The following is a 111678-nucleotide window of genomic DNA, read 5'->3' as shown; positions in this document are numbered from 1 at the left end:
GGCATATTGCTCAGGGATCGACAGGCAGCCTTCTTCGTAGACGTTGGTCTCATCCGAGGAGGCGATGACCTCGGGGTTGAACATCACCAGTGGGCGTGGGGCCTCACCTTCTTCTTTGACGCAGTCCACCACGATCAGCCGGTCGAGCACACCGATCTGCGGCGCAGCAAGGCCAATACCGGGCGCGTCATACATCGTCTCCAGCATGTCATCGGCCAGTTTGCGCAGATCATCGGTGATGTCAGCCACCGGCGCGCAGACCTTTTTCAGGCGGGGATCGGGATGGATCAGGATATTACGTTTCATGGGGCTGATTTAGGCCATCGCGCCCGCCTCCGCAACGGCCCCCTTGCACCTTATGGATTTGTGGTTAGCTTTCGCCTCGACAGATGGAGATGACATGACTTTCAACGACCTGATCGACCGCCGGGGCACCAACTCTTCAAAATGGGACAAGATGGAGCAGCTTTACGGTGTCGCCCCCGAGGATGGGCTGGCCATGTGGACGGCTGATTCCGACTATGCCACGGCCCCTTGCGTGATCGAGGCGGTGCGGGAAGCGGCCGATCATGGCGCGTTTGGATATTCATGGATGCACCCGGATTATCTGAATGCAATCCAGTGGTGGATGAAGACACGCCACAACTGGGAGATCGACACCGATTGGATTCTGACCTCGCAAGGGTTGGGCAATGCGATTGCCCTGTGTCTGGATGTTTGGAGTGAACCGGGAGATGGCGTCGTGATCTTCACGCCCGTCTACCATGAGTTTGCCCATAAGGTGAACAAATCCGGCCGCCGCGTGGTGGAATGCCCGCTGGTACGCGATGGCGACAGCTATGGGCTTGATCTGGACGATGCGCAGTCGCGGTTGGACGGATCAGAAAAGCTGCTGCTGTGGTGCTCGCCGCAGAACCCGTCAGGTCGGGTCTGGACGCCGGATGAACTGCGCGCTGTAGCGGCGTTTGCAGAACGCAACGGGCTGATCCTTGTGTCGGACGAGATTCACCATGATCTGGTTTATCCGGGCAACACCTTCGTACCGATGGATACGGCCGCCCCTGATGCGCGCCCGTGGACGGTGACACTGACCGCGGCGTCGAAAACATTCAACATCGCCGGTCAGCGTACCGGCAACATGATCATTCCCGACGCCAAGCTGCGGGCCGAGATGCGGCACCGGATCACCACGCTGGACTATGACCCCAGTGCGTTGGGTGTGGCGATGATCACTGCCGCCTATTCGCCGGAAGGTGCAAAATGGGTCGATGAACAAATTGCCCACCTGGACGCGAACCGGAAGCTGTTTGATGCTGCCATCGCCGAGATACCGGGCCTGTGGTCGATGCCTCTGCAGGCGACCTATCTGGCATGGGTCGATTTTTCGGGCACGGGTATGAGCCACGATGAGTTTGTCCGCCGCCTACGCGAAGATGCGCGGATCGCGACATCCTCAGGCCCCGGTTTTGGCACCGGTGGAGAAACCTTCGAGCGCTTCAATCTGGCCACCCAACGCGAGCGGGTTGAAGAAGCCTGTGCGCGATTGAAGGCAGCCTTTGGCGATTTACAATGAACCCCGTTCAAAAAAACGGAGGCACGTCATGCCCAACCACCTTTTTACGCTTCCGGACATCCCAAGCATCCCGGTGCAGGGGGAACAGGCGACCTATCCGATCGGGCGGATTTTTTGCGTCGGCCGCAACTATGCCGCCCACGCTGCCGAGATGGGGCATGAGGTGGATCGTCAGGCGCCGTTTTACTTCACCAAATCCGCGCCCAACGCGGTTTTGACCGGAGCGCATGTGCCGTATCCGGCAGGCACCGAGGATTATCATCACGAAATGGAACTGGCCGTTGCAATCGGCAAACCGGTTTTTCGGGCCACAGCCACTGAGGCCCGCAACGCGATTTTTGGCTATGGCTGTGCGCTGGACATGACGCGCCGCGACCTGCAGATCCGCGAGCGCAACAAGCAGCGCCCCTGGGATCTGGGCAAGGATGTGGAAAACGGCGCGGTCTTCGCTCCGCTGACCCGCGCCGATGACTGGAGCCCATCTGATGACAAGCGCATCTATCTGAGCGTCAATGAGCGGGTCGCACAAGACGCCACATTGTCTGAGCTGGTCTGGAAGATCGATGAACTGATCTCCCATCTATCGGGTTTCTACCATTTGCGCCCCGGCGATCTGATCCTGACCGGCACACCCGCCGGGGTCGGGCCTGTGGTCGCCGGAGACCGAATTGAAGGCGGCATCGATGGTTTGGCTCCTGTGCACCTGACCCTGACGGCCTCCGACTAAACCGTCCGGCCTGATCCCTGAGAATCTTGAGGCCCCATTACCGCCCGAGCGCCGGTGGCGCGTCGGTGCCAAAGATCAATCGGTGCGCGCGTCAGTCGCGGTTTTCAAGCAATGCGATCGGTGCATCCGGGGCGCGGTAGAAATCCAGTGGAGCCTTGTCCGTCGCCACAGTGTTACGCTTGAACTCATAGCGCATTTCACCCACCGCTTCTTCGTCTGCGATTATCAGGCACTGATACATGTGGTTGGCACCGTCATAGATATCGACGAGCCCACGCAGGCGCGGCGTGGTTTCGGCCTCGACGGTGAAACCATCCTTCCACAATGTCAAAATTTTGAAGCTATTGTCGCCAACCTCCACCCGCAAACGGCTGGATTTCTTGAGGGTAGCGATTCGGGCCGCATCCAATTCGGCGCGAATTTCCTTGGAAACATAGGTACTCATAATAAACTTCCCCCCTTAACACTCATTAGTCTGACGCGATTCCTGTAAAAATCCAGTGAACGGCGTCACATAAGTTTTGGCATTGCGGTTCTGGTGCCCAGACACCGCACCCCACCTGTGCGCGCATGCAGGCCTGATGCGCGCCCGGTGAAATAGGATCGTGACGCAAGACGGCCTATCTTTGACCCAATCGCAATGCGAAAGGAATAACGATGGGCCTGCTTGTCGACGGCGAATGGCATGACACCTGGTATGACACCAAATCCACAGGCGGGGCGTTCAAACGCTCGGCCGCACAGTTTCGCAACTGGATCACCGCCGATGGCGCGCCCGGCCCCTCGGGGCGCGGCGGGTTCGAGGCGGAATCGGGGCGCTATCACCTTTATGTCTCGCACGCCTGCCCTTGGGCGCACCGCACACTGATCTTTCGTGAGTTGAAAGGGCTGAGCGACCACATCTCGGTCTCGGTCGTGCATCCGGATATGCTGGATAAAGGTTGGACCTTTGAGACCGACGACCATGGCGCGACCGGCGACAAACTGTTCGGATCAGAATTTGCCCATCAAATCTACACCCGTGCCGACCCTCACTATTCGGGCCGCGTTACGGTTCCGATCCTGTGGGACAAAGTTGAGAAAACGATCGTGTCGAACGAAAGCTCGGAAATCATCCGCATGTTCAACTCGGCTTTTAACGGGATCACCGGCAACACAGACGACTACTGGCCCGAGGCAATGCGGGACGAGATCGAAGAGGTCAACGCGCGCATCTATTCCGATGTCAATAACGGGGTCTACAAATCCGGCTTTGCCACCTCGCAAGAAGCTTATGACGCCGCGGTTGGCCCTCTGTTCGACACGCTGGACTGGCTTGAGGATCGTCTGGCCCGGAACCGCTATCTTATGGGTGACCGCGTGACCGAGGCCGACTGGCGCCTGTTCACTACATTGATCCGGTTCGACCCGGTTTATCATTTACATTTCAAGTGCAACAAGCGTCGGTTGGTGGACTACCCGAACCTCTGGGCCTTTACGCGGGAGCTATATCAATGGCCCGGCGTGGCGCAGACAGTGAACATGAACCACATCGTGCGCCACTATCACTTCAGCCATGACAGCATCAATCCGCACCGAATTATTCCGGTGAATCCAACGTTGGACTATTCAGAACCCCATGGGCGGGATCAGCGCCCCGCCGCGTAGTGTTCGACCATGGCCGCCAGATCCTCGGGCGGGGTCGAGCTTTGGACATAGGCGCAGGCATTGGCGCTATGGGCAAAGATTGATCCGTCCGAGAAGAATGTGGTGTTGGTGACGAAGATCACTCGCGCCTCGGGCCTGCGATAGCTTGCGAAATCGGCAACCGCCAAGGCGCTGCCGGTTTCCAGAACCAGATCCAGCACGATGATATCGAATGCGGTACCATACAGTGCCAGGATCGCGGCCTCTTGCGTTTCGACCAGCGTGACTTCGGCGTCCTGCCTTTGCAGATGCCGCTGCCAGACCCGACCTAGATCGGGGTTACTCTCAACAATCAGTACTTTCATTTGCAACAACCTCGGCACGTGATATGGGTGAGTGGTGCCGACCCCTGTTGTCCGTGATCACGCGATTTCCTTAACAAAGTGTTAACAAGGCCCGCACAGCGCCGTGATCGGGCGGATTCGCTTGTAAGAACGGCAAAAATCCGCTTGAAGCATGAGAAATAGGCGATTCCGGCTGGGGCAGATGGTTGGACAGGATGACAGATTGAACCCTCGGGCTGCGCGCGATCATGGCGGAGGGCTGGATGGCGCGATGACGCGGTTTGGGGGCACGCGCGCAGACTGGATCGATCTGTCCACGGGGATCAATCCGCATGCTTATGAGGTCTCGGGCCTGCAGCCTCCGGACTGGATGGAACTGCCGGATCATGGCGCGTTCGAACGCCTCTCGGACGCGGCGCGGGTGTTTTGGAACGTGCCTGATGGGGCCGAGATTCTGCCATCGCCTGGTGCCTCTGCGGTGATTGCCCGCGTGCCCGCGCTGACCAAAGCCGGCCGCGTGCAGATCACGATGCCCACCTATAACGAACATGCCGCTGCATTCACCGCTCAGGGTTGGAAGGTGCACGAGAGCGGCCCGGCTCAGGCACGTGTCATCGTACACCCCAACAATCCCGATGGGCGCATCTGGCAGGACGCGGATGTCGACGCGTCGCTGACGGTGATCGATGAAAGCTTCTGCGACGTAACGCCCGAAGCCTCGCTGATTCATCTGGCCCAGCGGCCCGGCATCGTGGTGCTGAAGAGCTTTGGCAAATTTTGGGGGTTGGCCGGGTTGCGACTGGGTTTTGCAATCGGCCATCCCGATCTTATTGCGCGGTTGAATGACCTGACGGGACCATGGGCCGTATCCGGCCCGGCGCTGCGGATCGGCGCGCAAGCGTTGCACGATGTAAAATGGGCTGATCAAACACGCATGCGTCTGGCAAATGAAGCAACACGGTTGGATCAGCTTTTAACGTCCAAAGGTGCGCGGCTGATTGGCGGCACCAGCCTGTTCCGCCTCTACGACGTTGATGACGCGACCGACTGGCAAGACCGATTGGCGCGGGCGCATATCTGGAGCCGTATTTTCCCCTATTCCCGGACCTACCTGCGCCTTGGATTACCGCCAGCAGATGGTTGGGCCCGGTTGGAAGCAGCGCTGTGAGCACCGCGTTCCTATTGGTCTGCGCCATGTGTCTGGACGCAGCATTGGGTGAGCCGGATTGGCTGTGGTCACGTATTCGCCACCCTGCCGTACTGATGGGCAACGCGATTGGCTGGCTGGACAACCGGCTGAACCATGGGGCGTATCGCCGCCTCAAAGGGGTTGCGACGGTACTCATCCTGGTTGCGGTGGCACTCATCCTTGGCCGGTTGCTGGAGCTGCTTGGTCCGATCGTCGAGATCGTGGTCTGCGCCATCCTTCTGGCCCAGAAATCCCTGATCACCCATGTTCGCGCAGTTGGCGAAGGCCTGTTGACCTCGCTTGCCGAAGGGCGCGCGCAGGTCGCCATGATTGTCTCGCGCGATACGCGAGATATGACCGAGGCGCAGGTGGCGCGCTCGGCCATCGAAAGCGCCGCCGAAAACTTGAGCGACGGGGTGATTGCCCCAGCCTTCTGGTTTCTGGTCGCAGGTCTGCCGGGGCTTCTGGTTTACAAGGTCGTCAACACCGCCGACAGTATGATCGGTTATCGCAACGACAAATACCGCGCCTTCGGCTGGGCAGCGGCGCGGCTGGATGATGTGCTGAACCTTGTCCCGGCGCGCCTGACCTTCGTAATGATCGTCGCGCTGTCCAGCCAATGGTCGCGCTGGGGAGAGATGGTTGAGGATGCACGCCGCCATATCTCACCCAACGCAGGCTGGCCCGAGGCCGCGATGGCACGTGCGCTTGATATCGCGCTGGCCGGACCGCGCAGCTATGATGGCCAGATGCGGGATCTCGCCTGGGTGAACGGGAATGCCCGGCAAGAAATCGACGCGGCGGAGGTTTTTCGCGCATCAGACATGCTCTGGCAGGTATGGGGGCTTGCGCTTGGGCTCGTGTCGGTGTGGGTTGGGTTCAACTTCATATTCTGACGGATCAGCCTTATGCGTTTCCTTTCCGGCCTTATTGCCGCCGCCCTCTTCGCCTCGCCTGCACTCGCCCAATGCGGCGGTGGGTTCAATACCTTCGTCAAAGGGCTGAAAGCCGAAGCCATTCAGCAGGGTTACGACAAATCCACCGTCAACAGCTTTTTCAAGGGCGTGCAGCAGGACGGAGCCGTTCTGAAAGCCGACCGCGCGCAGGGCGTATTCCAGAAACCATTCATCGACTTCTCGCGGCGCCTGATTTCACAGAACCGGATCGACCGGGGCAAGGCCATGTCGGGCAAATACGACGCGGTGTTTGACCGGATTGAGCAGGAATACGGCATTTCGCGCGGTGTGCTACTGGCATTTTGGGCGTTCGAGACCGACTACGGGTCCTTTCAGGGCGATTTCAACACCCGCAACGCGCTGGTGACGCTGGCCCACGACTGCCGCCGCCCCGAGTTGTTCCGCCCGCAGATTTTCGCCGCGATCGAGCTGTACAGCCAGGGCAATTTTGACCCCGCCCGCACCACCGGAGCCTGGGCCGGTGAAATCGGCATGGTCCAGATGCTGCCCCGCGACATTCTGGAAAACGGCGTGGATGGGGACGGAGACGGCAAGATTTCGCTAAAAACATCGGCGCCGGATGCACTGATGTCCGGGGCCAAGATGCTGTCGCATCTGGGTTGGCAACCGGGTCAGCCATGGTTGCAAGAGGTCACCGTCCCCGCGCAGATGGACTGGTCTCTCTCTGGCCCCGGCAAGCCCCGCTCGGTGTCCGAATGGCAGGCGATGGGCGTGCAGGCGCGCAGTGGGTCGTTGGCAAATCTGCCTGCCTCGCTGATCCTGCCACAAGGGCATAAAGGACCCGCCTTTCTGGCTTACCCGAATTTCGATGTCTATTTCGAATGGAACCAGAGCTTCGTTTACGTCCTGACCGCCGCCTATTTCGGCACACGGTTGGAAGGCGCGCAGATTTACGATGCAGGTAATCCAGCGCCGGGGCTGACGGGCGCGCAAATGAAACAGTTGCAGAGCAAACTGCAGGCGCGCGGGCACGACGTGGGCAAGATCGACGGCATCCTTGGGGCCGGAACGCGTGCGGCTGTGCAGGCTGAACAATTGCGTCTGGGTTTGCCAGCGGATGCGTGGCCAACGACACAGCTGCTGAAGCAGCTATAAGGGTCAGCGCCTAGGCAACCTTTGCAGGTTCACGTTTCACTGACGGATCAAACGCATGGATAGATACCAGCGAGCCTTCTGTGACGATGGCGGTATTGGGCTGTATTTCAACCCAGCCGTCACTGTCTGCATCAAGCGGCTCGGAAGATATCACTATCCCGTCTTCAGAGGCCCGGTAATGCAAACTGGGTGCATAACGATCAGACGCATAGCGCGCCGCAAATACACGGCTGCCATCTGACCAGCACGCAGCGAACCGCATATAAGGCGACGATCCGCATTGTCGGGACAGCGCTTCCACCCGCCCCACGGCCCGTGCCATTGCGTCGATCGGATTTGAATCCAGACCTTCGCCATGAGCAATCAAAAAGATCGCTTCACTTTCTGTCGCACCCATTCGGTGCCCGTATAAATGTGCCGGGATCATAGCATCGAGCTGCTGCCGGATTTGGTCATGCCCTCCAGCCTGGCCATTGTGCATGAAGCTCCATTTGCCAAATCCAAATGGGTGACAGTTGTTGCGCGAGGTCGCAGTGCCTGTCGACGCTCTTACATGGGCCAAAAACAGTCGTGATCGTGTGTGATGAGCCAGTTGTTTGAGATTTGCATCGGACCACGCGGGATGAGTGTCCTTGTAGAAACAGGGCGTTTCGCGATCAGAATACCAGGCCAGTCCAAACCCATCGGCATTGATTGGTGTCTTCCCAATCAACGCGTTGCGGCTTTGAATGACAAGCGATTGCTCTTGCTCCTGAATCAATTCATCCAGATATCGCTGCTCCCCAACCCAAGCCAAAAAACGGCACATTTGGCATCCCCATCAGTTTTTCGATCCAGGGCATTCTACAACTTGATTTGACGATGATTATCCCGTTTTCTTCCGTTTTTACTCAAAGCCTCTATCAAATTTACCAATAGATCGGGAATAACAGATCAATTACTCGCTCTGACCGGATAGCGATCGCCTTTCTCGTCGATCAGGATCAACCGCTCACCACTGCGGACATATAGGTCGCATCGACTGAACCCATTGCGATACGCGATGCAAACACTGCCGTCCCCGGCGATGGAATAGGTGCCAAAGGCGGATTCTCCGCTGGCATAGGTATAGGAATAGGCCCCTCCGGCCGAGTATTTGGACTGACCGTCATCATAGAATGTCAGAGTCTGGCCCGCCAAAGCCTCAAGCTCTTGCGGAGAAAGCGGCTGGTCTCCGGGTTTAGTGGCCCATTCGGCGGCCGCAAGTGGGGTGGCGCATAGCAGAAAAAAGATCAGTGATCGGGTCATACGCTACCCTAACCCGGCAAGCCGGGAATGGGTCATAACGTTGCGGTGATCGCTCAGGCGACCATCTGCTCGGCCTTTTTCAGGTCGACCGAGACCAGCTGGCTGACGCCCTGTTCCTGCATCGTCACGCCAAACAGACGGTCCATCCGCGCCATGGTCACCGCGTGGTGGGTGATGATCAGGAAACGCGTATCGGTCTGGCGGCACATCTCGTCCAGCAAGTCGCAGAAGCGGGTGACGTTGGCATCGTCCAGCGGGGCGTCGACCTCGTCCAGCACACAGATTGGGGCCGGGTTGGCGAGGAAGACGCCAAAGATCAGAGCGGTGGCGGTCAGGGTCTGTTCGCCGCCCGAAAGCAGGCTGAGAGTCGAGAGCTTTTTGCCCGGCGGCTGGCACATGATCTCAAGGCCCGCATCCAGCGGATCGTCGCTTTCGACCATGACCAGATTGGCCTCACCGCCACCAAACAGGTGCTTGAACAGCATGGCGAAGTTGGAATTCACCTGTTCGAACGCGGTCAGCAGGCGTTCGCGACCCTCGCGGTTGAGGCTGGCGATGCCGCTGCGCAGGGCCTTGATCGCCTCTTCCAGATCGGCCTTTTCGCCGTTCAGCGTGTCGAATTCTTCCTGAACTTCTTTGCTGTCCTCTTCAGCCCGTAGGTTCACTGCGCCCATGGCGTCGCGCTGACGCTTGTGGCGGTTCACTTCGGCTTCAAGTGCGTCGGCGGCGGGCATCTGGTCAGGGTTCACGTCCAGTTGGTTCAGCAGCTGGTTCGGCGTCAGTTGCTGATCCTCGGCAATGCGTTCTGCTGCGGCGACTACGCTTTCCTTGGCGGCGTCGCAACGCGCCTCAGCCGCCGCGCGGCTTTCGCGCGCCTCCGAGGCCAGACGTTCGGCTTCGCGCTCGGCAAGAACCACCTCGCGCTGCTGGGTCTCGGCCTCGGCCAACTTGTCGGCGGCTTCGGCGCGCCGAGCCTCAGCGGTTTCGATCAGCTCGTTCAGTTCTTCCCGTGCCTCGGCGATTTCGCTGGGGGCCGCCATCGCCTCGGTCAGTTCTTCTTCCGAGCTTTCCTTGCGTTCGGCCAGTTCCGATATCCGCTTTTCCGCCGTTTCCAGACGATGCCGCCAACCGCTGAGGTCCTTAGTCACCTCCTGCGTGCGCCGGGTGCGCGCCTCGCCCTCGCGGCGCAATTCATCATGCGTCGAGCGGTGGGTCAGCATGGTGATCCGCGCCGCCTCGACCGTCTGCTTGATGTCCTCGACCTGCGCGCGGGCGCTGTCGAGATCGCCCAGGCCAGTCAACGCGCCTTCAGCCTCACGCAGTTGTGCGCGGGCGGACATGGCGTCTTCCTTATGACGGTCGACCGCGAGGGTCAGTGTTTCCAGCTTGCCCTGCGCCAGATTTCGATCCGCCTCAGCCCGGCTGAGCATCCGCGCGGTTTCCGCCATGCGCTGATCCGCGGCACGGCGGGCCTCGCGGGCGCGGCGGTCAGCCTCGGTTACATTGGCCAGTTGCTGTGACAGCGCTTCATGCGCGGCGCGGGCACCTTCGGCCTGCGCCTCGGTGCGGGTCAGTTCCTGTTTCAGCGCCTCAAGCTTGTTGAGCTGCTCCAAACGCAGGGCGGCAGCGCTTGGTGCATCCTCGGCCCAGGCGCGGAATCCGTCCCAGCGCCACAGATCACCCGAGCGCGACACCAGTCGTTGACCCGGTTTCAACGACGCCTGCAGGCGCGCGCCCTGATCCGCATCGACCAGACCGATCTGCGCAATACGGCGACTTAGGCGGTCGGGGCCGGACACATGCAACGCCAGCGGCTCGGCCCCATCGGGCAAGGGCTGGTCGCTGTCATAGCCCGCTACCTGCACCCAACCTGAAGGTCCGTCGCCCTCGACCAACGGTGCACGCAGGTCATCCGCCAGCGCAGCCCCCAATGCCTTTTCAAAGCCCGTTGCCACCCGCAGCATGTCGAGCACTTGCCCACCCTCAGCCGTGTCGCGTTCGACCAGCTTGGCCAGCGCGGTGGTCTCGGCCCTTATCGCGCCCAGTTCACCCTCGGCCTCGGAGCGTTTGGCGCGGGCCTCGGCCTCACGCGCCTGTGTATCGTTGCGCAGCTCGTCGGCGGCGGCCAGTGCTTCTTCCGCTGCCTCAGCGGCTTCGCGGGCTTCTTCCTCACCCTCTTGCGCGGTCTCGAACGCCTCGCTGGCACGGGAAAGGGCATTGCGCGCCTCGTCCACAGCGGCGCGGGCCTTTTCTTCCTCGCCCTCGGAACGAACCAGTGTCTTGCGGCTGTCTTCAACCAGTCGTTGCGCCGATTGGTGGCGAGCCACCAGACGGGCCATGTCTTCGGTTTCCTGCGACAGGTGATCTTCGCGATCCTGCAACACCGACGCGGCCTCGCGCGCAACTTCAGCAGCTTCAGCGACCTTTTCGTCATAGCCATCGGCGGCTTTTGCAAGCTCGCGGGCCTCCCATTCGAGCCGTTCGATCATCTCACCCGCGTCCCGGTTCAGACCGGATTCGCGTTCGATGTCGTTGCCCAATTGCTGGATACGGTTGGTCAGAGTCTCGATCGTCTGGCGTGCGCGGGTTTCCTGATCCGACAGCTGATCGCGCTGCACCTGCTGGCGCTGCAGGACGGCTGCGGCGATGGCCTCTTCCTCACGCAAGGGCGGCAGGGTTTCCTCGATCTCAGCGCGTTTGGCGGCGGATTCACGGGCGGATGCCTCGGCGCGAGAGGCTTCGGTGATCCGGTCGCGTAGCTTTTCCTCGGCCGCCTGACGGGCCATGTCGGCCTCTTTCCAACGGCGATAGAGCAGCATCCCTTCGGCCTGACGCAACAGCTCGCCGATCTCGCGATACCGCGCCGCCTGCCGGGCCTGACGGGCGAGTTGTGCCAACTGCCCGCCCAATTGTTCCAGCACGTCATCCACGCGGGTCAGGTTGGCCTCGGTGCCTTTCAGTTTCAGTTCTGCCTCGTGGCGGCGTTGATAAAGCCCGGAGATGCCGGCGGCCTCTTCCAGAATGCGACGTCGTGCGCGGGGTTTGGCGTTGATCAGTTCGGCAATGCGGTTTTGCCCCACCAGCGCAGGCGAATGCGCACCGGTCGAGGCGTCCGCGAACAGCATTTGAACGTCGCGGGCGCGCACGTCCTTGCCGTTGGTCTTGTAGGCACTGCCCACATCGCGGGTGATGCGGCGGACAATTTCCAACTGGTCGCTGTCGTTGAAGCCGGATGGCGCCAAACGTTCCGAGTTGTCCATCGTCAGGACCACCTCGGCAAAGTTGCGCGCAGGCCGAGTGGCAGCGCCCGCAAAGATCACATCTTCCATCGCGCCACCGCGCATGGATTTGGGACGGTTTTCACCCATCACCCAGCGCAACGCTTCCAGCAGATTGGACTTGCCGCAGCCATTCGGACCAACCACTCCGGTCAGCCCGTCCGCGATGATCAGATCGGTCGGGTCCACGAAGCTTTTGAAGCCGGTCAGTTTGAGTTTGCTAAAGCGCAATGGCTGCTCTTGGTATGATTCCTATGGGTAAGAAGTCTGCGCAACGGATGGGGGAGGTGTCAACGTGATTGCGCAGGATATGGGAGATTGGACCAAGTTATCCACAACATCTTGGCAAAACTACGCGGAGTCTCGCGTATCTCAGTAAGGCGAGCATTCAAAGACCTGATATCCGTAGTCTTCATAATATCCGTAATCAACGCATTCATAGGGACGGCGAAGGAGTGCGCCGAAAATCAGTTTTTCCCCCAGTTCCTGGTCGCAGCCCAGCACGCCCACAGTGACGGCCGCATCGCCAAGAACCTCCAGAAGCGGGCAACCCGAGACCTGTGCCATGGCCAGCGCGGCCCGGTCACGGATCGGACCCAGACGCGGCGCGTATTGCGGGTTCACGCGGACGGCCTCGGCCAGTTCATTGCGCACGCGGACGTCGAAGATACTGCCATTCACCGCGACGCGCGTTGCGGGCAAGTCGCGAAAATAGGGTGTACCACCCGAGCAGGCGGCGAGGCACAGGAAAGCGAGCACGCGGATCATGCTGCTTTATTAGCGACAATATGGTTAATGAAACCTTTCCCCGGTTCAGGCGCGCAACACTTCTCCTAACCGGCGTATACCCTCGCGGATCGTGTTCTCATCCGAGTTGGAAAAACTCAGTCGAATGGTATTGGACCCGGTGTCGTCGGGATAGAAAGCTTGACCGGGGACAAAGGCCAGCTTGACCGTTTCCAGCGCCCTCGCCAGCAGGTCGGCGCCGTTCATTCCCTTGGGCAGAGTGACCCAAATGAACATGCCGCCCTCGGGTCGGGTCCAGTCGACGCCATTGGGCATGTGCTCGTTGAGCGCCTCAAGCATCGCATCGCGGCGCGCGGCATAGGTCTGGCGCAGCATGGGGACATGAGTGTCAAAGTGATCCCGTGCCACCTGATACACCGCCATCTGGTTGATCGTAGAAGAATGCAGATCAGCCGCCTGTTTCAGCAGCACCAGTTGAGAGATCACCGGTTTTGCTGCAACCACCCAACCCAGCCGCAACCCCGGTGAAAGAGTTTTCGAAAAGCTGCCGCAATAGATCGTCCGGCAGTTCTCGATCGATCCCTTGCGCGCCTGTTCCAACGCGAGGATCGGAGGGATCGGATCGCCGTCATAGCGCAGCGCCTGATAGGCTCCGTCCTCGATCACAGCGCAATCCAATTCATCTGCCAGATCGAGCAGCGCCTCCCTGCCCCGCAGATCGACCGTCTCACCAGTCGGATTTGCAAAATCGGCGGAGAGATAAGCGAATTTGATCGGGCTGTTGCCGGCGGCGGCCTGGTATTCGGCAGCCCCGCGATTGCCATTGATGCTAAGCTGGTCAAAGCGCGGCTCATAAGCGTCAAACGCATTGAGCGCGCCCAGATATGTGGGCCACCCAACCAACGCAGTATCACCCGGTGACAAGAACAACTTACCCAAGTAATCCAGCGCTTGCTGCGAGCCTGAGGTGATCAGGATGTTGTCGATTCCGCACGTAACGCCGATCCCACGCATATGGTCGGCCAGCCATTCACGCAGCGGGGCATAGCCCTCGCTGACCGAATATTGCAGCGCCTGCGCCTGTTGATCTGGGCCAAGCGCATTTTGAAACGCTTCGGCGAAAGCCTCTGCTGGAAACAAAGCGGGGTCGGGAATACCGCCTGCGAAGGAAATGATACCGGGCTCGCCCAGCAGTTTCAGCAATTCGCGGATTTCGGAAGCCTTCATCCGAGCGGTTCGGGTGGCGTAGAGCTGATCCATCGTAGGGGGCCTCCTCCGCCCTTGGGTCGCAGATTAGGCAACGCGCCTCTTATGTCAATAATTCTGACCTAATGTTTCAACCTCTGTGAGCGACTTGAACGCCCCTTACAAACGTGGTCAAGTGATTTGACCAATTCCAAGTGGTAGCCACATGCCTTTTCAAAAAGTTCAAACCGAAAAACTGTCACTGGCTGTTGTGCGCCAGATCGAACTGCTGATCCTGCGCGGCATTCTGCGCCCCGGAGAACGCCTGCCCTCAGAACGGGAGCTGGCCGAGCGGATGGGCGTGTCGCGCCCGTCGCTGCGCGAGGCAATCTCGGACCTCCAGGAGCAGGGATTGCTGACTGCCAAGGCCGGATCGGGCATCTATGTGGCCGAGGTTCTGGGCTCGGCCTTCGCGCCAGCTTTGATCCGGTTGTTCGGCAATCACGACGAGGCAGTGTTCGACTATCTCTCATTCCGGCGTGACATGGAGGGTCTAGCGGCTGAGCGTGCCGCCCGCATGGGCTCGGGCAGCGATCTGAAGGTGGTGCAGACCATACTGGACAAGATGGAAGACGCCCACGCCTGCAATGCAGCCGAAGAAGAGGCGCATCTGGACGCCCAGTTCCATATGGCGATCATCGAGGCCAGTCATAACGTGGTGATGCTGCATATGATGCGGTCGATGTTCGATCTGCTGCGGCAGGGCGTATTCTACAACCGACAGATCATGTTCCAGCAACGCACCACCCGCGACGCAATTCTGGACCAGCACCGCGCCATCAACACAGCCCTGCAGGACCGCGACCCGAGAGGGGCACGGAAGGCGGTCGAAGATCATCTGAACTTTGTCAAAAGCTGCATGGCCGATCAGCAGAAGGCCCTGCGCAATGAAGAGATCGCGCAACAGCGTTTGAAGCATGAGACTGGAGAGGTCTGATCCTTCAAACTGGGAGCCACAAAAAGAAAAAACCCGAGAGCCTGAGGCCCTCGGGTTTTTCAAATCATATGATCCAGGCGATCAGTGTAGCTTTTCACCCACATCCGCGATGGATGCATCGATCAGCTTGTTCGCCTGCGTTGCGGTCATCTGTTTGGCCAGCACGGCGTTGGCTGCCGAAACCGCTACGGTGATGGCCTGATCGCGGACTTCCTTGACGGCAGATGCCTCAGCCGATGCGATCTGATCCTGCGCTGCCGCGAGACGGCGCGCGATGGATTTTTCCAGATCCACCTTAGCTTGTTCAGCCGCCAGAACCGCGTCTTCCTTGGCCGCGGCAACGATAGCTTCGGCCTGACCCTGAACTTCGCGCTGCTTGCGCTCGTACGAGGCCAGCAGACTGCGTGCTTCTTCATGCAGGGCGCGGGCTTCGTCCAGCTCGGCTTGAATACCTTCGGCGCGATTGTCCAGCGCACCACCGATCATACCGGGGACCTTGAAGTAGAACAGGACCGCGATAAAGACGATGAAGCCCAGAGTGACGACAAAGTCAGTGTTGGCAAGCGAGAAGAACGGGCCGCTTGCGGCCAGCGCGGGGCTGGCGGCACCAACGGTCAGGATAAGGGCAAGAGTGTTCCGCATGTCACTTATCCTTTCGTCTGCGCATCTACTGCACTGTTGATGGCTTTGGCATCCGCCTCGCCGCCCAGTGCTGTGACCAGTTCAGCCGCCGTATCCTTGGCAACCACTTGAATGCTTTCCAGCGCACCTGCACGGATTTCGGCAATTGCCTTTTCCGATTCAGCCGCCTTTGCAGCGATTTCCGCATCCGCCTTGGCAATCGCGTCATCCAGACCGGCCTGGATTTCGGCGCGGGCTTCCGCTGCGATACGCTGAGCCTCAGAACGGGCATCGGCCAGCGCTTTGTTATAGGCCTCTTCGGCCTCGACCGCTTTGGCCTTCAGATCTTCGGCCGCAGCCAGGTCATTTGTAATGGTCCCCTGGCGTTCAGCCAGGATTGCCGCGATGCGGGGCAGAGCCACGCGGGACAGGACCAGAAAGATGACGACCAGCGTGATGACCAGCCAGAAAATCTGGTTGGGGAACCAATCGAAGCAGAGCTGCGGCATCCCGACGGCGTAGCCGCTGGAATCAACGCATGTGCCTACTACTTCTTCAGCAATGGGTTCAGTCGCCATGATGTCCTCCGTCGGAACGTTGTCTTTACAACAGATGGGCCGCTATGGCTTGGGCCCATCTGCGCGTAAGGATCAGGTTCCGCAGATTATACGGCGAACATCAGCAGCAGCGAGACCAGGAATGCGAAGATGCCCAGCGCTTCTGCGAACGCGATACCGATGAACAGGGTTGCGGTCTGCGAAGCAGCCGCCGAAGGGTTGCGCAGGGCGCCGGCCAGGAAGTTGCCTGCAACGTTGCCCACCCCGATTGCGGCTGCGCCGGAACCGATTGCTGCCAGGCCTGCGCCGATGTGTGCGAGATCGCCTTCCATGAGAATTCTCCTTACGATTTGGAAGTTTCGATGTTGGGGGTTCGGACCTTAGTGCGACGGATGCAGCGCATCTTTCAGATACACACAGGTCAGAATGGTGAAGACGTAGGCCTGGATGAAGGACACGAGGACCTCAAGGCCATACATTGCGGTGATCGCCAGAACCGACACGGGCGAGATCACGGCAATCGCGGCAAAGCCTGCGAATACCTTGATAACCGCGTGGCCTGCCATGACGTTACCGGCAAGACGAATGGAGTGGCTGACCGGGCGTACGAAGTACGAGATCAGCTCGATAATCGCCAGAACAGGACGCAGCGCCAGCGGCGCGCTGGAGACCCAGAACAAGCCCAGGAACGCAGCGCCGTTCTTGACGAAACCCAAAACGGTCACGGTCAGGAACACGGCCAGCGCCAGCGGGATGGTCACGGCGAAATGCGATGTGGTGGTGAAGGACATGGGCAACATGCCCAGGAAGTTCGCGCAGACGATGAACATGAACAGGGTCATGACATAGGGGAAGTACTTTACGCCTTCCTTGCCGCAGATGTCTTCCAGCATCTTGTAGATGAAACCATAAGCCAGCTCGGCCACCGACTGCATCCGCGTCGGAACAATGGCGCGCTTGGACGTGCTGAGAACCAGCAGGGCAAAGATCGCCGCAATCGCCAGGAACAGCCACAGGGTCACGTTGGTGGGCGTGTACCAGGCAATCGCACCGTCGCCGAACAACGGCTTGACGATAAACTGGTCCATTGGATGGAAAGCCAGGCTGCTGCCTTTTTCTGCGGTGGTCTCGGTTGCCACGTTCAGTCCCTCTCGTCCTTCTCGGTCGCGCTTGCGGCCGCTTGTTTCTCTTGAACCTCTTTCGCGCTGCGGAGCATAACCTTCACGCCCGCGACAAGGCCCAGCAATGTGAACAGCACCAGAAAGATCGGGATCGTCCCGAGCAGGCTGTCCAGCCCGTATCCGATGCCAAATCCGATCCCCAGACCGGAAACCATTTCGATGACCATCCTCCAGGCAAGCTCGCCTCCGGATACGTCAGCATCCGCACGAGGTTTCGGCGCTTTGGCCTTTTTCGCCGCTTCGATCTTGGCCTCCAGCTGCGCCATACGCTGCTTTTGGTCATCTTCGGTCACGGGCGTTTCCCTCGCACAGTCTTGGGTAGGGTGCTAAGGGGCTGAGGGCGCAGAGTCAACGGCAATGAAGCCGCAGCATGAACGTCGCTAAGTATATGATTTTTATAATAAAATTACAGACCACGCGAAACCTGCCGATGGCGTATAATACGCTGACCGGGCGGATAAGCCTGAATCCGCATATTCAACCAAATGGTTGACCAAACTCACAGGCTATGGTTCAGCGGAACCATGTCCAACGACCTCGACACTGTCTTCGCAGCCCTCGCCGATCCCACCCGCCGCGCCATCTTAGCGATGCTGCTGGAAGATGACATGGCCGTCACCGACGTGGCCGAACCGTTCGAAATGTCGCTGGCCGCGATTTCAAAGCATCTGGTGATCCTGACCAAAGCAGGTCTGATTTCTCAGGAAAAACGCGGACGGGTGAAGTGGTGCAAACTAGAACCCGACGCGCTTCGAGCGGCCTCGGTTTGGATGCAGGGGTTCGGACAGTTCGAACCGGTCAATCTGGATGCGTTCGAGCGGTTTCTTGAAGTTGAACTGCCCCCGGATGAGGCCTAACGCACAACTAAGACCGACATGCTGGCGTGTTTGGCCAGATATCCCGCGTGGCTGGACAGGATATAGTCTGTGATCCGGGGTGCGTGGGTTCCCACAACAATCAGATCGGCCCCCATTTCCTCTGCTGCGTGGGTCAGGTCCTTGTCGATCTCGACCGCGACATCAACCGAATGAATGTTGCGTGTGTCCACCTGCGCCCCGCTTTGCATCGCGATTTCATTGGCGCAGGTCAGCAATTCTTGTTTGATCGCGTCTGTTGTCAGGTGGCTATCCCCAGGCTGCGGGCCGGTGACGCTGACGATGGTCACTTTTGCGCCCTGCCATTTGGCCAATTGCGCCGCAACCTCGGTGGCTTTCTTGACCTCGGGCGGCAAGTGCAGGTCGACCGGGACCATGATGTGTTTGAACATATTGGCGTCCTCCTGATCCTGAGATATGTCGAACCGGGCAGTTCGCCAGTCTGCCCCGTCGGGACGATCCAAACGGCAGGCTCAGCCCTCGCGGCTATATTCCACCCCGGTCACAACCCCCGTTGGGTCGGCACGACAGAGCCACGGAGCCTCGGCCCCTGCCACGAATACGCTGGTGACCGAGCCTGTCGGGCTGGACTGGGTAGACATCGCTTTGACACCATCAGGCCCTGTGCCGGTTTCGGCGCCCACCAGAGCTTCGCAGCTGGCTTGCAGGTCCGCCTCTGCAGCGTCTTTCGCGCTACCGGGGGCACAGGCGGACAGCGCCAGCAATGCGGGAATAAGTGACATTGTTTTCATGGCCCAGCTCCTTGGTGGTGACAGGCAGGCTGCCACATCAGGTAGAAATCACAAGCTTCAATTCGAGCGCACCGGAGTGTTTGCAGGCGCGTCTTCTCCTTTCAGCAGCAACAACAGCGCAACAGCGGTGAGCCCGGCACCAACCAACACCAATGCCGTCGGCGCAGGACGTCCCAGGGCGATTTCCCACAGGATCACCCAGCTGGGCGTCAGGTAAGTGTAGGCCATGACCTTTGCCGCGGGCAAACGCAGGGCTGCAAACTGAACCAGTACAAAACTGGCGGCGGTCGCAAACAACGAGATATAAAGCAGCGTCACCCAGACAATCCCGGGAAGGTTGCCCCAATCTACTGCACGGATATCGGACCAGCCCCAGACCGTCAGGATCAAACACCCCGCAACCAACGTACCGAAGGTGAACACCACCGCAGGCTCGCCCCGGTTCAATCGCCGTATCATCGGCGTATAGACGGCGTGCGCGGCGCAACCCCAGAAATAGATGATCTCGCCGCCTCCGATCTCGAAGACCTGAAAGGCTTGCCAATCCGCTCTGAAGATCACCCACAGCGCACCGACCGCACCGACCGTCAGGGCCAGCGCCATGCGTGGGGTGGTGATCTGGCGCAGCAGCACCCACCCGGCCAGCGCCGACATGACCGGGGTCAGCGTAAAGACCGCCGCCGCGCTGACCGGGGGAGCGGTTTTCAATCCGTAGAACATCAGGACAAAGTAGGCTCCGAACAATCCGCCAAGCACCAGATAGCGCCATGGTGCCCGAGCCGCGCTGCGCGGAATGCCCGTTGTGGCAATCGCAGCGATGCCGATCACAACCGCCGCAATCGCAAAGCGCGCTGCCGTGATCGCCGACGGTGCGATCTCATTTGCCGCCATTGAGCCAAGCGAGAAACTGCCCGCCACCAAAGCCGAGAATGTTAGCATGGCCAGATGGCCGCGCGCCTGCGGTGTCACGGCAGCCAGCCCTTGGATTGATCTTTCAGGAAGGATAGGAAGGCCTGCACCTTAGTGGTCCGGTGCAGATCCACATGAGTCACCAACCACAGCTTGCCAGACCACTCGGGCAACGGTGCCATCACCTCGACCAGATCGGGATCGCGCGCGGCCTCCCAACGGGCCATAAAGCCGATGCCTGCACCGGCCAGAACAGCCTCTCGCATACAGAAATTATTGGTGCAGCGGAAAGTGATCGCCTGCTCCGGCGCGTTGGCACGCAGCCAGCGGGAAAACGGCGCGCGGCTGTTTTCATCATCATTGCCCACGAAGTAGTGATTGGCGAAATCTGCAACGTTTGCAGGTTTGCCGTGGCGCGCGAGATAGGCCTTGCTAGCGAATAGTCCGACCTCTTGTGGAATGAACGGCTGCACCACATTGTCCGGTTGATCCGGCGCGGCCCCGGCGCGGATCGCCACATGCGCCTCGCCATATTCCAACCGGAACAGGCGGTCGCCGGTCAGATAGCGCACGATCAATCCCGGGTGGGTCTGCTGGAACTCGGTCAGCGTCGGTACGATGAGCGGGGCCAGTGAGGCCAGTGAGGTGACCACGATCTCGCCCGAGACATCGTCTCCGCGCCCCTTCATGCGACCGACCAACTGGTTGAACTGATCTTCGGTTGCCTGCGCGACCCGCAACAGGTCCTCACCCGCTTCGGTTGGTGTGTACCCACGCGCGTGACGCTGGAATAGTTTGACGCCCAACCGTGCCTCGATCGCATCGATATGGCGGATCACGGTGGCGTGGTGCACACCCAGCACATCCGCCGCGCCGCTGACCGTTCCCATGCGCGCCACCTGATAGGCGGTTCTCACTTCATCCCAATTGTCCATTGCATCTGATCCAATGTGCAAATTCTAACAATGCTTGTTGATATATCCGAGTTTTGTTCATGCACGCAACAGCCATATTGGGGCAACAGAAGCTAATTCCGCAACAAAGGACGCCCCGAAATGACCAAAACCATCCTGCATATCGACGCCTCGGCCCGCCGCACTGGATCTGCCACCCGCGATCTGTCCGACCGCGTGGTTCGCCACCTGAACGCCAGCCGCATCATCCGCCGCGATCTGGCCACCCCCCTGCCCCTGCTGACCGAAGACTGGATCGGCGCCAATTTCACCCCCGCCGAACAGCGTGACGCGGTACAGAAAGACCTGCTGGCCCTGTCGGACGAATTGGTGTCCGAGTTGCAAAAGGCCGACACGATCGTCATCGGCCTGCCGATCTACAACTTCTCAGTTCCCGCCGCGTTCAAGGCCTGGATTGATCTGGTCGCCCGTGCCGGTCTGACATTCTCCTATTCCGAAGAAGGACCGAAAGGTCTGCTGGAAGGCAAACGCGCCATCCTTGCTGTTGCATCGGGCGGTACGGCGGTGGGCTCCGAAATCGACTTTGCCACCACCTATGCGCGCCATGTTCTGAGCTTCATCGGCATCCATGATGTCGAGGTCATCGCCGCAGATCGCATGGCACTGGACCCCGAAACAACCCTGTCCAATGCGCAGAAAGCTGTCACCAAACTGGCAGCCTGATTGACCTGACCCCCTTGAACCGTCCAGTCTGCGCCGAGGCAAATCGGCAGACTGGACGGTTCACATGAAAAAGATTGGAATATTGGGTGGTGTTGGCTGGGCCTCAACTGTCGACTACTACCGGGCGATCGCTGAAGGCGCGGGTCGGTATTTTGCTGAACGCGGCCACGGATCGCCGCTGCCCATCCCACCCATGACCATCGAATCCGTCACCCAAGCCAAAACCCGCGCCTTGCGCGGCGTGGCCGGTGACGAAGACAGCTGGGCCGCTTTCGACGCGGTGTTCCGCGAAGCACTGCTGACTTTGGAACACGCAGGCTGCGATTTCGGCATCATCGCCTCCAATACGCCACACGCGCGGCTTCACGCGATCCGCGAAGGCGTCTCCATGCCTATTCTCAGCATTTTTGACGCAACCGCCGACGCGACCGCCTCGACCGGCGCCACCAATGCTTTGGTCCTTGGAACCGCAGTCACCATGCGGGCCACAAACTATGCCGACCGGCTGGCCGCCGAGGGTATCACGGCAAACACACGCCTGCCCGAGCCCGAGATCGCCGAGATGCAGGCGATGATCGACAGTGATTTCTACGGCGGCGCATCCGACACCGCACATGCGCGCCTGCTGGCCTTCTGCAACAAACACGCCACACCCGGAACCGCGATCTTGCTGGCCTGTACCGAGTTGCCTCTGGCCTTCCCCGATCATCTGGACGATCCGGTGTTCGAGGCGGACGGTCACCTGTTCGTCAACCCCTCCGCCGCCCATGTCGCTGCCGCTTTGAACGAAGCGCTTGAAGGGTGATCACGGCAGCCAGTTTATCTCGCACCCGATCTTATCAAAGAACACCATCAGGTCTTCGCGCGACAAAACGACGGTTCGGTCGTTGACCAAAGGGTGCATGTTGATGACATCGGCCTGTTGCGCGGCGGCGTCCATGAAGAACTTAACGTTGTTCTCAACGCCGTTGATCATCGCCAGCGGACTGACCGCGCCAGGGCGGATGCCGAGGTTCTGGAACAGCCGATCCGCCGAGCCGAAGGACAGGTTGCCAACCCCCAACTCCGCGCCCAGCGCCTTGAGGTCGATCTCGCGGCTCTGTTCCAGCGTCATTAGATAATTCCGCTTTTTCTTGTCGCGCAGATACAGGTTCTTAAGCCGCAATGTGTTTTCACCCGGCACCATGAACTGGCCTTCCACCCCCTTTGCATCCTCAACCGTGCGCAGCGGGATATGAGTATGCAACCGATAGGGCAGCCCCCATTCATCCAACTGCGCCAAAAGCGCATCCGAGCTGAGCGGCAACGTATCCTGAAAGACAGATGATGCGTCCATGGGAACCTCCTCGTATGGCGCGCTCATCGCCCAACCGACAGGTAAATTCAAGCCACGACAGGCGCGGCATTCGGTGCTAGCGTGCCGCCATGAAAGTCACGCGTAACACTCCGAGCCAACTGATCCTGTCCAATACGCCATGGTTCATCGGCATCACGCTGGTTTTCTTCATTCTGGCATTTGTCGGCGCGGGCGTCTTCTTGGCCAGTGAAGGTGGCGAGGGTATCTTGTTCGGCATTTTCTTCGCACTACTCGGCGGAGGCATGGGTTTTGGTGCATTTTGCGCCTTTGTCCGGCGCGTGCAGGTCATACTGGATCGCAATAATAACAGCATCCTGATCCGCAGACAGTCAGTCTTTGGATATGATGCCGTGGAACATGAGCTCTCGCACCTCTCGCACGCGGAAACCGAAAGCACGACCTCACGTAGCGACAATGGCACATCGACCCTCTATCGCCCTGTCCTAATACTGGATGAGGGCATGAGCGCCGGACGGCATCCCATTGTCGAGGCTTATTCCAGTGGGCGCGGCGCGCATCGGCTGGTGGATGCGGTCAACGATTGGCTTCCGGCACGCAAGGTTGACTCTGCCAGCCAATCGGCCTAAATCGCCGCCAACATCCGGAAGCGTTTGATCTTCCGGTCCCTTGAGTCGTTCAGGGATCGCCCCCCACCAGCGAGTTTCGCCCGTGGGGGCGTTTGTGCATTTAACCGACGCGTCCTATCTAGGGCACGCCACCAGATAACCGGCTAAGGAGGCCGAAGGCATGTTTGAAAATCTATCCGAACGCCTTTCCGGCGTCTTTGACCGGCTGACCAAACAGGGTGCCCTGTCTGAAGAAGACGTGAAAACCGCCCTGCGCGAAGTCCGCGTTGCCCTGCTTGAGGCCGACGTCTCGCTGCCGGTGGCGCGCGAGTTCGTCAAGAAAGTACAGGAACAGGCGACCGGTCAAGCTGTCACCAAATCGATCACGCCCGGCCAGCAGGTCGTAAAGATCGTGCACGACGCGTTGGTTGATACACTGCGTGGCGAAGAAGACCCCGGCGCGCTGAAGATCGACAACCCGCCTGCCCCGATCCTGATGGTCGGCCTGCAGGGTTCCGGTAAGACAACCACCACCGGTAAGCTGGCGAAACGCCTGAAAGAGAAAGAGGGCAAGAAGGTCCTGATGGCCTCGCTGGACGTCTATCGCCCGGCGGCGATGGATCAGCTTGCGGTCCTGGGCACGCAGGTTGGTGTAGATACGCTGCCGATCGTTCCCGGCCAGACGCCGGTTGATATCGCCAAGCGCGCCAAGCAACAGGCAACGCTGGGCGGCTATGACGTCTACATGCTCGACACCGCGGGCCGTCTGCATATCGACGAAGTCCTGATGGACGAGGTCGAGCAGGTTCGTAACGTGGTCGACCCGCGTGAGACGCTGCTGGTGGTCGACGGCCTGACCGGTCAGGTCGCTGTTGAAGTGGCCGAAGAGTTTGATGCCAAGGTCGGCATCTCGGGCGTGGTCCTGACCCGTATGGACGGTGACGGGCGCGGCGGTGCGGCGCTGTCGATGCGCGCGGTCACCGGCAAGCCGATCCGCTTTGTTGGTCTGGGCGAGAAGATGGACGCGCTCGAAACCTTCGAGCCGGACCGGATCGCGGGGCGTATTCTAGGCATGGGCGACATCGTTGCTCTGGTCGAAAAAGCCCAGGAAACGATGGAGATGGAACAGACCGAGCGCATGATGAAGCGCATGGTCAAAGGTCAGTTCAATATGAACGACCTGAAAATGCAGCTGGAGCAGATGATCCAGATGGGCGGCATGCAGGGCATGATGGGCATGATGCCGGGCATGAACAAGATGGCCAAGCAGATGGATCAGGCCGGTCTGGACGATAAAATCCTGCGCCAGCAAATCGCGCTGATCCAGTCGATGACCAAACGCGAACGCGCCAACCCGCAACTGCTGCAAGCCAGCCGCAAGAAACGCATCGCCGCCGGTTCGGGTATGGAGGTCAGCGATCTCAACAAGCTGCTCAAGATGCACCGGCAGATGTCCGACATGATGAAAAAGATGGGCAAGATGGGCAAAGGCAAGATGCTGAAACAGGCCATGAAAGGCATGTTCGGCAAAGGTGGCCCCAGCCCCGAGGAAATGGCTGCAGGCATGGACCCCAAGGCGCTGGAACAAGCCGCCAAAGCGATGGGCGGCAAGATGCCCGGCGGTCTGCCCGGAATGGGTGGCGGCATTGGCCTGCCCCCGGGGTTGAGCGGTTTTGGAAAGAAAAAGTGACGTCAGCACGCTGCACCCAGCCCCCGTCCGGAAAGGCGGCGATGGCAGCAGCGCAGTATCGCGCGGCCCTGCCGGTTATTCAGACCCGGCGGCTGGTTCTGCGTGCGCCCACTCTGGACGACCTGCCGGTTTGGACCTCGATCTGCAAGGACAGCTTTGGCGATACCGAGCAGGACGCCTGGACTGAGTTTTCCTACTACACATCAGGCTGGCTTTTGCATGGTCACGGCTTGTTCACCGTCACGTTTAACGACGATGATCAGGTCATTGGCTTCGTCATTCTGGGCCTAGAATGGGACGATCACGAGCCCGAGCTTGGCTATATGTTCGATAGCAAGTTCCGCATGCAAGGTTACGCGACCGAAGCGTGCAGCGCTGTTCGCGATTTTGGCTTCGATCTGCTCGGGTCCGGTCAGTTCGTAAGTTACGTTTCGCAATCTAACACGCGTTCGAACGCATTGGCACAGCGTCTGGGTGCAACGCGCGACGCCGTTGCCGAAAGCGCCTTTGGCCCAACCCAGCATGTCTGGCGATACGGCGAGGTGCAGGCATGACACTTGCCATGGCCATACCAACGCTGGAAACCGAACGCCTGATCTTGCGGGCCCCTTGCGAGGCCGATTTTGAGGCTGAGGCAGAGTTTTTTGCCAGCGACGCCTCGAAATTCGTCGGCGGCCCGAAACGCCCGGATGAGACATGGCGCGCTGTTGCGATGCTGTTAGGCCACTGGGCGATGCGTGGTTATGGCTTCTGGGGTGTCGAGGAAAAAGACACCGGCACCTATGTAGGCCATGTTGGCTTGTGGAACCCTCACGGCTGGCCCGAGCCCGAAATTGGCTGGACCCTGATGAACCACGCCACCGGCAAGGGTTATGCGACCGAAGCGGCACTGGCTGCACGTGCACATGCCTATGACGTGCTGGGCTGGGAAACCGCAATCTCGCTGATCGATCCGGACAATCTGGGAAGCAAGGCTGTCGCGGAACGGCTGGGCGCGCAGTTTGAATATATGTTCGAACACCCGGCTTTCGGGGCGATGCAGGTCTGGCGTCATTCTGCGCCTGCCGATCTGGTAAATGGTGGCGTGGAGGCATACGCATGACCTCGTTCACTATACCCACCGTCGAAACCGATCGCCTGATCCTGCGCGCGCCGCATCTGGACGATCTGCCTGCGATGACCGCGTTCTACGCGACCGAGCGCAGCCATATGGTTGGTGGTCCCAAGGACGCGCTTGGAAGCTGGAGCTCTCTTTCGAACAGATTGGGTCATTGGGCGCTGCGCGGTTATGGTCTGTGGCATCTGACTGAAAAGGCCAGCGGCGCATTCGTGGGATGGGCAGGCATGATTTACGTCCCCGGCTGGGCCGAGCCCGAGCTGGGCTGGACCCTGATGGCAGAGGCCGAAGGCAAAGGTCTGGGCTTTGAGGCCGCCGCGGCTGCACGCGACTATGCAGCTCGGCATCAGGGCCTGAACGGTGTGATTTCCTACATCGCCCATGCCAATGACCGCTCGCGCGCTTTGGCCGAACGCCTCGGCGCAACGCTGGAGATTGAGAGAGCCGAGCTTTTGGGCAAGCACGCTCAGATCTGGCGTCATCCGCAGATTGATTTGACCACCGAAAGGACCGGCCAATGAACAACCCCGTGACACAGGCTGCTGCGCTGTTGAAAGACCATCGAGAAAGCATCGACCGGCTGGATGCGATCCTGGTCTATACGCTGGGCGAGCGGTTCAAGCACACGCAGGCTGTGGGCAAACTCAAGGCCGCACACGACCTTCCCCCGTCCGATCCCTCGCGCGAGGCCGCGCAGATCGCACGGTTAGAAGACCTGGCGAAAGAGGCCGATCTGGACCCCGATTTCGCCAAGGCTTTCCTGAACTTCATCATTCAGGAAGTCATCCGACACCACAAGAAACACCAGAACTAAACCGGCACCACGCTGGATACGCCATTCAAAGGAGATACCACCATGGCAATGAAAATTCGTCTCGCCCGCGGCGGCTCGAAAAAACGTCCCTTCTATCGCATTGTTGCGGCTGACAGCCGTATGCCCCGCGATGGCCGTTTCATCGAGAAACTGGGCACCTACAACCCGCTGCTGCCGAAAGACAGCGAAGAGCGCGTGAAAATGAACATGGAGCGCATCCAGTACTGGCTGGATCAGGGCGCACAGCCCACCGACCGGATCGCACGTATGCTGGAAGCTGCTGGCGCACGCGACAAGGCCGAGCGCAACAACCCCAACAAGGGTACTCCGGGCAAGAAAGCTCAGGAACGCGCGGAAGAGAAAGCTGCCAAGGCTGCTGAAGCTGCCGAAGCGGCTGCTGCACCGGCTGAAGAAGCTGCTGCAGAAGAATAAGCAGTCGGGCGCGTGCAGGATCAGGCCTTTTCCGACGATTTTCGCACGCAGTTCGATCTGTTGATGCGGCTCCGGCGTGATGTGCGCCGGTTTCGCACCGATGCAATTGACGAGGCAGTGCTTACGCGCTGCCTCGACGCGTTTCGACTGGCCCCTTCTGTTGGGCTCAGCGAACCCTGGCGCGTGATCCGCATCGAAAGTCAGGCCGCGCGCGACGCGGCGCTGAAGAATTTCCAAGCGGCCAACGAGCGGGCGCTGAGCGGGTATTCCGGCGAAAAGGCGCAGCTGTACAGCCAGTTGAAACTGTCCGGGATGAAAGAAGCTCCGGTGCAGCTGGCCGTGTTTTGCGACGATGCCACCGACAAAGGTCAAGGTCTCGGCGCAGGCACTATGCCCGAAATGCGGCGTTATTCCGTCGTCTCAGCCATCACGCTCTTCTGGCTTGCCTTGCGGGCAGAAGGCTTGGGCCTGGGCTGGGTCTCGATCCTCGACCCGGACCAGATGGTGCGCGATCTGGATGTCCCCGAGGACTGGCGGTTGATCGGATATTTCTGCTTGGGCTGGCCCGAGGCCCAATCCGATACGCCGGAACTGGAGCAGGTCGGCTGGGAATGCAGAGACACCTCTCTGCCCATCGGGGTGCGCTAGACATGTTCGGATTGTTACGTCTTCCCATCCTGCTGGCGATCGCATTTATTGTGGGCGTATTCTTCGAACGCTCGAACCAGCGCGAGGCGTGCGAGGTGATCGGACAATGGCGGGACGGGCTATGTGTGACGGATGGTCGAAATGAGTGATCTGATCTGTGTAGGCAGCATCGCGGGCTCGTATGGGGTGCGCGGCGAGGTGCGGCTGAAAAGCTTTTGCGCCATCCCCGAGGATATCGAAGGCTATTCGCCCTTGACCGACGAAGCCGGAAAGGAGCGCTATCCGGTGGTGCTGACCCGCGCGATCAAGAACGGCTTTGCCGCCCGGCTGGGTGGCATTGAGACGAAGGAAGCGGCGGATGCGCTGAATGGCCTGCGCCTTTACGCGCGGCGCGATCAATTGCCGTCGCTGCCGGATGATGAGTTTTACCACACCGACCTTATCGGGCTTGAGGTTTATGACACCGGCGGCACCCTGCTGGGTCGGGTGAAATCGGTTCAAAATCACGGCGCGGCGGATCTGTTGGAACTGCACGGTCCGGGCTTAAAGGCCACCGTGCTGCTGCCGTTTACACTCGAATCCGTTCCGACCGTTGATCTGGACAAGGGCCGCATCATCGCTGATCCGCCCGAGGGCCTGCTGTAATGCGCCGCGTGTTGCTGCATCTGGGTCTGCACAAGACCGGGACGACAGCGGCACAGTCCTTTCTGTTCGAAAACCGCTCACTGATCTGGCCGCACCATGCGTTGGTCCTGCCCTATCGGACCCGCAAAACCGGCTTGTCCGAAGCAGCCACACGCTATTCCGTCTACGGCACCCCCGGCGCGATGAGCGATTTCAAGGATCAGATGCGGCACTTTCTGAATTCGCTGGAATTCGGCCAGAAACGCGGGCTGGTTCTGAGTGAAGAAAACTTCTCGGGCCTGCGCCCCAGCCGCAATGTCGCGGTGGGCTATGAGGCCGCGCCCGAGCTTGCCTCGTGCCTTGTCGGCCTGATCCGCGACCGGTTTGCCGGGGAAGAGGTGCATATCACGATCTACTACTCCTTGCGCCAACGCGGAAGCTGGCTGCGCAGCCTGTGGGCACATGATCTTCAACGCTCGCGCCTAATTCAGGATTTTGAGGCTTTCCGCGCAAGACTTGAACCGGTGCCGTCGCCTCAGGTTGCTGCGGCGGCTGTGCGCGACCGTTTGCCCTCGGTCTCGGTCCGCACCGAATGGCTGGAAGACCTGCAGGGCCAGCGACATGGGCTTGGAAGCACTTTTGCTGAATTCCTTGACCTGCCTGCGGACAAAGCCGCCGAATTGGTAGGCCCGACCCGATCAAACCCACGCCTGCCCGAGGATGTCTTGCAGCAGATGCTGGAAATGAACCGATCCGATCTGGACGATGCTGCGCTGATCGATCAAAAGACGGCTTTGGTTCAAAGCACCCAAAATGATCTGATCGGCTCGAGATGACAGATAAACCCGGAAAGTCCCATGGCCGCAAAGCCATCCGTCCAACGTTGAAGCCGCGCGAGTTGATGACGCCGACGCCCGATCTGCACGGGGTGTGGAAGGCCAAGATTATCACGTTGTTCCCATCTGCCTTCCCCGGTGTTCTAGGCGAAAGCCTGACCGGCAAGGCCCTGCAAGAAGGGCTATGGCAGTTGGAAACTGTGGATTTGCGCCAATTCGGGATCGGCAAGCACCGCAATGTGGATGACACCCCGGCGGGCGGCGGTGCGGGCATGGTGCTGCGTGCCGATGTGCTGGGTGAGGCCATTGAGCATACGATGGCGGGCATCCGGGGCAACTGGCCGTTGATCTACCTCAGCCCGCGTGGGCGTCGGATGGATCAGAAAATGATGCAAAACCTGGCTCGCTGCGATGGCATGACCCTGTTATGTGGTCGTTTCGAAGGCGTCGATGAGCGCGTGCTGGAGCACTACGGCGTGCAAGAGATCAGCTTGGGTGATTTTGTCATGACCGGGGGTGAAATCGCCGCACAGGCCCTGATCGACGCCACCGTGCGGCTGATCCCGGGCGTTCTGGGCAACCAGGCCTCAGCCGAGGAGGAGAGCTTTTCCTCTGGCTTATTGGAGCATCCGCAATACACCCGCCCCGCCGACTGGAAAGGCCGCCCGATCCCCGAGATCCTGATGTCAGGCCACCATGGACGCATTGCGGATTGGCGTCATGAAATGTCGGAACAGATCACCCGCGAACGGCGGCCCGATCTGTGGGACGCCTATCGAAAATCAGAAGATAAGGGCTAAGACTAACGGGTTGCCTTCCACAACGCCCAGGTTTCCGGCGTGCCGTTGAAGGTGTTGATGTCCACCTTACCCTGAACCCCCGGCACCAGCCCGGTGCCGGTGTATTGCCAGAACCGCCAGACCGAGCCTGGATAAACGTTGCGCGGGTGGCCCGCGACCGAGCGCAGCCAGAACTCGGTTTTGGGAAGTCGTCCGATATCGGTGTCGCCGTAGAAATCTACCGTCGTGTAGACAATCGGGCGTCGGCCATAGTGGCGCTCGAGAATATCAAGGAACCGCTGCGCCTCGGCCCGAACGGTTCGGCCATCAGGGCGCAGGGTGCAGGTTTTGGAATGGGGCGTCCATTCCATATCCAGCACATGCGGCAGGTCGGCCCCTTTGGGCACGTTCTGGATGAACCAACGCGCCTGTTCTTGGGCCGGTCGGCAGAAATAGTAATAGTGATAGGCCCCCCACGGCACTCCGGCAGCTTGTGCGCCGCGTCGGTGCTCGTCGAACATCGGGTCGGTAAAATCTCCGCCCTCGGTGGCTTTGATGAAGGCAAAGCTGACACCGTTCTTCTGCGCGGTGCGCCAATCAATCGGCCCCTGCCAACGCGAGACATCCAGCCCGTGCACGGGGTACTGGCCGGGGTGGCGACCTTCCCAAGGGTGCGGGTCAGCGTCACCAAAGGCGGGGTAGATGATCGAAGGCGGGGTCGTGTCCGCGAAGGCCTGCGGCTCAACCGCCTGAGGTTGCGGGCCGCGGCGACCACATGAGACAAGTGCAAGCGCCATAACGGCCAGCAGAAGTGCTTTGCGCATCTTATGATCCTGTATCAAATATCTGCTCTTATAATTAACCCCAGAATGCCTGATCTGGTGAACAAGGCAACGGTGGATTTGACGGGTGGCAAAAACTCACCTGTTTCACCAAGAATAAGGCTTGATCCCCGCCCACAAAGCCCGTAAAGCAGCCCAATCCGGTGTGGCGTTACGCGACTCCGGCTTTTTGGTTTGCATCCTGACGTGACGCCCGGCTTTCTTCGGCCACGGCGCGACAGGGCGGACCGGACCAAAAGGAACATTCGATCTGACCTCTGGCGGGCTGTACGCAGGACCCGGTGAAGACCAAGAGCTCTCAGGCCGTGCCCAAACTTCGTGGACCAACCGCGAGCATATAGGAGTAACTGCGATGGACCTAATCGCACAGCTTGAGGCGGAACAGATTGCCGCCCTGGGGAAAGACATCCCCGATTTCAAAGCCGGTGACACCATCCGTGTCGGCTTTAAAGTGACCGAAGGGTCGCGTACCCGTGTGCAGAACTATGAAGGCGTCTGCATCGCGCGCAAAGGTGGCAGCGGCATCGCCGGTTCGTTCACCGTTCGCAAGATTTCGTTTGGCGAAGGCGTGGAGCGTGTGTTCCCGCTGCATTCGACCAATATCGACAGCATCACCGTTGTCCGCCGTGGCCGCGTTCGTCGCGCCAAACTTTACTACCTGCGCTCGCGCCGTGGTAAATCCGCGCGTATCGCAGAAGTCACCAACTACAAGCCCAAGGCTGGCGCCGAGGCGTAAGGAGCGGAAAGATGAAAAAAGACATCCATCCCGATTATCACGTCATCAACGTCAAAATGACCGATGGCTCTGTGGTTCAGATGAAATCCACCTGGGGCAGCGAAGGCGACCAGTTGGCTCTGGAAATCGACCCTTCCGTGCACCCCGCATGGACCGGTGGTTCGTCGCGCCTGATGGACGCAGGCGGCCGCGTGTCGAAGTTCAAGAAGAAATACGAAGGTCTGGGCTTCTAATCCCGACCTGGTTGAAATGCGAAAGGCCGTCCAATTGGGCGGCCTTTTTTGTTTTGGAATTGCGCCACTGCACTTTGCGGCTGTTTCAGAAATCAAACCCGGTCTGGACCGGGGGCGTGTAAGGCTCAATCATATCTTCGCCCTCAGCTCCGCGTTTGATGGGTTTGACGGTGTGATATTCAAACCGGCCTTCGTACTGCGTGCCCAACGACTGCTGCGCCTCTTGCGCGGTCGTGACGCCTGATAGCCAGTTTTCGATCTCATCCGGGGTCAGGATCACTGGCATGCGGTTGTGAATATGCGCGATCTGCGGGCTGGGTGTCCGGGTCAGGATAGTGCAGCTATGGCTGCTGTCATCAGTCCTGTAAAACCCCGCAAAAAACATCACCGGGGCATTGCGCTGAACCGTGATGTAGACCGGGCAATCATGGCCCTGGTCCTTGGGCCACTCGTAATATCCCAGCGCCGGAATAAGACAGCGCCCCTTGTTCCAGTATTGCTGCCAGAAGCTGACATTTTCGATCTTCGAATTGATCATCGGCTTCTTGCTGCGCGGGTCCTTGATCTGCCAGCGCGCCGTCGCCAGCTCGGCCCGGTCGCCGTCCCAACGGACCATGCCAACCCGATTGGTCGGAGACACATTGTACCCACCCGAAGGCAGCTGTTCGGGCAGATCAGGCGAGACCTTGCCGTAGAGAAAATACTCGGTAATTGCCAGCATTTCCCGCTGTGTCAGGTGACCGGCTGCAAATTTTCCACACATGGCAAAAGCCTAGGCCGATTGGGTGCCGGTCACAAGTGGCCCCACCGACGATCAGTCCCTTGTCAGATCAACCGCGCTGTGCGGTGGAGGCACGGGGCCTCGCAGCATTACGGCAGCCAGGATCATCCCCAAAAGCGCAGCGATAGCGGCGACAAGCATGGCACTGTTAAATGCATCATCCTGCAGATCTCGTAAGGCGCGCGCCAACGCTTCGCCCGTGGTCGGATCAAGCGCCGCTATAAGCTGCTGCACCTGACTGGCGGTGCCATGTGTCAGTGCATGGGCCAGGTCGGCCCGTTGCTCGGACCCGGTGGGCAAGGCGTTGATCACTTCGGTCAGGCCGCGCCGGGTGGTGATCGCTTCAGCCAACCCGCCGACAACCGCACCAAGCGTGGCCCCAAAATAAAGGAACGCATTCACTACGCCCGAGCCCTGCCCCATATGTTCTTCCGGCAACAAGCGCAGCCCGAGACGCGGCAATAACGAAAAACCGATGCCAAGCCCGATCCCGATAATCACCAGCTTCCACCAAATCGCACCCATGCCTGTTGTGTTCGTCGTTGTCGTCAACAGCATGAACCCACAGGTCATGAACCCCATGCCCAGGATCACCGGCCATCGAAAACTGTAAGGTGCAAGAAAACGCGGAGCCACCACAGACACGACGAACATACTGAGGCTCAACGGCAGGATCGCCACCCCCGCCCCAACAGCGGACAGGCCAAACGCATCTGGCGATTGCACGAAGACGTTGAAATAGACGAAAAAGCTGAACAGCGCGAAGCCGGTAATGAACATCCCTGCCGCCGCCATGAAATAACGGGGGTGGCGGAAGTAGCGCAGCTCGATCAGAGGGTCCGCGCTGCGGCGCGAGGTGATGATCAGTGCAATCACCGCTACAGCCGACATGGCAAGCGGGATCAGGGTCGATCTTGTGGCCCATCCGTGGCTTTCCCCGTTGCTGAGCGCGAAGGATAGCGGGCCAAGCAGCAGGACCAATGCGACTGCACCCGCAAGATCGAACTTTGCGCCTGCAAGACGGGTGTCGGGGACGTAATGCTCTTTGCTGACCCGCAACCCGACCGCAAACGCCACGATCAGCAGCGCAAGATCGGTGGCAAATACGCCGCGCCAGCTGAGGTAATGTGCAAACGCGCCGCCAACAATCGGACCAACGCCGATTGCCAGCCCGACGATTGCGCCCCAGGCACCGGTGACGCTGGCCCGTTGTTTCTCGGGCGTGGCGGCAGTTAGCAGCGAAAGCGAGGTGCCAAACAGCGCTGCCGCCCCGGCACCTTGGGCCCCGCGGCCTGCCAGCAACATGGCTGCATCCTGCGAAAACAATACAAGGGCCGAGCCAAGACCGAACACGATCATTCCGGCAAAGAAGACGCCCATCTTGCCGGTGATATCGCCAAGTCGGCTGACGATGGTGACGAGGGTCGCGCTAACCACTGTATAGATCGCCATCACCCATTGCAGGCTGGAAGGCGACAGATCGAACTCGGCCTTCAGATTTGGCAGGATCGTCGCAACGGCGGTTGTGTTGAAGCCAACAACCATCATGCACAGCGCGGTCATCACCAGAACCAGACGTGCCCCTCCCGCGCCGGATATGTCCTCAGTGACGTCTTTTGGCATCTGCCTGTCCCCCGTTCAGGAATAGCGCGCTGGCCCTTCGGGCACCGTGTTGTGCCTATTATTAAACGGTTTTTTGCTGATAGATACTGTTTTTAGCGCGCTGCGCGCCCAGCGCCTATTAGATCCAGTAGGACAGCGCCACTGGCAGCACCAGGATCGTGGACAGAGTCGAAACCAGAATGAACCCGGCCACATCGGGTCCGTATTCCGGCACATGCTGATCGATAAACAAATAGGTCGCGACAGAGGATGGCATCAAACAGCACAGGATCACCGCGCCCCGCTCAGCCCCGGTGAAGCCGAAGCTCCAGACCAACGCGCTGGCAATCACCGCAGCCATCAGCAGGTGCAGCGCTGTCAGCAAAACGGCTCGGCCAAGGCTTTTGATCCGCAGGGTCGCCAGCGTGTGGCCCAGCGTCAGCAACATCAGCGGGATTGAAAGACCTCCCAGAATATCAAAGGATTTGGCCACCGGTTGCGGCAGGCTGGTGCCCGTCGCCATCAACACCAGCGACAGTGCGACCGCGTAAATAATCGGCGAAGTCGCCAGTTTCTTGGGCGAGAACTCTCCGGCCGGAATCCACATGCCGATCGTGAAGATACTGATCAGCACAACCACCACAAATGCCATCGTATAGGCCATACCCGCATCGCCCAGCGCCAAAAGGGTAATGGGCAGGCCGATATTGCCGACATTGCCATGCATCAGTGGCGTCAGAAATGCCCGCACCGGCAGCCGCATCAGTTTGAGCGCGACAAGCCCCAACAGCCCAAAACCTGCAATCGCCAAAGCGGCGGCCATCATGACATCAAGAAAGGTGCCGACCGCAATCTGGGTGGTTGAAAGGTGCGAGATAATCAGCGTCGGATACCCGACCCGCGAGACGATCCCGCCAATAACCTTGTTGTCATAGGGGGCCCTGATCAAAGCCAGAGCGTAACCGATTCCAGCGCAAATCAGGACAGGCAGAACCACGTTCAAAACGTTCAGAAACAGATGATCCAATGGCTGCCCTCGATCACAAATCCATAGGATGGACAGTGAATCAGGGGTGTGTGTTTGGCAAGGATTTACCCTAACCCCCAAGTACCAAGCACTTTTCCAATTTGAGGCTTGATAATACCGCTCAAGACGGCCCGAGGTTCTTCCCTTCCCGGCCTACACAACATATAGTGGCTGCCAACAACGTGTAGGCAAACACGGCGGGACTTGGGAATACAGGCATGGCACATATCATTGTGGTCGGGAACGAAAAGGGCGGCGCAGGCAAATCAACCGTGTCGATGCATGTGGCCACTGCATTGGCACGGCTGGGGCACAAGGTCAGCACACTCGATCTTGACCTGCGGCAGCGCAGTCTGGGTCGTTATTTCGAGAACCGCTTGAACTTCCTGAACGGCTCGGACCTGTCTCTGCCCAGCCCACGCCACCACGACCTGCCCGAGATTGACGCCAGCGCTCTGCAACCCGGTGAAAACATCTATGACCACCGCCTTTCAGCCGCCGTGGCCGAACTGGAAAGCGATAGCGATTTCATCCTGATCGACTGCCCCGGTTCGCACACTCGACTCAGCCAGGTTGCACATTCGCTGGCCGATACGCTGATTACACCGCTGAACGACAGTTTCATCGATTTTGACCTGCTGGCGCGGATCGATTCCAAAGGTGAGAGAATCCTTGGCCCCTCAGTCTATTCCGAGATGGTCTGGAATGCCCGCCAACTGCGCGCCCAAGCTGGGCTGAAACCGATCGACTGGGTCGTCGTCCGCAACCGGGTCGGCACCCAGCGCATGGTCAACAAGGAAAAGATGCAACGCGCGATCGAGATGCTGTCACAGCGCATCGGCTTCCGCGTCGCCTCGGGCTTTTCCGAGCGAGTGATTTTCCGCGAGTTGTTCCCGCGCGGACTGACTTTGCTGGACCTCAAGGATATCGGGGTCAAGCAGCTCAATATCTCCAACATCGCCGCACGCCAGGAACTGCGCGACATGATGAAGGAACTGAGCTTGCCGGGTGTTGAGATCGATTTCTGAGCGACCACAGCTCGAATTACCCAACATATCCGCCCAAGACCCCGGAAAATTTAAAAGTTTCCGGATCGATTTCATTCTATGAAATCGTGCGCAGCAGCAGTCGCACGCGTTGGCACAGGTGTCGGTGATCGGTTAGCCCGCCGTTCTGTAAATCGTAAACAGCTCTTTCGGCTCTGCCACGCCCCGCAACATATAGCGACCGACCGAGATCAGATCCTGATCGCAGGGATGGGCCGCGCGGGCTACATCGTCGGAAATCAGGATGCGCTGCCCCAGTGACCGATGCATCCCCGCAATTCTGGACGTCTGGTTGACCGCCGGACCAATTACCGTGAAATCCAGCCGACTTTCGGAGCCGATGTTTCCATAGAGGATCTCACCAGAGTGCAATGCCAGCGTATAGTTCGAAACCGGTTGTCCCCGTGAACTCCGCTGAGTGTTCAATTCGGCCATACGCTCTTGCAGCATGGTCGCCGCAGCCAGCGCAGCGCGGGCATCGGCATCGATCTCGCCGACATCAAACATCGCCATGACACCGTCGCCCATGAACTTCAGGATGTTGCCTTCGCATTGATGAACAACATCGACCACCACACCCAGGTAGTCATTCAGCATATCTATGACTTCGATCCCTGGCATCTCTTCTGACAGGCTGGTGAACCCTTCCAGATCGAAGTTCCAGATCACCGCATCAATCTGCTGCAGTGACCCGCGACGGATTTCACCGGACAAGACCCGACGACCGGCATCGCGCCCCAGATAAACCCGCATCAAATCTTTCGACACCCGCGCGTTCGAGGCTGACTTCAGAGCCAGCCCCAGATGCGGTAACGCCGTATTGATTACGTCCAGATCATCGTCGCAGAATCCTTCCGGCGCATTGCTGGACCAGGACATCAAGACGCCGTCGATTGCCTCTTTCGCATCATAGGGGTTGCGTTGAGCCGGCACATCAAAGCTGATGCCAGTCGCGTAATAGTCCGTGGCTCCGTTTTCCCGCAACTCGTTTAGCAGAGGAAAGCGGCTGGGTTCGTTCTGGTCGACCAGCCGTTCACGGATAGCATCGATATCTTCGTGCAATACGGCATACAGCGGACTTTGTGTCCAAACTTCACTGGGCTCTTCGGAATACTCGAAGGTTTCCAGATTACTTCCTTTGCTGCGGTACCAGCTATAGCCCGTTCCGCCATAGACGGGATGCAAGGCCGGTTGCGCCGCATGAAAGCGCATCAAGGGCACACCAAGATCAACTAAACGGGTGCAATACCCGTCCAGAAGTTCTTGTTTGTCGGCCCCTTCCAGGCCTCGGGTCACCAACCAATCTATCAGATCATGGGATTTTGCCGTTGGGGAAACCGGCGCTGTCATGTGTCGTTCCTGTGTCCGTTATGACGTTGATCTGGGGGCAGCTGTACCGGATTACCAGTACCCTAATCCATTCCGGCCAGACGTCGCAGCATCATGCGCAGCAAAGCGGCCTCACCCGTGGTGAAACGCGATGCCAGTTTCTGATCATAATCCTGCGCGATACCGCTTAACTCGCGATAAACCTTCTGGCCAGCCGAGGTCAGCGATAGCCGCTCAACCCGCCGGTCATTTTCATCCCGCAACCTTTGCAGATATCGGCGCTGTTGCAATCGGCTGACCGCACGGCTGACCTTGGTTTTGTGGATTTTGGCACGCTCAACAATGTCGCGTGCGGTCATCTCACCATGATTGCCCAGATGAAACAGCACCCTCCATTCGGTGCGCAGCATTCCGTAGCGATCCTTGTAAACGCGCTGAAACTCAAGCGAACTTTCCTCGGCCGCCTGATTCAACAGGAACGGCAGGAAATTTCGCAAATCAAACTCATCTTTTTGGTCATTTTTAGGCTGGGTCATCCTTGTTAGTTACAAAATCAACTATTATTCGACAAGTGACAAGTTGAAGGATCACCGGAGACGAGATGAGTTTTGATATCTGGATCACCTATGTGGCGACGGTGTTGCTGCTGATGAGCACACCGGGGCCAAGCCAGTTGCTGATGCTGTCGAACTCGGCAACCAATGGGCTGCGGCGAGGTTTTTTTACCGCTGCGGGTGATTTGACGGCCAATTTCTTTCAAATGTTGGCCGCCGGTCTGGGTCTGGCTGCCCTGATCGCCACGTCCGGGACCGCCTTTACCGTGATCAAGTGGTTGGGCGTGGCCTATCTGGTCTATCTCGGCGTCAAGCAAATCGTGAAGGCACGTGTTGCCGAAACCAACGATGCGCCACGTGCCAGCCGCAAGGCGCTCTGGATGCAGGGCTTCATCACCTCTGCCGCGAATCCCAAGGCAGTGGTGTTCTTCGCCGCTCTGTTTCCGCTGTTCATCGATGGCGCGTTGCCATTCTGGCCGCAATTCGCCCTCCTCTCGGCCACATATCTGATCATAGACGGGTTGTTTCTGATGGCCTATGGCTCCACTGCCAGTTGGCTGGCCCGGCGCCTGCAGGGGCCGGCAAGGCTTTGGCTCGACCGGATCGGTGGCAGCTTCATGATATTGGCGGCAGTCCTGCTGGGCTTCAAATCCCTGCGCGCCGCCTCGTAACCGAAAGACATAAGGACGCAATATGCCTTTGAAGAAATCCTGGGTCGCATCGGCCAATTCCGCCGACCACCCCTTCCCGCTGAACAACCTGCCTTATGGCGTGTTCTCGACCGAAACCACCGAGCCCCGCTGCGGCGTTGCCATCGGCGACATGATCTTCGACGTGACTGCTGCCGAAGCTGATGGATTAATCGCGCTGTCGGATGAGCCGCTGTTCGATCTGCCCTTCTGGAATCCGCTGATGGAAGAAGGCCCTGCCGTATGGGCTGCATTGCGCGACCGCCTAACTACGCTATTGGCTGAAGATTCGGACGAACAGCACAAGATCGAAGGTCTGTTGATCCCGCAGGACGAGGCCGAGATGCACATGCCCTTTGCCGTCAGCGAGTACACCGATTTCTACGCGGGCCGCCACCATGCCCAGAACGTGGGCACCATGTTCCGCGGTCCGGAAAACGCGTTGCCGCCGAACTGGCTGCACATCCCCATCGGCTATAACGGCCGCGCGTCGTCTGTTGTCGTTTCAGGCACGGATATCCGTCGCCCCTGGGGTCAGTTGAAATCGCCCGATCAGGAGCTGCCTGCTTTCCTGCCCAGCCGCCGCTTTGACATCGAGCTTGAGATGGGCGCTATCGTCGGCACACCCTCGGATGGGCCGATCACGGTGCAGGAAGCCGATGACAACATCTTTGGCTATGTCCTGCTAAACGACTGGTCCGCGCGTGATATTCAGGCTTGGGAATACCAGCCGCTGGGGCCATTTCAGGCCAAGGCGACCGCGACCTCGATCAGCTCGTGGATCGTGACCAAAGCGGCGCTGGAACCGTTCCGCTGCGATACGCCCGATCGTGAGTTTGCCCTGCTGGACCACCTGAAGGATTGCGGCCCGATGCTCTATGACATCGATTTGGCCGTGACGATGGCGCCCGAGAATAAAGACGCCACGACCATCGCACGAACCAATTATCGCGAGATGTACTACTCGGCGGCGCAGCAGTTAGCGCATCACTCGACGTCTGGGTGTCCGATGAACACGGGCGACCTGTTGGGGTCCGGCACCATTTCGGGACCGAACAAGCCAGAGCGCGGATCACTTCTGGAACTCAGCTGGGGCGGGAAAGAGCCGCTGACGCTGGACACAGGCGAGACCCGCACCTTCATCGAGAACGGCGACACGCTGACCCTGACCGGCGCAGCCAAGGGCGACGGCTATTCCATCGGGTTCGGCGATTGCACCGGCACTGTGCTGCCCGCACTCGAAAATCCATTCGCCAGAGATTGATGCAGGTCCAGTCCGCATATTCAGAGCGCGCTCTGCCAGTCCTTAACGGCCTCGATGGGATAAAGCAGCATCAGCACGTTCAGCGTCAGACCATCGCGGATCAGCGTGGTGGTCAGGATCTCGAATCCCAGCGCAATGGTGACCGTCATCCAGATCGGCAGGCGACGCGCCAACCAGAACCCCAGCATCATCGCGCCAATATCGGCGATCGAGTTGACGACACTGTCGCCGTAGTAATCCAGCGAGATCGTGACCGCGCGGTAATGTTCGATCACGGCATTGGTGTTCTCGGAAATCTCCCACGCGACTTCTATCAAGGTGGCGATGAACAACCGCCAGCCAACGGCAAGGCGGCGCGCCACCAGCCACAGAAGACCGTAAAACAGAAAGCCATGAATGATGTGGCTGGGCGTGTACCAATCGGTCAGATGCTGCGAGCTTTCGGAACTGAAGGTTTCACCATGCCACAGCTTGACATAACCGCATTTGCAAATCGGTTCGCGGCCCATCCACAGCAGGATGATGGCGCAGGCAATGACAACACAAGCGGTTGCCCAATAAGGCAAAAATCGACGTTCAAACATATGGCGACAACATCATCAAAGCCAGTCGCTGTCCAGAAGGGAAATCACTGATATGGCCAAGGCATTTGCGTCCCAGGGGGACATGTCGGAAAAGAAAATCTCGTTCACCGAGGTGGGCGAAGGGCTCTATGCCTTCACCGCCGAAGGCGACCCGAACTCGGGCGTGATCATCGGCGATGACAGCGTGATGATTGTCGAGGCGCAGGCGACCCCGCGTCTGGCCAACAAGGTGATCGAATGCGTGCGGTCGGTGACTGACAAGCCGATCACCCATGTGGCGCTGACCCATTACCACGCAGTACGCGTGCTGGGCGCGAGCGCCTTTGGTGCGCAACAGATCCTGATGTCGGATATGGCGCGCGCCATGGTGGTTGAACGCGGTCAGGAAGACTGGGACAGCGAATTCCAACGCTTCCCGCGTCTCTTTGAAGGACACGAAAGCATTCCCGGCCTCACATGGCCCACCACCACCTTCAGCGACACCATGACGGTTTATCTGGGCAACCGCCGGATCGACCTGATGCATCTGGGCCGCGCCCATACCGCTGGCGATATCGTCATCCACGTGCCCGATCAGAACGTCATGTTCACCGGTGATATCGTCGAATACCACTCGGCCTGCTATTGCGGCGACGGGCATTTCGGCGATTGGGGCGATACGCTGGATGAGATCAAGTGGTTTGACGTGGACGCCATCGCGCCGGGGCGCGGCGACGCTCTGGTTGGTAAGGACATGGTCAATGCGGCCATCGAGAACACTCGCGATTTCGTCGAAAGCACCTATCGCCCGGCGGCCAAGGTTGCGGCGCGCGGTGGCAGCCTGAAAGAAGCCTGGGACGCCGTGCGCGCAGAATGCGACCCAAAATTCGCTGACTATGCGATCTACGAACACTGCCTGCCCTTCAATGTTGCCCGCGCCTATGACGAGGCCCGCGGCATCGACACGCCCCGGATCTGGACCGCCCAGCGCGATCTGGAGATGTGGGAGGCCCTGCAGGGCTAAGATTTCCGGGCCGGATTTGATCCAGATCGTGGCGGCCCGGATTTGACAGTGAAACGCTAAGACCAACCCTCCGGCGCTATCCCGCCGGAGAACAGATGAGTTGTGCCCGCTGCACCAGAACTGGGAGAGAGACCGTGAACAAGATTTTCGAAGTTCCACTTTATGCCTACGAGGCCAGCCCGGATCAATCCGCGCCAGCGCCCGTGCGTCACAAGGTCATCGTTGTTGGGGCCGGTCCGGTGGGTCTGGCCGCCGCCATCGATCTGGCCCAGCAAGGGGTTGAGGTGCTGGTGCTGGACGACAACGACAAGGTCAGCTTTGGCAGCCGCGCCATCTGTTTTGCCAAGCGCCCGCTGGAAATCCTCGACCGACTGGGTTGCGGGCAGCCGATGGTGGACAAGGGCGTTCTTTGGAACAAGGGCAAAGTGTTCTTCGACGAACGTCAGGTTTACGAGTTCGACCTGCAGCCCGACAGCGGCGATCAGCGCCCGGCCTTCATCAACCTGCAGCAATACTATTTCGAGCAGTTTCTGGTCGACCGCGTCCGCGAATTGCAAGCGCAGGGTGCACCGATCGAAATCCGCGGCCGCAACAAGGTCGAAGCCGTTGGAACCCACCCCGATCACGTCAAGCTTGAGGTCGAAACGCCTGAGGGTTCATACACCATCGAGGCGGATTGGGTCATCGCCTGCGACGGCGCGGGCTCACCCATGCGCGCCATGATGGGTAAGGATTTTGTGGGCCGCGTGTTCGAAGACAACTTCCTGATCGCTGATGTGATTATGGAGGCCGATTTCCCCTCGGAACGCTGGTTCTGGTTCGATCCGCCGTTCAACAAAGGCCAATCTGCGTTGCTGCATAAACAACCCGATGGCGTCTGGCGCATCGATCTGCAACTGGGATGGGATATCGACAAGGAACGCGAAAAGCGCCCGGAAAACGTGATCCCGCGCCTCAAGGCCATGCTGGGCGAGGAGGTAAATTTCGAGCTGGAATGGGTCAGCATCTACACCTTCCAGTGCCGCCGGATGGAGCAATTCCGCCATGGCCGCGTGATCTTTGCCGGTGACAGTGCCCATCAGGTCAGCCCGTTTGGCGCACGGGGCGCAAACTCGGGCGTGCAGGATACCGACAACCTGTGCTGGAAACTGAAACTGGTGATTGAGGGCAACGCCCCTGAATCTTTGCTGGACAGTTACGATCAGGAACGCATTCACGGCGCGGACGAGAATATCCTGAACTCAACCCGCTCGACCGATTTCATCACCCCGAAATCGCAGATGTCACGCATCCTGCGCGACGCGGTGCTGGACTTGAGCGAGCACTATGACTTCGCCCGCCCGATGGTGAATTCTGGCCGCCTGAGCGTACCTTGCGTCTATGACGGCTCGTCGTTGAATTCGGCGGATGCGTTGAACGGGCCGACGCAGACGCGTCCCGGAGCGTCCTGCCCCGATGCGCCTTTGGGTGACGGCTTTCTACTGCCTAAACTGGCTGGACAGTTCACGCTGCTGACCATCGACGCCGATGCACCAGATGAGATCGAGGTCGATGGCATCATCGTCAAACGCCTGGCACTCTCGGTCAAAGACGACCCGACCCTAACGCTGAAGCGCCGCTATTTAGGCGATGCCAGCGGAGCGGTTTATCTGATCCGTCCCGATCAGCACGTGGCCGCCCGCCGCGACACCTACGAAGAAAATGCATTCCGGCACGCGGTGCGCCGCGCCACAGGCAAGGAGTAAGCGACATGGCTGATCTGATCCTCTCATCCAATCTGACCCAGGCAGACGATTTCTATGCCGATCTGGTGGCCGCCCATGAAGGGCTTGAGAAAGCCGAAAGCGATGCGTTCAACGCGCGCCTTGTGCTGGTTCTGGCAAACCACATCGGCGACAACGCGGTGCTGAAGCAGGCGTTGGACGCCGCTGCCCTGAAACAGGAGTAAGCCCATGAAAATCGAACAGATTCACCACGTCGCCTATCGCTGCAAGGACGCGAAAGAGACCGTAGAATGGTATGGCAAGATGCTGAACATGGATTTCATTCTGGCGATTGCCGAAGACCATGTGCCTTCCACCCATGAACCTGATCCCTACATGCACCTGTTTCTGGATGCCGGAAATGGCAATGTGCTGTCGTTTTTTGAGCTGCCTACCAAGCCGGAAATGGGGCGCGATCCCAACACGCCGGTTTGGGTGCAGCACATCGCATTCAAGGTGAAGGACCGTGATGAGCTGATCGCATTCAAGGACCATCTCGAAGCCAACGGCGTCGAGGTTCTGGGTGTCACGGATCATTCGATCTTTCATTCGATCTATTTCTTCGATCCGAACGGTCACCGGGTGGAACTGGCTTGCCCCGACCCCGAGGAAGAGGCCATGCTGGCCCGGCTGGATTCGGTCAAATGGGATATGCTCGAAGAATGGTCGCGCACAAAACGAGCCCCTCAGCATGCCGACTGGCTGCATGCCAAGGAACTAAGCAAAGGCTAACCATCGTATGTCCGAAGTGGTTCTGTTTGATTACTGGCGTTCGTCCGCCAGTTACCGGGTGCGGATTGCACTGAATCTGGCTGGGATCACCTACCGCCCGGTCGTCGTGGATCTGGTGAACGGGGCGCATCGCGCCCCGGATCATTTGGACCGCAACCCGCAAGGTCTGGTCCCGGTGCTGGATATCGATGGGGTTCGGTTGACCCAATCGCTGGCGATCATCGATTATCTGGATGAGACCCGCGAACTGGGTCTGCTGCCAACCGATCCGGCCAAGCGAGCCGCGGCGCGGGCATTGGCGCACAGTATCGCGGTGGATATCCATCCGGTCTGCAATCTGTCGGTTGCCAAACATGCCACCGCGCTCAGCCAAGGTGCAGGCGACATGCCCGGCGACTGGATGCGTCACTTCATCCGGCCGGGTCTGCTCGCGTTTGAATCGCTGCTGGGCGGCTTTGATCAATCCCCGTTCTGCACCGGTGAAACGCCGGGCCTGGCCGATATCTGCCTGATCCCACAGCTTTATAATGCGCGCCGGTGGGAAGTTGATCTATCCGATATGCCACGCCTGACAGCACTCGAGGCCGTCTGCGCCGAGCATTCGGCCTTTGCCGCAGCCCATCCTGACCTGCACGCTCCGCTCTGAACCGGCGCACAGAGTCTGTGTGGCGGTGCGGGTGCACAAATCCTCGCGCCGTCCTTAGGTTTCTATGCAACGACAGATGGAGAACCCCATGCCCAAGATCACCGGCTACCACGCCCATGTCTATTTCGACGCCGACACTCAGGACACGGCACGGCAGGTCTGTGAAGAGGCCGCGCGTCTGTTTCCCGCTGTCCAGATGGGCCACATGCATGCGCGCAATGTTGGCCCGCATCCGCGATGGAGTTGCCAGCTGGGCTTTCCAGCCGAAGCCTTTGATCAGGTCTTTCCCTGGCTGATCCTGAACCGGCAAGGGCTGACCATTTTCACCCATCCAGAAACCGGCGATCACGTGGCTGATCACCGGGATCGCGCTATCTGGATGGGCGAGATGCTGCCGCTTGATTTGTCGATCTTCGATTAAGCCAATTCACGCGCCCGGTCGCGCAGGATGAACTTCTGAATCTTCCCCGTCGACGTCTTGGGCAACGCCCCAAACACAACCGTCTTGGGTGCTTTGAAATGGGCCATGTGATCCCGGCAGAAAGCGATGATCTCCGCCTCATTCGCCTCTGCCTGCGGTTTCAATTCAACAAATGCACACGGCGTTTCACCCCATTTCTCATCCGGGCGGGCCACCACCGCCGCCTCCATCACGGCCGGGTGTTTATAAAGCGTGTCTTCGACCTCAACGGATGAGATATTCTCGCCGCCCGAGATGATGATGTCCTTGGACCGATCCTTCAGCGCGATATAGCCATCCGGATGCATCACCCCCAGATCGCCCGAGGCAAACCACCCGCCTTTGAAGGCTTTGTCTGTCGCCTCAGCGTTCTTGAGATAGCCCTTCATGACAATGTTGCCCTGCATGAATATCTCACCCATGGTTTCGCCATCCGAAGGAACAGGCTCCATGGTTTCCGGGTCTGCAACCATCAAGCCAGACAATGCCACGTATTTCACACCCTGACGCACCTTGAGCGCGGCGCGGTCGTCTGCACCCTTGTCGTTCCATTCGTCCTTCCACGCGCAGACGACGGATGGACCATAAGTCTCGGTCAACCCATAAACATGGGTCACCTCGACACCCATCCCTTCCATCGCTTCGATCACCTTGGCCGGCGGTGGAGCGCCAGCGGTCATCGCCTTAATCTGCTGCGTGAAATCCTTGAGGTGATCCGGTGCATTGGCCAGCATGTTCAGCACGATCGGCGCGCCGCAGAAATGAGTTACGCCCTCTTCTCGGAAGGCGCGATAGATCGGTTCGTCCCGTACGGCGCGCAGGCAGACGGAGGTGCCCGCATTGGCCGCCATCGTCCACGGGAAACACCAGCCGTTGCAGTGGAACATCGGCAAGGTCCACAGATAGACCGAATGCTGCGGCATCCCCCATGTCAGAATGTTCGACGTTGCATTCAGCGCCGCGCCGCGGTGGTGATAGACTACACCTTTGGGGTTGCCGGTGGTGCCCGAAGTATAGTTCAGCGTGATCGCATCCCATTCATCTGCGGGCAAAGACCAGTCGAACTCTGGATCATCCTCGGCCAGCAGACCCTCATAGGTCAGATCTCCCAATCGCTCGCCACCGTCAAAACTGGCGTCTTCGATGTCGATCACCAGAATGTTGTGATCCACCTGCGCTAACGCCTGTTTCACGACGCCTGAAAACTCGGGATCGACCAGCAGAACCTTGGCTTCGGCATGGTTCAGAATGAAGGCGATGATCGGCGCATCCAACCGCGTGTTGATCGCGTTCAGCACCGCCCCTGCCATGGGCACGCCAAAATGCGCCTCATACAGCTCGGGGATATTGGCCGCGATGATCGAGACTGTATCGCCCACGCCTACGCCACGCGTAGTCAGCGCGCTGGCCAGACGTCGGCTCCGCGCATAGGTTTCTGCCCAGCTATACCGGCGCTCGCCATACACAACGGATGGGTAATCCGGATACACTGCCGCCGTCCGCTCAAGATAGCTCAGCGGAGACAACGGCGTGAAATTCGCCGGGGTTTTATCCAGATGTTGCTGGTAGATAGGTGTGGCTGTCATCCGGCGATCCTCCCAAACTCGTCAGATTGTCGTATTGAGCACAAAGTTTACGTCATAACAAACCCGTATTAATACGCGTTTGAGCTACACTGGAGATATCCTATGGGCTAATCTGGCCCTACTTCACGCGCACCATTCGCGTTGATCTGCAGTATCACGTCACTTTGCGCCCGCCGGGACCTACTGATTCCCCGCGCGCCCCACTTTTGAAAGGACATGTCATGGACGGCACGTTCAACGAAAACGATCTTTCCCGCGTCGTCGAAGCCGACCGCGCCCACCTCTGGCATCACCTGATCCAGCACAAGCCGTTTGAGACCAACGATCCCCGTATCATTGTCGAAGGCAAAGGCATGCGCGTGTGGGACCAAAAGGGCAAAGAGCACCTGGATGCCGTATCAGGCGGTGTCTGGACCGTGAACGTGGGCTATGGCCGCGAATCTATCTGTAAGGCGGTTTATGACCAGCTGATGAAGCTGTGCTACTTCGCCAACACCGCAGGCTCGATCCCCGGTTCGAATTTCGCGGAAATGCTGATCGACAAGATGCCGGGCATGAGCCGCGTGTACTACACCAACTCAGGTTCTGAGGCGAACGAGAAGGCGTTCAAGATGATCCGCCAGATCGCGCACAAGAAATATGGCGGCAAGAAAACCAAGATCCTGTATCGCGACCGCGACTATCACGGCTCCACCCTGGCGACCATGTCGGCAGGTGGTCAGGACGAGCGCACCGCACAATACGGTCCCTTTGCACCCGATTTCGTGCGCGTGCCTCACTGCATGGAGTACCGCAAGCACGAGCTGGACGGCGCACCGGAAGAGAACTTTGGCGAATGGGCTGCAGATCAGATCGAAGAGGTCATCCTGCGCGAAGGCCCCGACACCGTTGGCGCCCTGTGCCTTGAGCCCGTGACCGCAGGCGGTGGCGTCATCGAAGCGCCTGAAGGCTATTGGCCCCGCGTGCAGGAGATCTGTATGAAATACGACATCCTGCTGCACATTGACGAGGTTGTCTGCGGCGTAGGTCGGACCGGCACGTGGTTCGGCTATCAGCAGTACGGCATCAAGCCGGACTTCGTGACCATGGCCAAGGGCGTTGCCTCGGGTTATGCCGCGATCGCCTGCATGGTCACCACCGAGGAAGTCTTTGACATGTTCAAGGACGACGCGGCAGACCCGATGAACTATTTCCGTGATATCTCGACCTTTGGCGGCTGCACTGCCGGTCCGGCGGCAGCGGTTGAAAACATGCGCATCATTCAGGATGAAAACCTGCTGCAGAACTGCGTCGACATGGGTGATCGCATGATGGGCAACCTGCAGGCGCTGATGGAAAAGCACAAAGTCATCGGCGACGTGCGCGGCAAGGGTCTGTTCCTCGGCGCCGAGCTGGTAACCGATCGGACCACCAAGGATCCGATGGACGAAAAGCGCGTTCAGGCCGTTGTCGCAGATTGTATGGCGCAGGGCGTCATCATCGGTGCCACCAACCGCTCGATCCCCAGCCGCAACAACACGCTGTGCTTCTCACCGGCGCTGATCGCGACAGCGGACGACATCGATCAGATCACCGACGCCGTAGACGGCGCGCTGGGGCGTGTGTTCGGCTGATCTAGGCAACGAACTACCATTGAACCACATGAAACCCGCCAAATTTCGGCGGGTTTCTTTTCATGAGGACATCAGCCAAGCGTATGAGCTGATGCCAAAGATACTCAATTTTCATTCAAATGGCGGGAAAGAGTCCAAATTGGCCCTGAGCGCCGACGTTTTCTGCTGATGAAACGTCCCAAAATATCCATCTCAAAACTTACCTGCGTCCTATGTTTCAGGAGTTTGGGAGGGAAATCGAATGGCGACGCACGGGTATTGTCTGTGTAAAAGAACGAGCTGGGCCTACCAGGGCAGTCAAACATGGGCATGCTATTGCCACTGCGATGATTGCCGTCGGAATTGTGCCGCGCCGGTGGTTGCCTGGTTAGGCGTGCCGATAGAGAACTTTGAGTGGACCGGCGATAAACCCGGCACTTATGAAAGTTCCAAAGGCGTTTTCAGGCACTTTTGCGGGACGTGCGGATCACCTATTGGATTTGAAGCCGATCATTATCCGGGTGGTATGCACCTTTACGCAGCGTCGCTCGAAAACCCGGAAGATTTCAAACCGACTTTTCACGTCAACAAGCAAAGCAAATTGCCTTGGCTGCAAATGACTGATGATCTCGACGCGTTTGAAGGCACATTGCTACACACCCCTAACGACCCAGACGGATATCGTTAGATGAGGAAGCCACCTGGTTTTCAAGTGGCTGCTTTGCGCTGCCCTGCAGTCATTGATCATGTGTCAATGTAAACATACCCGCCACCGAACACACGCGCACGGATGACAGCGGCAGGTCGGACGCTCGGCTTCACCGTACCAGCTACCGGCCGGGGCGCGGAGAGCTCAGATTACTCACCAAAATTCGGATAGATAAACCCGTTCACCGGGTACGAACTGCCGTAACTGCCCGGCCGGCTTTCAACCCGGACAAGCGTCCAATCATTGTTTTTGGACACGTCCCTCACGCCCATCTGCAACGACACCTTATTCCGGAGCCAGTTTGCGTGGTTCACAATGACTTCCCGCTCGGTGACAATATCGGACACGACAGCCACATGTCCCAGGGGCATCCCTCTGGTGGCCCGAAACGACATCACCGCACCGACCTCCGGTTCATTACCCCGGTCAAATCCATTGCGGGCCTTGCCCCACCAATCCTTGGCATTGCCACGAATTTCGATGCCGCTGAGGTTGCGTGCGTAGGGCACGCACCACACCCTTTGTCCCAGCGCATGTTTTCTTGAGACCTCTTGCAACGCCATGGCCTGACGTTCGGGATCCAAGTCCACCTCATTCGGATTCTTAGCACAGGCCGAGATCAGACTGAAAAGTCCCAAAACAACGGCAATTCGCGCGACGCCGGGCAGGCGCGACCAGATCGTATCGGTATTGCGTGCGTTGTACTGCAAGAAGGTTCTTTGCCGGTTTGAGTGGTGAAGCAGTTTTAATAATATCTTTAGGAAAAAGAAAAGAGCCCAACTGTTCTCCGGCAGAATATTGCCAGTTCCTGCGCCGCATTCCGACCGTTGGCCGAGCGTGCGGTCACTGATGCAACAGGTTTCCTCACTGTGTCGTCCCTGGGATTCCTGGCAGGCGAAGAGACCGGCACAATGTCATCGGACACATGAACGCCAACCCGTCCTGCAGGTCGACGATCAAGCATCCGCTGGACAGTCGGGTTAGGCAGAATTACTTTGACCGCAACCCAATCCAACAGGAGGTTTGTATCGGATGTCCAAGACACTCTCGATCGCGGCAACTTCAATTCTGTTTTTGTCAACAGCAGCCTATGCACAAGACCAATGCGCTGCCGGCAAAACGCTGACAGACGGCAAATTCACCATCGCAACGGGCAACCCGGCCTACTATCCGTGGGTGATTGATGACGCGCCTGAAAGTGGCGAAGGGTTCGAGGCTGCTGTGGCTTACGCCGTCGCCGAAGAAATGGGGTTCGCGGCCGATGATGTGGTCTGGGTCCGATCCTCGTTCGATGAGGCGATCCAACCCGGCGCCAAGGAATTTGACGTCAACATGCAGCAATACTCGATCACGCCCGAACGGGATCAGGTGGTCGATTTCTCTACCCCTTACTACACCGCCCCGATGGCAGTTCTGGTCAGCCCCAATTCGACCGACACTGCCCCGACGCTTGAAGCGCTGAAAGGTTTGCAATGGGGGGCCGTTGGCTCGACCACGGCGGTGCCAAAACTGGCCAGCATCATCCAACCTGACAGTGATCCGCTGCTTTATGGTGACAATGCTGACGTTAACGCCGCCATGTCGGCCAACCAGATTGATGCGGCCCTGTTCGATCTGCCCACCGCCCTGTTCCTCAGCGCGGTGATGATCGAAGGCTCAAAGGTCATCGGTCAGTTCCCGGCGGATGAAAATGACAATCCGGATCATTTCGGCATGCTGATGGAAGAAGGCAACCCTCTGAAAGCCTGCGTGGACGAGGCGCTGGCGGCACTCGCAGCTAACGGCAAACTGGCCGAAATCGAAGCCGTATGGCTGCAGGACACCACTGGTGTCCCTCTGATCAAGTAACATGGCAGATCATAAGGCGGCGGGGATGACCCGCCGCGAACGGTACGAGGCGCACCAACGACGCAGGTCGTTGGTGATCGCCACGATAAGCACGGTCACAGTTGTGGCCGCGATTTACTTTCTGGTGCCGCTGGCTCCGGGCTGGTCGAAGGTTCAGCAGAGCTTTTTTAACGGCGAGACGCTTGTCAAAACCTTCCCGAAACTGCTTGAGGCGTTTCGGATCAACGTGATGATCTTTTTGTGGTCCGCACCGGCGATCGCCGTGCTTGGCCTGTTGATTGCCTTGGCGCGGGATGCCAAATCACCTGCCCTGTTTCCGCTGCGCATCTTTGGCGCGGCGTTCACCGACATTTTCCGCGGCGTGCCAGTGATCCTGACGGTCTATCTGATCGGCTTCGGCATTCCGGGGCTCGGCCTGCCGCGCCCGTGGAATTCGCCTTACATATGGGGCTCGCTGGCGCTGATCCTGACTTACTCGGCCTATGTGGCTGAAATCTTCCGCTCAGGCATCGACAGCGTCCACCACAGCCAGCGCGCCGCCGCATTATCGCTGGGTCTGTCGGAACGGCAGGTGATGCGCGACGTGGTGCTGCCGCAGGCGATCCGCAACGTGGTGCCCTCACAGATGAACATGCTGATTGCGCTGCAAAAGGATGTCTCGCTGCTCAGCTTTATCGGCCCGGTCGAAATCTTCCGTCAGGCCGGGGTGTTCAAATCGCTGCTGGCGAATTTCACCCCTTATGTGGGGGCTGCGATCATCTTCCTGATCGTCACCATCCCCGCCACCCGCTACGCCGATCACCTGATGGCCCGCCAAATGCGAGAGAGGCGCTGATGCCCAAACTGGAACTTCAGGGCGTGGTGAAACGCTTTGGCGACCGCACGGTCTGTGACGGGATCAACCTGACCGTGGATGAGGGCCAGATGGTCTGCCTGATCGGCGCATCCGGGTCGGGCAAATCCACCCTGCTGCGCTGCATCAACCTGCTGGAACCCATCGAAGACGGCGCAATCTTTCTGGATGGCGAGGATATCTCGATCCCTGGTCTCAACCCGCAATCGGTGCGCGCCCGGATCGGGATCGTGTTCCAAAGCTTTAACCTGTTCCCGCATATGACCGCGCTTGAGAATGTCATGCTCGCACCTCGCCGGGTGCGTGGACTGACCCGCGCCGAATTGCAGCCCGAGGTCGAGGCGCTGTTCGCCCGGTTCGGGCTGTCCGATCGGATGCATAATTACCCTGACCAATTGTCGGGCGGTCAGCAGCAGCGTGTCGCCATCGTGCGCGCCTTGGCCATGCAGCCTGAGGTCATGCTGTTTGATGAGATCACCTCGGCCCTCGATCCCCAACTTGTGGGCGAGGTGCTGGATGTTCTGCTGATGCTGAAGAAACAGGGCATGACGATGGTGATGGCCACGCATGAAATGGGCTTTGCCCGCGAGGCCGCCGACAAGATCTGTTTCCTCGACAGCGGTCGGATCATTGAAGAAGGCCCGCCCGAAGCGGTGTTCGACCACCCTTCGCACCAGACCACGCAGGCCTTTCTGGCGCGGGCGCTGAAGTAAGCGCGCGGGCTCTGAATTCCTGACGATCTGGCCCTCAAGGACTCGACTCTTTGAGGGTCAAGAACATATAAGAACAAATGTAGAACATTTGAGGGTTTTATATGTTCGGCGGGATGCAGCGCCGCATCGTTTCACTCTGGTTTCCCCGGCTGGCAAGCGACCGGGCTTTGCGTGTGCGCCCGGCGGATGGGCCGTTTGTTCTGACGCTGAAACAGAACAATGCAAACCGGGTGTATTGCCTGAATGTGCAGGCCCAGCGGCAAGGCCTGCACAGCGGCATGCCCTATTCCGATGCCCGCGCCTTTTGCCCCGATCTGCAAAGCCATCCTGCCGACCCGCAAGGAGATCAACGGTTTCTGCACGCCCTGCGCCGCTGGGCCACGCGCTATTGCCCCTGGGTCGGGCTCGAGGGTGAGGATGGGCTGGTTCTGGACATCACCGGATCGGCGCATCTTGCGGGCGGGGAAGAGATGATGCTGACCGACATGCGCAGGCGTCTGGCCCGGGCCGGGCTGGCGGTGCAGATCGGTCTGGCCCCGACACGCGGCGCGGCCTGGGCTTTGGCCCATTATGGCGAAGGGGTTGCGACCCAGGATACGCTGAAGGCCATCCGCGCCCTGCCGGTGGCAGCGCTGCGGCTGGATGAGGATACCTCGGTCGCGCTGCAACGGTTGGGCCTGCGCCGGATTGGCGAGCTGGCGCAAACCCCGCGCGCACCGCTGACACGCCGCTTTGGCCCCGAGGTGCTGATGCGGCTGGATCAGGCGCTGGGGGATCAACCCGAACAGATTACCCCGCTGGCCGACCCGCCCCATTACGGCGTGCGCATGACCCTGCCCGAGCCCATTGGGCTGTTGTCCGACATGATGGCCGGGGCGGAACGGCTGCTGGAACGGCTCTGCGACAAGCTGAAAGCGCAGGAAATGGGCGCGCGCAAGCTGTGCATCACCTTGCGCCGGGTGGATCAGGACCACCAGCAGGTCGAACTGCGGCTGGCCCGCCCTCTGCGTGATCCATATCGCATCCTGCCCCTGTTCGAGCGTGGATTGACCGAGGTGGATGCAGGCTTTGGCGTCGATCAACTGCGGCTGGAGGCTACGCTGGTGGAACCCCTGCCGGTGCGCCAGATCAGCCGCGCCGCAAGCCGGGGCAAAGATCAACTGGATGACCTGATCACCCGCATCGGCACCCGGATCGGGTTGGATCAGATCCACCGCCTGCTGCCCGCGCAAAGCCACATCCCCGAACGCAGCTTTATCATCTCGCCCGCCGCCTATTCCGACCCTGCAGGCGGTTGGGTCGCCCTGCGCCCTCGCCCTCTGCAGCTGTTTCCGCCAGAACCTATCGCCGGATCAGGCCCGCACCCGCCGCGCCGCTTTCGCTGGCGGCGCATGTCGCTGACCACAGGCCGATCAACCGGCCCCGAACGCATCTGCCCCGAATGGTGGCTCGAGGATGAAAACTGGCGCACGGGCTTGCGCGATTACTGGCAGGTTGAAACCCGGCAGGGGCGGCGGTTGTGGCTGTATTACACGCCGCAAAATCCGGGATGGTTTGTGCATGGGGAATTCGCATGAGCAAACCGAACCCGCCCAGCTCGCACGCGCAGGACCCCGGCTATGCCGAGCTGGGCGTGACCACCAACTTCACCTTCCTGACCGGAGCCTCGCACCCAGAAGAGCTGGTGACCCGCGCGGCAGAGCTGGGCCTGAAGGCCATCGCGATCACCGACCGGAACTCACTGGCCGGGGTGGTCCGGGGCTGGAGCGCGTTGAAAGAACTGCGGCGCGAGGCGGAAGGCGCAGTTCAAATCCGCTCGCAACACCGGCTCGATTCCTCATCCCGGCAAGAGGTCGGGCATGTGCAGCCGATCGACAAACCAGATGTGCCCGCTCTGCCCAAGCTGATCGTCGGCTGCCGTCTGGTTCTGCGCGACAGCGCGGTGCACTGGCTGGCCCTGCCCCGCGACCGAGCCGCCTATCAGCGGCTGACCCGGCTGCTGACGCTGGGCAAGCGACGGGCCGAGAAAGGCGACTGTCATCTGGACCTGCAGGACATGCTGGCGGCCTGTCAGGGGATGATCCTAATCGCGCTGCCTCAGGCAGGGTTGAAACAGGCCATCCCCGACATTCAGACCGTCCGGCGGCAGTTCCCCAATGCGGTGTTTCTGGGGGCCGTGCCGCGTTATGACGGCAGTGACCGGGCCTATCTGGCGGCCTGTGCGCAGGCGGCGCTGCGGGCCTCGGCCCCGATGGTGGCGGTAGGCGATGTGCTGATGCACCGTGGCAACCGCCGCCAACTGGCCGATGTGCTGACCTGCATGCGCGAACACATCACGATTGACCAGATCGGCACCCGCGCCCTGCCCAATGCCGAGCGGCGGCTAAAAGGCTACGCGGATATGGCCCGGCTGTTTCAGGACCACCCCGGCGCGCTGCGCCGCACGCTGGAAATCGCCGACCGCTGCAGCTTTGACCTGAGCGAGCTGTCTTACGAATACCCAGACGAGATCGCCAGCACTGAAACCCCGCTGGCGCGGCTGGAACGTTTGGCCCACGAGGGGCTAAAACGACGCTATCCGGGTGGCCCGCCCAAGCGTGCGCTGCAATTGATGCAGAAAGAGCTGGCCCTGGTCGCCGATCTGGATTTCCCGGCCTATTTCCTGACCGTGCATGACATTGTGCAATTCGCCCGCTCGCAGGGCATTCTGTGTCAGGGGCGGGGCTCGGCCGCCAATTCGATCCTGTGCTATCTGCTGGGCATCACCGATGTCAGCCCCGACATGATCGCCATGGTGTTCGAGCGTTTTGTCTCGAAATACCGAGGTGAGCCGCCGGATATCGATGTGGATTTCGAACACGAGCGGCGCGAAGAGGTGATCCAATGGATTTACGAGCAATATGGCCGCCACCGCGCGGGCCTCTGTGCCACGGTCATCCATTTCCGATCCCGCGCGGCAATCCGCGAGGTGGGCAAGGTGATGGGCCTGTCTCAGGACGTGACCGCGGGCCTGTCCGGCCAGATCTGGGGGATGAGCAATGGCGGCGTTGATGCCGAGCGGCTGCAGGAACTGGGCCTCGACCTCAAAGACTGGCGCCTGATGCAGACGGTTCGCCTGATTGGCGAGATCATCGGCTTCCCGCGCCATCTGTCGCAGCATGTGGGTGGGTTCGTCATCACCAAAGGGCGGCTGGATGAGCTATGCCCGATCGAAAACGCCGCGATGGAAGACCGCACCGTGATCGAATGGGACAAGGATGACATCGACGCGCTTGGCATTCTGAAGGTGGATATATTGGGGCTGGGGATGCTCAGTTGCATCCGCAAGGCGTTTGACCTGATGCAACAGCACAACAGCGAAACCCTCAGCATCGCGACCGTCCCGCAAGAGGACGTGGCGACCTATGACATGCTGTGTGCCGCTGATGCGGTGGGCGTGTTTCAGGTCGAAAGCCGGGCACAAATGAATTTCCTGCCCCGGATGCGACCGCGCGAATTCTACGATCTGGTGATCGAGGTTGCCATCGTCCGCCCCGGCCCTATCCAGGGCGATATGGTGCAGCCCTATATCCGACGGCGCAACGGGCTGGAAAAATCCGAACCCTTCGGCCCTGCCTTGGAAGAGGTGACGCGGCGCACGCTGGGCGTGCCGCTGTTTCAGGAACAGGCCCTGCAAATCGCCGTGGTTGGTGCAGGGTTTTCGGCGGAAGAGGCGGATCACCTGCGCCGCTCGCTGGCCTCGTTCCGGCGCATGGGGACGATTGGCACATATCGTGACAAGTTCATCGCGGGGATGCTGAACAACGGCTATACGCCCGAGGTCGCCGACCGCTGCTTTGGCCAGATCGAAGGCTTTGCCGATTACGGCTTTCCCGAAAGCCACGCAGCGGCTTTTGCCATGCTGGCCTATGTCTCGGCCTGGATGAAATGCCACCACCCGGCGATCTTTGCCTGCGCGCTGCTGAATTCGCAGCCCATGGGGTTTTACGCGCCTGCCCAAATCGTGCGCGACGCGCGCGAGCATGGGGTCGAGATCCGCCCAGTCTGCGTAAACGCCTCGACCTGGGACAATCTGCTGGAACGTCGTGCTGACGGGGCGCTGGCCCTGCGGCTGGGCTTTCGCCAGATCAAGGGGTTCAAGCAGGAGGACGCAGATTGGATCGTGGCTGCGCGGGGCAATGGCTATCCGGACCCCGAAACGCTGTGGCTGCGCGCAGGGCTGCGCCCGGATGTTCTGACCCGTCTGGCCGAGGCAGATGCGTTCTCCGGCATGGACCTGACCCGGCGCGACGCCCTGTGGCATGTCAAAGCCATCCGCAGCCGAAGCGCCCTGCCGCTGTTCAATGACCCCATCGATGGCGAGAGCATCAATGAGCCGCAGGTCAACCTGCCGGTGATGCATCTGGGCGAGGAGGTTGTCGAAGACTACGTCTCGACCCGTCTGACCCTACGCTCGCACCCGATGGAGCTGTTGCGCCCGTCCCTGCCCGGCCTTGTGCCGCATGCCACGCTGCAGGACATCCCGCTGGGCCGCTACAGCGTCTGCGGGCTGGTGATCACGCGCCAACGGCCAGGAACCGCCTCGGGCGTGATCTTTCTGACGCTCGAGGATGAAACCGGGGTCAGCAATGTGGTTGTCTGGCCCAAGGTCTATGAACGATTTCGCCGCATCGTGATGGGCGGGCGCTTGCTGCAGGTCCGCGGGTATCTGCAGCGCGAGGGGATCGTCGTGCATCTGATCGCGCAGGAAATCACCGATATGTCGCATAAACTGTCCGAGCTTGGGCATCCGCTGGACGAGGCCATCGGCATCACCCAACCGCAAGCGGATGACACCCCGCGCCCCCGGCAGAACGGCCCAAGCGCCCGCCATCCGCGCGAACAGGCCAAGCGTCTGTTCCCAAGCCGGGATTTTCACTAGAACCCGCGCCAGCATAAGGCCAGTTTCAAAGAAACATCTGGCTAACGTGATCCGGTCACCTCTTTCCCTTGCCCTTGCCCGCAATATGTTGCACCACACACGGGTTCAAACCCGGTGAACGGGCCAAAGGATAAGGACAAGGCGCATGGCTGACGGATCGATCGACATCAACGCAAAACCCACCGAGGACATTTCGGTTCGCGAGGTGTTTGGCATTGACAGCGATATGGCAGTCAAAGGCTTTGCCGAACGCAGCGACCGCGTGCCGGTGATCGACCCGACCTACAAGTTCGATCCCGAAACCACGTTGGCGATTCTTGCGGGCTTTACCCATAACCGCCGGGTGATGATTCAGGGCTATCACGGCACCGGGAAATCGACCCATATCGAACAGGTTGCCGCCCGTCTGAACTGGCCTGCCGTGCGCGTGAACCTCGACAGCCATATCAGCCGGATCGACCTGATTGGTAAGGACGCGATCAAACTGCGCGACGGCAAGCAGGTCACTGAATTCCACGAAGGCATCCTGCCCTGGGCGCTGCGCAACCCCGTTGCCATCGTCTTCGACGAATACGACGCAGGCCGTGCGGATGTGATGTTCGTGATCCAGCGCGTGCTGGAACATGACGGCAAACTGACCTTGCTGGACCAGAACGAGATCATCACACCGAACCCGAACTTCCGCCTGTTTGCGACGGCCAACACCGTCGGTCTGGGCGACACCACCGGCCTCTATCACGGTACACAGCAGATCAACCAGGCGCAGATGGACCGCTGGTCTCTGGTTTCGACGCTGAACTATCTCAGCCACGATGCCGAGACTATGATCGTTCTGTCGAAAGCGCCGCATTACAACACCGCCGAGGGCCGCAAGACCGTCAGCCAGATGGTCACCGTCGCCGACCTGACCCGGACCGCCTTCATGAACGGCGATCTGTCCACCGTGATGAGCCCCCGGACCGTGATCAACTGGGCCCAAAACGCAGAAATCTTCCGCAACATCGGCTATGCCTTCCGCCTGTCGTTCCTGAACAAATGTGACGAGCTAGAGCGCCAGACGGTTGCCGAGTTCTATCAGCGCTGCTTTGATGAGGAACTGCCGGAAAGCGCGGCGAGCGCGAGCTTGGGCTAAGCAATATGAATTGCGCCCTCCGGGGCGCAATACCTCCGGCGGAGGTATTTTTGGCCAGATGAAGGGGGATCCGGTTTCGCATTGATGCGGCGGGTCACTGCAACACAAAGGGCGATTGAACATGGTGCAGAAGAACGACAATCCTGCTGATCCGTTCAAGAAGGCTCTGGCCGAGGCTACTAAAGTTATGGCCGACGACCCCGAATTGTCGGTGAGCTACACTGTTGATCCATCGGGCCTGTCGGGCGAGTCGATGCGTTTGCCGCAGGTCTCACGCCGGATGACGCGCGAAGAGGTTCTGTTGGCGCGCGGGACGGCAGACGCGTTAGCTTTACAACGCAAATATCATGATGACGCGACCCATGCGCGATATGCCCCTCCGGGTGATATGGCACGGGATCTTTATGAGGCGATGGAGACCGCCCGGTGCGAGGCGATGGGTGCGCGGGACATGCCCGGCACCGCGTCGAATATCGACGTCAAGATCGGGCATGAGGCGATCCGGCGCGGCTATGATCAGTGCAAACAGCCTGCGGATGCGCCATTGGCTGTGGCGGCGGGTTATCTGATCCGGCATCTGGCCACCGGGCGCGACATGCCGCCTGCCGCCGAGAATGTCATGAACCTGTGGCGCGGATTTATCGAGGAACAGGCCGGCGGGACGCTGGAAAATCTTGACGAAATCCTCTCGGACCAGGCCGAATTTGCCAAATTCGCCCGACAGATGATCAAAGATCTGGGTTACGGCGATCAGCTGGGTGATGACCCGGATGAACTGGACGACGAACAGGAAGATCAGGCCGAAGATGACGCCGAAGAGCAGCCCGATCCCGACAGCACCGGGCAGGATGATCAGGACGAACAGGACGCCGATGCAACCCCTGAACAAACTCAGGAAGAACAGCAGGACCAGTCTCAGGCTCAGGTCTCGATGGACGAGATGGCCGAGGATGAGATGGGTGATGAGGCTGAAATGCCCGAGGGCGAGGCTCCGCTAGAACCGCCAGCCCCGCCACCTGCGTCGGAGGCGGACCCGGATTACAAGGTCTATCTGAACACCCACGACGAAGAGATCGCAGCTGAAGATCTGGCCGAACCGGCCGAGCTGGAACGCCTTCGCGCCTATCTGGACCAGCAGTTGGAGCCCTTGAAGGGCGCGGTCAGCCGTCTCGCCAACAAGCTGCAACGCCGCTTGCAGGCACAGCAGAACCGGTCTTGGGAATTCGACCGCGAGGAAGGCATTCTGGATGCCGGACGTCTGGCGCGCGTCGTGGCCAACCCGACCACGCCACTAAGCTTCAAGGTCGAAAAAGATACCGAATTCCGCGATACGGTGGTGACGCTGCTTCTGGACAATTCCGGCTCGATGCGCGGACGTCCGATTTCGATCGCCGCGATCTGCGCGGATGTTCTGGCCCGAACGCTGGAACGCTGCAACGTCAAGGTCGAGATTCTGGGCTTTACCACCCGCGCGTGGAAAGGCGGTCAGGCGCGTGAGGCGTGGCTGAACGATGGCCGCCCGCAGCAACCGGGGCGTCTGAACGACCTGCGCCATATCATCTACAAGGGCGCCGATGCCCCATGGCGGCGTGCGCGGCCCAATCTGGGGCTGATGATGAAAGAAGGCCTGCTGAAGGAAAACATCGACGGTGAAGCTCTGGAATGGGCGCATCGCCGGATGCTTGCCCGGCGCGAGGCACGCAAGATCCTGATGGTGATCTCGGATGGCGCTCCGGTCGATGATTCAACGCTCAGCGTGAACCCGGCGAACTATCTGGAAAAACACCTGCGCGACGTGATTGCGATGGTGGAAAAACGCAAGATGGTGGAATTGCTGGCCATAGGGATCGGCCATGACGTGACCCGCTATTATGACCGCGCCGTCACGATCACCGATGTCGAGCAGCTTGCAGGTGCCATGACCGAGCAGTTGGCCGCGCTGTTCGACAGCGACCCCCGCGCCCGAGCGCGTGTGATGGGGATGAAGCGGGCCAGTTGACGGCCCTGCTTCGACGGTGCAGACTTAGTGCCATCCAAGCCAGTTTTTGCACCGCTGAAGTCGACTTTGCTTATGGTGGCGTAACGGATAGCGCATAAGCGCTATATCGAAGGGCAGGAACATTATTCGTTCTCCTGTTTATCTGCTTGGATAGTGTCCCAACCCTGCCCGGCCTGCTTGTAGCTGGTCCTGAGATACGCCCTAGAAACCCTTGAGATTGTTGTTGAACCTTGTCGTTCCGCGAGAAACGGAGTGTATTTGCCCCATGCGCTATAAGTTTGCAGATTGTATTCTGGATGTGGATCGACACGTCCTGACCCGCCGGGATGAGCCCGTCGCAATCGAACCTCAGGTATTCGATCTGTTGGTCCTCTTGGCCCAGCACCCAGGTAAGCTGGTGCCCCGGGACGAGATCATCGCGCGGGTATGGAGTGGCCGCTTTGTCTCGGATTCTACCATCAGCGCACGTATCGCAGCGGCGCGTAAAGCAGTCGGCGACGATGGCAAAGCGCAGCGGATCATTCGGACAGTCGTACGGCGCGGGTTGCAAATGGCGACGGATGTGACCTGTGACGCCGACACCGATTCAGGCGTAGACAACCATACGCAACGGCTGCGTTACGCGCGCGGTGCAAAGGGCCGCGCTGTTCCATACACGCTTTCCGGTGATGGGTTGCCGGTGCTGCGCATCGGTTCGGTCGTGCACGATCTGGAGGCGGAATGGCGCATCCCGTCCGAGCGTACCCGGTTACAGGACATGGCAAACCGTTTCCGCCTGTTACGCTACAACAAGGACAATGACGTCAGCTCAAACATCGATCATCAGGCGGTGTATGACCGCAGAATAGAAGAAATCCTGACCGTCGTGAATGCAGCGGGGTTTGACCGCTTTTCCATTCTCGGTGAAATGGGCGGCACCTTCCCTGCCCTACACTTCGCCGCAAGATACCCCGAGCGGATTGACAAGCTGGTTATCTCCGGCGGATGGGCTGAAGGGCGAGATTACCGGGAAGACACCAAACAACCCGACTCGATCCGGTCACTGATCGCGGAAGGCTGGAACAAGCCGGGCAGCGGCTATGCTATGGGCGCTGAATTCAGCTATTTTCCCGAAGGTCCGCTGGATAGCGTTCGGCACATGGTGAATGAATTGCAGACACTTTATTCAAGCGAGGAAAGACTTCACTACCGTGACATCGCCAATAGCACCTCGGTGCTGCAACTTCTTCCGATGGTGCAATGCCCCACTCTGGTTCTGCACGGGCGGCACACAGCCGTTCACCCCCTGTCCGAGGCGCGCAAACTGGCGGCTGGAATCCCCAATGCCTCGCTTGTGATCCTTGAGACCGGCAACCAGATACCATTGCCTGGAAATGAGGCCTACAACCCGTATATCCAGGCCATTCAACGCTTTCTTGAGACAGAAGAATAGTGTGCGCCGGGGCGCTGGACATTTCCCACCGCAGGCCGCAGGTTTGCGCGCAGCAAGACCGACGAATGAGGCCGCCCATGTTCCAGAGTTTCGAAGTGACCGCACGCCCCGAGCAAGGCCCACCACGACTGGCCGCTTTGCGGGACGAGCTGGCGCGCGAAGGCCTGCAGGGCTTCCTGATCCCGCGTGCGGATGCGCATCAGGGTGAATATGTGGCCCCTCGGGATGAAAGGCTGGCCTGGCTTACCGGATTCACCGGTTCTGCGGGGTTTTGCGCGGCGCTCACGGACATTGCCGGGGTTTTCATCGACGGGCGCTATCGCACTCAGGTAAAGGCCCAGGTCGCACAGGATTACACGCCGGTCCCATGGCCAGATGTCAGCCTGAGCGCCTGGTTGAAAGAGCAATTGCCAAATGGCGGCAAAGTCGGGTTTGATCCGTGGCTCCACGCTGCAGGACAGATTTCGTCTGCACAGAAAGAGCTTGAAGGCAGCGGCGTCGAACTGGTGCGCTGTGATAACCTTGTAGACCGAATTTGGGCGGATCAACCCGACCCTCCGATGAATCCTGTCAGGGCACATCCGATTGAATTTGCAGGTGAAAGCGCCGAGAGCAAAATCAAGCGCCTCGCGAGTGACCTGCAGAGCGCAGATCGTGCGGCAGCGGTGATCACCTTGCCGGATTCGATCATGTGGTTGTTGAATATCCGCGGCGCGGACATCGCATACAACCCTGTGGCCCATGGCTTTGCCATCCTGCACGGTGATGGGCGGGTGGATCTGTTCATGGCCGCTGCCAAACTGACCGGGATCGGGGATCATCTGGGCCCGCAGGTCACCCAACACCAACCCGACGCGTTCCTGACAGCGGTTGAGGCACTTGAAGGCAAGGTACAGGTCGATCCGGGAACGGTTCCGCAGATCGTAGCGGATGCGTTGGGGGACCGTATGGTCGATGGCGGCGATCCCTGCGCCCTGCCCAAAGCCCGCAAGAACCCGGCCGAAATCGCAGGCACGGCCGAGGCACATCTGCGAGATGCCGCAGCGGTGATCGAACTGCTGTGTTGGCTGGACGCGCAGAAGCCCAGCACCCTGACCGAGACACAGGTAGTAACGCGGCTGGAAGAAAGCCGCCGCCGGGACAACGCGCTGCAGGATATCTCATTCGACACCATCGCGGGCACCGGGCCGAACGGGGCCATCATGCATTATCGCGTGACCGAGGAAACCGACAGCAGGCTGGAAAACGGTCACCTGCTGGTGCTGGACAGCGGTGGGCAATATCTGGACGGCACCACCGATATCACCCGCACAATTGCAATCGGCGATGTTGGGGATGAGGAGAAGGCCTGCTTTACACGCGTCCTCAAAGGCATGATCGCCATGTCGATGCTACGCTGGCCTGTTGGCTTGGCAGGACGCGATATCGAATGCGTAGCGCGGCTGCCGCTGTGGCTGGCCGGGCAGGATTTCAACCATGGGGTCGGTCATGGGGTCGGTACCTATCTCAGCGTGCATGAAGGCCCTCAGCGCCTGTCTCGGGTCAGCCATGTCCCGCTTGAGCCGGGTATGATCCTGTCGAACGAGCCGGGATATTACCGCGAGGGTGCTTTTGGCATCCGGCTTGAGAACCTTGTCGTAGTGGAAGAGGCCCCAAACCTGCCCAGCGGTGACGACGAACGCGCCATGCTGAACTGGCGTACGCTGACTTATGTCCCAATCGACAGGCGTTTGATTGTAGTCGAAATGCTGACACGAGAGGAACGTGCTTGGCTGAACGCCTATCACCGCGACGTGGCGGAAAAAGTCCGGCCAAGGCTGGGCGACGCCGCTCAACTGTGGTTGGATGCCGCAACCGCACCGGTCTGACACCGGATTGTTACATAGTTTGGGCAGAGGAGAAGCCCTGACACGACGAGGGAAGGAACAGGAATGACAGACACCATCACGATCCGCAAAGCACCGGGCAAATGGAGCGTCCGTTCAGGCGGCGCGATTTTGGGTGAAACCAACAACGCGCTGGAACTTCTGGAAGGCGACAAAGACCCGGTTATCTACTTCCCGCGTGCGGACATTGCGATGGCCTTTCTGGATCGGACCAACAAAGTCACCCAATGCGCAGGCAAGGGAGACGCCACGCATTTCTCGATCGTAAACAAATCCTCAGTCACCGAAAACGCCGCTTGGAGTTATGAAAACCCGATCGACGCGGTGGCCGAAATCAAGGATCACTTGGCCTTTTATCCCGCAGACTCGATCAAGGTGGAACAACTCTGATCCAAGTATCCGTGCAGGACCGGATCGATCTGCAAAACGGCGAAAATCCTCAGAACCTGCCCTGTCCACAATGTTGCGAGGTGACCATGACAAAGCGTCTATTGAATTCCGCAGGCCCGATTGCGGCCCTGACGATGGCCTTTTCAATGGCCCTGCCCGCCGCAAGCTCTGCCAACACCGGTCTGGCCAATCCCGCGGCAACATATTGCATCGCGCAAGGCGGGCTCTACGGTATACATGACGGCCCGGACGGTCAGAGCGGTATCTGCCAATTGCCCGACGGCACCCGGATCGATGCCTGGACCTATTTTCGTGAACACCATGCGGGCGCGGATGGCAGCAAGCCGGTCGGCCTTGCAAATCCCGCCGCCGTGTACTGTGGCTCAATTGGAGGCGAATATGACCTGACCACGTCTCGCTGCGCACTGAGCGACGGTACGTCCGCCGATGCATGGGAGCTGTACCGCAAGGCACATGGAAAAACGCATCAGGTGGTGAACCCAGCAGCAGCCTACTGCCTTGAGACCGGAGGCAGCTACAAGATCAAAGACACTGGTTCGGGTCAGGTGGGTATATGCACCAAGCCGGACGGCACCTCGCAGGACGCATGGGCCCTGTTCCGTGCGGAAAATCCCGAGTGATCCGATCCGGTAATCAAGCCCGACATCCACACCCAAAATGAACTTGAAGCCCCGATTGAGCCGCAGTTTACCGACGATCAGAGCGCGTGTTAGTGACCGTTTTGCGACAGCCTGATCGCGTCCATTAAGTCGCCTTGGCTAATTTTCAGGTTTTCCTGCAACGCAAGCATATTATCTGGCTGCTGATTACACTGGGGTTCGCCTTCCTCGCTTTCGATGAAGGGTTCGAGATTCACGAAGGTCTGGACAAAGCGTTTCACCGCTTTTTCGGGATTTCGCAAACAAGCCTGACCGACCAGATCGAGGACATACCTGATCCCCGGATTTGCCCTTCTGGCCGCATCCTTGGTGCACGATGCCGTTACAAATGACAACGCCTTGTTTCTGTGAGTCGATATCCCCGGGGCCAATGTTCTTGATGTAAAACGGCCCCTTCGCGCGCTTGAAGAAGTTGCAAAGTTGATGCCCAAGGTGGAGTTCCTTGCCTGTTTCGTTCAGGTTCTTCGATAGGTCAACTCGACCTCTGATCAGCCATTCGATGCAATCTCTGCACCGGCGGCCGAGAAAGCCTGCCAATAAACACACACCCGCCTCGAAACAGTAAGTCGCAACATAGGTTTCAGAACCACCCGCGCCGCGATTGCAGTAGCCCTGGACGATCTGCTGTTCTAGTGTCGCGCAGCGACCAGACATAGGACTTGGGAATGAAAATCGCCACCGCCGCCTACGACCTCGATTGGCTCGATAGTTGGGCTCAATATGAAGACAAGCTTGAGGCATGGGTTTCCGAGGCCGCAGGACAAGGTGCCGACCTTCTGGTCTTTCCCGAATACGGCGCGATGGAGTTGTCGACGCTCGACGGCCCTAAGGTGGCAGGTGATCTCGAACGCTCAATCCGGGCGGTTTCCGACCGGATGGAAGATGTACAAGTTGTGCATTCGCGCCTTGCAAAGATGTACAACACATACATTCTGGGGGCTTCCGCCCCGGTCATCGACGGACCAGGGCGCCCGGTGAACCGCGCAATGTTCTACGCTCCTGACGGTCGTCTCGATCATCAGGACAAGCAGATCATGACACGGTTTGAACGCGAGGCCTGGGACATCGCCCCGGGCGGTTCGTTGAAGCTGTTTGATACCGCATTGGGTAAAATCGGCGTTCTGATCTGCTATGACAGTGAGTTCCCTCTCTTGGGTCGGACCCTGAGAGAGGCCGACTTGATCCTCGTACCATCCTGCACCGAAGCCCTGTCCGGGTATTGGCGTGTGCGGATCGGCGCCATGTCTCGTGCCCTTGAAAATCAATGTGTTACGGTAATGTCATCGTTAGTTGGCGGCAATGAATGGTCCGAAGCAGTCGACATGAATACCGGCATGGGTGGCGTGTTTGGCCCGCCCGATATCGGGTTCCCACCGACGGGAGTGCTTGCCGAGGGCACGCTGAATACCGCCGGCTGGACCTATGCCGAGGCCGACCTGTCCACAATTGCAAACGTCCGCGCAGACGGGTGGGTGTTGAACCGCACGCACTGGACCGAGCAAGACGCTCGGGTCGATTCAGTCACAATATCACCCCTTTAGGTGACTTCGCCCTTGAAATAAGGCCGAAATAGGCTCATTTAAGCGCACGATCTGCAGATTCTGCAGGTGCAACCTAATGATGGAGACAACATGGCCAAGGAAGATACGCTCGAATTTCCCGGTGTCGTGAAGGAACTCCTGCCTAATGCGACGTTTCGGGTCGAGCTGGAAAACGGCCATGAGATCATCGCACATACGGCAGGCAAGATGCGCAAGAACCGCATCCGTGTTCTGGCCGGCGACAAAGTTCAGGTCGAAATGACCCCATATGATCTGACCAAGGGTCGGATCAACTATCGCTTCAAGTAACGCTTCGTACATGGCGTTTATCCTCGGATCGGGCAGCCCGCGGCGGCTGGACCTGCTGGCGCAGCTTGGCGTTCAGCCCGATGCGATCCGTCCGCCGGATATCGATGAAACGCCGCTGAATGGCGAACTGCCGACCCCCTATTGTAGCCGCATCACCCGGCAAAAAGTTCAGGCTGTTCAAGCTGATAGCGATGATATCACCTTATGTGCTGACACAACGGTCGCACTGGGTCGCCGCATTCTTGGCAAACCCGAAGACGCGGGACAAGCTGCTGAGTTTCTGCACGCCCTGTCCGGCCGACGCCATCGGGTGATCACTTCGGTCGCTGTGCGGCGCGGGGCTAAAATCCTCCAGCGTGACGTGGTTTCTCAGGTAAAAGTGAAACGTCTGTCCGACAGCGAAATCAATGCCTATCTTGCGACGGATGACTGGCAGGGCAAGGCCGGAGCCTATGCAATACAAGGTCCTGCCGGTGCGTTCATCCCGTGGATTTCAGGCTCGTTCACCGGTATCGTCGGCCTACCCCTGTCCGAAACTGCTGCACTGCTGCAAGGCATCGGCTATCCCTTGTATCGCGAGGTATCATGAAGGGTCGTACCATCATTCTGGATCATATTCAGGGACGCGAAGCTGCAGCTCTGATGGTGGATGGTATTCTCGACGATTTCCTGATCGCCACAGATGCCCCTGCGCCAGGTACGATCTATCGCGCCCGCGCCGATCGCCCGGTCAAAGGTCAGGGCGGCATGTTTCTCACCACACCCGACGGCCCGGCTTTTCTGAGGCAAGTCAAAGGGTTGGCACCCGGCACTTTGCTACTGGTGCAGGTGACCGGATATGCCGAGCCCGGCAAAGCCATACCCGTCTCGAACCGTATTTTGTTCAAAAGCCGCTTTGCGATCGTGACACCTGACGCGCCCGGCCTGAACATCTCGCGCCGTATCCGTGATGAAGATATGCGCGACCAACTTCTCGAAATCGCGCATGAGCAAATGGGAAACAGCATGCACGGCCTGATCCTGCGCTCGTGCTGTCAGACGGCGGATACAGATGAAATCGCTGAAGATATCTCAGCCATGCTGGTACTTGCCGAGCAGGTATTGGCTGATACGGGCAGTGAACCAGAATTGCTGAGCGAGGGCGATGGTCCGCATATCCTGGCCTGGCGTGATTGGACGGACCCGGCCGAGGTCGTGACCGCATCCGGCGGATTTGAGGACCACGGTGTCGTTGATGCGCTCGATGCAGCAAAGGGGATTTCCGAAGCGCTTCCCGGTGGAGGACACCTCTATATCCAACCGACCCGCGCGCTGGTTGCGGTGGATGTAAACACCGGCGCCGACACATCTCTCGCGGCGGGAACCAAAGCTAACTTCGCCTGCGCCAAAGCCCTGCCGCGCGCCCTGCGCGTGCGCGGGTTGGGGGGGCAGATCACTCTGGACCTTGCACCGATGCCCAAGAAAGACCGGAGGGGTTTCGAATCGGCCTTGCGGGCGGCATTCAAGTCCGATCCTGACGAGACGATTTTGGCCGGTTGGACCCCGCTTGGCCATTTCGAACTACAGCGCAAACGTGGTCGTATCCCATTGACGGAGATTCTGAAATGAGCTGCCCGATCTGCGGAGAAGATACCCAGCAGGCCTTTCGACCATTCTGCTCCAAACGCTGCGCGGATATCGATCTGGCAAAATGGCTAAACGGTTCTTATGCGGTGCCATCGCAACGTGAAGAAGACGCCGAGACGACCTCGGAACCAACCGAAAGCCCCACGTCTCGCCCGCATTGAAAAAATGTCAAAAAGCCTCTGGACACTGCCTGTGGCAAGTCATAGAAGGCCTCCACCCAATGGCAAACGCCATTCCCGTGCCCGGGTAGCTCAGGGGTAGAGCAGTGGATTGAAAATCCTCGTGTCGGTGGTTCGATTCCGCCCCCGGGCACCATAAAAATCAAAGGGTTAGACTTCATCCGGCTTGATGAATTCAAATGCACGTGTAATTCGTGTGTAATCAGGCCGAATTTTTCGGCTTCAGCCTGCGGATGTTGTCATGCTGTGTGCCGCTGACCCGAACTTCCAGCCGATCCATTGCGGCTTCGATGTGCGAGCCGCTTTGATGCGCGTAGCGTGCAACCATTGACAACGTCTTGTGACCGGAAATCCGCTGGACCGTAGGCAGGTCTACACCCGCCTGAACCAAATGCGTCACCGCCGTGTGGCGAAGGGTGTGAGGGGTGATCTGATCGCGACACCCATGTGCCCATCTTGTTTTCCGGCCCAGGCATTGAGCCGCAACGCGTCGCGCGCCGAGTGTGCACAACATCCATAGCATCTACTCTGTCCGCCTTGCTGAGCACAGCGCGCCCAAATGGCGTAAGCGGCGAAGTGCTTCAAGAAGTCGTGCGTTAGAGAACTAGAATTTTTGCATTGATTGGTGCCATTGCGTTTACGCATGGAGACCTCTGAGTCAGCATTTTCGGTGCCTCGCCGCATAAAGCTCAGAATAGACGAAATCATTGGTTGGTGGGCAATGTCTGCTTATCATGCTCGGTCGAAACTCAACCGCTGTATCGTAGAACGGCTGCAAAAATAGGGCTAGGTGGTGCGAGATACTTTGGGCTAATTGCTACCGATCAAACGAAAACAGTATGTTCCAGCTAATCTGACTTACGAGCGGTCATAATGTAAGCGGTTGTTGGGAATACGGCAGTTCCATTGGATGTAGCGTATTTTCCTAGTTTCGGTTCGGCCTCAATCAACACTTCCGAAACCTTCTCCTCGCTAAGATGTATATCGAAAAGCGGTAACCATCCGCGAAGCTCAACTTCCACCATTGTTCGAGTGCTGGGAAAATTTGCACGTTCGGTTTTTGTTTCAAAATCAATATCTTCAAAGCCGGAAAGTGATAGCAGTTCAGCGACCTGATCCGGATTACCTAAACAGAACGGCAACCTGACTGCATCCCCTGCTGCAGAAGATACGTGTTCATCCAATACCGAAACGATGTCACCATACGCGGGGTTCTGATCGATGGAATGCCAGGCCGCTATGGCCAGTCTCCCACCCGGCTTGATCACCCGAAACATTTCATTGGCTGCTTTCTGGCGGTCCTGAAAGAACATGACTCCAAACTGAGAAACAACACATTCGAATGAATCATTACCAAATGGCAGTTCCTCAGCAGTACCAAAAACCCATTCGATTTTGGATTCAACTTCTCCTGCAGCAGCAATCATTCCGGGAGCTGGATCGAGACCAACCACGCGCCCTTTCTGGCCAGCACGCGCGAGTACATCTCTTGCAAGCGCGCCCGACCCGCAAGCAATGTCCAAAACATGGTCGCCGTCATTGACACCTACTCCATTTACTAGGTGCTTGGTCCAAGGGGCAAAAAGAGCTGGGACGAAAAGAGTTTCATATCCGCGGCCAGCCTCAAGTTGTTCTTGGGTTGCTTCAACCGCCATTGGTTTGCCTCCATACTAGAGTTTTCCTGCCCTACCATATCACGATGTTTTTCCTGCTTTGATAAATCCCTCGGGTGGACACAAATGATGTCCGCTTCGGGCCCAAAGCGGTCACTCAGCCAAATTCATTGAACGACTGCATTGCGGACAAAGCGGCCACATGGGCCGCTCAACAATTCAAATGACATGCGCGGTCGTCTATTACAAAGTGCAGGTTGAGGAGTGCGTCATGTCCGATGTTTTCGACCGTATTGCAGACTGGTTGCAAAAGCTGGCCTTTTTCGACGGCGATGTTGGTGGCCTGGTTGAGCATCTCAGTCACAGGCTGATCGACGGCGGTGTGCCAGTCGCGCGGGTTTCGCTGGGCCGTCTCATGATGCATCCCGTCATCGGACTGGTCGATGCAACTTGGGATGCATCAACGGACCGCATAGACTGGACTGTCATGCCACGGAGTTCAGTGACCGATGACCTTTTTGACAAGGCGCCGTTCGGCGAAAACACCAAGCTGACCGCCAAAATAGCCACTAAGTTCTTTCAAAGTGATATCTGGGATCTGGCCGACGGGCTGGTCGGCGAGACGGAAATGATGCCGGTGCTGCGTGCCAATCTGACCGATCCGTCAACCCGTGACAAATATCCGATTTACCAGAAGCTGGCTGCATCGGGCATCACCGATTACCTGGTATTTTCCGTTCCGTTTGGCAAACGGAGCATTACCTTCGAAAGCGGCACTCAGTGGGTACTGGGCGCTTCGGTGTCCTTCGCGACAAAAAGGCGCTCCGGCTTTACACAGCGGGAAATCGACGGCCTCACGCGACTGTCGATACCACTGTTTGGCACCGTCCACGTCTTCACGGAGCAGTTCCTGGCGGCTGAACTGATGGAGGCCTACCTGGGCAGGATTTCAGGCCGATCCGTCTTGAACGGCCAAATTTCGCGTGGCGATGTCCGCGAGATCGATTGTGCACTTCTGTTCAGCGACATGCACGGCTCTACGGCCCTGAGCCAACGCCTGTCACCGGGTGACTACGTGGCCGCGGTCAACCGGTACTTTGACTCTGTCGCGGGTGCGGTACACGACCATGGTGGCGAGGTGCTGAAGTTCGTCGGTGATGGATTGCTCGCGATTTTCCCGTTTGATGGTCATCGGCGGCTGCCCGAGGACATGTGCGAGGCAGCCCTGTCGGCGGCACGGGAAGCGTTTCAAAGGCGCGAGGAAATTGAGCCCGAGAATCGAACGGATTTTGGAATCGGCCTGCACATGGGCGCGGCGATCTACGGCAACGTGGGAACTGAAAGCAGGCTGGACTTCACGGTGACCGGGACTTCCGTCGCAATGGTCAGCAGGTTGGAGGGGCTGACCCGGTCCGTTGATGCACCCATTCTTGCAACGAGCGAGTTTGCCGAACTTGTCACCGAAACACCCAGCACTTTGGGATCACACACCTTGCGCGGTTTCGACGACGGCGTGGAAGTCTTCTCATTCGAACCCCTGGTTTGACAGCCCACCGCTCCGGTAATTGATGCAGAGTTACCCGGCGGCCGATGTCCGCTTTGGGCTCAACGCGGCCATCTGAGCGATATTGTCAGATGACTGCTTAAGGACCGTTTGCGGTCGTCGCCTTTTGGTGAATGTAAACAAGTTGGCAACCTCCGACGAATGCTTGTGTAATTTTTGTGTAACTCGGCCCAGATTGTTCTGGGTTCGTTCGACATAGACTGGACGTGATAAGGTAGTCGCTTGGAAGAAAGGTCTTAGCTCTTCAAGAATATCTGGCATTATTGGTACAGTTCGGATGCTCGGGGCCAATAATTGAAAATCCTCGTGTCGGTGGTTCGATTCCGCCCCCGGGCACCATCGCTTCCATACCAAGAAGGCTGTCTCCCCTTCCCGATGGGTTGAACAGGCTTTCGAAGTCCCCATAGAGATCAATATCTCGGCCTCTAGGATCATCCTTGGGGTATATGATGATTTCGTCGATCAAATCCCGAACGGCCGTCATGACTTCTTTCTTGTAAGCGTAGTTGTCCTCAAGTGAGCTTACCAACAAGCTGTCGACCACTCGGGTATATCTAGAAACCGCTTCCTCAGGATCGACAGAGATTGGTTCGGGAGCGTTCCTTAGTTGCGACTTCTTTGATCTCTCTTCTTCATCAAGTTCCAGCAGTCTCACTTCTATAGCATCTGGTTCCACACCTCGCTCAAGAAGAAAGAAAAGTTTGCGCCGTGCGTCAGCTATTTGCTTAAGCCTCTTCTTTAGTCTCGGGCGTGTGTCATCAAGAGTGGCCAAATACTTCTTTAAATCCGAGTTGTATTTCTTTACTGCGACTTTCACCAAATCGCTGCGAAGTAAGTGTTCTCTCAGAGCGAAGAGTATACAGTTGTCAACTATGGACCGAGAAATCATTCGCCTGTTTGAACACGTAGAGCGCTCTCGCCGCGCGCTACACCCAAATTTGACATACCTTCCACCACCATTGGAAATAAAAGACGACCCACAAACGCCACACTTCAAAAGGCCGCTAAGGAGGTAATCCGTTCGTTTTCGGTAAGTCGAGTTGATCCTGTTCGGGATACGTTTCTGAACCCTGTCCCAGAGGTTCTGCTCAATTATCCGCAGTTCTGGAACTTCATGGCTAAGCCTATCGCCTTTCTTGACGCGGATAACGACCTTGCCTGTATCCGGGTTTCTAGTCTTTTCAGTCTTACCCCAGATCCTCTTCCCAACGTACAGCTGGTTTCTCAAAATTCCAACACCACGCTGCCGATGACCGTTTATGCTGCTAGCATTCCAAACGCCTCCTCGAGGTGCGGGTATGCCCTCGGAGTTCAACTTGCCGGCGATCATTCGAGGCGAGTAGCCATCCGCATACATTTGAAATATTCGCCGTACAACCTCTGCCTCTTCATTGTTGATCTTGTGAACGCCTGGCTCACCAGTTTTTTCGTAGCCATACGACATCCCACCCGCGGATCTGCCGCTTCTGATCGTTGCGGCAAGGCCGCGTTTTGTTTTCTGGGATAAATCGATCAAAAATTGGCCACTTATGATCCCCTTAAAGCCAACATCGAGTTCGGTGACAAAGCCGCCTTTCGACAAGCTATAAATCAAAACACCATAGAAACTCATTCGCTTATAAAACTTTGCAGAGTCACCCAAGTCGCGACTGAGGCGATCCAAATCTTCAACAACAATTACATCAAACTGGCCGCGTCGCGCATCTTCTTGGATTTGAGCAAAACCGCCGCGCCCATATTCACAAAATCCGGAAGCCGAAGTGTCTGTATAAGCGCGTAAAAAGGTCCAACCCTTAGCTTCCCCTGATCGCTTCGCTTCAAAGATCTGATCTTCCGCAGACAACGGGTTTTGCTTGTCAGTTGAATATCTTCCATAGGCTACAAATCTCATGTTGGGCCCCGCTAGATTCTTTCTGAGAAGTGGCGCACGCTCAACTCTTTGAAGCGGTCGGCAGCAAGTCTTTTGGCGATAGCCAAAGACACTGTTCGGACCTTTTTCAGCGCGTCTTTTCGCTCAGTTGCAGTCGTACACGTTCGACACCTGTACAAGGGCCGCGTGCTGCTTCTTTTGTAAACTCTTATCTTCATGTCGGCTCCCTTCACCCTTGAAAGCAGTTCGAATTTTTTCCGGATCAACTGGGATCAAGATCGTTGACCAGAAATTTCCTCCTAGTGTAAATGTCGCGAGGATACTGAGTCAATCTATTGTAAAGTAAGGATAAATTATCCTTGCGCCTTTGCGCCCCCATTCCTTGCAATTCAAGAAGAAGGGCCAAGTAAGAAAGAATAAGACAGCGAAACACTGGCCCAACAAGGATAGAGTGAACTCTTAGATGCCCGTTCGTGGGAACAACCTAAGTTGCACGCGAAAAGGGTTTGAGTTGCTGATTTATGGTAGCTCAACACGCAAATCGAATCAGTCGATTTGAAGCGTGGTTGATGGAAGCTGAGACGCAGAATAACTCTTGATTTGGCTGTCCTATCCTGAGTTGCAGTCGAGGTCGCGCCCTGACAGGGCGACGGACGCGATAACCGCTGAACAGCAGCGGCTCTGACCGCTTGGAGGTGCCGGCGCGTACAAAGCCGCTGTTTTTTTTGCCCTCCACGAGCCAGTAGGGCATGATCGATAGATTTTGATTCCAAGGTACTGGAATGCAAACCTTTTATTGAAGTCACTCAACCAAAAGGATACTACTAACCTATCTTCGCTTTGGCGGTGCTTCTAGAATATGAAACTGGTTTCTTGAATGATCACAACTGACTACGGCCCGCACAACGGCGAAACATGGGAGGAGCTTTGCCAGCTTGTCTTCAAAAAGAAGTATGCGGACGATTTCTATCAAGAGATGAAGGCGACCCCGGGTGATTTTGGGATAGAGGGGTACACTAATGATACTGGACATGCGTTCCAATGCTATTGTCCAGAAAAGTTGTATACCCGAGAGGAATTGTACAAAAAAGTTAGAAATAAGATTAGAGATGATCTCAAGAAATTGAGAAAATATGAAGCACAGATCGTTGCAAGGATCGGTGATGTCAAAATCAGAAGGTGGATTTTCGTAACTCCGGATATCAGCAAAAACGATCTCTTGGCTTATGCCAAAAGAAAGGAACGTGAAGTACGTGGTTGGAAACTAAGTTTCATAACTAACGACTTTACTATAATAATTAGAGATGGATCCGACTATCACACCGAAATAAATGATATACGACGGTCAAACGGATCCCATTTAATAATTGAAAAGCCAAATGATGGAATTTTGGACAACCCTCCGACACAGAGCGAGTGGGAAGAGAATATTAAACGGAAAAGCTCTATGAGAGTAGCCTCGACTGTAAGTCAAGAGGCGAGAGAAAGAAAACTTGAAAGACTAATTTCAAAAACAAGAGAAGAATTTCTCGCCAGCGATGGTTATTTCCGAAAAATATCATCTGATCACCCTGCGGTCTACTTTGATCTAACGAGAATAATTAAGGAGTTTGAGCAAAAAGCCCAGGACTACTCACTGACTTGGAATGGGGAGGCAAACGAACTCACCCAAAAAATCCAAGAGGAATTGAAGAGTATTGTGAATAGTTCACTTGCGCCGAACTTGGATGAAACAGAAGCCGCCAAAGTTAGCCGTCTAATGACAGCGAGATGGATTGCCATCTGTCAGCTCGACTATGAGTAGTCCAATGACCAAAAGCCTCAAATTCACTCCCCGTGCAAGCGAAGTTCTTCCTGACCATCGACCAATTTACAAAATATCTCAGCTCCTGTTGGTTCTAAATATCTCTTCAAGATCGGGAAAGTCTACCGCAGCACGTTTGCAGCTGTTTAGCTGGGCGTTGAAAAGTGACGAAAGACAAGCGATCTTAGTCCGTGCTTCAAAGTCTGGAAGGCTCGAGACTCCTGTCTGGGGCTTCGATCCTACAGTTGTCGCCGCGCTTCGCGTCGCGCAAGCGGAAGGTCTTCTAACTAGGAAGGGAAGGGACTTTGTAACATCCGAAACGGGGCGGGATTTTTCGACGAAAGTACTGGAAGACAGTCTGGTCATGCGCACTGAGAAAGAATTCTTAAATCAAGTGGGAAAGAAGATCACACAGAAAATGGTCGATGCCACTATGGATGCTTGGGCGAGAAAATGAAGATCGAGAGAATTAAGCTTAGAGCCGCGACAGGAAAAGGCGACTTTGGATTCGACATGGCTTTCGAAGAAGGCCTGAACATCATTAAGGCCGGCAACGCACACGGAAAAAGTACCGCTTTTAACTCTATTGTTTACGCTCTTGGTATGGAGGAGTTGATAGGGGGAAAGGGCCCAACTACTCTTCCCTATTGCGTCAGAGACTATCTAATTAATGAGGGGGTAAACCTTCCTATTCTTGAGTCGGCGGTTTCGATTCAAATCAAGAATAAATCGGAGCGTACTGCTGTCTTCCGAAGACCGATCAAAAGCCCAAAGAAAAGTCAAAAACTCATTGAGGTTTACGAAGATGCTACATTGGATGATCCTTCCACTCTAAACAATGTGAGACACACCTTCGTTCACGATCCGGGCGGGGCCAGTACGGACGCTGGGTTTCATAGATTTTTAGCAGAATTCCTTTCACTCGAATTGCCTCGAGTTGCTGCGACTAAGGGCGGTGATGTGCCGCTATATCTTCAAGCTATCTTCTCTGGAGCAATAGTAGAGCAAAAAAGAGGATGGTCGGATTATTTGGCGAACCTACCCTTTTTTGGAATTCGCGATGCGCGGAAGAAGGTAATTGAGTACCTTTTGTCCCTAGAAGTATTCGAAACTGAAATAAAAAAGTCATCGTTAGAAAAACGTAGGGAGGAAATTCATCGCTCTTGGGGAGTTACGTACGCTGCATTAACAACAGATATCGAGTCTATTGGTGGGGGTATTTCTGGCATCTCTGAGAACCCGAGTTCCCTATTCAAATTGGAGGAGGTGAACATCGTTATTTTTGAGAAAGGAGAGCCTATTCCTTTCGAAGACTACGTGGAAAATCTTCGCCTCAGTATATTTGAACTAGAGGTAAATTCAGGTTCAGACGAAGGGGCTGACGTCACGGTAGAACTGGCCAGAGCACTCGAAGAGCTAAAGGCCTTGTCTGCGAAACTGGAAGAGGTTGAAGAGCGTATTATTTACACTCAGGCCTCGCTCGGGGAGATCGAACAACTTCTCCTTGAAAACAGTTTAGACTTGGAGAAAAACAAGTCTACCCAGAAGCTTATGTCTTTGGGAGCCGAATTAAATATTGAGTACGTCAGCTCTCGGTGTCCTACGTGTAGTCAAGATGTGGCAGATTCTCTTGTTCTTACTCCGGATCACCTTCCGGTAATGGATGTAAGTGAGAACATTTCTTACCTTGAAGCTCAAGGTAGTATGCTGAAGCGACAAAGGGACGGCATGTCCGCTGAAATGGATGAGTTGCTTCAGATCGAAACAACAATTAGGGGAGATGTTGTTGAGCAACGCGCGCTTCTCAAGGCCGCACGCTCGGATGTAACCTCCGCAAGCCAATTGAGCAAACAAAGGATAAGACGGCAAGTACTTCTGGAGAGCAAGTTGGAAAGGCTCGCCAAAGCAAATAACAAGATTGCTGAAGGTGTAGAACTACTGTCGAATCTATCCAAGAAATGGAGAGAAGTATCCGGGGAGTTAAGTAAACTCCCCAAGAATAGATATTCGGATAATGATATCAATGTAATAAGAAAGCTGCAAAGCAAGTTTCGAACCAACGCGCGAAAATTTCAGTACAGAAGTGCGAACGTTGGGGATGTTGAAATAAGCTTGGACAATTTGACTCCATGTTTGGCAAATGTGGAACTCAAACAGTATCGCTCAAATATCCGGAATGACTCTAGCGCCAGCGACTTTGTTAGACTTATCTGGAGCTACACACTGGCGTTATTCCAATCAAGGTTGCGTGCGGAAGGTCAAAGCGGAAACCACCCAGGATTTTTGATGTTTGATGAGCCGGGACAACATTCCATGTCAGTTGAAAGCCAGAGGGAGCTGCTGACGACGCTTGGCAGCGAGAAAGAGCTTCAATCGATTGTTGCGGCCTCGTTTGATGAGGATGAGGAGGTGTTCCGAAAGGCAACTGATGGTGTCTCATTCTCCTTTCAACAGTGGGAAGACTTTTTGCTAAAACCTATCAATGAGTAGTTAGTCATATTGGCTTCCACCGCCGTAGCTGCGTCGAAACCGTGCGCGTCGTCTCGGGCCTGCCGCCGCTGAATGAACAGGAGTGAACTCCTTGAGTCGGAAAACGAAATGAAGATCGCAAAACCTCTGAATCCGGTACAGGTCGAATTCAACGAACTCTGCGACAAAGGCGGCGGCGCGGGTGGTGGCCCAGCGCGCACCAAGGTTCAAGAATTGCTGTTTCAGGGCAGCAAGAAACTGAACGCGATGGCATTCGACGAAATCTCGCATCACCTGAAGACCTTCCCAGACGCGAATCCGTGGCAGGTTTGCTTTGCCGTAGGCTTGGGCTGGGGGCATCTAGCGAAAATCGACGAAGACTTCACAGCCGCCGCTATCGAGGCGCTGACCGATCTAGACCCAGTCGCCCTGAGCGTTGCAAAGACCTTCCACCTGGAGCGTGGCCCAACACCCATCGAACAGTCGCTTCGGGGCGGCCACCTGATGTTTCAAAGGGTGAAGCTACCCGCGACCTTGCCGGATGATTTGCGCATGATTGGACGTGCGCAGGAACGATGGCTTTCGCCTCTCGTGTCCCCGTCAATGGACCGGCCCAAGTATATCGGCAGTTGGAACGCGACCGCGATGTTCATGGTGTCCCTGTTTTCCAAGCCCGCGTTGGCAGCGACCCTGACCAATCGGGAAGTCATGCTGCCGCCGGGTGGCCCGATCTTCAACGGTCTCAAAATTCTGCATAAGGCCAAGATTCTGAAGACGCCCCCGTCCGGGAACGAACTGGACGATGAAGCCTTCGAACCCGGCTCGATTTACGAGAACAATGCCCTGATGGCTGAACTACTCCAAGGCAGATCGGGATGGAGCATGATCGACGTTCACTCGGGCCTTTACATGCTGGGCACGAGATACCCCGCTTCAAAAGGTTGGGCGTAGCGTGACTATCGAGGCCGCAGAGGACTTTTTTTGCCGCGCCTTGCAAGAGGTAATTGGTCAGGTAAACCGGGGGGAATTGGGAGAGACAAACGAGGCGACAGTTCAGCACCACTTGGCCCTTTGCCTGCACCTTTTGGCAAGACGGGAAAATTTGCCTTTCTCAATCATTATGGAAAGGCGGATTCAGCGCTCTAATGGTGGCGTTTTTCCCAAGAAGGGGCGCAACAACGCTGAAATCGACGTTTTCTTTACTGTTGGCGAAGACGAAACCCGGTGCGCGGTTGAACTCAAACTCTTCAAGCGGATCAATCAAAGAGAACCCAACAACCGATACGACTCCTATGCCGACCTGGCAAACTTGGAAATCTATCTTGAAGAGCATTGCGAAGTTGGTTTCTTCGTGCTGCTCACTGATCACCCACACTACTATGACCCCGAGTTTGGCGATCACAGGCCCGGCACCGCTGACTTTTCCTTGAGAGAAGGGCACATCTACCAAGCGCAGCGCGAGTTGACTTATCGGACCAATAGGCCCTATGGCCCGCCGTTAACGCTTGGGCACGACTACTCATTTCACTGGCAAAACGATGGCAATGATTGGCGGTTTCTGATCCTCAAGGTCTCGCCCTGATCGGCGTCGACACGGATCAGCCACCGAAACCACGCGCTGGGCGGAAGGATGATCAATCGTCTTTCACCCAACCCGCGTGTCCTTCGCAGAACACGCGACCGGTGTAGTGGCTGTGGTAGCTAGCGGTAGTTTCTTAAGTACCTTAATAGCCTCCTACGTTTTCTTGTCGCATCAACCCACCTAGTGTCTACGGAAAGAATGAATTTTAGATTGGTATGTAAGCGTTGGATTCCCGCCCCGGGCACCATACCAACATCCAAGATCATCCGAGTTCGCCCGAACTAACTGATATTGTTTAAAATTCGGAGACTGACTGTCCAGCGTGTTCCGCATTTGTCCAATTCAATCCGCCAGAGTTGTTGGTATTATGCGGGGTATCAACAATACATGTGATTGAAATGCCTCTGACAGATATGGCCTTAAAAAACATGAAGCCTGAAGAACGTTCCTAAAAGCGGTCAGATGCACATGGGCTCTACATACTAGTAGAACCAAACGGGTCTATGCTTTGGCAGAAGCATTATCGCTTCAACGGTAAGCAAAAAGTAATGTCATACGGACCTTATCCGTTGATATCGTTGAAGGAAGCCCGAGAGAAGCGCGACAATGATCGCAAACTTCTGTTGGAAGGTATTGACCCGATGGCCGTCAAGAAGGAACGCAAACTTGCTTCAGAGCGAGCTCAGCGTGGTCGCTTCGACATCTTGGCTGGCGAACCCTTGGAGAAAAACAAGGCTGAAGGTCGCGCAGAAGCGACAATGAAAAAGAAAGCCTGGCTGATCGAGATTGCAAACAAAGACATCGGCGACCGTTCAGTCATGGAGATTACGCCCAGCGACGTTCTTGCGGTACTGAAGAAACAGGAGCGCGCCGGAAACATTGAGACGGCCAGTCGTCTGCGAACAACAATCGGAGAGGTCTTTCGATACGCAGTTGCATGCGGTCTAACCGAAAACGACCCGACGGCGTCGTTGAAAGGTGCATTGATCCAAAAAAGAGTTCAGAACAGACCGGCAATCACAAACCGGGATAGGTTGGGTGAATTGCTCTGCGCTATCGAAGACTATTCCGGCTATCGATAAACTCTTGGTTTCACTCCAGCTTTTAACGTAGGTTGGAGCGGTAGACCATCTCAGAGACCATTTCGCCGAAGTACACCTTTGTGAAAGAAGGTGTTTTTTTCTTCAGTCACCGCATCCACAAGGAGCTTTGCCGCTATTACTTTTCTTCTTGGATCGCATTTTCTTTGCGTGCTCACTCGGCAAACGTAGAGGCGACGAGAACAAGAAGAGCGGCTGATCAACTGCATGAGTATTGGTTTCATCTGAGGTCGCAGGATATGCAAGTGCCTGGAAAGCATATGTTACGACTCGGCGCAGCCAATTCTGCCGCAACGCCGGTTGTACTGAACGAGACTTCTGCTGCCTCTGTACCGTTGTCAGAGGCAGTCGAGATATACCTTACACAGAGGGGCCAAGGACGCCCCGTAACATTTCACAAGGGTGCTGAGAGAGCGTGTGGTTATTCATAGCTTCCTAGTCTGATGCCCCTCTTCTTCATCAACACAGTGACTACATCCGCAATGGCGTTGTAAATTCGATGCCAGTTGTACGGCGCTAACCGTTACATACCTGCACCTACAGCTCGCATTGACCGAGAGCCTCGGGTGAGCGGCGATAGCAAAACAAAGGTGATCGCGCCTTCCGGCTTAGCGGGCAGATTTTTGCGGGAATCGACAATAAATGTTACGATAGCTTTGTTGGCAGGATCGCCGCTGGGTCTCTCCGGCCATCGCGCTTCGTTATTCTTTTTTTATTACAACAAGTTCTTTTTCTTTGCCGTTCGGCCGGGCGATCCGGGGCCTCTGGGCCAGCGTTTCAGATTGCTTTTGAACGGAGGCAGACATGCCCGAAACAGTATTTGAACGTGCGCCAGACGGCGCGATCATTGGACTTCAGCATCATGGCGACCCTCTTGGAGGGCGTTCTAAAGGAACCAGTGCGCTGGATGTGGCGCAGGCTTATGCCGCCGAAGTGGCGGGGCTTTACCGGATAAAGCCCGATTTTCTTGACAGGCTCGGCGAGAGTGTTTCAGGCAAGTATAATCGCGAGGAGGGCAGCAAGCTGCGGCTGGAAGAAGCCAAGGCAGTACAGTCCTTTCTGGTCTACACATTTCGTCAGACACATCACGGCATCCCGGTCTGGGAGCGCGGTCTGACACTGCGCATGGCCGGCCCAGACAATGTGGTCACCGGTTCGTCCTCAAGTGTTGCTGCCGATATCGAACTCAGCAACGCCCCTACTCCGCCTGCTGGCCGCGACAAACAAGCTGGCACGGTTCTGCGCGAAGCTGTGAAAGGGGCCAAGTTCACAAAATTCAAGGTTAATGACACCCGGGACTTTGTCTATCGCTACGACGCAGAACATCGCCTGCCACACAAGGAACCGGGCGAGATCGAAGGGGCCGAGTTAACCCCGCTGCCAGAGATTGGTCGTGTGCCAAAGGGCATCAAGGACGGCGAATGGCGTTTCGTAAGCCTTGTACATTTTGGCTGCAAAATTCCCGACTACGGAGAGCTGAACTGGCGAGCATTGGTCGATTGGGAAACCGGCGCGGCGCTTTACATCCGGCCATTGGTGGGGTGTGTTTCGGGTTACGTCTTCACAGACGACCCGATATCACTTTCAGGAGATTCAGAGCTTGATCCGACGGCCCCGGTTGCGCTTTTGGATGCGCAACGCGAACTGGTGGCGCTGGAACGGTTGATATTACCGGGCGGTGGCACACCGGTGGAACTAAGCGGCGAATTGGTGGCGGTACGGGATCTCGACACACCAAACATCGCCCCACCGACTGAAAACGCCGGTGCAGCATCGATCTTTGATTATCCCGCCGACAGCGACGATTTCGCGGCGGTCTGTGCGTACTACAACCATGATTTCCTGTATCGCTTCGTCCAGTCTTTGGGCTTCGATCTGCCCAGCTATTTCGACGGGGTGACCTTCCCAGTGGATGTTGATCACCGCTGGTTCAATCCCATTGCAGGACCGGTGAATGCTCAGGCGCCAGGCAATGCCATAGGCAATGGTGTGCTACGCTTTCGTTATGCGCTTGCGGCAAATGGCTCCACAGTCGGCATGGCCACAGACTCGCGCGTATCGGCGCATGAATTCGGGCACGCGGTGCTATGGGATCATCTCAATTGGCCCAATTTCGGCTTTTGTCATGGGTTTGGTGACGCGCTGGCGGCAATACTCTACGATCCTCAAGGTATTGCGCCGGATCGTTTCCGTACCTTCCCCTTCAGCAACCTGATCACCCGGCGATGGGACCGGTCGGTCGCCTCGGGTTGGGGCTGGGGTGGCACGATGGACGTGGGCGGATATCGGTCGACCGAGATCAATGCCACTACGTTAGGCCGAATCTATCGATCTCTCGGAGGTGATTCCACAGAACTCGACGACAGGCTGCATGCCAGCCGCTACACGATCTATCTGATCCTGCAGGCGGTGCCGCTTTTGGCCGGGATCGTGCCCAACACAGTCGAAGGTTTTTCCCGCGCCTTACAGGAATCAGACGAGAACACCGCTCAATTCGACGGTGCAGCCGGAGGCTGGGCACACAAAGTGGTACGCTGGGGCTTTGAGAAACAGGCGCTCTACAACGGATCCCCGCCTGATGTTGACGTCTTCATTGATGACGGACGACAGGGTGAATACCCTTGGCACCAACCGGGCAACAATGCTCCCGGCATCTGGAATCGGCACCGCCCTGACGGCGGCACCGACCACGAGACTCCGCGCCGCTGCGTCGAGAATTATCTGTATGTCCGGATCGGCAATCGCGGCAACTACCCAGCCCAATCAGTGACTTTGTCACTAGCCCGCGCGACGGAAGGCAAGGGCACCACATGGCCGGATGACTGGGATCCGCTTATCGTAGGCGAACCTATCGGCCAATCAGTGCATTGTGGCGACGAAGTGATCGTCGGCCCGATCCCATGGTGCCCCGAGGACCTGTGCGAGGAATACATTCTTGCCAGCGTGGATACGCCAGAAGACCGCAGCAATGTCGAAACGATCGCAGGCAGTCTGCCTGTCGATCGACTGGCGCTTGGTGACAACAACGTCGCCCTTCGCCGAATGGAGGTTAACCGTGCCGAAGATGACACCCCTTGCTGCGAGGAGGAAGAACCGAAGATGACCTATCGTTACGCTGTCAAGTTCGTCTGCGGCTGTTCCAAGGGCCGCATTTTGTCCCAGGGCCGCTATCACACAGCAATCAACATCGGAAACGGCAGCGGCGATGCTGTGCGTTTTCGTAAACGGGTGTCGTCGGCCTTGCCAAACGAAAAACCGGGCAATGTCTCGGCCAGAACGAAAAACAAACTCGGTCCCTGGGAATCGATGGAGATCGATTGCGAGGATGTGGCACGACACCTGCGGGTGGCCGAATGCTGTTTCCTGAAAGGGTTTGTCTTTATCGACAGCGAAACACCGCTGGACGTGGTCGCGGTCTACACCGCCGCCCATGGTGAAGGCGAAGTGGAAACCATCGATGTCGAACCGGTCGTGCCTCGGCTGATCAAAAAGGTACCGCCCCCGCCACCGCCACCTCCGCCGCCGCCTCCACCCGAGGACAAGCCGGACCTGATCCCGGTGCAGCCCTTCCCTCCCGGTCCGCCACCCTTCCCGGCTTGGTATTGTGAGGAGCCGCGCAAGTTGAGGATCATTGTGCGTAACATTGGTGCAGGGGCTGCCGGGCCTTCCACCACGCGGGTCGATTTCTTCCAGAGCGGCGTGGTGGTCGATCTGCCGACACCCGCACTGGGGCCAAACGGGGATGAGACCACGCTATCGCTCGAATTCCCGGACGAGGTCAAAGGTGGCGAGCAGATCCCCTTCAAGATCACCGTCAATGCCAATCCGGCCGATGGTGTGACGGAGACAGACACCACCAACAACAGCGACTCTTCCTCCTGCGGCCTGGCCAGCTAAAGCAAACTGGGAGTGGCCCGGGCCATTATCGGCCCGGGCTGCGCGATCTAGAGGTGCTGGTCGCAAGGCTGCATCATGATCGTGATTGCGCTCTACGTACGGGAGGGCAATTTGCTTCAACGACACCAAGGTGGGACCGCCCTGTCTGATCCCAAAGTCAGACCTCAAGCTGCGATTTAAGTTTACTTTTTCACCGTTTCCCAAGGAGCGACAGGGTCGCCGCAGCCTAGTAACTATCTCTTTTCCGTTGCGCATCTTTGATAAGAGCAGCAAGCCGATAGAAACCGTGGGCCATCTTGGTGTAGGGCGTTAGCAGGAAGAATGTCAGGACCGATCCAAGATGAATAGCAAGCAACGCGGGCATCAAAGCCGTTGATCCGAAAGCGTAAAGAGCAAGTCCGCTAAAACCGACGAATCCCAGCAACAGGATGAAACCGATATCGCCGCCCCATGCCGAAGCATCACCGAGATTGCGATCGGACCTTTGCTTGAGAATTGCCATGGCGCAGCAACCCACTGTCAACAACACACCGCCGGAGATTCCGAATAGTTTGGGCAAAGACCAGAACCCGTACGGCGCATGCATTCCAAAGCCATAATGCATAACCGTTGCAATCGAGGTCGACGCGAAGCAAAGCAGGAAGCCATACTTGATCGCGTGGTGAATATGACGTCGCGCCTGACTGAACCGGTCTTCTTCTTCAAAATTACAGCCTTCACCATGACCTGCGGCAAGATCCTGCATTCTACCCGCTCGTTTGAAGGCGGCCAGCAGGTCCGCCATTTTGATGGGTTTTCCCCCCACCTCGGCCCAATAGCGCCTTAGGCTGATGGCAATGCTAAAGAGTGGCAGCAAGAATGCCGGAGCAAAAATCGCAACCATCGCATTATGCGACAGAACGGCATAAAACCCGTCCCCTCCGCTAGAACCTATCGCGCGAATTGCCCAGAACAACAGGGCAAATCCGACCACAAGTGCCAGCGCAATCGCCCCGCCCTGGGTGTGAAATCGGCGCGCCAGCGGCTGCGGCCATGCGAAGCTTTCCCAGCTGTCCCTCCGTACCTCGGCCAGAGCCTTCGGCAAATTCAGGTCGAACTCGTGCGGGGCTGTGTACTGGCAGGCGTAGTAGCAGCCGCGGCAGTTGTGGCACAGGTTGGCCAGTTGCGTGATGTCCCCATCCGAGAACGCGCGTTCCGCATGAAGCGACGGAAAGACCGAGCAATAGCCCTCGCAATAGCGGCAGGCGTTGCAAATTTCAGCCTGACGGCGGGCTTCCTGTATCAATTCAATTTGCATAAGCGGCGGCCTCACGTCCTGCGATGCGTCCAAAGACGGTTCCGATGGTCATGCCGAAACCGGCTAGATAACCTTGCCCAAGGATCGAGCCCGCCATGGTTTCGCCAGCCGCCCACATGTTTTTGATTTTGCCGTCGGCGCTCGAACATTGCGCGGCATCGTCGACTTTGAGGCCCAAATAGGTGAAGGTTACGCCCGTACGCAGCGAATAACCGTAAAATGGCGGCTCGGTGATCGGACGCGCCCAGTTGGTCTTGGGCGGGTTCAAGCCAGATGTTGAAACGCCGTCCAGCTCTGTCGGATGAAAGGCGCTTGTATCTCCGCAGGCGGCGTTGAATTCAGCGATTGTTGCGGTCAACTTTCCGGCAGGCAGGCCCATCATCCCGGCCAGTTCTTCCAACGTATCTGCCTTCAGCGGTGGAAACACCGACGGCATGAACAGATTCAACGAATTGGCGTCGATGATCACATAGCCAACTTGATCTGGTTGGGCTGCCACCAAGCGCCCCCAGATTGCATAGCGCTTGGGCCAGACATCCTCGCCCTCATCGTAGAAGCGCTCGGCATCCTTGTTCACGACGATCGAAAACGGCACACAATCCAGACGGGTGACAATACCACCGTCAAATTTCGGTGCACGCCCATCGATAGCAACGGCGTGGCATTGGGTCGGGTCGCCAACACTCTCGACGCCTTGATCCAGAAGATCAGCCAGGACCACGCCTCGGTTATAAGGAGTGCCTCGGATCAGAAAGTTTTTTGCAGGCTCACCCCATGCACGGGTCAGCCAATCCGTATCGGCCTGAAACCCGCCCGAGGCGACGATGACTGCTTTTGGCATTATCCGGTGGTTTTGACCTTCATAGGTATAGTCGACCCATTCGATCCGATCCCCGTTCAGCTCCAAATGCATGACGGCGGCTTCATACAAAACATCGATACCCAAACCCGCCGCAGTTCGGTAATAAGCATTCACCAGAGACTTCCCGCCTCCCATAAAAAAGGCATTTGTCCGTGCCAAAGAAAGTGTTCCGGAAAGAGAGGGTTGAAACCTGACACCGTGCTCTTCCATCCATGGCAGGCATTCCTCGGAAGTGCGGATCGCAAGGCGTGCCAGATGCTCATCAGTTTTGCCGCCGGTGACCTTCATCAAGTCCGCGAGATATTCGTCTTCGCTATACTCTTCGATCAACGGGCCCAAAGGGCCACCATGCATGCAGCGAAAATTGCGCGTATGGCGCGAGTTTCCTCCGCGATAGGGTTTTGGCGCGGTTTCCAGTATCAGAACGCGGGCACCGGCTTCGGCGGCGGTCATCGCGGCGCATAAAGCAGCGTTCCCGCCACCGATCACAGCGATATCGTAAGCTTCCTTTTGGGTGGCCATATCCTGTCTTCCTAGTGATTTTCGTCGGTTGTCCGATCGCGTTCCTGCAACGCCCGGATACGCATTCGTTGTGCGGCCTGAATATGCCCGCGCATTTCTGTCTCGGCCGCCGCGCCATCACGTGCCTTCAGCGCGGCCATGATACGCCGATGTTCAGCGACTGCCGCTTCGGCCCGATCCCCGTCCGACAATTGCGACGGCCCAAGGATCAGCAGCGCCTTCTGCAAGGACAGCATGGATTTCGCGAGAAATCGGTTCTTGGCTGCATCCAAAAGCGTGGCGTGAAATATCCGGTTGATCCGAGCCGCGTCTGGACCTGTGCCAGCCTCGGCCAAACGATCATTCAAAACGTCCAACTCGTCCAATTCGACATCCGACGCCGCACGCGCTGCTAGACGGGCCGCAGTGCCCTCGAGCACTGCGCGCATCTCATAGAGTTCCATCACCTCGGCGTAATCCAGACTGCGGACGGTCGCGCCCTGCCGCGGTACATGCGTGACCAGGCCGTCGGTCTCCAGCTGCCGGATCGCCTCGCGCACCGGTGTTCGGCTGACACCCAACCGTTCAGACAGCTCAATCTCGCGCAGGCGCTCGCCGGGCAGAAGGGTGCCCTCGCGAATCTCATCCAACAGGCGTTGATACGCCGAATTGCCTTGCGGGCCAGGCTGTAAGGGGTCGTCCTGAATGGTCATCGCGTGCTCACTTGTCTTCTTGCGTCCATTTGTATACACTTGGATACATAGTGAGTCAATATTGTCGGAAGCTGCACTTTGCCCACCCAGAACAAAACACCTTCTCTCCTCGCAAAGCGGGCCTTAACACTGGGCTTGGCACTTCTTGGCACAGGGCTATTCTGGGCGTTGGATCTGCCATTACCTTTTCTGTTCGGCCCGATGAGCGCGTGTCTGATTGCGGCTCTGGCTCATGCTCCAATGGAAGGCTTTGGTCAGGTCTCGATTGCGGCGCGAACCATACTTGGCGTGGCTGTAGGGGCTTCGATTACCCCAGCCCTATTTGCAGAACTGCCGAAGATGGCAGCGTCGATTGCACTGATCCCGTTCTTTATCCTGCTGATCGCACTGGTCGGAGTGCCTTTCTTCCGCAAGGTCTGGGGCTTTGATACCACGACCGCGTTTTACGCGGCCATGCCCGGCGGATTGCAGGATATGATCATCTTCGGGGCAGAGGCTGGCGCTAACCCGCGAACGCTGTCCCTGATCCACGGAACCCGCGTTCTGATTATTGTAACGCTGGCCCCTCTGTTTCTTACGGTGTTTTACGACGCCCAACTCACCAACCCAATCGGAGAGCCCGCGCGCAACCTGCCGATACATGAATTGGCGCTGATGGTTCTTGCTGCCTTTGTCGGCTGGAAAGGCGGTGAGCGGATCGGCTTGTTCGGGGCGTCGATTCTAGGGCCAATGATCCTGACGGCTGCGTTGTCACTGGGCGACTTCATTCACACCCGACCGCCTCGCGAGGCCATCCTTGCGGCTCAGTTCTTTATCGGCTGCGGAATCGGCGTGAAATTCGTAGGTGTCACATGGGTCGAACTACGCCGTGTGGTAGCGGCGGGCTTCGCCTATGTCATTGTCCTCGCCGTTCTGGCAGCCGCTTTCACCGCCGTTGTCACCACCTTGGGGCTGGGCCAACCGGTCGAGGCATTTTTAGCCTTTGCCCCCGGCGGGCAGGCAGAAATGACAGTTCTGGCCATCGTCTCAGGCGCGGATCTGGGCTTTGTGATCACGCATCATCTGACAAGGATCGTGTTGGTAATCATCGGTGCGCCGATAGCGGCCAACCTTATCCTGCGCTGGTCCAAACCTCGGGGTTGATCATGTGAACCGGAGCGCCTGCAGCGTAGGCGTTCACTTGATCGAAAATGTCCGAAAATTGCAGATCGAACTCATCCTCGGTCACAAAGCCGATATGCGGCGTCGCAATCAGATTTGGATGCGAAAGCAAGGGGTCTTTCGGATCATTGAGGGGTTCGGAATCGAAGACATCGATTGCGGCCTTCCCGGGATGGCCGGCATTCAGCGCCCCAAGCAATGCCCCTTTTGCAATAAGGCCAGCACGAGATGTATTCACAAACAGTGATCCCGGCTTCATGTGCGCGAAGTCTGACGCAGTAATGATGCCGTTTGTGCCTGGCTTCAGACGAACATGGATCGAGACAACATCGCTGTTGGCAAAGAAAGCTTCGCGGTTCGCGGCGACCTGAACACCATCTGCCTGCGCCCGAACCCGGCCTTCATCTGAGGACCACCAGACTACATTCATTCCAAATGCCTCGGCGTAGCCCGCGACAGCGCGTGCGATACGGCCATAGCCGTACAGTCCCAGCTGCCGCCCTCTCAGCGTCTTGCCAACTCCGGCCTGCCACCGCCCCGCTTTGACCGAGGCCATCTGCGCCGGTAAATCGCGCATCCCAGCCATGATCAGCGCCCAAGTGAGTTCGGCTGCAGCATATGAAGGCGTTCCACCATGCATGTTCGAACACAGCAGAACACCGTTGTCCGAGCATGCCTGCACATCAACGTGCGGATACACGCTGCGCTGACTTATCAATCTCAGGTTCGGCAGCTTTTCGATCAACTCGCGGGTTACCTTGGTGCGTTCGCGAAACAGAACCAACGCTTCGGCCTTCTGCAACCGTGCTGCCAATTCATCGGTATCCTCGACATGATCTGTCCAGATCTTCACTTCATGGTCGGATAGCTTCCCAAAACAAGGCAAGCCCTGCAGTGTATCAAACCAATCATCCAGAATGTGAACCTTCATCGACTTTCCAAACCCTGCCCGGTATTCAGTTTTCTTGGCGTCGGCACAAAATGCAGCGTATCGAGTGCTGCAAGCGCATTGCGGACCCGCTCGCTTTGATCCAGCAAATGGTTGTACTGCTCATCGCACCCGGCGATCGGTGTCGGGTATTCCGCAATGTCCCGCCGCAGGACCGACTGCGCCAGCCTTAGTTCCTGACGCGCAATATCGAGGCATTCAGAATAATTGTTCATCGTGGCACCTTCATATTGTATACCTTAGTATACATAACGGAGATCCCAGTTTCAACTGCCACTCCACACAGATCCGGGTATGTAAACATGCCCATCTGCAAGCTTTCGCGCAGTCCGCACCAGACCAGCAGAGTTTACGTTGAAGTCCCCGTCATTCGAGAAGTCCACCAGCACATCAATCTTCCCAGAAGCGTGTTCCAGCACAACTTCAGCCGGGCTTGCCTTAGGTCGGTTCAACAACCCATCAGCGACGGTTCCGGGCGTCAAAGCACAAGACGCCATGCACTGCGCACCCGTAACGGCCATTGTCGGGTGAGTTTTCCATGGCATGAAATACCGAACTGCAAGGGTTCCGCCCTCTTCGGCTGGTGCCAACAGCCCGAATTTGGGGGTTACCGATTTCGATACATCCCCCATACCCATCAGTTCCCCGGCTTCGATCCGAACTGCCTCCATCTGGGCAAAGAACGAGCGGTTGGCGTCCAGTTCTTCTGCGCTTTCATACCCAGTTAGTCCAAAATCGGTGGCGCGGGCCATAGCCATAGGCATGGCGACATCCATACAGGTCAGTTCGACCCCTTGCACCGTATCGCGCAGATTTCCGGTGGGCAGAAATGCACCCGTTGCCGAACCCACAACTCCCATAAAACTCAGTTGTACCGGTGCAGATTGCCCGGGAACTCCGGCAATCTCGGCATCGCCCTCATAGGCCAGTTCACCACCCGGGGTCTGCACTTTGGCAACCACTCGCGCACCCGTATTAACTGCGCGTATCCGGACCACGGTCTCATCGCCTTGAGGCTGAAACAAACCCATTTCAATTGCGGCCGGAGCGACGCCGGAAAGAATGTTTCCGCAAGTTGGCTTGAAGTCGACCAGCTTTTCCTCAACCGAAACCTGCGCGAAGAAATAATCGATATCGGCCCATTCATCATCGCTGACAGATAACATGGCTACCTTGGTCGTCACAGCAGTACCGCCACCGATTCCGTCAATGTTAAACGCCTGCCCGGCCCCTAGGGCAGCGACCAGCACATCAGCCAACGTGTCCATATCCACGGGCAGGTCAGAGCGACGAAAATAGGGCCCCCGCGAAGTGCCGCCACGCATGAAAATATACGGGATTGCTGTCTGGGTCATCTCGAACCCCTCCTCTACAAACCGTCAAAAACTGTTGTGTTTTCAGCTTTGTCCGACCTGTCTGCTTCGCAGGCCGGACCTCAGTGGAGCATTCATTTCAGTGGCCATGGCAGGCTCACCATGTCTTGCAACAGTCCCGGTGGGAAATCCCGGTTCAGAGCGCCTGCCATGATGCACATGAAACCGATGCCGCAGGCTGTCAGGATCAGCGTCATCTGCCAGCTTGAACCGGCTCGAATGCGGAAGAAGGCAATCAGAAACCCGATCAGGGCTAGGATGAAACCAACAACCCACGTTGCCGCGATAAGACCTGCAAACCACGCCAACGTCGACCAAAGCCCATGCGGAGCGCTCGCATCTTCACCGGCAATTTCCTTATCGGCAAAGATTGCATCACCCTCGGGTCTCCGCATCATCTGGATCAGCAGGATCACGCAGCAGAACAAGGACACACTGCCGATCACCAACGGGATGATCTTGTCGGTCATGTTGTAGTCTGGGATCATGTTGGCGTTGATCAATGCCGCGATTAGGTAGGCCATGATCACCAGCAGGAAGATCAACGGCGCGCGCTTGCTGCCAGACTGGACTTCACCTTCGGCCATGATCATCTTAGCCTGCCGAATTCCTAAAATGACCGAAGCCACAGTGACCAAGATCAGAACAATCACGATCGGGCTGAAGACATACTCCATGCCCTCACCAAAGCTTTTGCGGAACCGGAATGAGGCAATCTGGAACGCCTGATTGGTAAACTTCTCAACCGGGTTCGACAGCACGAACCCAATAAGAAAGGCAGGGCGCGACCAATCGAACCGGCGCAGGAAGATCCCGATCAGGCCGATCACGAACAGCGCCAGAAGGTCTTCGAAGTTCTGACCGGACTGGAAGGCTGCAAAGCTGATCAGCATGAACAGGAAAGGTGCCAGATAGGTGAAGCGGATCGTTGTCAGCTTGGCGATGCCTCCGGAAGCCGCGATGCACAGGATGGTGCCCACGACGTTGGCAAGCGCCAAAAGCCAAACGATCGAATAGGTGATGTCGAGATTGTCCTTGAGCATGCTTGGACCGACCTCGATGTCACCAGATCCCAACAGAGCCACTGCACCGATGAAGATCGCCATCGAGCCCGAGCCGGGAATGCCGAACAGTAGCGTAGGCACCAGCCCGCCGCCTTCCTTGGCGTTGTTTGAGCTTTCCGGCCCGATGACGCCACGTACTTCGCCCTTGCCGAAGTTGCTTTTATCTTTGGTCGATTGAACCGAATGGCCGTAAGCGATCCAGTCGACGACCGAACCTCCTAGGCCGGGAATGACGCCAACGACCACCCCGATGATCGAGCAGCGAACAGACAGCCAGATATTCGCGGCCCAGTCTTTGACGCCGTCCAGCCAACCCGCCCCCAGCGAAGCCCCTTTGGCAATCGATCGATCCTGCCGCAGCAGCGAGACGATTTCGGGAACGGCAAAGATGCCCAATCCAACGATGACCAGCTTCAAACCATCTGTCAGATACGGAATGTCATAGGTTGCCATACGGAGCGAACCGCCAGCGTCCGCCTCACCAATTGTGCCAACCATCAACCCAAGCCCAGCAGCTGCGACGCCCTTTAAGGGGATGCGCCCAGCCAGAATGGCAACCATGGAAAGGCCGAGGATGGTGATCATCAACATCTCTGGTAGACCAAACGCCAGAACGATGGGCCGCGCGACCAGAATGAACATTGTTAGGAAGGTTGCGCCGACCAAACCGCCAAACAGCGATGAAGCGAACGCGGCAGATAGTGCCCGCGCGGCCTCACCCTTCTTCGCCATTGGGAAGCCGTCTAGGACAGTTGCCTGAGAGGCGGAGCTGCCGGGGATCCCCATAAGAACAGAAGCAAAGGTGTCAGAGGTCGGAACAACGGCGACCATCCCGATCATCAGCGCCAAACCAAGGATTGGGTCCATCCCGAACATGAAAGGAAGCAACAAGGACAAACCGGCAATACCGCCAAGTCCCGGGAAAACACCTACGGCCAGTCCCATAACGACACCGAGAACAAGATATCCCAGTACGATAGGTTGCAGGATCAAACCCCACGCATCATTGAGCGCAGGAAGAGCGGTGGCGAAAACCTCCATAGCGGCCGCCTTTCATATACTGTCTTGTGTTTAAAAAAACGCGCACCCGAGATTGGGGTGCGCGCTGTGGTGTGTGGGCTTAGTTCAGCTCGACACCATAGGCTTCTTTGAGCCAGTTCAGAACATAGCCTTTGGCATTGTCGTCGACGTTTGTCGCGGTTTGCAGCGCCGCCTTGGAACCGTCGCCCACAAATACCGGGTACTTACCGACGCGTTTGGACGAAATATCAGCAAAGTCGCCGCGCTCGGTCACAGCCTGAAACGCTGCAGTGTAGGCGTCAACCACTTCCTGTGGTGTATCACCCGGCAGAAAAGCCAACTTCTGAACCGGGAAACCCGCGACAAAGAACGCTTTCCAAGCGTCCCACGCCTCGCCACTGGTTTCACAGCCATCCGTTGCCTCGCAAACCTCTTTGAAGGTTGGAATATCAGGGAAGGTCGGATCACGGACAATGTTTCCATCGGCATCCAGCGCCCCCCAGGTCATCATCGGCACAGCCTGACCGGCCTCAACCAGCGGGGCCGATCCACCCAAGTAACCGGATGAGGTCTGATAGTCGATGTTAGCTTCGCCACGTTCGAACATTAGACGACCATCGCCACGGCCTTTGATGCCAAAGACTGGCTCAACGTTCATACCCAGCATTTGCCATGCCAACAGCGGCACGAGATCCAGACGCGTTGCGCCCTGCGAGCCGTAGATGAAGTTCGTGTCTTTCAACGCATTTGCGGAGCCATCAAACTTGGCACCATCTTCTGCGTTCAGATAGGCGACACCTCCCGTCCCGGACGCCATAACCGGGATCCAGTCGTTGTATTCATAACGCACGCGCGGATCGCTCAGCAGATAAGGGAATTGAGTTGAACCGGAAGTGCCGAACAACAAGGTTCCATCATCGTGGCTTTGGTCTTGGAACCAGTTTGCGCCTTTGGTCGAACCGGCACCCGGCATGAATTTCACGACCACGGTCGGTTGACCCGGAAGAGCTTCGGACAGAAGCGGCGCAAAGAAGTTGGCCCATTTCGCCGAACCACCCGTTTCCGAGAACGGGATGACCCATTCGATGGTCTTGCCCGAGAAATCAACCTCGGCAGCGGCAGGTGCAGCGATACCGGCGGCGGCGATCAGCCCCACGACGGCGCGACGGGTGAAGTTGGAAATGGTCATTGGTTCCTCCCTGTTGACCAGACAATCACGTCATCGCCCCCGGCGCTACCGTGATCGCAAATAGAACTGTGGGGTTGATTCCCCCTCCCATCTGGCAATCATGGAGCGCCAACCTTGCGCGAAACTTGCAGGAGACCCAATGCGGATCGTCATAGTCGAGGACAATGAGCCACTCGCCAATGCCATTGCTTATCGCCTTCGTGACCGAGGTCATGCGGCAGATATACTGACTGACGGAGATGCGGCTGACCTGTACCTTCAACAAGAAGGCGCGGATTTGATCGTTCTGGATATCAACCTACCCGGCCGGTCAGGGTTGGACATCCTGAGGTCGCTTCGCGAACGTGGTGACAGTGCGCCCGTGATCCTGCTAACAGCGCGCACCGAAACAAGCGACCGGGTGACCGGTTTGGATATGGGCGCAGATGACTATCTGGTAAAACCCTTCGAAATGGACGAGTTAGAAGCACGCGTCCGAGCACTTTCTCGGCGCAAAGAACTTGACTACGGAGCGCGGGAGAGCATCGGTAGCCTCGAATTCGACCGCGCATCGCGTCAGGTTAGTGTTCAGGGCCAAGTCATGGATATACCACGGCGGGAAATAGCGGTGCTTGAATGCCTGTTGGAGCGTCGGGGCAGAATTGTTCCTAAAAGCCAACTCACAGATTATGTCTATGGCGTTGGGGCCGATGTCGATGACTCAGCTGTTGAACCTCATGTTTCGCGGTTACGAAAACGCCTTCAGAATCTCGGCATTAAGATCAAGACAGCGCGCGGTCTGGGGTACCTTCTTGAGGTGCAGAAGTGATCAGGCACGGCTCCCTCAGGCTACGACTCTTCATTCTTATCCTGACACCCTTGGTATTGCTTGCGATCCTTCTTGGGCTTTGGCGCTTTATGATTGCCCAGGAAACGGCTCAGGAGCTGTTTGACGACAGCCTGCTATCTGCCGGTCTTGCAATTTCACGAGATGTTGCGATTTCAGGAGGTGACGCACTTTCGCCCACCACGCGCAGCTTGATCCGCGACGCGTCGGGCGGAGAGATCTTTTATCATGTTACGGGCCCGGGTGGCATCTACGTGACTGGCTATGCATACCCTCCGGCACCCGCGAACCCGTTTGCACAAGAGGCGAACAGGCCGCAGTTTTTCGAAGCACTCTATCGCGACGAGCCGGTGCGAGTTCTTAAGCTGACAGAACGTGTGACCATAGAAAATCTCATAGGAGATGCGACGGTCACAGTTTGGCAACGTATGGCGGATCGCAACGCGTTTGCAAATGAGCTGTCAATCCGCGCAGGAATTCTCATGGGAATCCTACTTGCCACTCTGGCATTTGTGGTATGGTTCGGAGTTGCTCGCGGGCTGCGGCCCCTCCTGGATTTACAGGACGCAATCGACCTGCGCTCACCAGATGACCTGAGTGAGATCAAACGCCCGGTACCGGTCGAGGTTCAAGGTGTCGTCAAAACCTTGAATCGACTCTTTGGACAGGTGGAAAAAAGTATCAATGCCCATCAGGTGTTCATATCCGAAGCGGCACATCAGCTACGTAACCCTGCGGCCGCCGTTCAGTCGATGGCCGAAGCGCTTCGAGATGCGAAAACCGATGAAGACCGCGATAAACGCATCATCGAGCTTGTCGCAGCGGCAAAGAACTCAGCAACAGTCGCTGAACAACTGCTATCACTTGAACGGCTCAGGCAACCGACGCACCAAGATCAAATGGTTGAAATTGATTTCCGCTCGGTTGTCGAAGAAGCCTGCGCAGAAATGGGAGTTCACATTCTTGCAAAAGGCATCGAGTTTGATGTCACGATGCCCGAGACGGCGGTCATAGTATCAGGTGATCAGGTGTTTCTAACTGAAGCTCTAAAGAACCTGTTAGACAATGCTGTTAAGCACGGTGGCGCTAAACTGAGCCGCATTTCAGTCGTCCTGCGTTCTGACGGCGGAAACGTTAGGCTTACTGTCGCTGATGACGGCGCTGGCCTTTCGCCCGACCAAAGCGAAACTGCATTTAGTCGGTTCTCCCAGTTGGAATATTCCGAAGGCAGTGGCCTGGGTTTGTCAATCGTCTCTGCGGTGGCGCAGCGCCACGACGGATCAGTCTTAATCAACCAAGTCGAAAGAGGAGCGAGCGTTACGCTTGAGCTTCCGATAATCCTTTGAATTGTTTCGTTTTTGACAAGTCCGACACCTATAAGGGTTGAATTGCTCCTCGACTAAATCCGGCGCTCGAGAGATTGAAACAGAGTCCCCGCAGGTCAAATAACTGTCGAAAATGATCAAACTAGCGGCCGATTAAGCATATCCCCGAATCTCACTTGAAATAGGTTTAAGTTTAACGGGAGAGGGCAGCATGACCGATTCAGAAACAATTTCCTTGGGCTATCACGTCGATCCATCACGCTCTAGCTCGTTACAGGCTGCGGCATACACTCAGGACAAGTGGTTTGACGCAGACCTTCGCTCCATCCTCTCCAAAACTTGGCAATGGGTGTGTCATGTCGAGAAAACACGAGAGCCGGGGTCCTTTGTAACAGTGGATGTTGCCGGTCAACCTATTGCGGTTGTGCGCGACAAAGAGGGTAAGCTTCGCGCCTTTTACAACGTATGCAAACACCGTGCCCATGAACTGCTATCAGGCGAAGGCAATACCACACGGATTATGTGCCCCTATCATGCCTGGGTCTATAAGCTTGACGGGCAATTGGCGCGTGCGCCACATACTGAAAACCTCGAAGACTTCAACAAGGATGAGATTTGCCTCGACGAAGTGCAGGTCGAAGAGTTTTGCGGCTTTGTTTTTGTCAATTTGGATCCGACGGCTGCCTCTTTGTCAGAGCAATCCGGAAACCTGGAAACCGAGGTGCGCCATTGGGCACCGGATGTGGATCAACTCACTTTTGGCCACCGTCTGACCTACGACATCAAGTCGAATTGGAAGAACGTCGTGGACAATTTCCTTGAGTGCTATCATTGCCCTACGGCCCATAAGGATTTTTGTGACCTCGTGGATATGGATACCTACAAGGTTACAACCTACGGCATTTACTCCAGCCATATGGCTGACGCAGGCAACAGTCCAAATACCGCCTATGACGTTTCGAACGCCACGGTGAAAACTCACGCGGTTTGGTGGCTCTATCCAACCACTTGCCTAATGCGATATCCCGGACGGTCCAGCATGATCGTGTTGAACATCATCCCTGTTGGGCCAGATCGGACGCTTGAGACCTATGACTTCTTCCTTGAGACGCCGGAACCTGACGCGATGGAGCTGGATGCAATTCGCTATCTGGACGAGGTACTTCAGGTCGAAGATATCAGCCTCGTCGAAAGTGTGCAGCGCGGGATGAATACACCTGCGTTCACCCAAGGTCGGATCGTCAATGACCCGGACGGGTCCGGCAAGTCCGAGCACGCCGTTCATCACTTCCATGGCTTAGTCTTGGACGCTTACGCAAAAGGTGCCACGTGACGCGGCCAAACATCCTTTTGGTCATGGCGGACCAATTGGCTCCGCATTTCACAGGGGCGTACGGGCATAAGGTCGCCAAGACGCCACATCTTGACGCGTTGGCCGCGCGCGGCATGCGCTTTGATGCAGCTTACTGCAATTCCCCTCTTTGTGCGCCTTCACGGTTTTCCTTTATGTCGGGTCAGCACATCAGTCGCATCGCAGCTTACGACAATGCATCCGAGTTCAAGGCTTCGGTGCCGACATTTGCGCATTATCTGAAATCGCTGGGCTATCGTACTTGTTTGGCAGGCAAGATGCATTTTGTCGGACCGGATCAGATGCATGGGTTTGAGGATCGTGTGACAACCGACATCTATCCTGCTGATTTTGCGTGGACCCCGGATTGGGAGGCCCAGGACGAGCGGATCGACAAGTGGTATCACAACATGCAAACGGTGAAGGAAAGCGGCGTTGCCCACGCTACCTTCCAGATCGACTATGACGACGAAGTTGGCTTTGCCGCCAATCGCTGGCTCTTCGATGTTGCCCGAGACAAAGCACGTGGGAACGATGCGCCCTTTGCGATGGTGGTGAGCTTCATTCACCCGCATGATCCTTACGTTGCGCGGCCCGAATGGTGGAACCTGTATACGGATGATGAAATTGACTTGCCCGCGTTTGTGCCCGCGTTGGAGGATCAAGACCCCTTTTCACGACGTTTATTGGATGGGATCGAAGCGTCTTATGTGCCACTGACCGAGGAAGAAATCCTGCGCGCGCGCCATGCCTACCTGGCAAACGTCAGTTACTTCGACAGCAAAATCGGAGAGCTGGTTCAAACACTCGAAGAAACGGGCGAGTTGGACAGCACCATTGTGATTGTCACAGCCGACCATGGCGACATGCTGGGTGAACGTGGGCTGTGGTACAAAATGAACTTCTTCGAACACTCCGCACGCGTTCCACTGGTCATGGCCGGGCCAGGCATCTCAGTTGGGGCCGCTCAAAATGCAGTGTCACTGATCGATCTTTTGCCGACATTTATCGACATCGGCGGCGGTGATGAGACGATGATCGGAGAGCCGATCGACGGTCGTAGCCTTATGCCTTTGGCTCGGGGTGAAGAAGATTCAGTTGATGAGGCGATCGGAGAATATTGTGCCGAGATGACGGGCTATCCTGTGATCATGATCCGGCGCGGGCCCTTAAAATATATTCATTGTGATAGCGACCCACCGCAGCTCTATGACCTGGGTGCTGACCCGATGGAAACGAAGAATTTAGCTTCGGACCCAAGCTACTCCGACGCGAAAACTCGTTTTGCAGCCGAAGTCGCCGAACGGTGGGACGGCAGTGCTTTGCGAAAGAAGATAATCGCCACGCAAAAATCGCGCCGTGCATTACATGCCGCGATGAAGGCCGGTGCCAGCGAGCCTTGGGACTACAACCCGCCGTCCGATGCAAGTCAGCAGTATGTACGCAACAATATGGATTGGACAGTGGCTGCACGCCGCTACCGCTATCCGCCATTGAAGGATTGAAACCAATGATGCTGAACGGAAAAGTTGCTCTCGTGACTGGTGCCCGCGGTGGGATCGGGCGCGCGATTGTCGCTCGGTTTCTAAGAGAAGGCGCAACGGTATTTGCCGCTGACCTCACACCGGAAGGGTCGTTAGATCAACACGACGACGACGGCAGTCATTTTGTTAAGCTGGATGTGACTCAAGAAGCAGACTCGGTTGCGGCGATGGATCATGTGCGCGCCGCACACGGAAAGTTGGACATCCTAGTGAACGCGGCGGGGATCGAGATCGAAAAAACGGTTGAAGAGACCACGTTGGAGGAATGGAATCAAAGCTTTGCGGTTAATTCCACGGGCACGTTCCTGACCTCGAAATACGCCATCCCATTGCTGCGCGAAGCGGCGAAGACAGGGAATAGCGCAAGCCTTATCAATTTTGGCTCCTACGACGGGTTCATCGCAGACCCTGGGCTTGCGGCCTATTGCGCGACCAAGGGTGCAGTTCACGCTTTGACCCGCGCAATGGCTTGCGATCATGGCCCAGAAGGTATCCGGGTGAATGCCATCTGCCCTGGCTATATCGACACTCCAATGCTGCAGAGCTTCTTCAACGGCGATGGATCCGGCGGAGGAGGTGGCAACATTGAAACGCTGCAAAAGGCCGTGCGCGATGTTCATCCGATGCGGACCTACGGGACGCCCGAGGATATTGCAAATCTGGTCAACTGGCTTGCCTCGGACGAGGCGCGCTATGCCTCTGGCCAGTTGTGGGTTCTGGACGGGGGGCTGTCTGCACAAGTGCAGCAGATGAAGCTCTGATGCCCAAGCCAGTCATTATCACTTGCGCGCCGACCGGAGGCATCCATACGCCGTCAATGTCACCGCATCTGCCGATTACACCGGCCGAGATTGCGACGGCCAGTATTGAGGCGGCCCAGGCAGGGGCATCAATCATTCACCTGCACGCACGGCACCCGGAGACAGGAAAACCCGATCCCCGACCTGAGCTGTTCAAGCAGTTTCTACCCGTAATCAAGCAGTCCACCGATGTTGTGATGAATGTCTCGACCGGCGGCGGCTTGGGGATGTCGATGGATGAGCGGCTGCTGGCGGCGACATCTACCAGCCCAGAGATGGCATCGCTCAACATGGGATCCATGAACTTTGGTATCTTTCCGATGCTGCAGAAATACACCGAGTTTCAGCACGACTGGGAACGGCCATTTTTGGAGATGACGGAAGACTTTATCTTTCCCAACACTTTCAAAACAATTCGTTACGCCATCGAAAAACTTGGTGGAGATCACGGCACCAAGTTCGAGTTCGAATGCTATGATCTTGGACATCTCTACAACGTCAAATGGTTCGTGGATCAGGGCCTGATCAAACCGCCATTTTTCATTCAGATGGTATTTGGCATCTTGGGTGGCGCTGGCGCAGATGCCGACCATCTGACCCACATGCACAACACAGCCGATAAGCTGTTCGGAGCAGAGAATTACGAATGGTCGGTCCTTGCCGCTGGTCGTCACCAAATGCCATTTGCGACCCAAAGCGCCATGCGGGGCGGTAACCTGCGTGTCGGTCTCGAAGACAGCCTGTTCATCGGCAAGGGTGAGTTGGCAAAATCTAACGCGGAACAGGTCACGCGCATCCGATCAATCGTTGAAAACCTTGGCCTTACGGTCGCGACGCCAGCAGAAGCGCGCATGCGGCTCGCACTAAAAGGCGGCGATCAGGTTGGCTTCTGAGGAGACGCATATGCAGACGAACATGTTGATCAACGGTGAAATGGTTGAAGGCACCGGCGATGCCTTGAACATCCTGAACCCTGCAACAGGAGAGGTTATTGGTACCGCAAAAGAAGCCAGCGATGCACAGATCGAGGCGGCGGTGCGCGGCTCAGCAGAGGCATTTGAGACCTTTTCGGTTACGACCCCTGCAGAACGCGCTGCAATCTTGCTTCAGATAGCTGATGTTATCGAGGCGAACAGCCAGGAGTTGGCAGAACTTGAGAGCCTAGATGTGGGAAAACCCTGGCCATCGGCTCATGATGATGAAATGCCGCTGACGATTGATGTCTTTCGCTTTTTCGCCGGGGCTGCGCGCACCATGATGGGGTCTGCCTCTGGAGAGTATGTCGCGGGTCATACGTCGATGATCCGGCGCGACCCCATTGGCCCTGTCGCAGCCATCGCCCCTTGGAACTACCCGCTGATGATGGCGTCCTGGAAGATTGCTGCACCAATTGCGGCAGGATGTTCGGTGGTGTTGAAACCGTCCGAGATCACGCCGCTATCTACTCTGCGACTTGCAGAACTGTTACAAGATGTTCTGCCAAAAGGCGTGCTTAACGTGATCCATGGTCGCGGGCCCGGCGTGGGGAATGCCCTGATGAACAGCCCACAGATGGAAGGGATCAGTGTTACGGGTTCTCCGGCGACAGGCATGGCTGCAATGCGGGCTGCTTCCCAGAAAATTAAACACGTTCATCTGGAATTGGGCGGCAAGGCGCCAGTCATTGTCTTTGATGATGCTGATCTCGATGCTGTGGCCGAGACGATCCGATATGGCAGCTACTTCAATGCCGGTCAGGACTGCGCACAGCCTTGCCGCGTGATGGTTGCAGACAGAGTTTACGACAAACTTGTGGCCGCGATTGCCGATCAGGTTGGCCAGATCCAGATCGGTGCACCGAAAGCTCAAGGAACGGAAATGGGCCCGCTTGTCTCTGCGACACAGCGGGATCGTGTAGCGGGTTTTGTGGATCGCGCGCGCAGCAGCTCTGAAATCGTTTCCGGTGGGGTGTCTGGCGAAGAAGACGGCTTTTTCTACCAGCCGACAGTCATCGCCAATGTCGACAACACTGCAGAGATTGCCTGCAATGAGGTTTTTGGACCCGTTGTAACTGTCTCTCGGTTTTCTGAGGCAGAAGATGCGTTGAAGACCGCCAACAACGGACCTTACGGGTTGGCCTCATCGGTTTGGACACGAGATGTTGGGAGAGCAATGCAAATGACGTCCAAGTTGCGCTATGGATTCACCTGGGTAAACACGCATGGGGTTGCGACCCCCGAGATGCCATGGGCCGCGATGAAGGGCTCAGGCACGGGCAGCGATATGTCGGTCTATGCGCTGGATGCTTACACCGCAGTCCGTCACGTTATGGTGGCACACTGATGCAGTTAGCTGGGAAACGCGCCTTTGTTACAGGCGGCAAACAGGGCATTGGTCGCGGCATCGTTGAGGCCTTCGCAGCCGAAGGTGCGGCTGTCGCCACCTGCGGGCGCGGCCCTAAGCCAGATGATCTACCGGATCAAGTAACCTGGTACACGCTGGATGTATCCAATCCCGAAGCGGTTGCACGTACTGCCCGAACAATCGGCCTGGTAGATATCCTGGTAAACAACGCCGGCGTTCAGGTCGAAAAAACAGTGACCGAAAGCTCAGACGCGGATTGGGATTTGGTGATGGGAGTAAACGCACGAGGCGTTTTTAACTGTTGCCGCGCCCTCATTCCGAAAATGTCTCAGGGTGGTTCGATCATCAACATTGGTTCGATCTCGGGCAATGCCGCTGACCCATCGATGGCGCTCTACAATGCTTCAAAAGCCTTTGTGCATGGGCTTACACGCTCTATCGCGGTGGACCATGGACCTGCGGTGCGCTGCAATGCAATCTGCCCGGGATGGATTGAGACGGGCATGCTGGACGCAGCATTCGAACTCGCCCATGACCCGGAAAAGGCTAGATCAGACGCGCTGGCACGCCATGCGGTCAAACGCTTTGGTAAGCCCGCAGACATTGCTGCGATGGCTGTTTGGCTAGCTTCTGACGAGTCGTCTTTTGCGACTGGCCAACTGTTCACTGTGGACGGTGGTATGACAGCGGCCTCCCCCCTGAATCCGGGACTGTTCTGATGTCGGAAATCGAAAGAACCGCCATTCTCGGAGCCGGTGTCATCGGGGCAAGCTGGGCAGCGCTGTTCCTCGCGTCGGGTCGCAGCGTGACCGTATTTGATCCCGATCCGAACGCTGAGGCATCCGCCCGTAAATACATTGAAATGGCGTGGCCTGCGTTGGAAGAATTGGGCCAAGTTGGCCACGCCACCCGAGATGCGATCACCTTTGCACCGACCGCAGCTGAGGCCGTGCGAAACGCGCAGTTCATTCAGGAGAATGTGCCCGAGCGGTTGCCGATCAAACATTCCACCTATGCGGAAGTTGAGCCAGAGTTGAGCACTGATGCAATAGTTTCAAGCTCAACATCCGGCCTAACACTCGAGGCTCTCCAACAGGGATGGCGCGATCCGAGTAAGCTCATCTTAGGTCATCCGTTCAACCCGCCACATCTCATTCCGCTGGTCGAGTTGACGGCGAACGACGCCACCGGTTCAGATGTTCTGAACCGAACAGAGACGTTCTACGAAGACCTGGGCAAAGTCACGATCCGGATCAAGAAGGGCATGCCCGGACACGTCGCAAACCGCTTACAAGCTGCAGTATGGCGCGAGGCCGTCCATATGGCGATTGAAGGCGTTGCCAGTGTCGAAGACATCGATAAAGCGATGTGGGCCGGCCCCGGATTGCGGTGGGCCGCGATGGGTCCGACGACGCTTTTCCATCTGGGTGCTGGCGACGGCGGTCTGCGGGCCTTCTGTGACCATTTCAAGGATACATTCAATGGCTGGTGGGACGACCTGGGCAACCCTCGTCTTGATGAGGATGTCATCAATAAACTGGTCGATGGCATTAACGATCAAACTCAAGGGCAAAGCACCGAAGAGTTATCAGCGCAACGCGACAAGATGCTTACGGCGATGCAAAAAGCTACCCAACACCTTCGGACTTAATATCAGGCTTGAACATTGGCCACGCGCGGAACTCGAATGGAGTACGGCCTTCAATACGGTCTGCAGTTGGTGTGAGGCCAAAACGGCTTCGATATGCCCGGCTGAAATGAACTTGCCCGTTAAATCCTGATGCTTCTGCAATCTCGCTGAATTTCAGCTCTGTTTGGGTTACTAGTCCACGCGCGCGATCAAGGCGTATGTCACGGTAGTACTCGATCGGCGACTTCTGGACATATTGCCGAAACAATCTGCTAAGTTGTCGTTGCGAAATCTTCAACCTCGCTGATATTTCAGGGATCGACAAAGTGGCTTCCAAATGTGCCTCCATCAAGTCGATCGCGTCCCTTACCACCCCAGAGGTGACATACCCCAGTGGCTCCACGTCTTTGGGGTTCTGTGATTGGCCCTCACCGCGTACATTGTGATGAAAAAGATATCGCGCAGATGCATTGGCGATACTCTCACCATCGACAGAGTGCACAAACCGCAAACCCAGATCAGTCGCTGCGGAACCCCCGCAACAAGTGAACATCTTTCCATCCATAACAATCATGTTCTCTGACACTGTGGTATCATGGGCCATTTCAGCAAAGGCATCGATGTGCTCATAGTGAACCGTCGCTGTCTTGCCGTTAAGCAGTCCAGCAGCCGCAAGAACAATCGCACCAGTATCCAAGCCGCCAACGATTGCTCCGCACGCCTCCCACTTCTGAAGGGCCACCTTAAACTGAGATGTTCCGTGACGTTCAGGTGACCAACTTGTACTCACCAGAACCAGCCAGGGCTTGCGCCCCGTCACGGCCGCCAATGGGGCAGTGTCAACGACTAGGCCGCTGCTAGACTCAACTGGTCCACCGAGGTCCGAGACATAGGTCCAAGAAAATCGAGCCGAACCTGTCAGGTAATTGGCTATTCTGAAAGGATCCACGAAAGACGTAGTCGCCGAAACATTGAAATGCGGACTCACCAGGACAACGATATCTAGCTTGCGATCAATTGGATGGATCATGGCCGATTCTGTAAAATGGAGTCCAAAATTGTCAATTGTGTTTCGCAGGAGTGCAAAAGTTACCAATTCACGGGCTCAGTGTCGTGATGCACACCATGACGGAATGCCTCAAATACATTGATGACGTGAAAGCGTTTGTTTGCACGCAACCCGCGTCCATCAATGTCATGTCAAAGGTATCGATGGACGCGATGGGGCTGGCTGCGTTTCATAACGTTCTGGGCGAAGAGATTGAAAAGATTAAAGGCTTGCCCTTGGACAAAATGACCCCTCATCTTCACGCCAAAAACGTTACCATGCCGACATACACTGTGCAGAACAAGGATGATGTCTGGACGATCCCCGAAGACGTTCAGACCACTTTTGACCTGAATCCGGGTGAAGAAAAGAAACTGCACTGGATCGAGGACGGCGATACGCGGCGCTTCATCGGCTACAACTTCTTCGGGGAACATCCCGAAACGATGATTGAGTTCTTCGACAAGCACATGGGATGACGGTAAAATTCCCGAGTGCACGATCAATTGATACGCGCTCCATCAATCGAAATGGCGGAGGTCACGGAATGACCTCCGCCTAATCTGTTTATCTGCCAAAGAATTCAGCAACAGCGTCCGTCGACGCCTTCACAGCATCTGGCTTGTAGTAGAAGTCCACGTGGCTGAATTCATCGAAAGCCAACTCCTCATGTTCATTCGTCAACTTCGCGACAAATTGGGTGGAGCACGGCGCTGTAAAGGCCGTGCTGCTGTAGATGGTTAGGGACGGCTGCACGATCTTATCGGCATAAGCCTCTCCAATGGAAATCAGAGACTGCATGCCCTGATCGCCGATATGCATGTTGGTATAGGTCGGAACCGCAACCGGGCCTTTGACTCCATCGCGTCCGTAGTAGTCATAGGATTCTCCGGCCATCGGGTTGACACCCGATCCAACAAATTCTTCTCGGGTTTGCTCATCATTTAGCCCAAATGGTTCGACATAATCCGGCTCGCCGGTTTCATACATCTTCTGCATCGAGGCGTTCGAGGCCGCGATTTGCTGATTGACCATATCGCGGTCGGTCCATTGAAAACCATCAGCCGCCATCATGCCCGACACCATGGCGATCTTCTTGATGCGATGATCGGTCACGGCGGCGGATGCGATGATCGAGCCGCCTTGGCAAACACCCAGACCGTAAATCTCGTCAACGAACGGCAGAGTGCCGAGGTAAGACACGGCGTCCCAGGTGTTTTCGATCAGCCGGAACATGTAGCGGGATTGCTTGTACTCTCCGGGCAGCGCAGGGGACGAGCCCATGCCGAGGTAATCGAAACCGAGGTAGATGAAACCCCGCGCGGCCATTTCCGGCCCGTAAGTAGCCGGGATCTGATCTTTGACCTGAGGGAACGGGCTGGCCCCCACGATGGCCTTGTAGGTCTTGGTCTCATCAAAGCCTTCGGGCAGGTAGAGATCGCCCGCCAAATCCACGCCAAAGGATTTGAAGGTGACTTCGTTTTTGCCCGCTGTGAGATTTTGAGTTGTCATGGTCTTGGTCCTTTCGGGATCAGGCAGCATTGCGCCTTGCTAAAGTAAATCGTTGTGTTTACTTATGGTGATGGGCAGTGTTTTGTAAACATGTCTTTTTACTTTTTGAGGCTGAAATCTTGAAGCGCACTGAAAAAAAACGAAAAGATATCATCGACGCAGCCATCGATGAATTCAAAGAACAGGGGTTTCTGGGGGCCAAGACCACCTCCATTGCCAAAAAAGCGAACGTATCGAGTCGCACGCTCTACAATCACTTCGAGAGCAAGGAGGCCCTTTTCGAGGCGATCTCACAGATCATGCTGGAGCAGAACCGGAGCATGGAGCCAGTGCCCTATGATCCGGATCGAGACTTCGTTGAGCAACTGAAGAACGCCTTGTGGCGCTACATTGGGGTGATCACCGATGAGACCGCCATCGGATTGAACCGGATGGTCATCTCAGAATTGATCCGTGACCTTGAACGTTCCCGGCAATTCTTCACTGAAACAGCAACACATGATTACCCAATAACGAGGCTGATCAGCGAAGCCATGGATGCAGGCGTGATCCGAAAGGCTGATCCGGTTCTTGCGACCAACCAGCTTCTGGCGCTTGTAAAAAACTTCTTCTTCTGGCCAGAGTTCTTCCTTGGCGAGAACCCGACGCCCAAAGATGTATTGGACGATTGCGTCGCGATGTTTCTGGCACACTACAAAGCAGACGTTTGATCGGTCATCACCGAAACAGATCTTGGATGGCGGGTTCTTGCACCCACCGTGTGAATGACGGCATAGTAATGAACCGAGTAGCTCGCTGGTCATAATGTTTGATGCGAGATCTGGTTGTACCTCAGGTAAAGAGCAAGGCATCTGAAAAGCACCCCCAGTTTGAACGCTTAGCGTTTAGTTTCAAAAGGGTTACACTCCCTTTTTGCGATGCGTGTCGCGCCAAGATCATCGTCCTAAGGCCTACCGGAACTTTCAACTGCGACAAATGCGAGACCCTTTAGGATCAAACACTTGATCGATGAACATTTGACTGGATTTCGATCAAACGACTGATAACTTGCCTCGCAGCGGTTTTTGGTTGCAACAGCGTTGCACAGAAAATCTATTGGAGCGCGCTATTGGTAATTCCGTTTCATGTCCGGGAAATGCTTCAACGCATAAAAGCACGATTTGATGCTGACCAGATACCTCAGCAGATGGCGCCAAGCGATGCAGAGTTTTCAACCTTACGCCCATCTCGCAAGCCGACCAAGGAGATGGTCGCACGATTCTGGGAGAAGTTGAAACCAACGGCCAGCGACAAGGATCAGGCACAAATTGCAGATTCGGCGGCTATCGAAAATGCCGAAACCTATGGCGCCAATATCGAGAATTTCATCGGGACGGTTAAGCTTCCAGTCGGGGTTATTGGCCCCTTACGCCTGAACGGAATGAACGCCAACGGCGACTTTCATGTCCCCCTCGCAACAACCGAGGCAGCGCTGGTCGCATCTTATGCCCGGGGCGCCTACGCCGCCACTCGGTCGGGCGGTATCAGTACCGCTGTTTTATACGAAGGCGTGCTGCGGACCCCGGCCTTTGTGTTCGATAGCCTGCTAAGAGCGGGGCAATTTGTGGATTGGGTGGTGACCAATGTTGACATGCTCAAATCTGCGGCCGAAGCGACGACCCGTCATGGCAAGCTTGTATCGCTGGAGCCATTCATTGACACCAACGTCGTTTTCCTGATTTGCCGCTATACCACTGGTGATGCTGCAGGTCAGAACATGGTGACAATCGCCACCGACGCCCTTTGCCACGCAATCGCGGATAGCTGTCCTGTTGCGATTGAGAACTGGTATGTCGAAGGTAATTTCTCGGGCGACAAAAAGGCCTCGGCGCTGGGGTTGGTGACGGGGCGCGGGCGGAAAGTCAGCGCCTCGGTTACGCTTCCGGCTGAGATTGTCGAAAAGACACTGGGAACGACGGTCGAGGCGATGCTGGACTATGGCCGTGTCGCCAATCTGGGCGCACATTTGTCTGGCCAGTTTGGCGCACAGGCGCATTATGCCAACGGGCTGGCTGCGTTCTATATCGCAACCGGACAGGACGCGGCCTGCGTTGCCGAAAGTGCAATGGGCGTCACGCGTATGGAACCTAGGGGCGGCGATCTATTCTGCTCGGTTACGCTTCCGAATATCCTTGTCGGCTCGGTTGGCGGCGGAACCGGTTTGCCAAGCCAGGCAGCAGCACTGAACATACTCGGTCTACGGGGCAGCGGGTGTGGCACGGCTTTGGCCGAAGTTGCTGCGGCCACGTGCTTATGCGGCGAAATCTCCATTGTCGCCGCGATTGCTGCCGGTCATTTCACCCGCGCCCATGAAAGTCTGGCCCGCCACAGATGAGCTTTCAGAACCGATTTTGGATTTACCAATCCGAGCGCTTTCCGCTTAAGAAAACCGTCCCCCTGTTGCTGGTGTTTTCCTCGGCCAGCATTTGTGTGTCTGCCCGTCTGGCAGACCGCCCCTTGCCCGAGTGGCCTGCCTTTGCCGCCGGTTTTGTGCTGGCCATGGCGCTGTTCTTCCAGATGCGGGTCTGTGACGAGTTCAAGGACGCCGAGGATGACCGACGTTACCGACCCAACAGGCCAATCCCACGCGGATTGGTCTCACCAGGCGAAGTTTTGAGCTTGGGCTTATTGACCATTCCAATTGCACTTGCGGCTGCCTGGTTCTGGCACCCGTCGGTTTTGTGGCTGTTGGGCGCGGTTTGGATCTGGCTCGCTGCGATGACAATTGAATTCGGTGTCCCGGCCTGGCTGAAGGCCCGGCCGGTTCTGTACCTGCTCAGCCATATGGCAATCATGCCCTTGATCGATCTATTGCTGACTGGCCTCGAATGGCTGCCGGCAGGCGGCGCGGCACCCTCAATATGGCTGTTCCTGGCGTTGTCCTTTGTGAATGGCTGCGTCCTTGAGATCGGGCGGAAATTGTGGGCGCCCGAAAACGAGATCGAAGGGGTCGACACCTATTCCTCCCTATGGGGTCCGCGTACGGCGGGACGTATCTGGATCGGCTGCGTTCTGTTATCCTACGCGCTTCTCGCCGGCACAGGAAGCGCCACCGGGGTTGGCTGGCCAAGCGCCCTGATCGGCACACTGGCGCTGGTTCCCTGCGGGGTTGCTGTATTCCACTACAGTCAGACACCCACTGAGAAAGCACAAAACAGGATGGACGCTGTTTCCGGTCTGTGGGTATTTTTCAGCTATGCCACGGCTGGTTTCCTACCCTACCTGATCGGAGCCGTAGCATGACTTTCATCGTCGACCAAATGGATGCCAACGACATCTCTGTGGTTGGAGGCAAAGCGGCAGCCCTGTCGCATCTGTCACAGCACGGGTTTTCCCCGCCCGCATTCTTTGTCATCACAAATGACGCGTTTCGTATGGGGCAATCGGGCCCGATCGCGCAAAAAGGCCTGCGACCGGCGGTGTCCACCGCGCTTGAAACACTCGGGTCCGGGCCTTACGCGGTACGCAGTTCTGGCCAGCCCGAAGATGGCGTGGACCACAGCCATGCAGGACAGTTCGCAACGGTCCTGAATGTTCCCGGCAAGAGTGTGATCGCGGCGGCCAAGCAGGTTTGGCAATCCGGTTTCTCATCAACGATCGAAACCTACCGCGCGGTCAAATCCGGTGGCGAGGCCGAGGCCCCCGCAATCATCGTGCAACGCATGATCGATGCCAAAGCGGCCGGGGTAGCCTTTTCCGCCGATCCGGTCAGTGGCCGGCGCGATGTGGTCGTGATCTCAGCGATTGACGGGCTTGCAGAGCAGCTTGTGTCGGGGAAAGCGGACGGAGAAGACTGGGTCATCGATGCAGATGGCGTACCGGAAAGCGCTCCTGACGCCCCTGCACATTTGACCGTCACGGAGGCGCGATCCATCGCGGCCCTCGCCCGAAAGGCCGAGGCGTTATTCGGTTCTCCTCAGGACATCGAATGGGCCATTGATGCGCAAGGGCTGCATATTCTGCAGGCCCGCCCGATCACCACGGCCCTGCGCCCTGCCCCGCTCGAAGATCAGACGCTTACCATTTTCGACAATTCCAATATCGTCGAAAGCTATCCGGGCATCGTCAGCCCGCTGACTTATTCCTTTGCCCTGCACGTGTATTCTCAGGTATATCGCGCTTTCG

At 57.3% G+C, this 111678-nt stretch carries 115 protein-coding genes, 1 tRNA gene and 1 pseudogene (2 of these 117 only partly in view); 77 read left to right on the top strand and 40 right to left on the bottom strand.

Translation table 11 applies throughout. From position 1 onward, the window contains the following. On the bottom strand, window positions 1-306 hold the 5' portion of the coding sequence (gene def / locus ACRZ96_RS14030; RefSeq protein WP_170392632.1) for a peptide deformylase. The gene continues 213 nt to the left of window position 1, outside the view; the window shows 306 of its 519 coding nt (coding positions 1-306); it begins with the start codon at window positions 304-306; the stop codon falls past the left edge of the window. A 94-nt stretch (window positions 307-400) separates the two neighbouring features. Here def and ACRZ96_RS14025 point away from each other — a divergent pair, with 94 nt between their 5' ends. Both ACRZ96_RS14025 and ACRZ96_RS14020 read left to right on the top strand, forming a co-directional pair. Beyond that, window positions 401-1573, top strand: coding sequence for a MalY/PatB family protein (locus ACRZ96_RS14025; RefSeq protein ID WP_480562514.1), 1173 nt, complete (start codon window positions 401-403; stop codon window positions 1571-1573). Between the two features lie 28 nt (window positions 1574-1601). Further along, entirely contained in the window at window positions 1602-2300 is a 699-nt protein-coding gene (locus ACRZ96_RS14020) for a fumarylacetoacetate hydrolase family protein (protein WP_480814761.1), read from the top strand. Between the two features lie 91 nt (window positions 2301-2391). On the opposite strand, the gene ACRZ96_RS14015 is transcribed toward ACRZ96_RS14020, so the two are convergent. Continuing rightward, complete coding sequence (locus ACRZ96_RS14015; RefSeq protein WP_170392635.1) at window positions 2392-2745, bottom strand: hypothetical protein; 354 nt, start codon at window positions 2743-2745, stop codon at window positions 2392-2394. Window positions 2746-2957: 212 nt separating this feature from the next. Between ACRZ96_RS14015 and ACRZ96_RS14010 the strand changes: the two genes are divergently transcribed. Next, complete coding sequence (locus tag ACRZ96_RS14010; protein ID WP_170597432.1) at window positions 2958-3947, top strand: glutathione S-transferase family protein; 990 nt, start codon at window positions 2958-2960, stop codon at window positions 3945-3947. On the opposite strand, the gene ACRZ96_RS14005 is transcribed toward ACRZ96_RS14010, so the two are convergent. Further along, entirely contained in the window at window positions 3929-4291 is a 363-nt protein-coding gene (locus ACRZ96_RS14005) for a response regulator (protein WP_170565084.1), read from the bottom strand. The genes ACRZ96_RS14010 and ACRZ96_RS14005 overlap by 19 nt on opposite strands. 181 nt (window positions 4292-4472) lie before the next feature. On the opposite strand from ACRZ96_RS14005, the gene cobD reads away from it, so the two are divergent. The 3 genes from cobD to ACRZ96_RS13990 are packed head-to-tail and all read left to right on the top strand — an operon-like array spanning window position 4473 to window position 7531. Continuing rightward, complete coding sequence (cobD, locus tag ACRZ96_RS14000; protein WP_170565086.1) at window positions 4473-5438, top strand: threonine-phosphate decarboxylase CobD; 966 nt, start codon at window positions 4473-4475, stop codon at window positions 5436-5438. After that, window positions 5435-6355, top strand: a complete 921-nt coding sequence (gene cbiB, locus ACRZ96_RS13995) for an adenosylcobinamide-phosphate synthase CbiB (RefSeq protein ID WP_170565089.1) — start codon at window positions 5435-5437, stop codon at window positions 6353-6355. Before cobD ends, cbiB begins: the two co-directional genes overlap by 4 nt. A gap of 12 nt (window positions 6356-6367) precedes the next feature. Beyond that, complete coding sequence (locus ACRZ96_RS13990; protein WP_480707382.1) at window positions 6368-7531, top strand: lytic murein transglycosylase; 1164 nt, start codon at window positions 6368-6370, stop codon at window positions 7529-7531. 10 nt (window positions 7532-7541) lie between these two features. Here ACRZ96_RS13990 and ACRZ96_RS13985 read toward each other — a convergent pair whose 3' ends face one another. The 5 genes from ACRZ96_RS13985 to ACRZ96_RS13965 form a co-directional block, all read right to left on the bottom strand. Further along, window positions 7542-8339, bottom strand: coding sequence for a class II glutamine amidotransferase (locus tag ACRZ96_RS13985; RefSeq protein WP_170425170.1), 798 nt, complete (start codon window positions 8337-8339; stop codon window positions 7542-7544). 125 nt (window positions 8340-8464) lie between these two features. Next, entirely contained in the window at window positions 8465-8818 is a 354-nt protein-coding gene (locus tag ACRZ96_RS13980; RefSeq protein WP_170625094.1) for a hypothetical protein, read from the bottom strand. A 53-nt stretch (window positions 8819-8871) separates the two neighbouring features. Then, window positions 8872-12327 carry an AAA family ATPase gene (locus ACRZ96_RS13975; protein WP_170597440.1) on the bottom strand — a complete coding sequence of 1152 codons (3456 nt, stop codon included), beginning with the start codon at window positions 12325-12327 and terminating at the stop codon, window positions 8872-8874. A 141-nt stretch (window positions 12328-12468) separates the two neighbouring features. Then, complete coding sequence (locus tag ACRZ96_RS13970) at window positions 12469-12864, bottom strand: hypothetical protein (RefSeq protein ID WP_170425164.1); 396 nt, start codon at window positions 12862-12864, stop codon at window positions 12469-12471. 45 nt (window positions 12865-12909) lie between these two features. Continuing rightward, window positions 12910-14103: an aminotransferase-like domain-containing protein gene (locus ACRZ96_RS13965; RefSeq protein ID WP_480814760.1), complete on the bottom strand. Its 1194-nt coding sequence runs from the start codon at window positions 14101-14103 to the stop codon at window positions 12910-12912. Window positions 14104-14254: 151 nt separating this feature from the next. On the opposite strand from ACRZ96_RS13965, the gene ACRZ96_RS13960 reads away from it, so the two are divergent. Further along, entirely contained in the window at window positions 14255-15025 is a 771-nt protein-coding gene (locus ACRZ96_RS13960) for a FadR/GntR family transcriptional regulator (protein WP_480814759.1), read from the top strand. An 81-nt stretch (window positions 15026-15106) separates the two neighbouring features. Here ACRZ96_RS13960 and ACRZ96_RS13955 read toward each other — a convergent pair whose 3' ends face one another. The 5 genes from ACRZ96_RS13955 to ACRZ96_RS13935 form a co-directional block, all read right to left on the bottom strand. Next, on the bottom strand, window positions 15107-15667 hold the full coding sequence (locus ACRZ96_RS13955) for a F0F1 ATP synthase subunit B (protein ID WP_170392645.1): 561 nt from the start codon (window positions 15665-15667) through the stop codon (window positions 15107-15109). Window positions 15668-15672: 5 nt separating this feature from the next. Further along, the gene (locus tag ACRZ96_RS13950) at window positions 15673-16224 is read right to left on the bottom strand and encodes a F0F1 ATP synthase subunit B' (RefSeq protein ID WP_170402362.1); all 552 of its coding nucleotides are present in this window, start codon (window positions 16222-16224) and stop codon (window positions 15673-15675) included. 86 nt (window positions 16225-16310) lie between these two features. After that, window positions 16311-16535, bottom strand: a complete 225-nt coding sequence (locus ACRZ96_RS13945) for a F0F1 ATP synthase subunit C (RefSeq protein ID WP_005981269.1) — start codon at window positions 16533-16535, stop codon at window positions 16311-16313. A gap of 48 nt (window positions 16536-16583) precedes the next feature. After that, the gene (locus ACRZ96_RS13940; RefSeq protein ID WP_170392647.1) at window positions 16584-17342 is read right to left on the bottom strand and encodes a F0F1 ATP synthase subunit A; all 759 of its coding nucleotides are present in this window, start codon (window positions 17340-17342) and stop codon (window positions 16584-16586) included. A 2-nt stretch (window positions 17343-17344) separates the two neighbouring features. Next, window positions 17345-17677, bottom strand: a complete 333-nt coding sequence (locus tag ACRZ96_RS13935; protein ID WP_170392648.1) for an AtpZ/AtpI family protein — start codon at window positions 17675-17677, stop codon at window positions 17345-17347. A gap of 231 nt (window positions 17678-17908) precedes the next feature. Between ACRZ96_RS13935 and ACRZ96_RS13930 the strand changes: the two genes are divergently transcribed. Beyond that, a complete protein-coding gene (locus tag ACRZ96_RS13930; RefSeq protein ID WP_170392649.1) occupies window positions 17909-18241 on the top strand; it encodes an ArsR/SmtB family transcription factor in 333 nt (110 codons plus the stop codon). Here ACRZ96_RS13930 and ACRZ96_RS13925 read toward each other — a convergent pair. The 4 genes from ACRZ96_RS13925 to ACRZ96_RS13910 form a co-directional block, all read right to left on the bottom strand. Beyond that, the gene (locus tag ACRZ96_RS13925) at window positions 18238-18651 is read right to left on the bottom strand and encodes a universal stress protein (RefSeq protein WP_170402365.1); all 414 of its coding nucleotides are present in this window, start codon (window positions 18649-18651) and stop codon (window positions 18238-18240) included. The two genes, ACRZ96_RS13930 and ACRZ96_RS13925, sit on opposite strands and share 4 nt — an antisense overlap. Before the next feature lie 81 nt (window positions 18652-18732). After that, window positions 18733-19011 carry a hypothetical protein gene (locus ACRZ96_RS13920; protein ID WP_170392651.1) on the bottom strand — a complete coding sequence of 93 codons (279 nt, stop codon included), beginning with the start codon at window positions 19009-19011 and terminating at the stop codon, window positions 18733-18735. A gap of 57 nt (window positions 19012-19068) precedes the next feature. Next, window positions 19069-19980 (bottom strand): DMT family transporter, encoded by a 912-nt coding sequence (locus tag ACRZ96_RS13915; RefSeq protein ID WP_170392652.1) that lies wholly within the window; start codon window positions 19978-19980, stop codon window positions 19069-19071. After that, complete coding sequence (locus ACRZ96_RS13910; RefSeq protein WP_170609772.1) at window positions 19977-20855, bottom strand: LysR family transcriptional regulator; 879 nt, start codon at window positions 20853-20855, stop codon at window positions 19977-19979. The genes ACRZ96_RS13915 and ACRZ96_RS13910 overlap by 4 nt, the downstream gene beginning before the upstream one ends. A 120-nt stretch (window positions 20856-20975) precedes the next feature. On the opposite strand from ACRZ96_RS13910, the gene ACRZ96_RS13905 reads away from it, so the two are divergent. Both ACRZ96_RS13905 and ACRZ96_RS13900 read left to right on the top strand, forming a co-directional pair. Continuing rightward, the gene (locus ACRZ96_RS13905) at window positions 20976-21557 is read left to right on the top strand and encodes an FMN-dependent NADH-azoreductase (protein WP_480814758.1); all 582 of its coding nucleotides are present in this window, start codon (window positions 20976-20978) and stop codon (window positions 21555-21557) included. A gap of 64 nt (window positions 21558-21621) precedes the next feature. Beyond that, window positions 21622-22362: an aspartate/glutamate racemase family protein gene (locus tag ACRZ96_RS13900; protein WP_170425141.1), complete on the top strand. Its 741-nt coding sequence runs from the start codon at window positions 21622-21624 to the stop codon at window positions 22360-22362. Here the strand turns inward: ACRZ96_RS13900 and ACRZ96_RS13895 are convergent, their stop codons facing one another. Next, a complete protein-coding gene (locus ACRZ96_RS13895) occupies window positions 22363-22893 on the bottom strand; it encodes a prolyl-tRNA synthetase associated domain-containing protein (RefSeq protein WP_480814757.1) in 531 nt (176 codons plus the stop codon). A gap of 89 nt (window positions 22894-22982) precedes the next feature. On the opposite strand from ACRZ96_RS13895, the gene ACRZ96_RS13890 reads away from it, so the two are divergent. From ACRZ96_RS13890 to trmD, 12 genes are all read left to right on the top strand, one after another. Then, window positions 22983-23501, top strand: coding sequence for a hypothetical protein (locus ACRZ96_RS13890; protein ID WP_480814756.1), 519 nt, complete (start codon window positions 22983-22985; stop codon window positions 23499-23501). Between the two features lie 160 nt (window positions 23502-23661). Then, window positions 23662-25170: a signal recognition particle protein gene (gene ffh / locus ACRZ96_RS13885; RefSeq protein WP_480707376.1), complete on the top strand. Its 1509-nt coding sequence runs from the start codon at window positions 23662-23664 to the stop codon at window positions 25168-25170. A 41-nt stretch (window positions 25171-25211) separates the two neighbouring features. After that, window positions 25212-25724 carry a GNAT family N-acetyltransferase gene (locus ACRZ96_RS13880; protein WP_480814755.1) on the top strand — a complete coding sequence of 171 codons (513 nt, stop codon included), beginning with the start codon at window positions 25212-25214 and terminating at the stop codon, window positions 25722-25724. After that, complete coding sequence (locus ACRZ96_RS13875) at window positions 25721-26272, top strand: GNAT family N-acetyltransferase (RefSeq protein WP_480707374.1); 552 nt, start codon at window positions 25721-25723, stop codon at window positions 26270-26272. Before ACRZ96_RS13880 ends, ACRZ96_RS13875 begins: the two co-directional genes overlap by 4 nt. Then, window positions 26269-26808, top strand: coding sequence for a GNAT family N-acetyltransferase (locus ACRZ96_RS13870; protein WP_170513361.1), 540 nt, complete (start codon window positions 26269-26271; stop codon window positions 26806-26808). Before ACRZ96_RS13875 ends, ACRZ96_RS13870 begins: the two co-directional genes overlap by 4 nt. Next, entirely contained in the window at window positions 26805-27101 is a 297-nt protein-coding gene (locus ACRZ96_RS13865; RefSeq protein WP_170392662.1) for a chorismate mutase, read from the top strand. Before ACRZ96_RS13870 ends, ACRZ96_RS13865 begins: the two co-directional genes overlap by 4 nt. 42 nt (window positions 27102-27143) lie before the next feature. After that, complete coding sequence (gene rpsP, locus ACRZ96_RS13860; RefSeq protein WP_010437590.1) at window positions 27144-27533, top strand: 30S ribosomal protein S16; 390 nt, start codon at window positions 27144-27146, stop codon at window positions 27531-27533. A 12-nt stretch (window positions 27534-27545) separates the two neighbouring features. Further along, the gene (gene bluB / locus ACRZ96_RS13855; RefSeq protein ID WP_480707373.1) at window positions 27546-28181 is read left to right on the top strand and encodes a 5,6-dimethylbenzimidazole synthase; all 636 of its coding nucleotides are present in this window, start codon (window positions 27546-27548) and stop codon (window positions 28179-28181) included. A gap of 2 nt (window positions 28182-28183) precedes the next feature. Next, entirely contained in the window at window positions 28184-28330 is a 147-nt protein-coding gene (locus ACRZ96_RS13850) for a hypothetical protein (RefSeq protein WP_170392664.1), read from the top strand. Next, window positions 28323-28826, top strand: coding sequence for a ribosome maturation factor RimM (gene rimM, locus ACRZ96_RS13845; RefSeq protein ID WP_480707372.1), 504 nt, complete (start codon window positions 28323-28325; stop codon window positions 28824-28826). The genes ACRZ96_RS13850 and rimM overlap by 8 nt, the downstream gene beginning before the upstream one ends. After that, window positions 28826-29641, top strand: a complete 816-nt coding sequence (locus tag ACRZ96_RS13840; protein ID WP_480707371.1) for a hypothetical protein — start codon at window positions 28826-28828, stop codon at window positions 29639-29641. Before rimM ends, ACRZ96_RS13840 begins: the two co-directional genes overlap by 1 nt. After that, the gene (gene trmD, locus ACRZ96_RS13835; RefSeq protein ID WP_170392667.1) at window positions 29638-30441 is read left to right on the top strand and encodes a tRNA (guanosine(37)-N1)-methyltransferase TrmD; all 804 of its coding nucleotides are present in this window, start codon (window positions 29638-29640) and stop codon (window positions 30439-30441) included. The genes ACRZ96_RS13840 and trmD overlap by 4 nt, the downstream gene beginning before the upstream one ends. A 2-nt stretch (window positions 30442-30443) precedes the next feature. On the opposite strand, the gene ACRZ96_RS13830 is transcribed toward trmD, so the two are convergent. After that, a complete protein-coding gene (locus ACRZ96_RS13830) occupies window positions 30444-31244 on the bottom strand; it encodes a glycoside hydrolase family 25 protein (RefSeq protein ID WP_170402409.1) in 801 nt (266 codons plus the stop codon). Between the two features lie 370 nt (window positions 31245-31614). Here ACRZ96_RS13830 and rplS point away from each other — a divergent pair, with 370 nt between their 5' ends. After that, complete coding sequence (gene rplS / locus ACRZ96_RS13825; RefSeq protein ID WP_170328369.1) at window positions 31615-31998, top strand: 50S ribosomal protein L19; 384 nt, start codon at window positions 31615-31617, stop codon at window positions 31996-31998. Between the two features lie 11 nt (window positions 31999-32009). Then, window positions 32010-32231: a 50S ribosomal protein L31 gene (rpmE, locus tag ACRZ96_RS13820; RefSeq protein ID WP_170392669.1), complete on the top strand. Its 222-nt coding sequence runs from the start codon at window positions 32010-32012 to the stop codon at window positions 32229-32231. 85 nt (window positions 32232-32316) lie between these two features. On the opposite strand, the gene ACRZ96_RS13815 is transcribed toward rpmE, so the two are convergent. From ACRZ96_RS13815 to ACRZ96_RS13805, 3 genes are all read right to left on the bottom strand, one after another. Continuing rightward, on the bottom strand, window positions 32317-32994 hold the full coding sequence (locus ACRZ96_RS13815) for an SOS response-associated peptidase (protein WP_170513355.1): 678 nt from the start codon (window positions 32992-32994) through the stop codon (window positions 32317-32319). Window positions 32995-33045: 51 nt separating this feature from the next. Beyond that, the gene (locus ACRZ96_RS13810) at window positions 33046-34635 is read right to left on the bottom strand and encodes an MFS transporter (protein WP_480814754.1); all 1590 of its coding nucleotides are present in this window, start codon (window positions 34633-34635) and stop codon (window positions 33046-33048) included. Between the two features lie 118 nt (window positions 34636-34753). Next, entirely contained in the window at window positions 34754-35641 is an 888-nt protein-coding gene (locus ACRZ96_RS13805) for an AEC family transporter (RefSeq protein ID WP_480567470.1), read from the bottom strand. A gap of 218 nt (window positions 35642-35859) precedes the next feature. Here ACRZ96_RS13805 and ACRZ96_RS13800 point away from each other — a divergent pair, with 218 nt between their 5' ends. Next, window positions 35860-36669 carry a division plane positioning ATPase MipZ gene (locus tag ACRZ96_RS13800; protein ID WP_170402416.1) on the top strand — a complete coding sequence of 270 codons (810 nt, stop codon included), beginning with the start codon at window positions 35860-35862 and terminating at the stop codon, window positions 36667-36669. Between the two features lie 132 nt (window positions 36670-36801). Here ACRZ96_RS13800 and ACRZ96_RS13795 read toward each other — a convergent pair whose 3' ends face one another. Then, window positions 36802-38037 carry an adenylate/guanylate cyclase domain-containing protein gene (locus tag ACRZ96_RS13795; RefSeq protein WP_170648533.1) on the bottom strand — a complete coding sequence of 412 codons (1236 nt, stop codon included), beginning with the start codon at window positions 38035-38037 and terminating at the stop codon, window positions 36802-36804. A gap of 62 nt (window positions 38038-38099) precedes the next feature. Continuing rightward, window positions 38100-38552 carry a MarR family winged helix-turn-helix transcriptional regulator gene (locus ACRZ96_RS13790; RefSeq protein ID WP_170392676.1) on the bottom strand — a complete coding sequence of 151 codons (453 nt, stop codon included), beginning with the start codon at window positions 38550-38552 and terminating at the stop codon, window positions 38100-38102. A gap of 65 nt (window positions 38553-38617) precedes the next feature. Here ACRZ96_RS13790 and ACRZ96_RS13785 point away from each other — a divergent pair, with 65 nt between their 5' ends. Together ACRZ96_RS13785 and fahA are read left to right on the top strand one after the other, a co-directional pair. Continuing rightward, a complete protein-coding gene (locus ACRZ96_RS13785) occupies window positions 38618-39241 on the top strand; it encodes a LysE family translocator (RefSeq protein WP_480707370.1) in 624 nt (207 codons plus the stop codon). 22 nt (window positions 39242-39263) lie between these two features. Beyond that, window positions 39264-40523, top strand: a complete 1260-nt coding sequence (gene fahA, locus ACRZ96_RS13780; protein WP_480814753.1) for a fumarylacetoacetase — start codon at window positions 39264-39266, stop codon at window positions 40521-40523. Window positions 40524-40543: 20 nt separating this feature from the next. Here fahA and ACRZ96_RS13775 read toward each other — a convergent pair whose 3' ends face one another. Continuing rightward, on the bottom strand, window positions 40544-41107 hold the full coding sequence (locus ACRZ96_RS13775; RefSeq protein WP_170402422.1) for a DUF2585 domain-containing protein: 564 nt from the start codon (window positions 41105-41107) through the stop codon (window positions 40544-40546). A 52-nt stretch (window positions 41108-41159) separates the two neighbouring features. Here ACRZ96_RS13775 and ACRZ96_RS13770 point away from each other — a divergent pair, with 52 nt between their 5' ends. The 6 genes from ACRZ96_RS13770 to ACRZ96_RS13745 all read left to right on the top strand — a co-directional run bounded on the left by ACRZ96_RS13770 (window position 41160) and on the right by ACRZ96_RS13745 (window position 45672). Beyond that, window positions 41160-42110: an MBL fold metallo-hydrolase gene (locus ACRZ96_RS13770; RefSeq protein WP_170497905.1), complete on the top strand. Its 951-nt coding sequence runs from the start codon at window positions 41160-41162 to the stop codon at window positions 42108-42110. Window positions 42111-42244: 134 nt separating this feature from the next. Further along, entirely contained in the window at window positions 42245-43855 is a 1611-nt protein-coding gene (locus ACRZ96_RS13765) for an FAD-dependent oxidoreductase (RefSeq protein WP_170392681.1), read from the top strand. A gap of 5 nt (window positions 43856-43860) precedes the next feature. After that, window positions 43861-44058 carry a DUF2783 domain-containing protein gene (locus ACRZ96_RS13760; protein WP_170392682.1) on the top strand — a complete coding sequence of 66 codons (198 nt, stop codon included), beginning with the start codon at window positions 43861-43863 and terminating at the stop codon, window positions 44056-44058. A gap of 4 nt (window positions 44059-44062) precedes the next feature. Next, window positions 44063-44605, top strand: a complete 543-nt coding sequence (locus ACRZ96_RS13755; protein WP_480814752.1) for a VOC family protein — start codon at window positions 44063-44065, stop codon at window positions 44603-44605. Between the two features lie 7 nt (window positions 44606-44612). After that, complete coding sequence (gene maiA / locus ACRZ96_RS13750) at window positions 44613-45251, top strand: maleylacetoacetate isomerase (RefSeq protein ID WP_480707367.1); 639 nt, start codon at window positions 44613-44615, stop codon at window positions 45249-45251. Between the two features lie 88 nt (window positions 45252-45339). Continuing rightward, window positions 45340-45672, top strand: coding sequence for a DOPA 4,5-dioxygenase family protein (locus tag ACRZ96_RS13745; RefSeq protein ID WP_170802222.1), 333 nt, complete (start codon window positions 45340-45342; stop codon window positions 45670-45672). Here ACRZ96_RS13745 and ACRZ96_RS13740 read toward each other — a convergent pair. Then, the gene (locus ACRZ96_RS13740; RefSeq protein WP_480814751.1) at window positions 45669-47297 is read right to left on the bottom strand and encodes an acyl-CoA synthetase; all 1629 of its coding nucleotides are present in this window, start codon (window positions 47295-47297) and stop codon (window positions 45669-45671) included. The genes ACRZ96_RS13745 and ACRZ96_RS13740 overlap by 4 nt on opposite strands. A 221-nt stretch (window positions 47298-47518) precedes the next feature. On the opposite strand from ACRZ96_RS13740, the gene ACRZ96_RS13735 reads away from it, so the two are divergent. Next, window positions 47519-48910 (top strand): aminotransferase family protein, encoded by a 1392-nt coding sequence (locus tag ACRZ96_RS13735; protein ID WP_480707365.1) that lies wholly within the window; start codon window positions 47519-47521, stop codon window positions 48908-48910. A gap of 241 nt (window positions 48911-49151) precedes the next feature. After that, window positions 49152-49577: a GFA family protein gene (locus ACRZ96_RS13730; protein WP_223116959.1), complete on the top strand. Its 426-nt coding sequence runs from the start codon at window positions 49152-49154 to the stop codon at window positions 49575-49577. Window positions 49578-49747: 170 nt separating this feature from the next. Here ACRZ96_RS13730 and ACRZ96_RS13725 read toward each other — a convergent pair whose 3' ends face one another. Continuing rightward, window positions 49748-50308 (bottom strand): CHAP domain-containing protein, encoded by a 561-nt coding sequence (locus ACRZ96_RS13725; protein WP_170392689.1) that lies wholly within the window; start codon window positions 50306-50308, stop codon window positions 49748-49750. A gap of 322 nt (window positions 50309-50630) precedes the next feature. Here ACRZ96_RS13725 and ACRZ96_RS13720 point away from each other — a divergent pair, with 322 nt between their 5' ends. The 18 genes from ACRZ96_RS13720 to ACRZ96_RS13635 all read left to right on the top strand — a co-directional run bounded on the left by ACRZ96_RS13720 (window position 50631) and on the right by ACRZ96_RS13635 (window position 69243). Beyond that, window positions 50631-51446: an ABC transporter substrate-binding protein gene (locus tag ACRZ96_RS13720; protein ID WP_480707364.1), complete on the top strand. Its 816-nt coding sequence runs from the start codon at window positions 50631-50633 to the stop codon at window positions 51444-51446. 1 nt (window position 51447) lies between these two features. Further along, window positions 51448-52281: an amino acid ABC transporter permease gene (locus tag ACRZ96_RS13715; RefSeq protein WP_010437538.1), complete on the top strand. Its 834-nt coding sequence runs from the start codon at window positions 51448-51450 to the stop codon at window positions 52279-52281. Beyond that, window positions 52281-53012 (top strand): amino acid ABC transporter ATP-binding protein, encoded by a 732-nt coding sequence (locus ACRZ96_RS13710; protein WP_480707363.1) that lies wholly within the window; start codon window positions 52281-52283, stop codon window positions 53010-53012. Before ACRZ96_RS13715 ends, ACRZ96_RS13710 begins: the two co-directional genes overlap by 1 nt. A 101-nt stretch (window positions 53013-53113) precedes the next feature. Then, on the top strand, window positions 53114-54589 hold the full coding sequence (locus ACRZ96_RS13705; RefSeq protein ID WP_480707362.1) for a Y-family DNA polymerase: 1476 nt from the start codon (window positions 53114-53116) through the stop codon (window positions 54587-54589). Beyond that, window positions 54586-57933, top strand: coding sequence for an error-prone DNA polymerase (locus tag ACRZ96_RS13700; RefSeq protein WP_170392694.1), 3348 nt, complete (start codon window positions 54586-54588; stop codon window positions 57931-57933). Before ACRZ96_RS13705 ends, ACRZ96_RS13700 begins: the two co-directional genes overlap by 4 nt. 145 nt (window positions 57934-58078) lie before the next feature. After that, window positions 58079-59065, top strand: coding sequence for a cobaltochelatase subunit CobS (gene cobS / locus ACRZ96_RS13695; protein ID WP_010437533.1), 987 nt, complete (start codon window positions 58079-58081; stop codon window positions 59063-59065). A gap of 121 nt (window positions 59066-59186) precedes the next feature. Next, the gene (cobT, locus tag ACRZ96_RS13690; RefSeq protein WP_170513326.1) at window positions 59187-61064 is read left to right on the top strand and encodes a cobaltochelatase subunit CobT; all 1878 of its coding nucleotides are present in this window, start codon (window positions 59187-59189) and stop codon (window positions 61062-61064) included. A 265-nt stretch (window positions 61065-61329) separates the two neighbouring features. Beyond that, window positions 61330-62496 carry an alpha/beta hydrolase gene (locus ACRZ96_RS13685; protein WP_480772107.1) on the top strand — a complete coding sequence of 389 codons (1167 nt, stop codon included), beginning with the start codon at window positions 61330-61332 and terminating at the stop codon, window positions 62494-62496. Window positions 62497-62573: 77 nt separating this feature from the next. Further along, window positions 62574-64364 (top strand): aminopeptidase P family protein, encoded by a 1791-nt coding sequence (locus ACRZ96_RS13680; RefSeq protein ID WP_480707359.1) that lies wholly within the window; start codon window positions 62574-62576, stop codon window positions 64362-64364. A 63-nt stretch (window positions 64365-64427) separates the two neighbouring features. Then, window positions 64428-64772 carry a DUF427 domain-containing protein gene (locus ACRZ96_RS13675; protein ID WP_170392698.1) on the top strand — a complete coding sequence of 115 codons (345 nt, stop codon included), beginning with the start codon at window positions 64428-64430 and terminating at the stop codon, window positions 64770-64772. 86 nt (window positions 64773-64858) lie between these two features. After that, a complete protein-coding gene (locus ACRZ96_RS13670) occupies window positions 64859-65413 on the top strand; it encodes a DUF333 domain-containing protein (protein WP_170609811.1) in 555 nt (184 codons plus the stop codon). A gap of 134 nt (window positions 65414-65547) precedes the next feature. After that, window positions 65548-65784 (top strand): hypothetical protein, encoded by a 237-nt coding sequence (locus ACRZ96_RS13665; protein WP_170597494.1) that lies wholly within the window; start codon window positions 65548-65550, stop codon window positions 65782-65784. A 333-nt stretch (window positions 65785-66117) separates the two neighbouring features. Continuing rightward, window positions 66118-66993 (top strand): carbon-nitrogen hydrolase family protein, encoded by an 876-nt coding sequence (locus ACRZ96_RS13660; RefSeq protein ID WP_480707357.1) that lies wholly within the window; start codon window positions 66118-66120, stop codon window positions 66991-66993. A gap of 90 nt (window positions 66994-67083) precedes the next feature. Beyond that, window positions 67084-67302, top strand: coding sequence for a translation initiation factor IF-1 (gene infA, locus ACRZ96_RS13655; protein WP_005978431.1), 219 nt, complete (start codon window positions 67084-67086; stop codon window positions 67300-67302). 10 nt (window positions 67303-67312) lie between these two features. Next, window positions 67313-67891: a Maf family protein gene (locus tag ACRZ96_RS13650; protein WP_170402462.1), complete on the top strand. Its 579-nt coding sequence runs from the start codon at window positions 67313-67315 to the stop codon at window positions 67889-67891. Next, window positions 67888-68910 carry a ribonuclease E/G gene (locus tag ACRZ96_RS13645; protein WP_480814750.1) on the top strand — a complete coding sequence of 341 codons (1023 nt, stop codon included), beginning with the start codon at window positions 67888-67890 and terminating at the stop codon, window positions 68908-68910. The genes ACRZ96_RS13650 and ACRZ96_RS13645 overlap by 4 nt, the downstream gene beginning before the upstream one ends. Beyond that, window positions 68907-69089 (top strand): DNA gyrase inhibitor YacG, encoded by a 183-nt coding sequence (locus tag ACRZ96_RS13640; RefSeq protein ID WP_170513305.1) that lies wholly within the window; start codon window positions 68907-68909, stop codon window positions 69087-69089. The genes ACRZ96_RS13645 and ACRZ96_RS13640 overlap by 4 nt, the downstream gene beginning before the upstream one ends. Before the next feature lie 79 nt (window positions 69090-69168). Then, a tRNA-Phe gene (locus ACRZ96_RS13635) sits at window positions 69169-69243 on the top strand. A 66-nt stretch (window positions 69244-69309) separates the two neighbouring features. On the opposite strand, the gene ACRZ96_RS13630 is transcribed toward ACRZ96_RS13635, so the two are convergent. Both ACRZ96_RS13630 and ACRZ96_RS13625 read right to left on the bottom strand, forming a co-directional pair. Next, window positions 69310-69630: a tyrosine-type recombinase/integrase gene (locus ACRZ96_RS13630; protein WP_480814749.1), complete on the bottom strand. Its 321-nt coding sequence runs from the start codon at window positions 69628-69630 to the stop codon at window positions 69310-69312. Window positions 69631-69955: 325 nt separating this feature from the next. Continuing rightward, complete coding sequence (locus tag ACRZ96_RS13625) at window positions 69956-70762, bottom strand: class I SAM-dependent methyltransferase (protein ID WP_480707355.1); 807 nt, start codon at window positions 70760-70762, stop codon at window positions 69956-69958. A 229-nt stretch (window positions 70763-70991) separates the two neighbouring features. Between ACRZ96_RS13625 and ACRZ96_RS13620 the strand changes: the two genes are divergently transcribed. Continuing rightward, on the top strand, window positions 70992-72266 hold the full coding sequence (locus ACRZ96_RS13620) for an adenylate/guanylate cyclase domain-containing protein (RefSeq protein WP_480814748.1): 1275 nt from the start codon (window positions 70992-70994) through the stop codon (window positions 72264-72266). Between the two features lie 262 nt (window positions 72267-72528). On the opposite strand, the gene ACRZ96_RS13615 is transcribed toward ACRZ96_RS13620, so the two are convergent. Beyond that, the gene (locus ACRZ96_RS13615) at window positions 72529-74175 is read right to left on the bottom strand and encodes a recombinase family protein (protein WP_480814747.1); all 1647 of its coding nucleotides are present in this window, start codon (window positions 74173-74175) and stop codon (window positions 72529-72531) included. Window positions 74176-75031: 856 nt separating this feature from the next. Here ACRZ96_RS13615 and ACRZ96_RS13610 point away from each other — a divergent pair. From ACRZ96_RS13610 to ACRZ96_RS13575, 8 genes and pseudogenes are all read left to right on the top strand, one after another. After that, complete coding sequence (locus ACRZ96_RS13610; protein ID WP_480814746.1) at window positions 75032-75958, top strand: hypothetical protein; 927 nt, start codon at window positions 75032-75034, stop codon at window positions 75956-75958. 4 nt (window positions 75959-75962) lie between these two features. Then, window positions 75963-76415 (top strand): hypothetical protein, encoded by a 453-nt coding sequence (locus ACRZ96_RS13605; protein ID WP_480814745.1) that lies wholly within the window; start codon window positions 75963-75965, stop codon window positions 76413-76415. After that, window positions 76412-78448, top strand: coding sequence for a hypothetical protein (locus ACRZ96_RS13600; protein ID WP_480814744.1), 2037 nt, complete (start codon window positions 76412-76414; stop codon window positions 78446-78448). Before ACRZ96_RS13605 ends, ACRZ96_RS13600 begins: the two co-directional genes overlap by 4 nt. Window positions 78449-78556: 108 nt before the next feature. Further along, entirely contained in the window at window positions 78557-79378 is an 822-nt protein-coding gene (locus tag ACRZ96_RS13595) for a hypothetical protein (RefSeq protein WP_480814743.1), read from the top strand. 1 nt (window position 79379) lies between these two features. Then, a complete protein-coding gene (locus ACRZ96_RS13590; RefSeq protein ID WP_480814742.1) occupies window positions 79380-80009 on the top strand; it encodes a hypothetical protein in 630 nt (209 codons plus the stop codon). Window positions 80010-80476: 467 nt separating this feature from the next. Continuing rightward, window positions 80477-80656 (top strand): annotated as a pseudogene (locus tag ACRZ96_RS13585) (Arm DNA-binding domain-containing protein); the annotation flags it as partial. Further along, window positions 80651-81091, top strand: a complete 441-nt coding sequence (locus ACRZ96_RS13580; protein ID WP_480707398.1) for a tyrosine-type recombinase/integrase — start codon at window positions 80651-80653, stop codon at window positions 81089-81091. The pseudogene ACRZ96_RS13585 and the gene ACRZ96_RS13580, both read left to right, overlap by 6 nt. 822 nt (window positions 81092-81913) lie before the next feature. Further along, window positions 81914-85006: a hypothetical protein gene (locus tag ACRZ96_RS13575; protein WP_480814741.1), complete on the top strand. Its 3093-nt coding sequence runs from the start codon at window positions 81914-81916 to the stop codon at window positions 85004-85006. A gap of 226 nt (window positions 85007-85232) precedes the next feature. Here ACRZ96_RS13575 and tcuB read toward each other — a convergent pair whose 3' ends face one another. From tcuB to ACRZ96_RS13560, 3 genes are read right to left on the bottom strand one after another with little or no spacing between them, the layout of a single operon-like run. Then, on the bottom strand, window positions 85233-86303 hold the full coding sequence (gene tcuB, locus ACRZ96_RS13570; RefSeq protein ID WP_480814740.1) for a tricarballylate utilization 4Fe-4S protein TcuB: 1071 nt from the start codon (window positions 86301-86303) through the stop codon (window positions 85233-85235). Further along, window positions 86293-87687: an FAD-dependent tricarballylate dehydrogenase TcuA gene (gene tcuA / locus ACRZ96_RS13565; RefSeq protein WP_480814739.1), complete on the bottom strand. Its 1395-nt coding sequence runs from the start codon at window positions 87685-87687 to the stop codon at window positions 86293-86295. The genes tcuB and tcuA overlap by 11 nt, the downstream gene beginning before the upstream one ends. An 11-nt stretch (window positions 87688-87698) precedes the next feature. Next, window positions 87699-88379 carry a GntR family transcriptional regulator gene (locus ACRZ96_RS13560; protein ID WP_480814738.1) on the bottom strand — a complete coding sequence of 227 codons (681 nt, stop codon included), beginning with the start codon at window positions 88377-88379 and terminating at the stop codon, window positions 87699-87701. 78 nt (window positions 88380-88457) lie between these two features. Here ACRZ96_RS13560 and ACRZ96_RS13555 point away from each other — a divergent pair, with 78 nt between their 5' ends. Continuing rightward, entirely contained in the window at window positions 88458-89522 is a 1065-nt protein-coding gene (locus tag ACRZ96_RS13555; RefSeq protein ID WP_170424977.1) for an AbrB family transcriptional regulator, read from the top strand. Here the strand turns inward: ACRZ96_RS13555 and ACRZ96_RS13550 are convergent. The 5 genes from ACRZ96_RS13550 to ACRZ96_RS13530 all read right to left on the bottom strand — a co-directional run bounded on the left by ACRZ96_RS13550 (window position 89491) and on the right by ACRZ96_RS13530 (window position 95135). Then, complete coding sequence (locus tag ACRZ96_RS13550; RefSeq protein ID WP_170597542.1) at window positions 89491-90471, bottom strand: D-2-hydroxyacid dehydrogenase family protein; 981 nt, start codon at window positions 90469-90471, stop codon at window positions 89491-89493. The genes ACRZ96_RS13555 and ACRZ96_RS13550 overlap by 32 nt on opposite strands. Continuing rightward, window positions 90468-90704 carry a hypothetical protein gene (locus ACRZ96_RS13545; protein WP_480814737.1) on the bottom strand — a complete coding sequence of 79 codons (237 nt, stop codon included), beginning with the start codon at window positions 90702-90704 and terminating at the stop codon, window positions 90468-90470. Before ACRZ96_RS13545 ends, ACRZ96_RS13550 begins: the two co-directional genes overlap by 4 nt. Before the next feature lie 51 nt (window positions 90705-90755). Then, window positions 90756-91844 carry a 4-oxalomesaconate tautomerase gene (locus ACRZ96_RS13540; RefSeq protein ID WP_170565300.1) on the bottom strand — a complete coding sequence of 363 codons (1089 nt, stop codon included), beginning with the start codon at window positions 91842-91844 and terminating at the stop codon, window positions 90756-90758. 92 nt (window positions 91845-91936) lie between these two features. Continuing rightward, window positions 91937-93967, bottom strand: a complete 2031-nt coding sequence (locus ACRZ96_RS13535) for a tripartite tricarboxylate transporter permease (RefSeq protein ID WP_170402503.1) — start codon at window positions 93965-93967, stop codon at window positions 91937-91939. Between the two features lie 79 nt (window positions 93968-94046). Next, the gene (locus tag ACRZ96_RS13530; protein ID WP_170818923.1) at window positions 94047-95135 is read right to left on the bottom strand and encodes a type 2 periplasmic-binding domain-containing protein; all 1089 of its coding nucleotides are present in this window, start codon (window positions 95133-95135) and stop codon (window positions 94047-94049) included. Window positions 95136-95274: 139 nt separating this feature from the next. Here ACRZ96_RS13530 and ACRZ96_RS13525 point away from each other — a divergent pair, with 139 nt between their 5' ends. The 9 genes from ACRZ96_RS13525 to ACRZ96_RS13485 all read left to right on the top strand — a co-directional run bounded on the left by ACRZ96_RS13525 (window position 95275) and on the right by ACRZ96_RS13485 (window position 104975). Next, the gene (locus ACRZ96_RS13525; RefSeq protein WP_480567518.1) at window positions 95275-95943 is read left to right on the top strand and encodes a response regulator transcription factor; all 669 of its coding nucleotides are present in this window, start codon (window positions 95275-95277) and stop codon (window positions 95941-95943) included. Then, window positions 95940-97307, top strand: coding sequence for a sensor histidine kinase (locus tag ACRZ96_RS13520; RefSeq protein WP_480707349.1), 1368 nt, complete (start codon window positions 95940-95942; stop codon window positions 97305-97307). The genes ACRZ96_RS13525 and ACRZ96_RS13520 overlap by 4 nt, the downstream gene beginning before the upstream one ends. 190 nt (window positions 97308-97497) lie before the next feature. Further along, window positions 97498-98619 carry a ring-hydroxylating oxygenase subunit alpha gene (locus ACRZ96_RS13515; protein WP_170636277.1) on the top strand — a complete coding sequence of 374 codons (1122 nt, stop codon included), beginning with the start codon at window positions 97498-97500 and terminating at the stop codon, window positions 98617-98619. Continuing rightward, window positions 98616-100142: a choline-sulfatase gene (gene betC / locus ACRZ96_RS13510; protein ID WP_480772102.1), complete on the top strand. Its 1527-nt coding sequence runs from the start codon at window positions 98616-98618 to the stop codon at window positions 100140-100142. Before ACRZ96_RS13515 ends, betC begins: the two co-directional genes overlap by 4 nt. 32 nt (window positions 100143-100174) lie before the next feature. Then, window positions 100175-100942 (top strand): SDR family NAD(P)-dependent oxidoreductase, encoded by a 768-nt coding sequence (locus ACRZ96_RS13505; protein ID WP_480791448.1) that lies wholly within the window; start codon window positions 100175-100177, stop codon window positions 100940-100942. Next, the gene (kce, locus tag ACRZ96_RS13500; protein ID WP_480814736.1) at window positions 100942-101874 is read left to right on the top strand and encodes a 3,5-dioxohexanoate:acetyl-CoA acetone transferase; all 933 of its coding nucleotides are present in this window, start codon (window positions 100942-100944) and stop codon (window positions 101872-101874) included. Before ACRZ96_RS13505 ends, kce begins: the two co-directional genes overlap by 1 nt. Window positions 101875-101884: 10 nt before the next feature. Beyond that, on the top strand, window positions 101885-103303 hold the full coding sequence (locus ACRZ96_RS13495; protein WP_480814735.1) for a gamma-aminobutyraldehyde dehydrogenase: 1419 nt from the start codon (window positions 101885-101887) through the stop codon (window positions 103301-103303). Continuing rightward, a complete protein-coding gene (locus ACRZ96_RS13490; protein ID WP_480814734.1) occupies window positions 103303-104043 on the top strand; it encodes an SDR family NAD(P)-dependent oxidoreductase in 741 nt (246 codons plus the stop codon). Before ACRZ96_RS13495 ends, ACRZ96_RS13490 begins: the two co-directional genes overlap by 1 nt. Further along, on the top strand, window positions 104043-104975 hold the full coding sequence (locus tag ACRZ96_RS13485) for a 3-hydroxyacyl-CoA dehydrogenase NAD-binding domain-containing protein (protein WP_480814733.1): 933 nt from the start codon (window positions 104043-104045) through the stop codon (window positions 104973-104975). The genes ACRZ96_RS13490 and ACRZ96_RS13485 overlap by 1 nt, the downstream gene beginning before the upstream one ends. Here the strand turns inward: ACRZ96_RS13485 and ACRZ96_RS13480 are convergent. Beyond that, window positions 104953-105984 carry a GlxA family transcriptional regulator gene (locus ACRZ96_RS13480; protein WP_480791449.1) on the bottom strand — a complete coding sequence of 344 codons (1032 nt, stop codon included), beginning with the start codon at window positions 105982-105984 and terminating at the stop codon, window positions 104953-104955. The genes ACRZ96_RS13485 and ACRZ96_RS13480 overlap by 23 nt on opposite strands. 167 nt (window positions 105985-106151) lie before the next feature. Between ACRZ96_RS13480 and ACRZ96_RS13475 the strand changes: the two genes are divergently transcribed. Next, entirely contained in the window at window positions 106152-106481 is a 330-nt protein-coding gene (locus ACRZ96_RS13475) for an alpha/beta hydrolase (RefSeq protein WP_480791450.1), read from the top strand. Between the two features lie 88 nt (window positions 106482-106569). Here the strand turns inward: ACRZ96_RS13475 and ACRZ96_RS13470 are convergent, their stop codons facing one another. Next, window positions 106570-107514: an alpha/beta hydrolase gene (locus tag ACRZ96_RS13470; RefSeq protein ID WP_480707342.1), complete on the bottom strand. Its 945-nt coding sequence runs from the start codon at window positions 107512-107514 to the stop codon at window positions 106570-106572. A 119-nt stretch (window positions 107515-107633) separates the two neighbouring features. Here ACRZ96_RS13470 and ACRZ96_RS13465 point away from each other — a divergent pair, with 119 nt between their 5' ends. From ACRZ96_RS13465 to ACRZ96_RS13450, 4 genes are all read left to right on the top strand, one after another. Further along, complete coding sequence (locus ACRZ96_RS13465; RefSeq protein ID WP_480707341.1) at window positions 107634-108224, top strand: TetR/AcrR family transcriptional regulator; 591 nt, start codon at window positions 107634-107636, stop codon at window positions 108222-108224. Window positions 108225-108649: 425 nt separating this feature from the next. Continuing rightward, window positions 108650-109888, top strand: coding sequence for a hydroxymethylglutaryl-CoA reductase (locus ACRZ96_RS13460; RefSeq protein WP_480772097.1), 1239 nt, complete (start codon window positions 108650-108652; stop codon window positions 109886-109888). After that, window positions 109885-110796 carry a UbiA family prenyltransferase gene (locus ACRZ96_RS13455; protein WP_480707338.1) on the top strand — a complete coding sequence of 304 codons (912 nt, stop codon included), beginning with the start codon at window positions 109885-109887 and terminating at the stop codon, window positions 110794-110796. The genes ACRZ96_RS13460 and ACRZ96_RS13455 overlap by 4 nt, the downstream gene beginning before the upstream one ends. Continuing rightward, window positions 110793-111678 carry the 5' portion of a PEP/pyruvate-binding domain-containing protein gene (locus tag ACRZ96_RS13450; protein WP_480814732.1) on the top strand. It continues 1571 nt past the right edge of the window, so 886 of the gene's 2457 nt are visible here — the first part of the coding sequence; it begins with the start codon at window positions 110793-110795; the stop codon falls past the right edge of the window. Before ACRZ96_RS13455 ends, ACRZ96_RS13450 begins: the two co-directional genes overlap by 4 nt.

This window comes from Ruegeria sp. CF1 (genome assembly GCF_056537445.1).
This window is presented reverse-complemented; position numbering and strand designations above follow the sequence as displayed.

What these genes read in the sequence shown, in the direction of transcription:
- ACRZ96_RS14025 (WP_480562514.1), top strand. Translation starts at nt 401, where the DNA reads ATGACTTTCAACGACCTGATCGACCGCCGGGGCACCAACTCTTCAAAA.
- ACRZ96_RS14020 (WP_480814761.1), top strand. Translation starts at nt 1,602, where the DNA reads ATGCCCAACCACCTTTTTACGCTTCCGGACATCCCAAGCATCCCGGTG.
- ACRZ96_RS14015 (WP_170392635.1), bottom strand. Translation starts at nt 2,745, where the DNA reads ATGAGTACCTATGTTTCCAAGGAAATTCGCGCCGAATTGGATGCGGCC.
- ACRZ96_RS14010 (WP_170597432.1), top strand. Translation starts at nt 2,958, where the DNA reads ATGGGCCTGCTTGTCGACGGCGAATGGCATGACACCTGGTATGACACC.
- ACRZ96_RS14005 (WP_170565084.1), bottom strand. Translation starts at nt 4,291, where the DNA reads ATGAAAGTACTGATTGTTGAGAGTAACCCCGATCTAGGTCGGGTCTGG.
- cobD (WP_170565086.1), top strand. Translation starts at nt 4,473, where the DNA reads ATGGTTGGACAGGATGACAGATTGAACCCTCGGGCTGCGCGCGATCAT.
- ACRZ96_RS13990 (WP_480707382.1), top strand. Translation starts at nt 6,368, where the DNA reads ATGCGTTTCCTTTCCGGCCTTATTGCCGCCGCCCTCTTCGCCTCGCCT.
- ACRZ96_RS13985 (WP_170425170.1), bottom strand. Translation starts at nt 8,339, where the DNA reads ATGTGCCGTTTTTTGGCTTGGGTTGGGGAGCAGCGATATCTGGATGAA.
- ACRZ96_RS13980 (WP_170625094.1), bottom strand. Translation starts at nt 8,818, where the DNA reads ATGACCCGATCACTGATCTTTTTTCTGCTATGCGCCACCCCACTTGCG.
- ACRZ96_RS13970 (WP_170425164.1), bottom strand. Translation starts at nt 12,864, where the DNA reads ATGATCCGCGTGCTCGCTTTCCTGTGCCTCGCCGCCTGCTCGGGTGGT.
- ACRZ96_RS13965 (WP_480814760.1), bottom strand. Translation starts at nt 14,103, where the DNA reads ATGGATCAGCTCTACGCCACCCGAACCGCTCGGATGAAGGCTTCCGAA.
- ACRZ96_RS13960 (WP_480814759.1), top strand. Translation starts at nt 14,255, where the DNA reads ATGCCTTTTCAAAAAGTTCAAACCGAAAAACTGTCACTGGCTGTTGTG.
- ACRZ96_RS13955 (WP_170392645.1), bottom strand. Translation starts at nt 15,667, where the DNA reads ATGCGGAACACTCTTGCCCTTATCCTGACCGTTGGTGCCGCCAGCCCC.
- ACRZ96_RS13950 (WP_170402362.1), bottom strand. Translation starts at nt 16,224, where the DNA reads ATGGCGACTGAACCCATTGCTGAAGAAGTAGTAGGCACATGCGTTGAT.
- ACRZ96_RS13945 (WP_005981269.1), bottom strand. Translation starts at nt 16,535, where the DNA reads ATGGAAGGCGATCTCGCACACATCGGCGCAGGCCTGGCAGCAATCGGT.
- ACRZ96_RS13930 (WP_170392649.1), top strand. Translation starts at nt 17,909, where the DNA reads ATGTCCAACGACCTCGACACTGTCTTCGCAGCCCTCGCCGATCCCACC.
- ACRZ96_RS13925 (WP_170402365.1), bottom strand. Translation starts at nt 18,651, where the DNA reads ATGTTCAAACACATCATGGTCCCGGTCGACCTGCACTTGCCGCCCGAG.
- ACRZ96_RS13920 (WP_170392651.1), bottom strand. Translation starts at nt 19,011, where the DNA reads ATGAAAACAATGTCACTTATTCCCGCATTGCTGGCGCTGTCCGCCTGT.
- ACRZ96_RS13910 (WP_170609772.1), bottom strand. Translation starts at nt 20,855, where the DNA reads ATGGACAATTGGGATGAAGTGAGAACCGCCTATCAGGTGGCGCGCATG.
- ACRZ96_RS13905 (WP_480814758.1), top strand. Translation starts at nt 20,976, where the DNA reads ATGACCAAAACCATCCTGCATATCGACGCCTCGGCCCGCCGCACTGGA.
- ACRZ96_RS13900 (WP_170425141.1), top strand. Translation starts at nt 21,622, where the DNA reads ATGAAAAAGATTGGAATATTGGGTGGTGTTGGCTGGGCCTCAACTGTC.
- ACRZ96_RS13895 (WP_480814757.1), bottom strand. Translation starts at nt 22,893, where the DNA reads ATGGACGCATCATCTGTCTTTCAGGATACGTTGCCGCTCAGCTCGGAT.
- ACRZ96_RS13890 (WP_480814756.1), top strand. Translation starts at nt 22,983, where the DNA reads ATGAAAGTCACGCGTAACACTCCGAGCCAACTGATCCTGTCCAATACG.
- ffh (WP_480707376.1), top strand. Translation starts at nt 23,662, where the DNA reads ATGTTTGAAAATCTATCCGAACGCCTTTCCGGCGTCTTTGACCGGCTG.
- ACRZ96_RS13880 (WP_480814755.1), top strand. Translation starts at nt 25,212, where the DNA reads ATGGCAGCAGCGCAGTATCGCGCGGCCCTGCCGGTTATTCAGACCCGG.
- ACRZ96_RS13875 (WP_480707374.1), top strand. Translation starts at nt 25,721, where the DNA reads ATGACACTTGCCATGGCCATACCAACGCTGGAAACCGAACGCCTGATC.
- ACRZ96_RS13870 (WP_170513361.1), top strand. Translation starts at nt 26,269, where the DNA reads ATGACCTCGTTCACTATACCCACCGTCGAAACCGATCGCCTGATCCTG.
- ACRZ96_RS13865 (WP_170392662.1), top strand. Translation starts at nt 26,805, where the DNA reads ATGAACAACCCCGTGACACAGGCTGCTGCGCTGTTGAAAGACCATCGA.
- rpsP (WP_010437590.1), top strand. Translation starts at nt 27,144, where the DNA reads ATGGCAATGAAAATTCGTCTCGCCCGCGGCGGCTCGAAAAAACGTCCC.
- ACRZ96_RS13850 (WP_170392664.1), top strand. Translation starts at nt 28,184, where the DNA reads ATGTTCGGATTGTTACGTCTTCCCATCCTGCTGGCGATCGCATTTATT.
- rimM (WP_480707372.1), top strand. Translation starts at nt 28,323, where the DNA reads ATGAGTGATCTGATCTGTGTAGGCAGCATCGCGGGCTCGTATGGGGTG.
- ACRZ96_RS13840 (WP_480707371.1), top strand. Translation starts at nt 28,826, where the DNA reads ATGCGCCGCGTGTTGCTGCATCTGGGTCTGCACAAGACCGGGACGACA.
- trmD (WP_170392667.1), top strand. Translation starts at nt 29,638, where the DNA reads ATGACAGATAAACCCGGAAAGTCCCATGGCCGCAAAGCCATCCGTCCA.
- ACRZ96_RS13830 (WP_170402409.1), bottom strand. Translation starts at nt 31,244, where the DNA reads ATGCGCAAAGCACTTCTGCTGGCCGTTATGGCGCTTGCACTTGTCTCA.
- rplS (WP_170328369.1), top strand. Translation starts at nt 31,615, where the DNA reads ATGGACCTAATCGCACAGCTTGAGGCGGAACAGATTGCCGCCCTGGGG.
- rpmE (WP_170392669.1), top strand. Translation starts at nt 32,010, where the DNA reads ATGAAAAAAGACATCCATCCCGATTATCACGTCATCAACGTCAAAATG.
- ACRZ96_RS13815 (WP_170513355.1), bottom strand. Translation starts at nt 32,994, where the DNA reads ATGTGTGGAAAATTTGCAGCCGGTCACCTGACACAGCGGGAAATGCTG.
- ACRZ96_RS13810 (WP_480814754.1), bottom strand. Translation starts at nt 34,635, where the DNA reads ATGCCAAAAGACGTCACTGAGGACATATCCGGCGCGGGAGGGGCACGT.
- ACRZ96_RS13800 (WP_170402416.1), top strand. Translation starts at nt 35,860, where the DNA reads ATGGCACATATCATTGTGGTCGGGAACGAAAAGGGCGGCGCAGGCAAA.
- ACRZ96_RS13795 (WP_170648533.1), bottom strand. Translation starts at nt 38,037, where the DNA reads ATGACAGCGCCGGTTTCCCCAACGGCAAAATCCCATGATCTGATAGAT.
- ACRZ96_RS13790 (WP_170392676.1), bottom strand. Translation starts at nt 38,552, where the DNA reads ATGACCCAGCCTAAAAATGACCAAAAAGATGAGTTTGATTTGCGAAAT.
- ACRZ96_RS13785 (WP_480707370.1), top strand. Translation starts at nt 38,618, where the DNA reads ATGAGTTTTGATATCTGGATCACCTATGTGGCGACGGTGTTGCTGCTG.
- fahA (WP_480814753.1), top strand. Translation starts at nt 39,264, where the DNA reads ATGCCTTTGAAGAAATCCTGGGTCGCATCGGCCAATTCCGCCGACCAC.
- ACRZ96_RS13775 (WP_170402422.1), bottom strand. Translation starts at nt 41,107, where the DNA reads ATGTTTGAACGTCGATTTTTGCCTTATTGGGCAACCGCTTGTGTTGTC.
- ACRZ96_RS13770 (WP_170497905.1), top strand. Translation starts at nt 41,160, where the DNA reads ATGGCCAAGGCATTTGCGTCCCAGGGGGACATGTCGGAAAAGAAAATC.
- ACRZ96_RS13760 (WP_170392682.1), top strand. Translation starts at nt 43,861, where the DNA reads ATGGCTGATCTGATCCTCTCATCCAATCTGACCCAGGCAGACGATTTC.
- ACRZ96_RS13755 (WP_480814752.1), top strand. Translation starts at nt 44,063, where the DNA reads ATGAAAATCGAACAGATTCACCACGTCGCCTATCGCTGCAAGGACGCG.
- maiA (WP_480707367.1), top strand. Translation starts at nt 44,613, where the DNA reads ATGTCCGAAGTGGTTCTGTTTGATTACTGGCGTTCGTCCGCCAGTTAC.
- ACRZ96_RS13745 (WP_170802222.1), top strand. Translation starts at nt 45,340, where the DNA reads ATGCCCAAGATCACCGGCTACCACGCCCATGTCTATTTCGACGCCGAC.
- ACRZ96_RS13740 (WP_480814751.1), bottom strand. Translation starts at nt 47,297, where the DNA reads ATGACAGCCACACCTATCTACCAGCAACATCTGGATAAAACCCCGGCG.
- ACRZ96_RS13735 (WP_480707365.1), top strand. Translation starts at nt 47,519, where the DNA reads ATGGACGGCACGTTCAACGAAAACGATCTTTCCCGCGTCGTCGAAGCC.
- ACRZ96_RS13730 (WP_223116959.1), top strand. Translation starts at nt 49,152, where the DNA reads ATGGCGACGCACGGGTATTGTCTGTGTAAAAGAACGAGCTGGGCCTAC.
- ACRZ96_RS13720 (WP_480707364.1), top strand. Translation starts at nt 50,631, where the DNA reads ATGTCCAAGACACTCTCGATCGCGGCAACTTCAATTCTGTTTTTGTCA.
- ACRZ96_RS13715 (WP_010437538.1), top strand. Translation starts at nt 51,448, where the DNA reads ATGGCAGATCATAAGGCGGCGGGGATGACCCGCCGCGAACGGTACGAG.
- ACRZ96_RS13710 (WP_480707363.1), top strand. Translation starts at nt 52,281, where the DNA reads ATGCCCAAACTGGAACTTCAGGGCGTGGTGAAACGCTTTGGCGACCGC.
- ACRZ96_RS13705 (WP_480707362.1), top strand. Translation starts at nt 53,114, where the DNA reads ATGTTCGGCGGGATGCAGCGCCGCATCGTTTCACTCTGGTTTCCCCGG.
- ACRZ96_RS13700 (WP_170392694.1), top strand. Translation starts at nt 54,586, where the DNA reads ATGAGCAAACCGAACCCGCCCAGCTCGCACGCGCAGGACCCCGGCTAT.
- cobS (WP_010437533.1), top strand. Translation starts at nt 58,079, where the DNA reads ATGGCTGACGGATCGATCGACATCAACGCAAAACCCACCGAGGACATT.
- cobT (WP_170513326.1), top strand. Translation starts at nt 59,187, where the DNA reads ATGGTGCAGAAGAACGACAATCCTGCTGATCCGTTCAAGAAGGCTCTG.
- ACRZ96_RS13685 (WP_480772107.1), top strand. Translation starts at nt 61,330, where the DNA reads ATGCGCTATAAGTTTGCAGATTGTATTCTGGATGTGGATCGACACGTC.
- ACRZ96_RS13680 (WP_480707359.1), top strand. Translation starts at nt 62,574, where the DNA reads ATGTTCCAGAGTTTCGAAGTGACCGCACGCCCCGAGCAAGGCCCACCA.
- ACRZ96_RS13675 (WP_170392698.1), top strand. Translation starts at nt 64,428, where the DNA reads ATGACAGACACCATCACGATCCGCAAAGCACCGGGCAAATGGAGCGTC.
- ACRZ96_RS13670 (WP_170609811.1), top strand. Translation starts at nt 64,859, where the DNA reads ATGACAAAGCGTCTATTGAATTCCGCAGGCCCGATTGCGGCCCTGACG.
- ACRZ96_RS13660 (WP_480707357.1), top strand. Translation starts at nt 66,118, where the DNA reads ATGAAAATCGCCACCGCCGCCTACGACCTCGATTGGCTCGATAGTTGG.
- infA (WP_005978431.1), top strand. Translation starts at nt 67,084, where the DNA reads ATGGCCAAGGAAGATACGCTCGAATTTCCCGGTGTCGTGAAGGAACTC.
- ACRZ96_RS13650 (WP_170402462.1), top strand. Translation starts at nt 67,313, where the DNA reads ATGGCGTTTATCCTCGGATCGGGCAGCCCGCGGCGGCTGGACCTGCTG.
- ACRZ96_RS13645 (WP_480814750.1), top strand. Translation starts at nt 67,888, where the DNA reads ATGAAGGGTCGTACCATCATTCTGGATCATATTCAGGGACGCGAAGCT.
- ACRZ96_RS13640 (WP_170513305.1), top strand. Translation starts at nt 68,907, where the DNA reads ATGAGCTGCCCGATCTGCGGAGAAGATACCCAGCAGGCCTTTCGACCA.
- ACRZ96_RS13630 (WP_480814749.1), bottom strand. Translation starts at nt 69,630, where the DNA reads ATGCTATGGATGTTGTGCACACTCGGCGCGCGACGCGTTGCGGCTCAA.
- ACRZ96_RS13625 (WP_480707355.1), bottom strand. Translation starts at nt 70,762, where the DNA reads ATGGCGGTTGAAGCAACCCAAGAACAACTTGAGGCTGGCCGCGGATAT.
- ACRZ96_RS13620 (WP_480814748.1), top strand. Translation starts at nt 70,992, where the DNA reads ATGTCCGATGTTTTCGACCGTATTGCAGACTGGTTGCAAAAGCTGGCC.
- ACRZ96_RS13615 (WP_480814747.1), bottom strand. Translation starts at nt 74,175, where the DNA reads ATGAGATTTGTAGCCTATGGAAGATATTCAACTGACAAGCAAAACCCG.
- ACRZ96_RS13610 (WP_480814746.1), top strand. Translation starts at nt 75,032, where the DNA reads ATGATCACAACTGACTACGGCCCGCACAACGGCGAAACATGGGAGGAG.
- ACRZ96_RS13605 (WP_480814745.1), top strand. Translation starts at nt 75,963, where the DNA reads ATGACCAAAAGCCTCAAATTCACTCCCCGTGCAAGCGAAGTTCTTCCT.
- ACRZ96_RS13600 (WP_480814744.1), top strand. Translation starts at nt 76,412, where the DNA reads ATGAAGATCGAGAGAATTAAGCTTAGAGCCGCGACAGGAAAAGGCGAC.
- ACRZ96_RS13595 (WP_480814743.1), top strand. Translation starts at nt 78,557, where the DNA reads ATGAAGATCGCAAAACCTCTGAATCCGGTACAGGTCGAATTCAACGAA.
- ACRZ96_RS13580 (WP_480707398.1), top strand. Translation starts at nt 80,651, where the DNA reads ATGGCCGTCAAGAAGGAACGCAAACTTGCTTCAGAGCGAGCTCAGCGT.
- ACRZ96_RS13575 (WP_480814741.1), top strand. Translation starts at nt 81,914, where the DNA reads ATGCCCGAAACAGTATTTGAACGTGCGCCAGACGGCGCGATCATTGGA.
- tcuB (WP_480814740.1), bottom strand. Translation starts at nt 86,303, where the DNA reads ATGCAAATTGAATTGATACAGGAAGCCCGCCGTCAGGCTGAAATTTGC.
- tcuA (WP_480814739.1), bottom strand. Translation starts at nt 87,687, where the DNA reads ATGGCCACCCAAAAGGAAGCTTACGATATCGCTGTGATCGGTGGCGGG.
- ACRZ96_RS13560 (WP_480814738.1), bottom strand. Translation starts at nt 88,379, where the DNA reads ATGACCATTCAGGACGACCCCTTACAGCCTGGCCCGCAAGGCAATTCG.
- ACRZ96_RS13550 (WP_170597542.1), bottom strand. Translation starts at nt 90,471, where the DNA reads ATGAAGGTTCACATTCTGGATGATTGGTTTGATACACTGCAGGGCTTG.
- ACRZ96_RS13545 (WP_480814737.1), bottom strand. Translation starts at nt 90,704, where the DNA reads ATGAACAATTATTCTGAATGCCTCGATATTGCGCGTCAGGAACTAAGG.
- ACRZ96_RS13540 (WP_170565300.1), bottom strand. Translation starts at nt 91,844, where the DNA reads ATGACCCAGACAGCAATCCCGTATATTTTCATGCGTGGCGGCACTTCG.
- ACRZ96_RS13535 (WP_170402503.1), bottom strand. Translation starts at nt 93,967, where the DNA reads ATGGAGGTTTTCGCCACCGCTCTTCCTGCGCTCAATGATGCGTGGGGT.
- ACRZ96_RS13530 (WP_170818923.1), bottom strand. Translation starts at nt 95,135, where the DNA reads ATGACCATTTCCAACTTCACCCGTCGCGCCGTCGTGGGGCTGATCGCC.
- ACRZ96_RS13525 (WP_480567518.1), top strand. Translation starts at nt 95,275, where the DNA reads ATGCGGATCGTCATAGTCGAGGACAATGAGCCACTCGCCAATGCCATT.
- ACRZ96_RS13515 (WP_170636277.1), top strand. Translation starts at nt 97,498, where the DNA reads ATGACCGATTCAGAAACAATTTCCTTGGGCTATCACGTCGATCCATCA.
- kce (WP_480814736.1), top strand. Translation starts at nt 100,942, where the DNA reads ATGCCCAAGCCAGTCATTATCACTTGCGCGCCGACCGGAGGCATCCAT.
- ACRZ96_RS13495 (WP_480814735.1), top strand. Translation starts at nt 101,885, where the DNA reads ATGCAGACGAACATGTTGATCAACGGTGAAATGGTTGAAGGCACCGGC.
- ACRZ96_RS13490 (WP_480814734.1), top strand. Translation starts at nt 103,303, where the DNA reads ATGCAGTTAGCTGGGAAACGCGCCTTTGTTACAGGCGGCAAACAGGGC.
- ACRZ96_RS13485 (WP_480814733.1), top strand. Translation starts at nt 104,043, where the DNA reads ATGTCGGAAATCGAAAGAACCGCCATTCTCGGAGCCGGTGTCATCGGG.
- ACRZ96_RS13480 (WP_480791449.1), bottom strand. Translation starts at nt 105,984, where the DNA reads ATGATCCATCCAATTGATCGCAAGCTAGATATCGTTGTCCTGGTGAGT.
- ACRZ96_RS13475 (WP_480791450.1), top strand. Translation starts at nt 106,152, where the DNA reads ATGTCAAAGGTATCGATGGACGCGATGGGGCTGGCTGCGTTTCATAAC.
- ACRZ96_RS13470 (WP_480707342.1), bottom strand. Translation starts at nt 107,514, where the DNA reads ATGACAACTCAAAATCTCACAGCGGGCAAAAACGAAGTCACCTTCAAA.
- ACRZ96_RS13460 (WP_480772097.1), top strand. Translation starts at nt 108,650, where the DNA reads ATGCTTCAACGCATAAAAGCACGATTTGATGCTGACCAGATACCTCAG.
- ACRZ96_RS13455 (WP_480707338.1), top strand. Translation starts at nt 109,885, where the DNA reads ATGAGCTTTCAGAACCGATTTTGGATTTACCAATCCGAGCGCTTTCCG.